The organism is Herbivorax alkaliphila (genome assembly GCF_030848475.1).
In the GTDB taxonomy this organism is placed as follows: Bacteria; Bacillota; Clostridia; order Acetivibrionales; family Acetivibrionaceae; genus Herbivorax.
The window spans coordinates 1-115,343 of record NZ_JAVDDS010000007.1 but is presented as its reverse complement, the minus strand read 5'-3'; the positions used below and the strand labels follow the sequence as shown (position 1 = coordinate 115,343).

General features: G+C 31.9%; 100 protein-coding genes, 1 pseudogene and 2 riboswitches (1 of these 103 running past the window's edge). Of the genes and pseudogenes, 75 read left to right on the top strand and 26 right to left on the bottom strand.

Going from position 1 to position 115,343, the window contains the following annotated elements; translation table 11 throughout:
• The 5 genes from RBH29_RS04175 to RBH29_RS04155 all read left to right on the top strand — a co-directional run.
• A protein-coding gene (locus tag RBH29_RS04175) for a fibronectin type III domain-containing protein (protein WP_306695393.1) crosses the window boundary here: on the top strand, window positions 1-2,699 show its final stretch. Its footprint begins 7,210 nt before the window's first position; the window shows 2,699 of its 9,909 coding nt (coding positions 7,211-9,909); its start codon lies off the left edge, out of view; the stop codon is at window positions 2,697-2,699.
• A 98-nt stretch (window positions 2,700-2,797) separates the two neighbouring features.
• Window positions 2,798-4,171 (top strand): dockerin type I domain-containing protein, encoded by a 1,374-nt coding sequence (locus RBH29_RS04170; protein ID WP_306695392.1) that lies wholly within the window; start codon window positions 2,798-2,800, stop codon window positions 4,169-4,171.
• 219 nt (window positions 4,172-4,390) lie between these two features.
• The gene (locus RBH29_RS04165; protein WP_306695390.1) at window positions 4,391-4,720 is read left to right on the top strand and encodes a hypothetical protein; all 330 of its coding nucleotides are present in this window, start codon (window positions 4,391-4,393) and stop codon (window positions 4,718-4,720) included.
• 116 nt (window positions 4,721-4,836) lie between these two features.
• The gene (locus tag RBH29_RS04160) at window positions 4,837-5,385 is read left to right on the top strand and encodes a DJ-1 family glyoxalase III (protein WP_306695389.1); all 549 of its coding nucleotides are present in this window, start codon (window positions 4,837-4,839) and stop codon (window positions 5,383-5,385) included.
• A 21-nt stretch (window positions 5,386-5,406) separates the two neighbouring features.
• On the top strand, window positions 5,407-6,414 hold the full coding sequence (locus tag RBH29_RS04155; protein ID WP_306695387.1) for a nucleoid-associated protein: 1,008 nt from the start codon (window positions 5,407-5,409) through the stop codon (window positions 6,412-6,414).
• Between the two features lie 164 nt (window positions 6,415-6,578).
• Here RBH29_RS04155 and pdxR read toward each other — a convergent pair whose 3' ends face one another.
• Window positions 6,579-8,051 carry a MocR-like pyridoxine biosynthesis transcription factor PdxR gene (pdxR, locus tag RBH29_RS04150; protein WP_306695386.1) on the bottom strand — a complete coding sequence of 491 codons (1,473 nt, stop codon included), beginning with the start codon at window positions 8,049-8,051 and terminating at the stop codon, window positions 6,579-6,581.
• A gap of 106 nt (window positions 8,052-8,157) precedes the next feature.
• Here pdxR and RBH29_RS04145 point away from each other — a divergent pair, with 106 nt between their 5' ends.
• Both RBH29_RS04145 and murJ read left to right on the top strand, forming a co-directional pair.
• Entirely contained in the window at window positions 8,158-9,048 is an 891-nt protein-coding gene (locus RBH29_RS04145; RefSeq protein WP_306695385.1) for a decaprenyl-phosphate phosphoribosyltransferase, read from the top strand.
• A gap of 28 nt (window positions 9,049-9,076) precedes the next feature.
• A complete protein-coding gene (gene murJ, locus RBH29_RS04140; RefSeq protein WP_306695384.1) occupies window positions 9,077-10,603 on the top strand; it encodes a murein biosynthesis integral membrane protein MurJ in 1,527 nt (508 codons plus the stop codon).
• A 37-nt stretch (window positions 10,604-10,640) separates the two neighbouring features.
• Here the strand turns inward: murJ and RBH29_RS04135 are convergent, their stop codons facing one another.
• Entirely contained in the window at window positions 10,641-11,564 is a 924-nt protein-coding gene (locus tag RBH29_RS04135) for a class I SAM-dependent methyltransferase (RefSeq protein ID WP_306695383.1), read from the bottom strand.
• A 369-nt stretch (window positions 11,565-11,933) separates the two neighbouring features.
• On the opposite strand from RBH29_RS04135, the gene RBH29_RS04130 reads away from it, so the two are divergent.
• From RBH29_RS04130 to alr, 8 genes are all read left to right on the top strand, one after another.
• Window positions 11,934-12,470 (top strand): acyltransferase, encoded by a 537-nt coding sequence (locus tag RBH29_RS04130; RefSeq protein ID WP_306695382.1) that lies wholly within the window; start codon window positions 11,934-11,936, stop codon window positions 12,468-12,470.
• A 128-nt stretch (window positions 12,471-12,598) separates the two neighbouring features.
• Window positions 12,599-13,699, top strand: a complete 1,101-nt coding sequence (locus RBH29_RS04125) for a glycosyltransferase (RefSeq protein WP_306695380.1) — start codon at window positions 12,599-12,601, stop codon at window positions 13,697-13,699.
• Between the two features lie 15 nt (window positions 13,700-13,714).
• Window positions 13,715-14,212, top strand: a complete 498-nt coding sequence (locus tag RBH29_RS04120; RefSeq protein ID WP_306695377.1) for a DUF4330 domain-containing protein — start codon at window positions 13,715-13,717, stop codon at window positions 14,210-14,212.
• Window positions 14,213-14,217: 5 nt separating this feature from the next.
• A complete protein-coding gene (locus RBH29_RS04115) occupies window positions 14,218-15,804 on the top strand; it encodes an O-antigen ligase family protein (RefSeq protein ID WP_306695372.1) in 1,587 nt (528 codons plus the stop codon).
• An 86-nt stretch (window positions 15,805-15,890) separates the two neighbouring features.
• On the top strand, window positions 15,891-16,520 hold the full coding sequence (locus tag RBH29_RS04110) for a hypothetical protein (protein WP_306695369.1): 630 nt from the start codon (window positions 15,891-15,893) through the stop codon (window positions 16,518-16,520).
• A gap of 31 nt (window positions 16,521-16,551) precedes the next feature.
• Window positions 16,552-18,123 (top strand): NAD(P)H-hydrate dehydratase, encoded by a 1,572-nt coding sequence (locus RBH29_RS04105; protein WP_306695367.1) that lies wholly within the window; start codon window positions 16,552-16,554, stop codon window positions 18,121-18,123.
• Window positions 18,113-18,568, top strand: a complete 456-nt coding sequence (locus tag RBH29_RS04100) for a CBS domain-containing protein (protein ID WP_306695366.1) — start codon at window positions 18,113-18,115, stop codon at window positions 18,566-18,568. Before RBH29_RS04105 ends, RBH29_RS04100 begins: the two co-directional genes overlap by 11 nt.
• A 62-nt stretch (window positions 18,569-18,630) precedes the next feature.
• The gene (gene alr / locus RBH29_RS04095; RefSeq protein ID WP_306695365.1) at window positions 18,631-19,800 is read left to right on the top strand and encodes an alanine racemase; all 1,170 of its coding nucleotides are present in this window, start codon (window positions 18,631-18,633) and stop codon (window positions 19,798-19,800) included.
• A gap of 8 nt (window positions 19,801-19,808) precedes the next feature.
• Here alr and RBH29_RS04090 read toward each other — a convergent pair whose 3' ends face one another.
• Window positions 19,809-20,258 carry a hypothetical protein gene (locus RBH29_RS04090; RefSeq protein ID WP_306695363.1) on the bottom strand — a complete coding sequence of 150 codons (450 nt, stop codon included), beginning with the start codon at window positions 20,256-20,258 and terminating at the stop codon, window positions 19,809-19,811.
• Between the two features lie 783 nt (window positions 20,259-21,041).
• On the opposite strand from RBH29_RS04090, the gene RBH29_RS04085 reads away from it, so the two are divergent.
• The 3 genes from RBH29_RS04085 to RBH29_RS04075 are packed head-to-tail and all read left to right on the top strand — an operon-like array spanning window position 21,042 to window position 22,280.
• The gene (locus RBH29_RS04085; RefSeq protein ID WP_148892859.1) at window positions 21,042-21,320 is read left to right on the top strand and encodes a CopG family ribbon-helix-helix protein; all 279 of its coding nucleotides are present in this window, start codon (window positions 21,042-21,044) and stop codon (window positions 21,318-21,320) included.
• Complete coding sequence (locus RBH29_RS04080) at window positions 21,320-21,670, top strand: type II toxin-antitoxin system PemK/MazF family toxin (RefSeq protein ID WP_306695358.1); 351 nt, start codon at window positions 21,320-21,322, stop codon at window positions 21,668-21,670. Before RBH29_RS04085 ends, RBH29_RS04080 begins: the two co-directional genes overlap by 1 nt.
• Window positions 21,671-21,692: 22 nt before the next feature.
• Window positions 21,693-22,280: a hypothetical protein gene (locus tag RBH29_RS04075; RefSeq protein WP_306695356.1), complete on the top strand. Its 588-nt coding sequence runs from the start codon at window positions 21,693-21,695 to the stop codon at window positions 22,278-22,280.
• A gap of 29 nt (window positions 22,281-22,309) precedes the next feature.
• Here the strand turns inward: RBH29_RS04075 and RBH29_RS04070 are convergent, their stop codons facing one another.
• The gene (locus tag RBH29_RS04070) at window positions 22,310-23,065 is read right to left on the bottom strand and encodes a WecB/TagA/CpsF family glycosyltransferase (RefSeq protein WP_306695354.1); all 756 of its coding nucleotides are present in this window, start codon (window positions 23,063-23,065) and stop codon (window positions 22,310-22,312) included.
• Between the two features lie 19 nt (window positions 23,066-23,084).
• Window positions 23,085-25,316 (bottom strand): polysaccharide pyruvyl transferase CsaB, encoded by a 2,232-nt coding sequence (csaB, locus tag RBH29_RS04065; RefSeq protein WP_306695351.1) that lies wholly within the window; start codon window positions 25,314-25,316, stop codon window positions 23,085-23,087.
• 250 nt (window positions 25,317-25,566) lie between these two features.
• On the opposite strand from csaB, the gene spoVB reads away from it, so the two are divergent.
• From spoVB to RBH29_RS04025, 8 genes are all read left to right on the top strand, one after another.
• Complete coding sequence (gene spoVB / locus RBH29_RS04060) at window positions 25,567-27,102, top strand: stage V sporulation protein B (protein ID WP_306695349.1); 1,536 nt, start codon at window positions 25,567-25,569, stop codon at window positions 27,100-27,102.
• A gap of 211 nt (window positions 27,103-27,313) precedes the next feature.
• Window positions 27,314-27,769, top strand: coding sequence for an Hsp20/alpha crystallin family protein (locus RBH29_RS04055; RefSeq protein ID WP_306695347.1), 456 nt, complete (start codon window positions 27,314-27,316; stop codon window positions 27,767-27,769).
• A 317-nt stretch (window positions 27,770-28,086) separates the two neighbouring features.
• The gene (locus RBH29_RS04050) at window positions 28,087-28,257 is read left to right on the top strand and encodes a hypothetical protein (RefSeq protein ID WP_306695345.1); all 171 of its coding nucleotides are present in this window, start codon (window positions 28,087-28,089) and stop codon (window positions 28,255-28,257) included.
• 162 nt (window positions 28,258-28,419) lie between these two features.
• Window positions 28,420-28,782 carry a GntR family transcriptional regulator gene (locus RBH29_RS04045; RefSeq protein ID WP_306695343.1) on the top strand — a complete coding sequence of 121 codons (363 nt, stop codon included), beginning with the start codon at window positions 28,420-28,422 and terminating at the stop codon, window positions 28,780-28,782.
• A 1-nt stretch (window position 28,783) separates the two neighbouring features.
• Entirely contained in the window at window positions 28,784-29,659 is an 876-nt protein-coding gene (locus tag RBH29_RS04040) for an ABC transporter ATP-binding protein (RefSeq protein ID WP_306695341.1), read from the top strand.
• Window positions 29,656-30,405 carry a hypothetical protein gene (locus tag RBH29_RS04035; RefSeq protein ID WP_306695338.1) on the top strand — a complete coding sequence of 250 codons (750 nt, stop codon included), beginning with the start codon at window positions 29,656-29,658 and terminating at the stop codon, window positions 30,403-30,405. The genes RBH29_RS04040 and RBH29_RS04035 overlap by 4 nt, the downstream gene beginning before the upstream one ends.
• A gap of 174 nt (window positions 30,406-30,579) precedes the next feature.
• Window positions 30,580-33,975 (top strand): tetratricopeptide repeat protein, encoded by a 3,396-nt coding sequence (locus tag RBH29_RS04030; protein ID WP_306695336.1) that lies wholly within the window; start codon window positions 30,580-30,582, stop codon window positions 33,973-33,975.
• A gap of 101 nt (window positions 33,976-34,076) precedes the next feature.
• Window positions 34,077-34,952 carry an Rpn family recombination-promoting nuclease/putative transposase gene (locus RBH29_RS04025; RefSeq protein WP_306695334.1) on the top strand — a complete coding sequence of 292 codons (876 nt, stop codon included), beginning with the start codon at window positions 34,077-34,079 and terminating at the stop codon, window positions 34,950-34,952.
• 127 nt (window positions 34,953-35,079) lie between these two features.
• Here RBH29_RS04025 and RBH29_RS04020 read toward each other — a convergent pair whose 3' ends face one another.
• Window positions 35,080-35,577, bottom strand: coding sequence for a hypothetical protein (locus RBH29_RS04020; protein ID WP_306695331.1), 498 nt, complete (start codon window positions 35,575-35,577; stop codon window positions 35,080-35,082).
• A gap of 187 nt (window positions 35,578-35,764) precedes the next feature.
• Between RBH29_RS04020 and RBH29_RS04015 the strand changes: the two genes are divergently transcribed.
• The 10 genes from RBH29_RS04015 (at window position 35,765) to RBH29_RS03970 (ending at window position 51,795) form a co-directional block, all read left to right on the top strand.
• Entirely contained in the window at window positions 35,765-37,315 is a 1,551-nt protein-coding gene (locus tag RBH29_RS04015; RefSeq protein ID WP_306695329.1) for an AAA-like domain-containing protein, read from the top strand.
• A 279-nt stretch (window positions 37,316-37,594) separates the two neighbouring features.
• Entirely contained in the window at window positions 37,595-39,562 is a 1,968-nt protein-coding gene (locus RBH29_RS04010; protein ID WP_306695327.1) for a dockerin type I repeat-containing protein, read from the top strand.
• Between the two features lie 270 nt (window positions 39,563-39,832).
• Window positions 39,833-40,732, top strand: coding sequence for a tetratricopeptide repeat protein (locus RBH29_RS04005; RefSeq protein ID WP_306695325.1), 900 nt, complete (start codon window positions 39,833-39,835; stop codon window positions 40,730-40,732).
• 59 nt (window positions 40,733-40,791) lie between these two features.
• A riboswitch (cobalamin riboswitch) is annotated at window positions 40,792-40,974 on the top strand.
• Between the two features lie 356 nt (window positions 40,975-41,330).
• Window positions 41,331-42,152, top strand: a complete 822-nt coding sequence (locus tag RBH29_RS04000) for a class I SAM-dependent methyltransferase (RefSeq protein ID WP_306695323.1) — start codon at window positions 41,331-41,333, stop codon at window positions 42,150-42,152.
• 21 nt (window positions 42,153-42,173) lie between these two features.
• Window positions 42,174-43,727, top strand: a complete 1,554-nt coding sequence (locus RBH29_RS03995) for an ABC transporter substrate-binding protein (RefSeq protein ID WP_306695321.1) — start codon at window positions 42,174-42,176, stop codon at window positions 43,725-43,727.
• Window positions 43,728-43,801: 74 nt separating this feature from the next.
• Window positions 43,802-44,761, top strand: a complete 960-nt coding sequence (locus RBH29_RS03990) for an ABC transporter permease (RefSeq protein WP_306695319.1) — start codon at window positions 43,802-43,804, stop codon at window positions 44,759-44,761.
• Window positions 44,762-45,673, top strand: a complete 912-nt coding sequence (locus RBH29_RS03985; RefSeq protein WP_306695317.1) for an ABC transporter permease — start codon at window positions 44,762-44,764, stop codon at window positions 45,671-45,673.
• 128 nt (window positions 45,674-45,801) lie between these two features.
• Window positions 45,802-47,460 (top strand): ABC transporter ATP-binding protein, encoded by a 1,659-nt coding sequence (locus tag RBH29_RS03980; RefSeq protein ID WP_306695315.1) that lies wholly within the window; start codon window positions 45,802-45,804, stop codon window positions 47,458-47,460.
• A 433-nt stretch (window positions 47,461-47,893) separates the two neighbouring features.
• A complete protein-coding gene (locus RBH29_RS03975) occupies window positions 47,894-50,500 on the top strand; it encodes a putative bifunctional diguanylate cyclase/phosphodiesterase (protein WP_306695313.1) in 2,607 nt (868 codons plus the stop codon).
• A complete protein-coding gene (locus RBH29_RS03970; protein ID WP_306695310.1) occupies window positions 50,497-51,795 on the top strand; it encodes an ABC transporter substrate-binding protein in 1,299 nt (432 codons plus the stop codon). Before RBH29_RS03975 ends, RBH29_RS03970 begins: the two co-directional genes overlap by 4 nt.
• A 7-nt stretch (window positions 51,796-51,802) precedes the next feature.
• Here the strand turns inward: RBH29_RS03970 and RBH29_RS03965 are convergent, their stop codons facing one another.
• The gene (locus RBH29_RS03965) at window positions 51,803-52,294 is read right to left on the bottom strand and encodes a hypothetical protein (RefSeq protein ID WP_306695308.1); all 492 of its coding nucleotides are present in this window, start codon (window positions 52,292-52,294) and stop codon (window positions 51,803-51,805) included.
• Window positions 52,295-52,444: 150 nt separating this feature from the next.
• Complete coding sequence (locus tag RBH29_RS03960; RefSeq protein WP_306695306.1) at window positions 52,445-53,143, bottom strand: ATP-binding protein; 699 nt, start codon at window positions 53,141-53,143, stop codon at window positions 52,445-52,447.
• Window positions 53,144-53,231: 88 nt separating this feature from the next.
• On the opposite strand from RBH29_RS03960, the gene RBH29_RS03955 reads away from it, so the two are divergent.
• The 4 genes from RBH29_RS03955 to RBH29_RS03940 all read left to right on the top strand — a co-directional run bounded on the left by RBH29_RS03955 (window position 53,232) and on the right by RBH29_RS03940 (window position 60,036).
• Window positions 53,232-53,894 (top strand): Crp/Fnr family transcriptional regulator, encoded by a 663-nt coding sequence (locus tag RBH29_RS03955; protein ID WP_306695304.1) that lies wholly within the window; start codon window positions 53,232-53,234, stop codon window positions 53,892-53,894.
• 228 nt (window positions 53,895-54,122) lie between these two features.
• Window positions 54,123-54,296, top strand: a complete 174-nt coding sequence (locus RBH29_RS03950; RefSeq protein WP_306695302.1) for a zinc-ribbon domain-containing protein — start codon at window positions 54,123-54,125, stop codon at window positions 54,294-54,296.
• A 496-nt stretch (window positions 54,297-54,792) separates the two neighbouring features.
• Window positions 54,793-57,390 (top strand): bifunctional acetaldehyde-CoA/alcohol dehydrogenase, encoded by a 2,598-nt coding sequence (gene adhE / locus RBH29_RS03945; RefSeq protein ID WP_306695301.1) that lies wholly within the window; start codon window positions 54,793-54,795, stop codon window positions 57,388-57,390.
• A 546-nt stretch (window positions 57,391-57,936) separates the two neighbouring features.
• Window positions 57,937-60,036 carry a methyl-accepting chemotaxis protein gene (locus RBH29_RS03940; protein ID WP_306695300.1) on the top strand — a complete coding sequence of 700 codons (2,100 nt, stop codon included), beginning with the start codon at window positions 57,937-57,939 and terminating at the stop codon, window positions 60,034-60,036.
• Window positions 60,037-60,475: 439 nt separating this feature from the next.
• Here RBH29_RS03940 and RBH29_RS03935 read toward each other — a convergent pair whose 3' ends face one another.
• The gene (locus RBH29_RS03935; RefSeq protein ID WP_306695298.1) at window positions 60,476-61,540 is read right to left on the bottom strand and encodes an ABC transporter substrate-binding protein; all 1,065 of its coding nucleotides are present in this window, start codon (window positions 61,538-61,540) and stop codon (window positions 60,476-60,478) included.
• Between the two features lie 332 nt (window positions 61,541-61,872).
• Between RBH29_RS03935 and RBH29_RS03930 the strand changes: the two genes are divergently transcribed.
• Entirely contained in the window at window positions 61,873-63,078 is a 1,206-nt protein-coding gene (locus RBH29_RS03930) for a mechanosensitive ion channel (protein ID WP_306695297.1), read from the top strand.
• A gap of 53 nt (window positions 63,079-63,131) precedes the next feature.
• Here RBH29_RS03930 and RBH29_RS03925 read toward each other — a convergent pair whose 3' ends face one another.
• Window positions 63,132-63,746: a hypothetical protein gene (locus RBH29_RS03925; protein ID WP_306695296.1), complete on the bottom strand. Its 615-nt coding sequence runs from the start codon at window positions 63,744-63,746 to the stop codon at window positions 63,132-63,134.
• Between the two features lie 150 nt (window positions 63,747-63,896).
• Here RBH29_RS03925 and RBH29_RS03920 point away from each other — a divergent pair, with 150 nt between their 5' ends.
• The 4 genes from RBH29_RS03920 (at window position 63,897) to RBH29_RS03905 (ending at window position 69,635) form a co-directional block, all read left to right on the top strand.
• On the top strand, window positions 63,897-64,061 hold the full coding sequence (locus tag RBH29_RS03920) for a hypothetical protein (RefSeq protein ID WP_306695294.1): 165 nt from the start codon (window positions 63,897-63,899) through the stop codon (window positions 64,059-64,061).
• A gap of 145 nt (window positions 64,062-64,206) precedes the next feature.
• A complete protein-coding gene (locus RBH29_RS03915; RefSeq protein ID WP_306695292.1) occupies window positions 64,207-66,681 on the top strand; it encodes a heavy metal translocating P-type ATPase in 2,475 nt (824 codons plus the stop codon).
• A 124-nt stretch (window positions 66,682-66,805) separates the two neighbouring features.
• The gene (locus tag RBH29_RS03910; RefSeq protein WP_306695291.1) at window positions 66,806-68,419 is read left to right on the top strand and encodes a spore germination protein; all 1,614 of its coding nucleotides are present in this window, start codon (window positions 66,806-66,808) and stop codon (window positions 68,417-68,419) included.
• A 13-nt stretch (window positions 68,420-68,432) separates the two neighbouring features.
• Window positions 68,433-69,635: a Ger(x)C family spore germination protein gene (locus tag RBH29_RS03905; RefSeq protein WP_306695289.1), complete on the top strand. Its 1,203-nt coding sequence runs from the start codon at window positions 68,433-68,435 to the stop codon at window positions 69,633-69,635.
• Window positions 69,636-69,915: 280 nt separating this feature from the next.
• On the opposite strand, the gene RBH29_RS03900 is transcribed toward RBH29_RS03905, so the two are convergent.
• Complete coding sequence (locus tag RBH29_RS03900) at window positions 69,916-70,986, bottom strand: FAD-dependent monooxygenase (protein WP_306695287.1); 1,071 nt, start codon at window positions 70,984-70,986, stop codon at window positions 69,916-69,918.
• Between the two features lie 194 nt (window positions 70,987-71,180).
• Between RBH29_RS03900 and RBH29_RS03895 the strand changes: the two genes are divergently transcribed.
• The 3 genes from RBH29_RS03895 (at window position 71,181) to RBH29_RS03885 (ending at window position 72,898) form a co-directional block, all read left to right on the top strand.
• On the top strand, window positions 71,181-71,393 hold the full coding sequence (locus tag RBH29_RS03895) for a hypothetical protein (RefSeq protein WP_306695285.1): 213 nt from the start codon (window positions 71,181-71,183) through the stop codon (window positions 71,391-71,393).
• Between the two features lie 78 nt (window positions 71,394-71,471).
• Window positions 71,472-71,699: a hypothetical protein gene (locus tag RBH29_RS03890; RefSeq protein ID WP_306695283.1), complete on the top strand. Its 228-nt coding sequence runs from the start codon at window positions 71,472-71,474 to the stop codon at window positions 71,697-71,699.
• A gap of 125 nt (window positions 71,700-71,824) precedes the next feature.
• On the top strand, window positions 71,825-72,898 hold the full coding sequence (locus RBH29_RS03885; protein ID WP_306695281.1) for an NAD(P)/FAD-dependent oxidoreductase: 1,074 nt from the start codon (window positions 71,825-71,827) through the stop codon (window positions 72,896-72,898).
• A 15-nt stretch (window positions 72,899-72,913) separates the two neighbouring features.
• On the opposite strand, the gene RBH29_RS03880 is transcribed toward RBH29_RS03885, so the two are convergent.
• From RBH29_RS03880 to RBH29_RS03870, 3 genes are all read right to left on the bottom strand, one after another.
• Entirely contained in the window at window positions 72,914-73,390 is a 477-nt protein-coding gene (locus RBH29_RS03880) for a hypothetical protein (RefSeq protein ID WP_306695279.1), read from the bottom strand.
• Between the two features lie 53 nt (window positions 73,391-73,443).
• Window positions 73,444-74,544: a GerAB/ArcD/ProY family transporter gene (locus tag RBH29_RS03875; protein ID WP_306695278.1), complete on the bottom strand. Its 1,101-nt coding sequence runs from the start codon at window positions 74,542-74,544 to the stop codon at window positions 73,444-73,446.
• A gap of 298 nt (window positions 74,545-74,842) precedes the next feature.
• The gene (locus tag RBH29_RS03870; protein ID WP_306695276.1) at window positions 74,843-75,211 is read right to left on the bottom strand and encodes a hypothetical protein; all 369 of its coding nucleotides are present in this window, start codon (window positions 75,209-75,211) and stop codon (window positions 74,843-74,845) included.
• A gap of 293 nt (window positions 75,212-75,504) precedes the next feature.
• Between RBH29_RS03870 and RBH29_RS03865 the strand changes: the two genes are divergently transcribed.
• Together RBH29_RS03865 and RBH29_RS03860 are read left to right on the top strand one after the other, a co-directional pair.
• Complete coding sequence (locus RBH29_RS03865; protein WP_306695275.1) at window positions 75,505-75,900, top strand: hypothetical protein; 396 nt, start codon at window positions 75,505-75,507, stop codon at window positions 75,898-75,900.
• A 134-nt stretch (window positions 75,901-76,034) separates the two neighbouring features.
• Window positions 76,035-76,487: a CBO0543 family protein gene (locus RBH29_RS03860; protein WP_306695274.1), complete on the top strand. Its 453-nt coding sequence runs from the start codon at window positions 76,035-76,037 to the stop codon at window positions 76,485-76,487.
• Between the two features lie 110 nt (window positions 76,488-76,597).
• Here RBH29_RS03860 and RBH29_RS03855 read toward each other — a convergent pair whose 3' ends face one another.
• Complete coding sequence (locus RBH29_RS03855; RefSeq protein ID WP_306695273.1) at window positions 76,598-77,089, bottom strand: hypothetical protein; 492 nt, start codon at window positions 77,087-77,089, stop codon at window positions 76,598-76,600.
• 275 nt (window positions 77,090-77,364) lie between these two features.
• Here RBH29_RS03855 and RBH29_RS03850 point away from each other — a divergent pair, with 275 nt between their 5' ends.
• The 3 genes from RBH29_RS03850 to RBH29_RS03840 all read left to right on the top strand — a co-directional run bounded on the left by RBH29_RS03850 (window position 77,365) and on the right by RBH29_RS03840 (window position 79,954).
• Window positions 77,365-77,832 carry an SAM-dependent methyltransferase gene (locus RBH29_RS03850; RefSeq protein WP_306695272.1) on the top strand — a complete coding sequence of 156 codons (468 nt, stop codon included), beginning with the start codon at window positions 77,365-77,367 and terminating at the stop codon, window positions 77,830-77,832.
• 15 nt (window positions 77,833-77,847) lie between these two features.
• Entirely contained in the window at window positions 77,848-78,399 is a 552-nt protein-coding gene (locus tag RBH29_RS03845; RefSeq protein ID WP_306695271.1) for a helix-turn-helix transcriptional regulator, read from the top strand.
• Between the two features lie 229 nt (window positions 78,400-78,628).
• Window positions 78,629-79,954: an SH3 domain-containing protein gene (locus tag RBH29_RS03840; protein WP_306695270.1), complete on the top strand. Its 1,326-nt coding sequence runs from the start codon at window positions 78,629-78,631 to the stop codon at window positions 79,952-79,954.
• A 194-nt stretch (window positions 79,955-80,148) separates the two neighbouring features.
• On the opposite strand, the gene RBH29_RS03835 is transcribed toward RBH29_RS03840, so the two are convergent.
• The 6 genes from RBH29_RS03835 to RBH29_RS03810 all read right to left on the bottom strand — a co-directional run bounded on the left by RBH29_RS03835 (window position 80,149) and on the right by RBH29_RS03810 (window position 86,426).
• Window positions 80,149-80,742: an LbetaH domain-containing protein gene (locus RBH29_RS03835; protein WP_306695269.1), complete on the bottom strand. Its 594-nt coding sequence runs from the start codon at window positions 80,740-80,742 to the stop codon at window positions 80,149-80,151.
• A 21-nt stretch (window positions 80,743-80,763) separates the two neighbouring features.
• Entirely contained in the window at window positions 80,764-81,894 is a 1,131-nt protein-coding gene (locus RBH29_RS03830; protein ID WP_306695268.1) for a glycosyltransferase family 2 protein, read from the bottom strand.
• Window positions 81,895-81,932: 38 nt separating this feature from the next.
• Window positions 81,933-82,565 carry a PIG-L deacetylase family protein gene (locus RBH29_RS03825; protein WP_306695267.1) on the bottom strand — a complete coding sequence of 211 codons (633 nt, stop codon included), beginning with the start codon at window positions 82,563-82,565 and terminating at the stop codon, window positions 81,933-81,935.
• Window positions 82,566-82,912: 347 nt separating this feature from the next.
• A complete protein-coding gene (locus RBH29_RS03820) occupies window positions 82,913-84,016 on the bottom strand; it encodes a Ger(x)C family spore germination protein (protein WP_306695266.1) in 1,104 nt (367 codons plus the stop codon).
• Window positions 84,013-85,086: a GerAB/ArcD/ProY family transporter gene (locus tag RBH29_RS03815; RefSeq protein WP_306695265.1), complete on the bottom strand. Its 1,074-nt coding sequence runs from the start codon at window positions 85,084-85,086 to the stop codon at window positions 84,013-84,015. The genes RBH29_RS03820 and RBH29_RS03815 overlap by 4 nt, the downstream gene beginning before the upstream one ends.
• Entirely contained in the window at window positions 85,086-86,426 is a 1,341-nt protein-coding gene (locus tag RBH29_RS03810; RefSeq protein WP_306695264.1) for a spore germination protein, read from the bottom strand. The genes RBH29_RS03815 and RBH29_RS03810 overlap by 1 nt, the downstream gene beginning before the upstream one ends.
• A 226-nt stretch (window positions 86,427-86,652) precedes the next feature.
• On the opposite strand from RBH29_RS03810, the gene RBH29_RS03805 reads away from it, so the two are divergent.
• A complete protein-coding gene (locus RBH29_RS03805) occupies window positions 86,653-88,422 on the top strand; it encodes an FAD-dependent oxidoreductase (RefSeq protein ID WP_306695263.1) in 1,770 nt (589 codons plus the stop codon).
• 70 nt (window positions 88,423-88,492) lie between these two features.
• Here RBH29_RS03805 and nhaC read toward each other — a convergent pair whose 3' ends face one another.
• A complete protein-coding gene (nhaC, locus tag RBH29_RS03800) occupies window positions 88,493-89,890 on the bottom strand; it encodes a Na+/H+ antiporter NhaC (protein WP_306695262.1) in 1,398 nt (465 codons plus the stop codon).
• 281 nt (window positions 89,891-90,171) lie between these two features.
• On the opposite strand from nhaC, the gene RBH29_RS03795 reads away from it, so the two are divergent.
• The 3 genes from RBH29_RS03795 to RBH29_RS03785 all read left to right on the top strand — a co-directional run bounded on the left by RBH29_RS03795 (window position 90,172) and on the right by RBH29_RS03785 (window position 94,273).
• Window positions 90,172-92,811: a dockerin type I domain-containing protein gene (locus RBH29_RS03795; RefSeq protein ID WP_306695261.1), complete on the top strand. Its 2,640-nt coding sequence runs from the start codon at window positions 90,172-90,174 to the stop codon at window positions 92,809-92,811.
• A gap of 114 nt (window positions 92,812-92,925) precedes the next feature.
• A complete protein-coding gene (locus RBH29_RS03790) occupies window positions 92,926-93,057 on the top strand; it encodes a hypothetical protein (RefSeq protein ID WP_306695260.1) in 132 nt (43 codons plus the stop codon).
• Between the two features lie 70 nt (window positions 93,058-93,127).
• Window positions 93,128-93,229: riboswitch (NiCo riboswitch) on the top strand.
• 138 nt (window positions 93,230-93,367) lie between these two features.
• Entirely contained in the window at window positions 93,368-94,273 is a 906-nt protein-coding gene (locus tag RBH29_RS03785) for a cation diffusion facilitator family transporter (protein ID WP_306695259.1), read from the top strand.
• Window positions 94,274-94,354: 81 nt separating this feature from the next.
• Here the strand turns inward: RBH29_RS03785 and RBH29_RS03780 are convergent, their stop codons facing one another.
• Window positions 94,355-94,513 (bottom strand): asparagine synthase, encoded by a 159-nt coding sequence (locus RBH29_RS03780; protein WP_459076754.1) that lies wholly within the window; start codon window positions 94,511-94,513, stop codon window positions 94,355-94,357.
• Between the two features lie 233 nt (window positions 94,514-94,746).
• Here RBH29_RS03780 and RBH29_RS03775 point away from each other — a divergent pair, with 233 nt between their 5' ends.
• From RBH29_RS03775 to rlmD, 4 genes are all read left to right on the top strand, one after another.
• Window positions 94,747-97,269 (top strand): CoA-disulfide reductase, encoded by a 2,523-nt coding sequence (locus RBH29_RS03775; protein ID WP_306695257.1) that lies wholly within the window; start codon window positions 94,747-94,749, stop codon window positions 97,267-97,269.
• A 326-nt stretch (window positions 97,270-97,595) separates the two neighbouring features.
• A complete protein-coding gene (locus RBH29_RS03770; RefSeq protein ID WP_459076753.1) occupies window positions 97,596-100,286 on the top strand; it encodes a glycoside hydrolase family 9 protein in 2,691 nt (896 codons plus the stop codon).
• A gap of 59 nt (window positions 100,287-100,345) precedes the next feature.
• Window positions 100,346-100,534 carry a hypothetical protein gene (locus RBH29_RS03765; RefSeq protein ID WP_306695256.1) on the top strand — a complete coding sequence of 63 codons (189 nt, stop codon included), beginning with the start codon at window positions 100,346-100,348 and terminating at the stop codon, window positions 100,532-100,534.
• Window positions 100,512-101,864 carry a 23S rRNA (uracil(1939)-C(5))-methyltransferase RlmD gene (gene rlmD / locus RBH29_RS03760; RefSeq protein WP_306695255.1) on the top strand — a complete coding sequence of 451 codons (1,353 nt, stop codon included), beginning with the start codon at window positions 100,512-100,514 and terminating at the stop codon, window positions 101,862-101,864. Before RBH29_RS03765 ends, rlmD begins: the two co-directional genes overlap by 23 nt.
• Window positions 101,865-102,394: 530 nt before the next feature.
• Here rlmD and RBH29_RS03755 read toward each other — a convergent pair.
• Entirely contained in the window at window positions 102,395-102,892 is a 498-nt protein-coding gene (locus tag RBH29_RS03755) for a hypothetical protein (RefSeq protein WP_306695254.1), read from the bottom strand.
• Complete coding sequence (locus RBH29_RS03750; RefSeq protein WP_306695253.1) at window positions 102,787-103,116, bottom strand: hypothetical protein; 330 nt, start codon at window positions 103,114-103,116, stop codon at window positions 102,787-102,789. The genes RBH29_RS03755 and RBH29_RS03750 overlap by 106 nt, the downstream gene beginning before the upstream one ends.
• Before the next feature lie 207 nt (window positions 103,117-103,323).
• Here RBH29_RS03750 and RBH29_RS03745 point away from each other — a divergent pair, with 207 nt between their 5' ends.
• The 13 genes and pseudogenes from RBH29_RS03745 (at window position 103,324) to RBH29_RS03685 (ending at window position 112,607) form a co-directional block, all read left to right on the top strand.
• Complete coding sequence (locus RBH29_RS03745) at window positions 103,324-103,848, top strand: phosphatase PAP2 family protein (RefSeq protein ID WP_306695252.1); 525 nt, start codon at window positions 103,324-103,326, stop codon at window positions 103,846-103,848.
• Window positions 103,849-103,895: 47 nt separating this feature from the next.
• Complete coding sequence (locus tag RBH29_RS03740) at window positions 103,896-104,018, top strand: hypothetical protein (protein WP_306695251.1); 123 nt, start codon at window positions 103,896-103,898, stop codon at window positions 104,016-104,018.
• Window positions 104,019-104,195, top strand: a pseudogene (locus RBH29_RS03735) (aminoglycoside adenylyltransferase domain-containing protein); the annotation flags it as partial. It abuts the gene before it with no gap.
• A 78-nt stretch (window positions 104,196-104,273) separates the two neighbouring features.
• Window positions 104,274-104,828, top strand: coding sequence for a TetR/AcrR family transcriptional regulator (locus tag RBH29_RS03730; protein ID WP_306695250.1), 555 nt, complete (start codon window positions 104,274-104,276; stop codon window positions 104,826-104,828).
• Window positions 104,821-105,189: an ABC transporter ATP-binding protein gene (locus RBH29_RS03725; RefSeq protein WP_373463287.1), complete on the top strand. Its 369-nt coding sequence runs from the start codon at window positions 104,821-104,823 to the stop codon at window positions 105,187-105,189. Before RBH29_RS03730 ends, RBH29_RS03725 begins: the two co-directional genes overlap by 8 nt.
• A complete protein-coding gene (locus RBH29_RS03720; protein ID WP_306695248.1) occupies window positions 105,189-105,959 on the top strand; it encodes an ABC transporter permease in 771 nt (256 codons plus the stop codon). The genes RBH29_RS03725 and RBH29_RS03720 overlap by 1 nt, the downstream gene beginning before the upstream one ends.
• Entirely contained in the window at window positions 105,911-106,942 is a 1,032-nt protein-coding gene (locus tag RBH29_RS03715; protein WP_306695394.1) for an ABC transporter permease, read from the top strand. Before RBH29_RS03720 ends, RBH29_RS03715 begins: the two co-directional genes overlap by 49 nt.
• A gap of 92 nt (window positions 106,943-107,034) precedes the next feature.
• Window positions 107,035-107,232 carry a hypothetical protein gene (locus tag RBH29_RS03710; protein ID WP_306695247.1) on the top strand — a complete coding sequence of 66 codons (198 nt, stop codon included), beginning with the start codon at window positions 107,035-107,037 and terminating at the stop codon, window positions 107,230-107,232.
• A gap of 696 nt (window positions 107,233-107,928) precedes the next feature.
• Window positions 107,929-109,773 carry an asparagine synthase (glutamine-hydrolyzing) gene (gene asnB, locus RBH29_RS03705; RefSeq protein WP_306695246.1) on the top strand — a complete coding sequence of 615 codons (1,845 nt, stop codon included), beginning with the start codon at window positions 107,929-107,931 and terminating at the stop codon, window positions 109,771-109,773.
• A gap of 17 nt (window positions 109,774-109,790) precedes the next feature.
• Entirely contained in the window at window positions 109,791-109,916 is a 126-nt protein-coding gene (locus tag RBH29_RS03700; RefSeq protein ID WP_306695245.1) for a hypothetical protein, read from the top strand.
• A 40-nt stretch (window positions 109,917-109,956) separates the two neighbouring features.
• Window positions 109,957-110,082 carry a hypothetical protein gene (locus RBH29_RS03695; RefSeq protein WP_306695244.1) on the top strand — a complete coding sequence of 42 codons (126 nt, stop codon included), beginning with the start codon at window positions 109,957-109,959 and terminating at the stop codon, window positions 110,080-110,082.
• Window positions 110,083-110,481: 399 nt separating this feature from the next.
• Window positions 110,482-111,090 (top strand): tetratricopeptide repeat protein, encoded by a 609-nt coding sequence (locus RBH29_RS03690; protein ID WP_306695243.1) that lies wholly within the window; start codon window positions 110,482-110,484, stop codon window positions 111,088-111,090.
• Complete coding sequence (locus RBH29_RS03685) at window positions 111,087-112,607, top strand: GH39 family glycosyl hydrolase (protein ID WP_306695242.1); 1,521 nt, start codon at window positions 111,087-111,089, stop codon at window positions 112,605-112,607. The genes RBH29_RS03690 and RBH29_RS03685 overlap by 4 nt, the downstream gene beginning before the upstream one ends.
• Before the next feature lie 374 nt (window positions 112,608-112,981).
• On the opposite strand, the gene RBH29_RS03680 is transcribed toward RBH29_RS03685, so the two are convergent.
• Complete coding sequence (locus RBH29_RS03680; RefSeq protein WP_306695241.1) at window positions 112,982-113,749, bottom strand: DnaJ domain-containing protein; 768 nt, start codon at window positions 113,747-113,749, stop codon at window positions 112,982-112,984.
• Window positions 113,750-114,602: 853 nt separating this feature from the next.
• Between RBH29_RS03680 and RBH29_RS03675 the strand changes: the two genes are divergently transcribed.
• Window positions 114,603-115,160: a dockerin type I repeat-containing protein gene (locus tag RBH29_RS03675; RefSeq protein WP_306695236.1), complete on the top strand. Its 558-nt coding sequence runs from the start codon at window positions 114,603-114,605 to the stop codon at window positions 115,158-115,160.
• The last annotated feature ends 183 nt before the right edge of the window (window positions 115,161-115,343 follow it).

Here is a 115,343-nt window from a genome sequence, read left to right as displayed (position 1 = left end):
ATATGTTAACTGAAGAAGATGCCAATGGAAATGTTACAGAATATGAATATGATGAAAACAGCAACCTTATTAAAGTAACTGATGCATTGGGAAATAACACGGAATATGTATATGATAAAGAGGATAGACTTGTTGAAGTAATCGATGCAAAAGGCAATTCAACAAAGATGGAATATAATCTTGCAGGTGATTTGGCCAAATTAACTGATGCTCGAGGTTATTCAGTTGAAATGGAATATGACGAACTGGGTAATATGATTAAAACAAAAGACGCATATGGTGTTGAGGTGCTAAATGCAACCTATGATGAAATGAATAATCTTATTGCTTTTGAAGATGCATTGGGTAAAAAAGTGGTTAATAATTACGATAGTTTAGGACGACTTGTTGAAGTAATTGATGAATTAAACCGTAAGACTCATTATTCTTATGATGAAATGAATAGGATTGTGTCAGTAATTGATCCTTTAGGAGGAGAAAGCAAGCAAACATTTGATTATATGGATAATCTAACTACACTAACTGATCCAAATGAAAATGTTCAAACTTTCGAGTATGATGTTTTGGGAAGGCTTATAACTGAGACAACAGCAATAGGAAGCACAATGAATTATGGATACAATTCATTAAATCTTCTTACAAGCATGAAAAATGGGAGAGAACAGGAAACTACATATAAGTATGATGATGCTGACAGACTTGTGAGTTTTACTGATGAAGATGGAACAGTTGAGTATGTATATGATAAAAATGACAATATTTTAGAAGTTACTGATGAAAATGGAACTATTCAAAGGGAATACGATGCTCTTAATAGGGTAACGAAGTATAAAGATTTCAATGGTAACAGCATTGAGTATTCTTATGACAGCGTTGGAAATCTTGTTGCACTTACATATCCTGGAGGCAGAATAGTAAGGTACGAATATGATGAAACAGGCAGACTATTAAAAGTAATTGACTGGGAAGATAGAGTTACAAATTATGAATATGACAATAATGGAAGACTCGTAAAAACTATAAGACCTAATGATACAGTGTTTACCATAACCTATAATAAAGCTGGTCAAATAGTTCAGCAAAAAGATGTTGACAAACATGGGAATATAATAAATCAATATGACTATACTTATGATGAAGTTGGTAATGTAACTGTTGAAGAATCATCAAATGAGCCAGGAGCTCCTGTTATAAATAATGCAACAATGACCTATGATAAAGGGAATAGGCTTATTACCTATAATGGTAATGAAATAAAATATGATGAAGATGGAAATATGACATATGGTCCTTTAAATGGAGAAATGGTTGATTTTACTTATGATTCGAGAAATAGACTTATAACAGCAGGAGATACAGAGTATGAATATGATGCTGAAAACAACAGAACAGCAGTAATAGAAAATGGATTAAGAACTGAATATGTTAATAATCCTCACGCAGTTTTAAGTCAATTATTAATAAGCAAGGATAGTGAAGGAAATGAAACCTTCTTCATATATGGTCTTGGACTTATTGGACACGAAGAAGATAATGGAACATATAGGGCATATCATTATGACAGCAGGGGTAGTACAACGGCAATAACAGATAGCGATGGTGTTGTAACAGATACATATGAATATGCTCCATATGGAGAATTGATAAGAAGAGAAGGAGATACAGACACACCATTTCTTTTTAATGGAAGAGACGGTGTTATGACTGATGATAATGGTCTGTATTACATGAGAGCTAGGTATTATAATCCTGAAATTAAGCGTTTTATAAATCAGGACGTACTTCAGGGTAATATAATGGATGGAAGAAGTTTGAATAGATATGCTTATGCTAACGGAAGCCCAATATCCTTAGTAGATCCATTTGGATTATGTCCTGAATTAAGTCCTTCAGCGGTTGGGCACACAATACTTAGTGTAATAGGTTTTGTACCTGGGATTGGAATAGTGGCAGATGCTATAAATACGGCTTGGTATCTTGCAGAAGGAAACTATAAGATGGCCATGCTATCAGGTATAAGTATAATTCCATTTGTAGGTTCGGGAATAGCCAAAGGAGTTAAATGGGGAAGCAAAGCATTTAAGGCATCAAAGATTAGCAGCAATATTGTGGCACAAGGAAGCAGGTTGGTTAATTATGGAAGAGCAACAGGAAGAGCAATGTCTAATGCCGTAAGTGCAAAAAGATCAGCCTTTACAGCAACAAAAATTGGAAACAGAGTATCAAGAGGTGCAAGTGCAATAGCTCAAAGTAGTCGAAGTGCAGTAAATTTCTCTAGAAACGTTTCATCAAGGGTTATGAATTATGGAGGAGGAGTTGTGAAAAATCTTGGTGGCAAGACATTGAAAAAAGCAGGAAAGAAGTATATTGGTGATGTTTTAGATAATGTTTATGAAGATGAGGAAATTAGTCTAAATTCATTAAGAATCAGAGGGAGTTTTGCTGACTACGCTTTTGAGTCAACTGGTGCAGCGATTGGAGACTATTTTATTGGAGATGACAATTTTACTGCGGCTTTTGCCAAAACAAGCTTAAAAAACTTTTCTAAAGTTTTAGCAAAAGGAATTCAGGGTAAAGAAATAAGTTATAACCAATTTAGTGATGATTGCTTTAAAGATCTTGTGAAAGAGATGATAGGAAGTGACTCTATAAAAAATTATACCAGTGAAAAGCAATTGGAAAGATTATTAGGCAATTAACTCAAGTAGTCAAATAAAAATATTTAGTTATGGGTTAGAGTTTAGAGGTTTTAGCTAAAAAGTGTATTTTAGAATAAAATTTGAAAGGGGATTATTGTATGAAAACAGTTAAATTATTTGTACAAACTACAATAGTATTATTAATTGTAATTTGTGTATCACTTTCGGCATATGCTATACAATATAAATATGATGATTTAAATAGGCTTGTGGAAGTGATGTATGATTCGGGACAAAGGGTAACTTATACATATGATGCTGGAGGGAACATATTGAGTGTACAAAGCAGTGCAGCTTTAATGCTTGATTCAATAGGTGATAAGACAGTTGAAGCAGGTCAATTACTTGAGTTTACAGTAACTGCATCTACAGAAGAAGAGACTGAGTTAGAATATTCCGTGCACAATTTACCGGAAGGCTCAGAATTTAACAACCTTACAAATACCTTTGCCTGGGTTCCTGAATCTACACAGTCAGGTATATATGAAAACATACAATTTGAAGTGACAGACGGAACTTACGTAGCAAGTGAAGAAATCACAATTACTGTAAAGGGTGATGTGAATACTCTACCGGGGGAAAATGTTGAAGTGTTATTTGAAAATAATATTTCTGTAACATTTGAGAATGTTATAGAAGCAGGAGAAACATCAATAAGCGTTTATGATAATTTACCAGAAGAAACATATTTTGATGTGAACCTTATTCCTGGTCATTATGATATTGTTACTACAGCGGAATTTGAAGGTGAGGCAGAGGTGAAAATATATTTTGATATAGAAGGGTTTGAAGAATTCCAAGAAGATTTAAGATTATATCAAATTAAAGATGGAAATATTACTGACATAACAAAAGATGATGTTGTTAACGTAGATGAATCAAATATATGTTATATTAAAGGAGTAATAGAACACTTTTGTTTCTTCTCCGTAGGAATACCTAACAGAGCTCCAGTTGCTGATGCAGGAAGTGATAAAGTGGTTGAAGCTAACTTACAAGAAGGGGCAGAAATAGAATTGGATGGATCGCTATCATTTGATCCAGATGCTAATCTTAAAGGTTTTGAAAGACCTAGTATAAATCCAGATGGAAGAAATATTGTAAGCTATAAATGGAATGGCCCATTTGGTGAAATTGAAGGAGTAAATCCAACTGTGATTTTACCAATTGGAACATGGGAATGTAAACTTACTGTAAGTGATGGATGGATAGAATCATCAGATATAGTAACAATAACAGTTCAAGAAGAGATAGGAGATATTCTATACGGTGATTTAAATGGAGATGGAGTCATAGATTCAAGTGATTTAGTTTTACTAAAAAGGCATATACTTAAAATTATTACAGAATTTCCAGTTGAAAATGGTGAAGTTTTAGCGGATTTAAATGGAGATGGGGATATTGATTCAACAGATTATACACTGTTGCAGAGATATGTTTTAGAAAAGATTGATAAGTTTCCAGTAGAATAGAGTATATTATATAAAGTACGTGGGAGAGCATTTTGCTCTTCCATGTACTTTTAAATAAAGAAGAATTAAAAATCTATAGACTCAACCATTGAAACATACAGTAGTAAATTAGAGGTAAATTTAATTTTGAATGTATAGGCTTTTTGTATTGAAAATCAGATAATATATGGTTATAATAATAATTAAAAATCAAGTTTTTAAATAGGGGGCATGACTAAAATGAAATATAATAAGAAAACAAGCACCATTGGAGACCATTCTTTTGCTACTGCTAATAAAACTGAAATAGATAAACTTAAAAAGAGAATTGATAAACTTTCAATGATAACAGAAGGCTTATGGTTAATTGTGAGAGATGAGTTGAAGTTGTCAGATGAAAAATTAAAAGAAAAGATAAAAAATGATTTAGTTGATGACAGCCTTGAAGGAAGTATATATTCTAAGGCTGCTAAAGCATGTAAAAATTGTGGAAACCCTCTTCAAGCTGATAAGAGTGTGTGTATTTATTGTGGAAAAGAGGCTGGCGATGATGTTTTTAGACATTTTTAATATTTTGCATATATAAAAATAGGGATATTAGGATGCATGGCGTATTTGAATTTATATTTTTTTGCAACTATAATGGTATGTAGTTATATAACATTACCGACAAAGGAGGCTTTTGTATGAATGCATATATTTTTTTAGCAGAAGGATTTGAAGAAATTGAAGCAGTAACGGTGATTGATACTCTAAGAAGAGCAGAAATTGATATTAAGACGGTATCCATGTCAGAAAGTTTGGAAGTAAAGGGTTCTAGAGATGTTATTTTAAAGGCGGATATTTTATTTGATGAAAACGCATTTGAGGATGCTCAAATACTTATATTACCAGGTGGTATGCCGGGAACCAAGAATCTTGCAGAAAGTAGTAAGCTGGCAGATGTGTTAAAGAGCCATGCTAAAGGAGATAAATACATTGCTGCTATTTGTGCAGCACCAATGGTTTTAGGTAAGTTGGGATTGCTATCAGGAAAAGAAGCTACGTGTTACCCGAGCTTTGAATCCTACCTTGATGGGGCAAAAATAAAAGAAGATAGAGTTGTTGTTGATGGTAATTTTATTACATCTAAAGGGCCAGGTACTGCTTTAGAATTTTCGTTAAAGCTGGTAGAGATTTTAAAAGGAAAAGAGCTTTCGGATAAATTAAGAAAAGCTATGATTTGCATAAATTGATTTTTTGTGAGGATGAAAATAATGAGTGATGAAATTATTGTAAAAAGAGCTGTTTTGCATGTTTTAGATTCTGGAGCAGCTATGCCTGTTATATCAAAGGGTGAACTTGAGATAACAGAGGAGTTGTCAGATTATATATCAAAGCATATATACAAGGTTATGGACAACCCAAATACAAAGAAAGCAAAGTTTATTGAAGATGAAAATCCAATGTATATAATGGCGGAAAGCCTTAATGAGGATAACTTTCTTTCAATGACGTCTAATATGGCAAATAATTTATTTGCAATCATGAAAAAAAATATTGACATTCCATCGGCGGATATGATTTGTTGTATTTTTGAAGTGGATGGAAAAGAGCATTTAGGAATTTTAAAGCTCAATTATAAATCAGCATTTACACACTGGGTAGATAATTCAGAAGATGGCAATGTAAACACAATAATAAGCCACAAGACGCTATTGCCACTGGAAAACCAGAGGGTTGAAGAATGTGCCCTAATAGACCTTTGTGATTATTCTTTGAAAGTGCTTGAGAAAAAATATGAGATAAATGGTGAGAAAGAATTCTATCTTAGCCAGTATTATCTTAAATGTACAAGTGAATTGTCTACAAATTCAAAACTTAAAATATTAGACAAAGTATCTAAGGATATAAATAAAAAATATTTTGATGAAGATTTTGAAAAGGGTATACAAATAAAAAAAGCAGTATCTGAGAGCCTAGAAGAAAATGAATCGATAGATATTGAAGATATTGCACAAAAAGTTTATGATCAAGATGTGGAGATTAAAAATGAATATGTAGAGGAAATATCAAAATCAGGCTTGAAAGAAAAAGAAATAGTGGTGCCTGAAAAGTTAGCTGAGAAAAAATTCAGTGTCCAAAAAATAAAGACAGATTCAGGTATTGAAGTGAATTTTCCTCTAGAGTTTGCTAATAGAGACGATAAGATTGAATTTATTAATAATCCTGATGGAACAGTATCTATTTTGATTAAAAACGTGGAAAAAATCACCAATAGGTAACTTGGCATTCTCAAAGTATTTATCCTATTTAAAGACTCTGCCTATAGAAGGTGGAGCTTTTTTTAATGCCTAAGAAAGTGTATTGCTTTCAGGCATCAAAAAAGTCTACCGAGTTTAGCTTTAGCTAGAAAAGTTCACTTAACTTTTATAATGTTAGAGCTTAATTAGTATTCAGATATTAATTTACAGAGCTTTTCTACCCCAGCTTCTATTTTATCTTCTGAAACAGCTGCAAAGCTTAAGCGAATGTTATTTAGTGTGGTAGGAGTGTTACTGTAAAAAATTCTCCCTGGAGAGAAGACTATGTTTTTTGAAGCTGTGTATTCTAAAAGGCTGTTTACCATAAAACCATAGGGAAGGCTAATCCATATATTAAGGCCGCCGCCAGGATTTTTATATTTTAAGTTTCCTGGATTGTTTTTGTCTAAAGAGTTAACCAGACGTATGTAGCGATTTTTATATGTTTCATACATAGAATAAAAGTGTTTGTTCCACAATCCTTTTCTTATATAAAGGTCAAAGGTTCTTTGTATAAGTCCTGAAGTTGAAATGTCTGTTGCATGTTTTGCACCTAAAATGTGTTTTTTTAAATGAGGAGGTACTATCATAAATCCAAATCTTAGACCAGGCATAAATATTTTAGAAAAACTTTTTAGATAAATAACTCGTTCAGATTTATCATAAAATATTATAGGCTTAAAATTTTTGTTTTCAAAGTCTAACTCACTTACATAACCGTCTTCAATTATGTAGGTATCGTATTTTTCGGCCAGCATCACCAACTCTTTTCTTTTGTTTTTTGAGTAAGATATACCTGTTGGATTTTGAAATGCTGGTATAGTATAAATAAGTTTTGGACGATACTTTTTTAAATGATATTCAAGTAAATTAAGGTTTAGACCATCTTCTTCTAAATCTACATCAGCTATTTTAGCACCTCTTGATTTAAATACGGCAATTGCTCCCCTATATGTAGGGCTTTCTGTAATAACATAGTCGCCGTCTTTTAAAAGAGTTTTGGAAATAATATCAATTCCCTGTTGAGTACCTGAAATAATTATTATGTTATCTTCAGAACAATTAACATTATACGTTTTAGATAAATTCTTTATGGAAGAGCGAAGAGGGTGATATCCTTGGCTCTCCTGATAATTAAAGGCATTTCCCATATCACGGTCTAATACCTCATTTAAAACCAGCTTGAAATGCTCTACTGGAAACAGATTTGAAGACGGTGTGGCACTGGCAAAGTTAATTGTATTTTCATCAAACTTTATTTTTCCATTATTTAATACTGAGATATCATCACCAGGATAAATTTCATCTAGAATAACATTCTTATCTAGGTAATTTTTTTTATTAACAGGGGGAAAGACAGCAGATACATAAGTGCCACTTGCCTTTTTTGTATATACATAACCCTTTAATTCAAGTTGTTTATAGCAGTTTACAACTGTTACAGCGTTTACTTTTAAAAGAGATGACATCTGTCTTACTGAAGGAAGTTTTGTTTGAGATAAAAGAGTGCCTTCTTCTATCATACTGCTGATAGTATTAAATAGCTGCATGTATAAAGGGATGTTAGAAACTTTATTTAGTTTAATTGATTTAAATAATTCAAGCATTTTTATCACCATATCAATTATAGCATACAGTTTAGGTAGATGCATTTTTTTTAGACTGGAAATAGTAAAAACCAAGTGATATAATTAATCATTGAAAAGAGGTTAAAGGAGTGGAGAAATGAGTAAGTTTGAAAACTCAGGGGTTTTTGCTAAGCTTAGAGGGTTTGTTAAGCTGGCAAGACCAAAGCAGTGGATAAAAAATCTGTTTGTCTTTGCAGCACTAATTTTTTCAGGACATGTTTTTGAATGGGATTACTTGCAAAAAGCAGCTTTGGCATTTTTGTTTTTTTGTCTGATTTCTGCATGTGTGTACATTTTAAATGATGTTGTAGATGTAAATAAAGACAGATTCCATCCTAAAAAGAAGACAAGGCCTGTTGCCTCAGGTTTGATAAGTCAAAAAGAAGCCATTGCTTTTCTTGTTATACTATTGCCTTTTTCTTTAGTGGCTTCTTTTATGGTGGATTTATTCTTAGGAATAGTAGTGCTTGCGTATTTTTTAAATAACTTATTGTATTCATTAATTGCAAAGCACATGGTTATATTAGATGTAATGTCAATAGCTTTAGGTTTTTTACTAAGGGTAATAGGAGGAGCTTTAGTAATAAAGGTTGACATTTCACCTTGGATACTTTTGTGTACGCTTTTATTATCTCTGTTTTTAGGATTTAGTAAAAGAAGAAATGAACTTATGATTTTACAGGAAGATGCGGGCACCCACAGGAAGATACTTGAAGAGTATTCCCTAGAGTTTATAGACAATATGCTATCTATAGTAACTGCATCTACTGTAATGGCGTATTCACTGTATACCTTTTCATCAAACGCAGATAACTATTATATGATGGCAACAATACCATTTGTTTTATATGGGATTTTTAGATACCAATATATAATATATCAAAAAAAAGAAGGGGGAAGTCCAGAAGAGACAGTATTATCTGATGTTCCCCTGATAGTAAATATATTTTTATGGGTGGTTGCTAGTGTATTGATACTTTATATTTAAAAACAGCTTTAAGGGAGATTTTTTACCTATGAAAAATACAGCCAAAACTGTTGGCATAGTGATGATAATAATGGTTCTTTCAAGGTTTTTATCAATGATAAGTGTAATAGTATACTCAACTTATTTTGGTAATACCCTTGAAATGAATGTCTTTACATATGCATTAAAATTTCCGAATATTGTATTTATTATATTTGGAACTGCATTAGCAACTGTAGTTATACCTATATTTTCAGGGCACCTAGAGACAGGAAACAAAGACAGGGCTTATAAATTTGCCAACAATGCTATTAGTCTTACAGTAATGGTTACATTAGTGTTGTCTATTTTAGGAATGCTTTTAGCCCCTGTTTTCCCTCTTATGACTGAATTTAGGACTGAGGGATATGGTTTTGCAGTTTTATCACTTAGAATACTGTTTCCGGTTATGATTTTTTATGGATTGAACTATATATTACAGGGAATTTTGCAATCGTCAGGTAAATTCAATATGCCTGCTTTTGTGAGCGTTCCAAGCAGCTTAATAATGATAGGGTATGTGCTTTTGTTGGGGGATAAATTTGGTGTAACGGGGCTTTTGATTGCAACATTTCTAGCACTTTCTACTCAGGCACTGGTACTTATACCACCAACATTTAAAACAGAATATAGATTTAAACCTTCTTTTGATTATAAAAATGAAGATGTAAGAAAAGCTGTAAAGCTTATGATACCAATAATGATAGGTACGTCAGCATACCAGTTTAATATGTTTTTTGACCTAACTGTAACTGCTAATTTTGAAGATACGGTTATGATTTTTGGTCTTGTGCAGAATTTAGTTTTAAATGCTGTTCTTGCTTTTATATATTCTGTAACAGCAGTTGTCTTCCCCAAGTTTTCTAAAATTGCTTCAAGGGGAGATATGACTGAGTTTAAAAATACTTTGATTAAAGTTCTTTCATCGATTGTCTATTTTCTAATACCTGCAACAATAGGATTTATTTTATTACGAGAAGAATTAATTAGTCTTCTTGTAGGTTGGGGAAGGATAACTAAGGAGGATGAAACACTGGCAAGCAGTATATTAGCATTATATGCAATGGGTATAACAGGAGTTGGAATCAAAGAAGTTGTTGACAGAGCGTTTTATTCATTAAAAGATACAAAAAAACCTGCTATAATAGGTGTAGTAGTTATGGTTATAAATATAGTTCTAACGCTTATATTAATTAACTTTATATATGAGTATGGAATACCTGTAGGAAATGCAGTTTCAACCCTCTCAGGGGCATTTGTTATTTTGCTTTTATTAAGAAAAAAAATAGGGGCTCTAGGTGCTGCAAATCTTATGAAGTCAGTATTAAAAATAGTTTTCTCCAGCTTAATTATGGCAATATTTGTCGTAATTATTACATATTTTATGAGCAGTTATACTTTTGGAGTTTTACTGACAGACAGGCTGATAAAACTACTTATTCCTTCACTGATAGGAGCTTTAATCTACTTTGGTTTAACGTATATTTTTAAAGTTGAAGAAGCTGTGGAGGTATTAAATAAAATAAGAAGAAAATAACCAGCCCATTTTATAAGTGGTATTTGAATTAGATAAATCACTTTTTTATACATATTACATCTTGATAAAACTGCATTCGCAAAGGTATAGCTAAAATATGAACAGGTAACAGCAGAGCGTTTTTTATAAATCCCTTAGACAAAAATTCATATTTTAAAAATTCGTACCAACCTGCATAGTTTCGATATTTAAGTACACTGAATTTATTATTTTTTAATATTTCAAGTAAGGATTTTTTAGTAAAGCCATTAATATGATAGGGGTGTTTAAAGGGCTTAAAACTAGCAGAGTCGGTCTTTTTACCTATCAACTTAAATACTAATGTTCTAAATTTTAAGATCAAAGCATTTTCATTAGGTACTGCTAAATATAACAAGCCATCCTTTTTTAAAATTCTTTTGATTTCATCCATATATTTTACAGGGTCTGGAACATGTTCTAGAACTGAATCCATGTAAACAAAGTCAAAAGATTCACTTTCATAATTTTTTTCTAACAAATTGCCGACTTCAAAATTAATTCTATTGTTTCTTGCCTCATTTATTCTGTTATCAGAAACATCAATTCCATAGACATTCCACCCTGTCTTATTTGAGTCGATTAACATATAGCCTTCTCCGCAACCTATTTCAAGAAACTTTGTTCCATTAATTAGAGAGAAACTTTTAAATAGTTTTATAACTCTATTTCTCTCTTTAAATCTTTTGTTTTTCCACCATTTTGTCATAAATCCACAAAAGTAGCCTTCCGCATACATATTGCTCCATTCATTTTCTGTTAAATCGATACTAGGTGAAACAAAGTAGTAATTACAATTTTTACAGTAAAATGATTTATATTCTTTCCTTATATAATTAATGAATTTTTGAGGAATGGCTGGTAATCCAATAAACTTATTTGTAGTTCCATTACAAATAGGGCATTTTACTGATTTTGCTGTTTCTATAATTTGGGTCTCCATAATTTAGATCTCCTTTTTCATAGTATATATAAAGAAACACGCTTTTTAGTTTATCATAATATATAATTATTAACAAATTTACTGTTGTAAATTATGTTAAAATTTCGCTGTTTTGCAATTAACTTAAAAAGCGTTAATAATAGCTTGAAAATATTTTAAAAAAGCAATAATAAGTGCAAAACAAATCAGTTAATAAACAAATTCATAAAGATATATGGAATTTAAAATGAATTTGTGGGATAATAGCGACATGAAAAAGAAAATCATTATAATAAAGTGTTGAGATTAATTGTAAAGTTAAAAAAGAATGACTAAGTTCAAGGATGTTTTGGATAAATTAAAAGCAAAGCTTAATTTTAGGAGGAGTGTATGAAAAAAATAAGCTACTATTTATGTCTAATTTCATATTATTTTATAGCAAGACATCTTCCAGGCTCTGACATGCCGTATAGTTTTGGATCTAAAAGAATCAGGCGTTTTGTATGTAAAAGAATATTTAAAAGGGCAGGTAGAAATATTAATATAGAACATGGGGCTTTTTTTGCATCAGGAAGAGATATAGAAGTTGGAGACAATTCAGGTTTAGGTGTTAACTGTAGAATTACCGGACCATTGAAAATAGGAAGTTATGTAATGATGGGTCCAGATGTTATGATATTTACTCAAAACCACAAAAATGATAGACTAGACATACCCATGATGCTTCAAACAGATCCTAAAAGGCCTGTTGTAATTGGAGATGATGTATGGATTGCTGCAAGGGCAATTATTCTACCTGGAGTGACAATAGGAAAAGGTGCTATTATAGGGGCAGGGGCGGTAGTTACTAAAGATGTTCCTGAGTATGCAGTGGTAGGGGGGAATCCTGCTAGAATTATTAAATATAGAAATAAGGATAAAGGCTAGGTTAAACATAGATAATGTTGCATAATGCAAATATCAAAATATATAGTGAACTCGTTTAGCTAAAGCTAAACATCGAGGCTTCAGGTGGAGTCTTAGAATAAGATAAAAAATGTCAGGGAGGTGTAAAAGTGATAAAAGTTTTATATCTATTAAACCATGCAGGTAAGGCAGGAACAGAAAGATATGTCCAAACGCTTATTGAGAAGCTTAATAATAAAAAGATAAAAGCATATTTTGCATACAATGAAAATGGGCTTTTAGTTGAAAGATTAAAAGCACTAGGAGTTGAGACATTTAGAATAGAGATGAAAAATCCCTTTGATATAAAGGCGGTAAGAGAGCTTTCAAAGCTTTGTAAAAGACTTGATATAGACCTTGTTCATACTCAGTTTTTAAGAGAAAATTATATAGCCCTTTTATCTCGTATTTTAAATAAAAAGGTGAAAGTAATGTATACCAATCATTTTGTTATGGAAAATGGTCCTGTTTTAAAAATTACAAATAGGATGGTTACAAGCTTAGAGTCAAATATTATAGCTGTTTGTAATAAGGGAAAAGATGTTATGATTTCAAATGGCATTAGTGGCAAGAAAATTCATGTAATATTTAATGGAGTAGACTTGGAAAACTGGAGTAAACCAGTTGAATCAACCATAAGAAAAGAGTTTGGAATAGGTGATAATACCTTTGTGTTTTTGTGTGGTTCAAGATTTGCACACGATAAGGGTCATAAGTTTTTGATAAATGCAGTGCATCAGCTTAAAAAAATATCTCGAAAAAAGTTTAAATGTATTCTTTCAAATGATGGTCCCTTACTGGAAGAATGCAAAAAGCAGGTGGAAGATTTAGGACTTGGAAATGATATTATATTTACAGGTTTTAGAAAGGATATGAAAAATCTTATTTATGGCAGCGATTTATACATAAATTCATCAGAACACGAGGCTTTAAGCTTTGCAATAATAGAAGTGCTGGCATGTGCGCTTCCTGTCATTGCTACTGATATGGCGGGAAATGGTGATATAATAAATGAAAAAACCAACTGTGGTATGCTTGTGGACTATAATGATGATAAGGGATTGGCAAAGGCTATAAATAAGCTTATGGAAGATGAAAAACTAAGAGATGAGTTTGGAAGAAATGCATTAAAAGCTGTAAAAGAAAAATTTAATCTTGATAAGGTGGCAAAGGAAACATATAATTTATACAGGGAAAGCTTAAAAAATTGACAGGGGCGTGAAGATATGATTATTGATAGTAAAGGAAAGTTGTTTGGAAAGATAAGTATAATTGATATTTTGATTTTAGCTGTTGTAATAGCAGGTTTGGCAGGTGTGTGGCATACGTTTTTTAGGTCTTCTGGTGGTACTGGAATTGGAAGAACACCTGATACGGTAGTGTTTGAGTTTTATGGTGCAGAAGCACCTGATTATGCAGTTAATTCAGTAAAAATAGGTGACTTAGCAAGGGATTTTGACAGAGCAACTACTTTTGGGACCATCACAGATATAGAAACAGATGATTCTGTAACATATGTTGAGACAGCCGACGGTCAGGTGGTACGATCTTCTACACCGGATTATCTGTCTTACTATTTTACAGTTGAGGGAACAGGTATAATGAATGATACCGGTACAGTTACTATAGGTGGTTATGAATATTCTGTAGGAAGAACTCTTCATTTAAGGTTTGGGGACGCTATTGTTACAGGCAGAATTTACAGTATAGATAAGAAGGAGTGATCCTTATGTATGATAGTGTGTTTATAAAAGCTGTACTTTTCATAACTAGCAGGATAGACTCTTCTTATGAAAACAGTTTTTTTAAAAAAGTTATTGATTTTATTATAAATATATTTAAAAAGTTAAATGTATTTTATGAAAATAGTATTGCTGGACGTTCTATAAAAAGACTTGCAGAGCTTTTTCACAATAGTGCCATATTGGGGTTTTTCTTTAAAAAGGGAAGTTTGTCTAAGTGGTACGAAGAAAGTTTATTTTTTGTCGCATTAAATGGAATTGTGAATTTTCCATCTAGACTTTTTAAAAAAGCATATTTAATATTTGAGGAAGTTTTTTTAGAAAGCAAAATTATATGTCTTATAAGAAATGTTTTATCTAGGATGGAAATAATAGCAGGGCTATTAATGGTATTGCTTTTGGTTGTTCCTAATGATAGGTGGAATAACAGGTATAATTTAATCATAGCCTTTGCTCTTACAGGGTTGGTTTTTATCAATACTGTTATACAGAGAAATTGGAAGTTTAATGTAAAAGCTATGGATTTTACTTTGATAATTTTTATGATTACGGTTGCCGTTTCAGTTATAGCCACTTTTTCAGAAAGTATAAATTTTTTAGCCTTTTATATTACATGTTTTATACTTGTAATGGCAATGGTGAGTTTTCTTAAAACCGAAAAATCATTAAAAACATTTATTGAAATAATTTTAATTGGAGTAGTTATAACAGGCATATATGGGATATGGCAAGTGGCAACTGATGCTGTAGCATTTGACCCTTCCTTGACGGATATAGAGCAAAGTGAAGGGCTTCCAGGAAGAATATATTCTTCGATGGGAAACCCAAACAACTATGCACAGATACTTATAATGTTTCTTCCATTTTTTGCATCTATAATAATGAATTCCAAATCTTTTTTGAAAAAATCACTTTATTTAATAATGGCACTTCCACCTTTATTGGCTTTGTTTTACACTGGCTCTAGGTCTGGATGGATAGGGCTGGCAGTTGCAATTATGGTGTTTGTGTTTTTTGCACAAAAAAGACTTATTCCTTTTATAATAGTAGGTGGGATTATAATGATACCTTTTTTGCCAGCTCACATGTATTATAGGCTACTTACTATTTTTAATACTGAAGGTGATACTTCCACCCAGTACAGAGTGGAAATTTTACAGACTATTTATCCAATGTTAAAAGATCATGCTGTTTTAGGCTCAGGGCTTGGAACAGATGCATTTATGAGAGTGGTAAATAACTATTATCAATATACTAAAGGTACACCAGTTCATACTCATGTACTGTATCTTCAAATATGGATTGAAATGGGTATAGTCGCAATACTAAGTTTTATGTGGTTTACTTATAGAACAATCAAAAACTCTATTATCTGTATGGCAGATTCAACAAGAGAGATGAAAAATATTTTGATTGCTGGTGTGTCATCTTTAGCAGGGGTATTGACCATTGGTATTGTAGAGTATATATGGTATTATCCAAGGGTTATGGTGATTTTTTGGTTAATCATAGGTATTCTTCTTTCTGGAATATCTATTGTATTTAATAAAAATCGTAAACTTTCAGAAAGTTAAGAATTTTTACAATACCTTTAACAAAAACATGCAAATTAGCCGATATTAATATAAGAAATGTTTTGCAAAATGAGAGGTTATTTTGTATGTTTAATATTTTAAAAAGAAGTAAAAACTTAAAAAATAAATTTGACAGAAAGGTGTTGAAAAAAAATAATATTTCAATACTTATATTGGATGAACGCTGGAATTCTCTTTTTAAAAATATAAAAAAAACAGATAAGATAATTAGAATTGAAAAAGAACTTATCAATTTATTGAAAGAAGAAGCAAGGCTTAATTCTGAGTTTAAAGAGATTAGTAATCAAAAAAAGAAATGTCTTAATAAAATAATAGAACTTACTCCAAAGGTATTTGAAGAAAACAATGAGAATTCAAGAATTGAAATGGAAAGTTGTGAAAAAAGTATAAAAAAAATAAATCAAAGGTTTGAGGAAATTGGAAAAGAAATTGAAATCATTCCTGATAAAATAAAAGATAAAAACTTAGAGCTTTTAGAAAGCACAGTAAATACTGTATATTTTAAAATGCGAAAAAATCAAAAAAGGCTAAAAGAATTAGAAAATCTAATTGACCAAGCCAGAAAAAGTTTAGAGAGTTATATTGATGAAAAAGGGGAATTATCAGAAGATGATACAGATATTTATACATATTTTCATGATTTAATCGGAAAAGAAGAACTTGAAAAACTAGATAAAGAATATTTTGAAAAATAAATTTTAAAGTGTTTAATGGAGGGAAAAACTAATGATAGCAGTGACACCGAGGCAGATGGGCGAAATAGACAGATTTACAATAAATGAAATAGGAATACCCGCAATGGTATTGATGGAAAATGCAGCTCTTTGTGTGCTAAGAGAAATAGAAAAAGATATTGACAATATTAAAGGAAAAAGAGTATGTTTATTTGCTGGAAAGGGCAATAATGGAGGAGATGCTTTTGCAATTGCAAGGCATCTTTATAATAGAGGGGCAAAAGTTTTAGTATATGTGTTGGCAAAAAAGAGCGATATAAAGGGAGATGCAAAAACTAATCTTGATATACTTGATAAAATAGGTGTTAAAACAATTGAAATTTTAGATAAAAGAGGCTTAGATGATGCTAAAAAATACATTAGTCATACTAACCTGATAGTTGATGGTGTTTTTGGGACTGGAATAAAGGGAGATATTCCATATTTAATTGCAGAAGTCATTAATTTTATAAATGAAAAGGTTGTGCCTGTAATATCTATAGACATTCCATCAGGTATAAATGGAGAAACTGGGCAAATATCAGGAACATGCATTAAGTCATATAAGACGGTTACTTTTGGATATGCAAAGGTGGGGCTTTTTATACATCCGGCAGTTGAATATGTAGGTAAGATAGTGGTAGCTGATATAGGAATACCTAAAAATGTTATAGATAGATTTGATATAAAAAATTATATTATAGACAAAAGGACGGTAGAAGATTTAATACCCAAAAGGCATTCTGACAGCAACAAAGGGGACTTTGGCAAATTACTTTTGTTAACTGGTTCAAAAGGAATGACAGGTGCAGGCTGTCTTACTGGAAAGGCAGCACTCAGATCTGGAGCAGGACTTTTGTACCTGGCAGTTCCAGCCTCCCTTACAAATGTCTATGATTCTAATTTAATTGAATCCGTCACTCTTCCCCTAGAAGATAATAATTCAGGTTATCTTACAAAAAGCTGCATTAAAGAGCTTGAGAATCACATGGGTAATATTGATGTTATTGCTCTAGGGCCTGGACTTTCTACTAAAGGAGATGTTGGAGAGGTTGTATATAATATTATTGAAAATTCAAAAGTACCCCTAGTAATTGATGCAGATGGAATAAATGCTATATCTAAAAATACAGATATATTAAAAAAATGTAGTGTACCTGTTGTTTTGACTCCACATCCTGGAGAAATGGCAAGGCTTCTTAATGTAAGTATAGATGAAGTTCAAAAAAATAGAATTGATGCTGCTAGAAATTTTTCGCAAAGCCAGGATGTAATCACAGTTTTAAAAGGTTCAAAAACTATTGTTGCAGCTCCCGATGGAAGGGTATATATAAACACAACAGGCAATTCAGGAATGTCAACAGGTGGAACTGGTGACGTTTTGACTGGTATAATTGCAAGCTTTATATGTCAAGGGGTAGAACCTTATAAGAGTGCTATAGCAGGTGTATATTTGCATGGACTGTGTGGAGATAATATTTCTAAAAAGAGAGGGGAACATGGTGTTATTGCAGGAGATTTAATTGATGAAATTTCGTATGTTATAAAAAATCATATAAAAGGAGAGATACAAAATGAAGGCTAAAGATATAATGTCAAAGGATGTTGTTACAGTTAAAAAGGATGCTACAGTTGAAGAGATTGCTCATGTTTTAACCGACAAAAACATAAGTGGTGTTCCTGTTGTAGATGAAGAAAATAGAGTTATTGGTATAGTTACTGAAAAGGATATGCTATATAAAAATGTTAAGCCTCATTTTCCACCTGTTGTAGAAATTTTAGGAGGACTAATATTTTTAAAGGGTGTAAAAAAGTATAATGATGAACTTAAAAAGCTTGTGGCTACAAAGGCTGAGGAGATAATGACCAAGGAAGTTTTTACAGTAGACGAAGATTATGACATTGACAATATAGCCACATTAATGGTAGAAAAAGATATAAAGAGGATACCTGTAGTTAAAGATTCTAAACTTACTGGAATAATAAGCAGGGCAGATATTTTAAAGTACATTGCAAAATCAATGGATTGATTTAAGTAAAACATATAAGTTTTAAAGGTTAAGTTAAATAAAGTGAGAGACAGGGGAGGAAAATGGAATATAAATTTAATAGAGCATGGGCAGAGGTGAATCTTGATAATATTGCCCACAATGTACAGGAAATAAAAAGAATAACTGATAAAAAAGCAGAAATTTTAGGAGTTGTAAAGGCTGATGCTTATGGTCATGGAGTAATGGAAGCGGCACGGGTTCTTTTAGAAAATGGAGTGAGTCGCTTGGCTGTTTCTATGCTCGATGAGGCAATCCAACTCAGAGAGAATGGGATTGAAGTTCCCATTCTTGTATTAAGTTATACAGATCCAGAAAGAGCGGAAGAAATAATAAAATATAATGTAACCCAGACAGTGTTCAGCCATGATTTAGCAGAAGGCTTATCTAAAGCCGCTCAAAGGCTTGACAAAAATGTGAAAATTCATATTAAAATTGATACGGGGATGACAAGAGTTGGATTTATGCCCGGATATAGTGCTGTGAAAAATGTTATTTCAATAAGTAAACTCCCGCGTATAATTATTGAGGGATTATATACACATTTTGCTTCAGCAGATGAAAGTGATAAAAGTTATACTAATATGCAATTTGAAAAGTTTACCAGCATAATAAATGAATTAAATAGAGTGGGGGTATATATTCCTGTTAAACATGTTTGCAACAGTGCCGGGATAGTTGAATTTCCTCATATGCATCTTAATATGGTGAGGCCTGGAATTGCTTTGTATGGTTTGTATCCATCTTTAGAGGTGGACAAGGGAAAAATAAACTTAAAACCTGCTATGACTCTAAAAGCAAATATAATACTTGTAAAAGATGTGGAAGAGAACACTTGCATTAGTTATGGAAGAATATTTAAGACCAAAAGAAACAGCAGAATTGCAACTATTCCTATAGGTTATGCTGATGGATATACAAGGCTATTAACTAATGAGGGGGAAGTACTGATAAATGGTCAAAGAGCTCCAATAGTAGGGAGAATTTGTATGGATCAGTGCATGGTAGACATCACTGATATTAAGGGAAATGTAAATGTAGGTGATGAAGTGGTTCTGTTTGGAAAACAGGATGGAGAAGAGATAAAGGTTGATGAATTGGCTCAAAGCATTGGTACAATAAACTATGAAGTAGTAAGTATAATTGGGAAGAGAATACCAAGGGTATACTTTAAAAACAATAAAGTACACAATGTTTTAAATTATTTGATATGATTTTTAATCTAAAGTTTGTATAATTTACAACGTCCCTTTCTTAGAAATATAATGCTTATAGCTATAAATATAATAGATGTTAACAAGGTGATAATTGGGATATTTGCATTGTTTAGCCAGCGGGTTACTCCATATAATGAACTGTAAAAAATTCTTAAAGAGAAAGAAAAAAACCTAGATACTATTATAGGAAGGTCGCCTGTATCAAATGATAATCTTAAAATAGAAGTAATTGCAAAGACAGACCAAAAAATTATCGAAAAAACCATGACATGTGTTTTGTGCATGGAGATAAATAGTGCTGCTATCCACAATAGGATAAAAGCTGCTGTAAAAAGACCACCTAAATCTGTTGCAGGTACATCAATTGTAAATGTAAAAGAATTAAATAAAGAAACAGAAATCGTTAATAAAAACAAAATAATGATGGTGTAATTTCTTTTTAGAAATTTTTTCATTTATACGGCCTCCTTAAAAATTATATATATTTAAAAAATTGTTATAACTCATAAATTTTGTTGTCTCCCCAAAATCCTATGAATCCCATCATCAAAAACCCATTAATCATAGGTTTTTTGTCCTTGAGAGTAGGACATTATTTCTAAGACATTTCTTAGGATAAGAATTGAAGTATATTTATATGGTTTATTGAGTAGTTTTAAAGTTAAATTTTTTTTAGAAACTGTATATTAATTGTATAATTTAGTTTGTTTAAAAGACTATTTTTCCTATATTACAGTATATGAAAATTTTAACGAGATATTTCAGTTACTAACGTTCATATTCATTATATGAATATGAAAATATTTAGTCAACACTTTTTTAATATTTACGTATAATAATATAAAGAAAGATTAGAAGAAATGAATAGTTTCCCATATAGTTTTGCTCGAGGACTTATTTGTTTTTTGAATAAAGAAAGGTGAACCGGGTATTATAAAAATTAATTAATGGGAAATAAACTACTAAAAAATTATTTTATGATAATATTAGTATAAAATGCGGCAAAATATAAAAAACTAAATAATGAAAATTTATGTTGAGATTTATGTGCAAAGAACACTCTCTTATATAATGATGGAGAAAATTACATAGGAAAAAATCAGGTAAGTAATTAAATTTTAATTTGACCCATGCATATGTTAAAGGATATAATGATATATATAACTATGATAGTAAAAGTACATCATTTGAATTTTTCTTTAAATTTTAACCCAAAATAAAGAAGCGGGGGTTTTACTTTGGCACAAATTAAAAAAATTTTGATTAGTCTTCCGGATAATTTATTAAAAGAGGTTGACTCTATAGTTGCTATGGAGAAAATCAACAGAAGTGAGTTTGTCAGGGAGGCGATGAAACTTTATATACGAGAAAAAAGAAGAATTGAAATGAGGGATAGAATGAAAAAAGGTTATCAGCAGATGGCTGAAATTAATTCTAAACTGGCAGAGATGTGTTTTGAAGCAGATAATGATCAACAGCAAAAATATGAGGAAGGCCTCAGGGAGTTGGAGAAATAGTGCTAATAAGACGTGGAGACATATTTTATGCAGATTTAAGTCCGGTTGTCGGTTCGGAGCAGGGGGGCGTAAGACCTGTATTAATTGTACAAAATGATATTGGCAATAAATATAGTCCTACTGTTATAGCTTCAGCTATAACCTCACAAATAAATAAAGCTAAATTACCTACTCATATAGAGCTTAATGCTAAAGATTATGGCATTCCGAGGGATTCGGTAATTCTTTTGGAGCAAATAAGAACCATTGACAAAAAAAGATTAAGGGAAAAAATAGGTCATCTTGACGATGAGCTTATGAAACAGGTAAATGAGGCAATTGTAATAAGCTTTGGATTGGTAGACATGTAAAAACATTAGGGGGTTACAAAAGATGAAAAGATTAAGGAATATAAAAAAATCATGGGCTTTTTTAGCATTTTTAATTTTGAGTATTGTGACAGTACATATTATTCAAATAGCTTATGCTGAACCTGAAGAAGGTCAAACAATACTTGTTACTCAGGATTATGTTGATGAGAAATTTAACGAATTTGCAGATGCTAATGAATCAAAAATATTAGAGAGGGAAGAGTTAATTGAAAAGATGGAAAATGAGCTAAAAGAGATGGAAAAAGAACTTATGGAAGTTGAAAAGTATGGAAAGTTTGTAGCGTTAGAACTTGAAGAAGGTCAAACTTTAATTGCAGGAGAAAGTGGAGAAATTATTTTAAGAGGCGGGAAAGCTAAAGCTATAGCTGGAGAAGCAGGCGGACTGTCAGATGTTACAGCAGGCTCTGGTGTAGATATTACTACTGATGAAGATGTTCCACTTAATCACTTGCTTTTAGTGTCAAGAGATGATGGAAGAGGAATTAGAGTCGTAAGTTCAAAAGCATGGGTTCTTGTTAAAGGTCCATATGAAATAGAAGGCATGATAGATGAAACAACAGAAGATATAGAAGAAGATATAGAAGATTAAATGAAGAGGACAAAAATTTGTCCTCTTTTTCAATTCTTATAAATGCTTTGTATACATAGTTTTATTTTTTTTGCAACAACTAAAAAAATAAACTTTGGAATGTCTAGCATCCTAAAAAAACGCTTAGGGTCTTTAAAAAGTCTGTAAAGCCATTCTAAACCATGATTTTGAAAAAACTTTGGTGCTCTTTTCATTTTTCCCGCAATTCCATCAAAGGTTCCACCTACTCCAATACAAACCCTAGCATCTATCTGTTTTAGGTGTTTATATATCCATTTTTCCTGTTTTGGTGCTCCTAGTGCTACAAGTAATATATCAGCTTTAGAGGAGTTTATCTGATTTATTATTTTATCTTCCTCACTTTCAGAAAAATATCCGTCCCTTATGCCCACTACATTTATATTAATGTTTTTATCCAATAACTTTTGGTGTGCCTCTTTAGCAACTCCAGGCTTCCCACCTAAGAAAAAAAATCGTGCATCTTTATTTGAAAATTTTTTAAAGAGATTGCAAGTAAGGTCAAAGCCAGCTACCCTATCTTTTAGTACAGGTTTCAATATTTTTGATGCCAGTACTACACCAGCACCATCAGGGACTACAAGGTCAGCACTACGCAATATTTTTTTAAAATGTGAATCTCTCTGAGCTGCCATCATTATTTCTGCATTTGGAGTAAATACAGAATGTGATCTATCACCATTTAAAAGGTTTTCCACTATATCCAAAGCCTCATTCATTGTAACATTATCTACAGGTACGCCAAGGATATCAACTGTTGTACGCATATATAAATAATTCCTCCTATTAGTTTTCATCTATAAGTTCAAGGGCAATTTTGGCATTTTTAAGAGCTTTATCCCTTAATACTTCAGTGGTTTTTTCAAGGTCTTTTTTTATTGAATCTCTTTTATTCCAAACACAGTCCACTGTTTCAATTATTTTTTCAAATTCCAATGAGCTGACATGGCCGGCAGAAGGCTGATCTATATACTGCATAAAGCCTTCTACTTTTGTTTCATATACCAGTCCCACCAAAGGAATTTTAAGGCTTGCAGCAAATATAAGGGCGTGAAGTCTCATGCCTATTAATAGCTGGGTGCGACCTATTATTCCAAGCATTTGAGGAACACTGTATTTATTTCTTATTACATAACATTTGTTTTTCATTTTTGCAGTAATATTATCAATTATTAAAAGGTCACCTGGATAGTGCATAGGTATAAAAAGAGATTTTACACCATAGGTATCATATATATAATCTGCAACCTTTGCAATGACTGTTTGATATTTTTCGTAGTCTGACCACTTTCGTACTGAAAAACCGATGAGGTTTTCACTTGGGTTTATATTTTCTTTTAATAGTATCTGGCTTACTTCTTCATCACTTTCAGCCTTTATAGTTACAGCAGGATCAGCAGTTAAAGATATTTTCGGTTTTTTTATACCTAGGTTTTGTATTTCTCTGTGGGATAGTTCTTCTCTCAAGGTTATTGCATCTACTTGATTTACAACTTTTCTGGTTAATTTACGATTGTTCTTTTTATTTAAAGGTCCAATACCATTAGCGTAAATCATTACTTTCATACCAATCTTTTTTGCAAGCCAAATCATTCCAAGGTAGTATAAAAGAGAGCGTGTACTGGTGTTATCCTGAAGTAGATTTCCTCCTCCATTTAAAAACAATTTAGACTTTCTCATAATACTTATTATTTTTGGAATATTAAATCTGTTTATTGAGTCTATATTATATATCTGCCTAGTTTCTAAAGGATTTTTAGATAGCACCATTATTCTCACATCTTTTTTGTATGATTGAAGATTATCTATTATAGCTTTTAACATTGCGTCATCTCCAATATTTTTAAAGCCATAGTATCCTGAAATTATGGTATCGTAAGTGTAGCCAGATTTTCTTTTTTCATCTTCTCTTTCTAATATAGTGTTGTATATGCTTAGTTGAGTTTTGCACATATTATGAAGGGAAAAGTAAGTGTTAGCCTTTTCAAAAAGACTATCTCCCATTTTTTCCCTAAGTGATGAATTGTTAACTAAATTCAGCAGGTGCTTTGAAAATGTTTTATGATCTTTAGGCTCAAAAAGAAAACCATTTTTTCCACTTTCGATAAGATCGGATATTCCTCCTACATTAGTACTTACAGTTGCTTTTTTAAAAAGGGCACCCTCTAAAATAGCATAGGGAAAACTTTCACTTAAGGATGTAAGTACATTAATATCTATACAATTAATTAAGTCTAATGGATCATTAACAAAACCAAGAAAAAAGACATTATTATTTAGCCCTAAAGAAGAAGCCTTTTTTTCTAAAGATTTTCTTTCTTCCCCGTCTCCTCCAATTAGAAATTTGACAGAGGGGTTTTTATCAACCACCAGTTTAGCAGCCTGTAAAAGAGTGCTTATGCCTTTCACAGGGTGTAGACGTGCTAATATTCCAATTAGTACATCATCTTTGGCAAAGTTTAAATTGTATTTATTTAAAAAGTGTTCTTTTGAAAGATTTGAAACTTCCTTCTTGAAATCAATTCCATTATATACAGTGAATATATTTTGAGGACTAAACCTTCTTTTAATAAGCATTTGCTTAAAATTATTTGAGACCCCTATATGGTATTCGATAAATCTTAGTGCCACTGTATTTATAAGGCCAAATGAAAACATTTTTAAAATGTTTTGAAGGTAGTCAAGCCTGTAGTCACTGTGAACAGTTGTAACTACAGGTATTTTTGTGAATTTCTTAACTGACACTGCAATCATATTGGCTTTAGCTCCATGAGAATGAATTACATCATAGTCTTCATTTTTTATAATATGAAGGATTTTGCGTATGTCAGTAAGTATAGTTCCTGTTTTTACAATTTCTACATTTATGCCCATTGCACGTGCATCATCTGCAAAGGGACCTTTTCTAAAACTTATCAATTTAACATCTATATATTTCCCAAGTTCATTAACAAGTGAAAGAACATGGCTCTTAGCTCCTCCAACATCACCACCACCAATTAAGTGAAGAACTTTCATAGGTATACTCCTTAATACATTTGTACACGACATTAAATGTCTGTGCCATACATAAATTATTTTCCATTAAACTACTTAATATAAGCTATATTAACACCTAAGACATTATAGCATATCACAATGTTAGCTGCAATTTTTCTTCCATGTTTTGATTCAGATAAGAGACGGTTTTTTATTTGAGTTTGTCATAAGTTGTTCTTTTTAAAAATACTAATAATGAGGACAGTTTTAAAAAAGGTAAATTAACTTGATGACTGGTAAATCATTTGTAAGCGGTGCAATAGTATTAATGATAGCTGGATTTATTGTTAAGATATTAGGGTTTATATACAGGATATATCTTTCAAATCTTATAGGGGCAGAAGGTATGGGGATTTTTCAACTTATTGCTCCAGTATATTCTCTTGTTATATTAACTCTTTCTTCTGGCATATCAATTGCTGTTTCAAAAATGGTGGCTGAACAGACAGCAAAAAACAATCATGTAAATTTGATAAGAATAGCATCCTGTGCCTTGGCTATTGTGGTAGCTGGGGCTCTGATAGCATCATTGGGTATATTTATTTTTATAGATCCAATTGTGAATGTTATTCTAAAGGATTCCAGAACATATTATTCCATGCTTTTGCTGTTGCCATGTATTCCTGTAATTGCAGCTGCTTCCGCTGTTAAAGGGTATTATTATGGAGTGCAAGATGTTGTTCCAACTGCCTGTTCTCAGGTTGTAGAGCAGGTTGTAAGAATAGGGATAGTAATGTTAATGGCAGGCTATTTTGTTGATATAGGGCTTGAATATGCCTGTGCATTGGCAACTGTAGGAATGGCTGTAGGAGAGATTTCAAATCTGGCTGTTTTACTACTGATTTTTAAAATTAGAAAGAGAAAATCCTTATTGAACAAATCAAAAAAAGGTTTTATGAGAAAAAGAACTATTTGTACAAATTTAATGAAAATATCAATGCCTATATCCTTTAATAGGTTTATTACGTCAATGATGGGGGCAATAGAGCTTATATTAATCCCGAGAATGCTTTTAATAGGTGGTATGAATTATCAAGCTAGCTTGGTGGAATATGGAAAACTTACTGGAATGGCAATGCCCCTAGTTTTCTTTCCTTCCTTAGTTACTTCTTCGCTGGCTACAACTCTTGTACCTGCTATTTCGGAAGCTTTATCCTTAAAGAGCTTTAAAATAGTTAATTATAGAATATCAAAATCAATTCAATTCACTTTTATTTTAGGGTTTATATTTACATCTATATTTATTGGGTTTTCAAATGAAATAGGGGATTTGGTTTATAGAAATGAAAACATAGGTCACATTTTATATTCACTATCTTTTACATGTATATTTATATATTTACAGCAAACTCTTCTGGGAATATTAAATGGATTGGGGAAGCAGGGGGTTTCTCTTAGAAATTCAATAGCAGGCTATATTATAAGGATTTTATTTGTAGTATATTGCATACCTGTATATGGAATACAGGGTTATATAGCAGGTATTGTAATAAGTTCAGCCTGTGTTTGTATTTTGAATGTTTATACGGTAACAAAGATGACAGGGATGGCTCTTGACTTTAGAAACTGGATATTAAAGCCTGGAATAGTTTGTATTGCAATAGTTTTTGCTGATAAATATATAAATAGCTTTTTCACTATATTTGGTATGGGAAGTAGTGTTACAGTAATAGTAAATATACTTGGTAATGTAGTAATTGCATTTGGCCTTATGTTTGTAATAGGTGCTATTGACAAAGAAGAGGTATTAAAACTTTTAAAATAGGTTTTTCACAAATAGAAGTTGATTTACATAGTCTGTATAAGAAAGACTAAGATAATTATAGATAAATAAAAAAAGATAGATTTATTTGCGAATAAAGGTCAGAGAAAGTCAAAAACAAATATTGTTTATGTAATTAGATATGTGGTATAAATAATATAGAAGGTCAAAGAAAGTCAAAGTTAAAAACAAAACTAAAATGGAGGTGTTTTGTATGTTCGGTTTAACGCCATATAACAAGAGAGGAAATAGGCTTTCAGTAAATGAAGATGTCTGGGGATTTAGTAAAAACATTTTAGATGGTTTTTTAAATGATCCGTTTTTTGCAGGAGTTTTTTCTGGAACAGATGGAATTAGAGCAGATATACGTGAAACCGAAAAAGAGTATATTGTAGATGCCGAAATCCCTGGAGCAAAAAAAGAAGACATTAATGTTGAACTAAGAGATGATACCCTTACAATTTCAATTGACCGTGGCGAAGAGGTAAAAGATGAAAGGGATAATTACATTAGAAGAGAAACAAGATATGGTTCAGTTGCAAGAAAATTTTATGTTGAAAATGTAGTTAACGATGCTGTAAAGGCGAAATATAAAGATGGAGTACTAACTATAGTGCTACCAAAAGACAAAAATGCAAAGAAAAATAAACACAAGATACCAATTCAGTAGTTAATAAACAAGTGCAATTGCTAGCTAAATTTTAATACTGAAGGCTTAAAGCTTAAAGCAGGGGCTTAAAGCCCCTCTTTTAGTGTGCTATGAAGTCTTAGAACCAAGCGAAAGAGTTAATATCGAAGGGGCTTGGTGTCCCGAGATTTTGTTAGCAAGGGAAATGTAGCGGGAAATATTAAGTTTATTTTAATTTTAAGTAAAGATTTTGTTAAACATAAGGTTAGCAGGACAATTATATATAATAATGGTAGATAATTTCATTTCTCTGTGCTATAATAATTTTCGGGGAGTACATTTTGAGGAGGTGTGACATCATGAATGAGAATACAAATAATTTAGAGAAGGAAATTGTTGAAAAAAACCTGCTTATCAACTCTCTTGACCAACATCATGATTCTAAAGAAATAAAAATCCAAGATGTTGAGGTTGAGTTGGATGGTCTTTTGTATCAGTATTATAAGAAGCTGAGGAAGAAAAAAGAGTAGTATAATATAAAAAAGACAAGGGGACGGTTCTCCTGTCTCATTTTTTTGAAAATGAGACAGGAGAACCGTCCCCTTGTCTTTTTGTCTTGGTTGACAAATGGCTTCTTTTGTTGTATAGTTAATTATATAAGTAATTAACCGAATAACTAAGGGGGTGGCGGGGTGTTTTTAGATTTTAATAGTGATATTCCGATATACTTGCAGGTTTCACACTATATTGAGGATGGAATTTTAAAGGATATTTTTAAGGAAGAAAGTCAAATTCCTTCTACTACAGAAATATCTGTGAACTACAAGGTAAATCCGGCTACGGTGGCAAAAGGATTTAATCTTCTTGTAGAAGAGGGGATTATCTACAAAAAGAGGGGGGTCGGAATGTTTGTAGGGGAAGGGGCTAAAAGTAAACTTAAAGAAAAACGAAGAGAAACTTTTTACAATAGTTATATAAAGGGACTACTAGAAGAAGCAAAAAAACTTGATATTTCTATTGAAGAAATAATAAAAATGATTGAGAGGAGTGGTTGAAATGAGTGCAATTAAAGTTAAAAATATTACTAAAAATTATGGCAATATATGTGCCTTAGACAATATTTCACTTACATTTGAATCCAATAAAATATATGGGTTATTAGGAAGAAACGGAGCTGGTAAAACAACACTTTTAAATCTTATCACAAATCGATTGTTTCCTACAGAAGGTGAAATTACCATAGATGATGATTCAGTGATTGAAAATGACAGTGCAATAGAGAAAGTTTTTTATATGGCTGAGAAAAATTTATACGAAGAAAGTTATTTAGTAAAAAAAGTGTTTAAATGGACAAAGGAATTTTATCCGGACTTTGATATGGACTATGCCCTTTCTCTATGTGATAAATTTGGTTTAAAAGCAAATAAAAAATTTAAATCTCTTTCAACAGGGTACAATTCAATAACAAAACTTATAATAACACTTTCATCAAATGCTAAAGTTTTAATATTTGATGAACCTATTTTAGGACTTGATGCTTGTCACAGGGAGTTGTTTTACAAAGAACTTTTAGATAATTTCATAAAAAAGCCAAAGACAATAATAATATCTACTCATATTATTGAAGAAATATCGGATATTTTAGAGAGGGTAGTTGTAATAAATAAAGGAAAAATAGCGCTAGATGATAATGTTGAGAAAATACTTGAGAAAGCATGGTGTGTATCAGGTGCAGCTAAAAATATTGATGAATTTGTTAAAAGTCGAAATTGTATAAATGTTGAACAAATGGGGGCATTTAAATCAGCAACTATTATGGGAGAAGTGACAGAGTTAGATGAAAAAGAAGCTAAAGATTTAGAACTTGAATTTTCAAAAGTAGAACTTCAAAAGCTGTTTATACATTTGACAAAAGGAGGTATGAATAAATGAAAAGTTTAAAGTTTGCTAAATTTCAAATAGCTGAAATGATACCATCTACAGGAATTTTTTATTTAATATTTTTGCTTGTGTTAATATTTTTGGTGTCGCTTAATTCAAGCAATGGCAATACTAATACTTCTGGACTGGAATTTGCATCTATTATATTTTTATTTATATTAGGCTTAAGTTGTTTTAGAAGCAGTTTTAATTTTTCCCAGGCGAATAATATTTCAAGGAAATTGTTTTATAAAGGAACAATAATGTCTATATTTCCTATTGCTATGACAATGTCAATTTTAGATTTAATTATAAACAGAATATATAACAATTTCATACCAAGTCCAACTAACTTTGATATGATATATGGAAGTTACAGGGATACTGGTATGAGAGATGCAAGTGGAGTTATTACATGGGTACAGGAAAATGATGTTTTTACACTTTTGGGTACAACCATATGGCAGTTTGCTTTATATAGTTTAGTTTTTATCACTGGAATACTGATAACACTTATTTATTATAGGAGTAATAAACCACTAAAGGTTTTGGTTTCTGTTGTTCCTGTAATGCTTATAATATCACTAAATACAACAAGTGGATGGATTTCTCAGTCTTTTCTGAGCGGTATAAAGGATTTTGCAGCTTTCGCCTTTTTGGAAAATTCATATTTGGCAGCATTGAGTTATGGAATTATTGGGGCAGTGTTTTCAATGTTTATATATTTACTAACTAAAAGGGCTATAATTAAAGACTAAAAGACAAAAAGACAAGGGGACGGTTCTCCTGTCTCATTTTTTTAAAAATGAGACAGGAGAACCGTCCCCTTGTCTTTTTCACCCTGTTTAAAAGGCTTATGATTTAGAAAGATATATTCGATATATATAATAGAAATTACTTAGAAATAAAAATGAATAAACAGGGTGGAATCTATGTTTTGCTTTAACTGTGGAATTAAGCTTCATAATGGAGAAATGAAAGAATGTCAGCTTTGTGGCGTAAAGTTTTCTAAAGTTTGTTCAATATGTGGTTTTCCAAATCCATCTATGGGAAAATACTGTTTTAATTGTGGGAAAAAGCTTTCTATACCAGATTTGCCTGAAAATATAGGAGATATTAATAAACTATCAGAAAACAGAAAAAATGTTGCTGTTATATTTGCAGATGTTTCTGGATTTACTGCTCTTTCTGAAAAAATGGATCCTGAAGAAATAAGAGAAATAATTAATGAATGTTTTAATTACATAACTAAACCTGTATATGAATTGGAAGGTACCATAGATAAATATATAGGTGATTGTGTAATGATTCTTTTTGGAGCAAAATATATACACAGGGATGATTCAAAGAGGGCTGTAATGTGTGCTGTCAATATGATGGATAGGGTAAAAGAGTTTTCAGAAGAGAGGCTTTCAACAAAGGGGTTGTCACTAACTTTGTCAATTGGTATAAACTATGGCTTGGTAGTAACAGGAGGTGTGGGAAATGCCTTTGATAAAGATTACACTGTTATGGGAGACATTGTAAATACTGCACAAAGACTTCAGTCAAATGCAAAAAGAGGAACAATTCTTGTTTCTGAATCAGTATTTGTTGAGACAAAAGACATTGTTCGTTATTCAGAGCCTGAAGATATCAAAGTAAAGAACAAAGAAAAACCTGTAAGGTGTTATTCTCCAATAGAAGTTAGTATAAATAATTTAGATCAGAATAAAGTTAATTTTATTGGAAGAGAAAAAGAATTAAAACACCTTATATCTACATATAACGATGCAGTTAACACGGGTACAAAGTGTGTAAATGTAGTAGGGGAAGCTGGAATTGGTAAAACAAGACTTTTAAAAGAGTTTTGTTCTAAACTCAATAGTGATAATAAAAAAATATGGGTAGATTTAAGCTCGTTATATCAAAATAGAGTTTACTATACAATTTCAAGCATACTTATGAAAGTGCTAAATATTAATTCTACTGACAATGCCAGTGTAAAAGAAAGAAGATTAATGTCCTTTTTAGACTACATATTAGGGGACTTAAATGAAGATGAGATAAAAAGAAATTGTGATTTTATTGGACTTATATTGGGACTTGGCAGGGACGAGGAATTTGAAAACATACTTAACTCAATGACTTTTGACAGTATTAAAAGAGAGTTAATTAAGCAGTTGTCTATTTTTTTTACAGGTCTTTCTAAAAAGCAAAAACTATTAATAATAGTTGATGATATGCATTGGTCAGATACAAATTCAATATATATATTAAAAAAGCTAATTAAAATGCTTTCATTTTCCAATATAACTTTTATATTTTCTTCAAGAACAGAGATTAAAGAATTAAAATGCTCAAAAGAAAAAGATATTCATATATTAAAAATGTGTAAATTAAAAAGAGAGAATATCAAGAAAATGGCATGCCAAATTCTTGATACTAAAGATATAGATAAGGATTTTTTAAATAAGACTGTCAAACTTACAAACGGAAATCCTCTGTATGTATCTGAATTTATTTGCAATATAATCAAATCTGATAGCTATATTATAAAAAATAATATTGGATATATAAAGGTGAATGAGGTAAAATCATTGCCTTCTAATATTCAAGATCTTATTCTTTCCAAATTTTCTGAGTTTGAAGATGATGCGAAAAATATATTGCACATTGCTTCAGTGCTTGGCAAGGAGTTTCATCTTTCTATTTTAAAAGAAATTCTTGAATGTAGCGGTGAAAAAGTAGAGGAACTACTAATAGTTCCTCTACAGATGAACATTATTTCTCTAAAAACTGCATATACAATCTCTGGTCTAGTAGAAAAGGTTTTTGTATTCAATCAAGATATGGAAAGAGAAATTATTTATTATAGCATTTTAAATAAGAACAAAAGGGATATCCATAAGAAAATAGGCAGGGTAATAGAGTCAAAACATAAAAGAGAAATTGAAAACCATTATGAGACTCTTTTTGTTCATTTTTCTAAAGCGGGTATTAGCAAAAAGGCGGCTGAATACAGCTTTAGAACAGCAATAAAAAATAAAAATGCGTATGATTTTACAAATGCACTTATCTATTATGCTAAATTTTTAAATATAGGTATAAAAGATGATGCAAAGTTTTTTGGTGCATACAAGGATATGGGGTACATAAACTTTATTATGGCAAACTATGATGTTGCACTTTACAACTTTAAAAAGTCTTTGGAGTATGCAAAATTAAATGATGACGTAAATTCAGTAAGAATAATGGTTGCAGAAGTTTTAAAAGAGCAGGATTTTTATGAAAATGCCCTCAAAATACTAAACGAACTCCAGCCTAAAATTAAAGAAAAGAATAACCTTTACGGCAAGTTGCTTCAAATGAAGTGCAGCATTTTAAGAATTATTGGCGACCAAGAAGCTCTTAGTATTGCTAAAAAGTCAGAAAAATTGATGATTGAGATGATGGATTATGAAAATCTTTCTGAAACCATGAATCAGGCAGGTATTATATATTACAGCAAGGGAGATGTTCAAAACTCACTATTATATATGGAAAAATCCTTTAAATATGCTGAAAAAGTGAACGATCTTGCTATCATGGCAAAAGTTTCTGGTAATTTAGGTGCTATTTATCATGCTACTGGAATGATATCGAAGGCACAGAAGTTTTTTGAAAAATCAATTGAAATTTCAAAAAAAATATCTGATCAGCAAGGTTATATAGCAGGGTTAATAAATCTTGGGATTCTTTATTTGGACAAGGGAGTTTTTGATAAGGCAGAAGATTTATTTAATGAAGCAATTAAAATCTCCCGTGAGATTTCTTCAAGGCTTAATGAGTGTATTGCTCTTAGCAATATAGGAGATATAATGTATGAAAAGAGCGATGATGAAAAAGCCTTAAAGTATTACAATAAGTCATTGGAGATAGCAAAAAAAATTAACGTTCCAGTAGGAGAGGGTATTAATTATTTAGCACTGGCAAAATTATATATTAAAACAGGGCAAAACAGTAAAGTTCCACAACTTTTTGAAAGTGCTTTTAAAATATTTAATGAAGCAGGAGAAATGCCTTATTTAAGTGATTATTATAGACATATGGCTCAGTATGATTTTAATAAAGGAAATATAGATAAGGCAATAAAAGAGTGTGACCAAGCTATTAAAATTTCAAATGAAGTGGAAAGTGACATTCGAAAACTTAAGGCATTAAGGCTCAAGGCAGAAATATATTGCTTTTTGGGTAGAAATCAAGATGCAGTTGAATTATGTACACAATCCATAAATATAGCCCACCAGATAGAGTCAGACTATGAGGCACAAAAGTGCAAAAGAATAAAGGAAAGGTGCTTGTCTTAATCTTCTTCTAGCGTGCAAAACTACTTATCACAAATATTTGTTAAAATACTTACAAAATAGTATAATAACATTAGATTAATTGTTGCTGTGGAGGTGATAATATGTGCAAAGTAAATCCTAGAGTAGATTTTGCATTTAAACTATTGTTTGGAAAGGAAGAAAACAAAGATATACTAATAGACTTTTTAAATGCAATATTAGCAGAAGAACCAAAAATAAAGGATTTGCAGCTAAAAAATCCATATAACTATAAAACATATAAATTTGACAAAGGCAGTATTATGGATATAAAAGCAAAGGATGAATATGGACGTTGGATAAACATAGAAATGCAGATAGCAGATCAGGAGTATTATGATAAAAGAGCGTTATATTATTGGGCGCGCATGTATGTAGGTCAATTAAGCGAAGGAGTAAATTATGATTTTCTCACTAAGACAATAAATATAAACATACTTAATTTTAATGCAATAGAAGATGAAACAGATTATCACAATAAATTTAAGATTTTAAATATTGAAAGTAACAATGAGCTACTAGATCATTTAGAAATACACTTTATAGAGTTAGGGAAATTTACAAAAGAGCTTAGTCAATTGAGTACTGCAATGGATAGATGGATAGCATTTTTAAAAAATGCAGATAAATATGATAGAGAATATATACCTGATGAATTGGCAGAAGTAGAGACGATAAACAAAGCAAATACACTATTAGATACGATATCATTAACATCAGATGAAAGAGAATTTTATGAGGCAAAATTAAAGTGGCTAAGAGATGAAGAGGCAGCTATAAAAACTGCTTTGAATAAGGGATTAAGACAGGGTAGAGAAGAAGGTAGAAAAGAAGGTAGAAAAGAAGGAGAAGATGGGAAAGCCTTTGAAATTGCAAAAAATTTACTTGACGTATTAGATGATGAGACTATTGCATTAAAAACAGGACTTTCTAAAGACGATATAAAGAAGTTGAGATAAGTAAAGTATTGCCATCTATAGATGGCAATATGCTTTTTAACTCTTTCTATATCTATGATTCAATGCATAACCTTATAATGGTAATATTGGAGATAAATTTTCAAAACATAAAGGAAGTGGGTTTATCTTAATCTTCTAGCTTGGTTAAGTGTTCTAAGTACGATGGGCATATATTTATATAGTCAATTCGCACGCCCAAAAAACCAAAACAAGATTCAACAAGATTAATAGATACCAGCCCTTTGGTTTCTAAAACACACACCGATGCGTAAGGTTTATAACCATCTGAGAACCTAGAGTGTGTTTCATCTACACCTTCTACAAAAACTTCATATGCATCATGCCATGTTTCGATGCTGTTGAAATCTTCTTGGCGTACATTTTTTTTAAATTCTCTGGATAGATGTCTGTACTTTATTTTTTCCTCTGTATTAAAATAGATAGTTTGATCTCTTAATACTTCAGTTGTTATACTCTTCATATTTTGGCTGGTGTGATACAAAATGAAAAGGCGTCCGAAAAAAATAACTACAGTTAAAAGTATAGTTAAAAGTATAGTGATTCCTAGATAAGGTATAGTTTTTTGCAAGAATTTTATTAATAGAGTATCCATTATATCATCCATTATAGCATCACTCCCATTTTAAGCTTTTATAATAGAACTTTGATGTTATTATATTAATTAAATCATAAAAAACCACTTATCTCAAATATTTGTTAAATTACTTACAAAATAATGTCTGCTGGTAATCCTTGTTGTTTATGGTTATAATGGTGATTAGAGAATGAAAATGCTGCGGAGGTCTATTCTAATGAAAGAATTTAATGTGACAGGTGTATGTGTACCTAGAAAATACTACATGGTTGATATAAGTAAAAAACTAGATCAAATTATAAGACTTATTGAAAAGGAAGAGTACTTTACTATGAACAGGGCGAGGCAATATGGTAAAACAACTACTCTTTCAAATATTTACGACAGGTTAAAAGATAGATATCTTGTAATAGACATTAGTTTTGAAGGCATTGGAGATAATGCTTTTGCTAATGAAAGTGCCTTTGTAGAAGTATTTACTAAATTAGTTACTAGACGACTACGACAAAATAGCGTTGAACAAAGTATAATTAAAGAGTGGGAAGAGGGAAAAGAAGACTTAGATGGTTTTGATGAGTTATCTTGGAAAATTACTCATTTATCTCAAGACTGTAATAGAGATATTATTCTTTTAATTGATGAAGTTGATAAAAGTAGTGACAACCAACTATTTTTACACTTTCTAGGTATACTTCGAAATAAATATCTTGACAGAGAAGAGGGGTTAGACAGTACATTTAAAAGTGTTATACTTGCAGGAGTGTACGATGTTAAAAACTTAAAAATAAAGATTAGACCTGATAGTGAAAGGAAATTCAATTTTTCTTGGAATATTGCAGCTGATTTTGATGTCGACATGAGTTTTAATCCTGAAGAAATATCTTCTATGCTTATAGAGTATGAAAAAGATCATGATACTGGTATGGATATTGAAAAAATAAGCAGTGAAATTTATAAATACACAAAAGGGTATCCGTTTTTAGTAAGCAAAGCTTGTAAAATAATTGATGAAAAGCTCAGTAAAGATTGGTCTTTTAATGGTGTAAATAATGCTGTAAAAATACTTTTAGAAGAAAAGAATACTCTATTTGATGATTTGTTTAAAAATTTAGAACATTACAAAGACCTTTACAATGTAGTCTATAATATATTAGTGGTAGGTAAAAGGATACAATTTAATGTGGATAATCCTTCAATAGATATTGGAGTGACTTTTGGTATTTTATCTAAAGAGGGTGCATTTACGACCATTTCAAATAAAATATTTGAACTTAGGATTTATAATTATTTAATATCTAAAAGAAGTACCCAAGAAGGAGAACTGCTTACATACAAATACAGAACCAACTTTATTGAAAATGGGAATTTAAATATGGAAATAGTGCTCAATAAATTTCAAGAGGTTATGCATGATGAATTTAGGGAAAAAGATGTCCGTTTTATTGAAAGGGAAGGAAGATTACTTTTTCTGTGTTTTTTAAAACCGATTATAAACAGTGTAGGGTTTTATTATGTTGAAGCTGAAACACGTATGGATAACAGAATGGATGTAGTCATAACATACAATAACAAGCAATATATAGTAGAACTAAAAATATGGCGTGGAGAAAGTTATGAGCAAAAAGCAATAGAACAGCTTTGGGGCTACCTTGAAAGTAAACGTGAAGACAAAGGGTATTTGATTTTGTTTAATTTCAACGAGAATAAACAGTACAAAAAAGAATGGAAAAGATATAAAAGCAAAGATATATATATGACAATTGTCTAAATTCAAAAAGATAGTAAAAAATAAGCTGTTTTATAAAAATTATAAATATCTAAATAGAAACCATAAAATTAACAAATAATATAAATCACAAAAAGATAACATTATATAAAAAAACACACATAAAAATGGTGCCTTATACCAATTCTGGTTTCTGAAATATTTTTTTTAATATTCACATATGCACTTATTGAAATATTGTATTGACAGGAATAAATTGCATATGATAGATTTAATGTATAGGTATAAAAATCAGAATTAAATAAAAAGGGGGAGTGGGATGTGTTAAATTTTAAAAAGATTGTTTTATCCGCATTTATATTGACAGCTGTTGTTGCAGGACTATTTGGATATAGTCATGCCAGCTCCATAATAGGCGATTTAAATGGAGACGGTGTGGTGGATTCAACTGATGCTACTTTGATGCAAAGATATATTCTAGGCATGTTAGATTACGACATAGAGGGGGCAGACATAAATGGAGACGGAGAAGTAGATTCCACAGACTACACACTATTAAAAAGGTATATACTTGAATTAATTGATGACCTTAGTATTTACAATGACAGTAATGATTACGAGGATGATAGTGATTATGATTTGTTTAGAGTATCATCTGGCGGTGAATTTAGCACTGCAGTAGAAGTAATTCACTCTAATGCTTATCTTGAAGAAGTACTTGGGGAATATTTAATGAATAGTGACATTGAAGAAGCACTGGAAAAATATACAGATGAGTATCTTGAAGATAATGGATTGATATTTGTATCTTTAGAAGAACGTAGTGGAAGTATAAGTCATGAATTAGAAGATGTTCAATTTAATAATGGAACATGCACATTAACGATAAATAAATACATACCTGAAATTTTAACAGATGATATGGCACATTGGGTGTTTTTAATTCCTGTAGACAAAAGCCAGATTGATAACACTGAAAAAATTGAAATAAAATTGGTAGAAGAGCATGAGGAAAAAACGATTGAGTATAGAGCAATTAAAGCTGGGCAGCCTATAAATGTTGAATATCCAGCTGCTGATAGGATAAATTCAAATTCTGAGTTGGTGGATTTATTTGAAGGAATTGAAATAAAAGAATTTGAAAATGTTATAGAGAAATACACTGATGAATATCTAGAAAGAAACGGACTTGTATTATTAGCTTTTGAAGAAACCAGTGGCAGTATAAATTTAGACATAGAAAATTTTAAATTCAATGAAGAAATATTGGATATAGATATGCTAAGGCATATACCTTGTGTTGGAACATGTGATATGGCATATTGGGTATTTTTAATTGATGTACCTTTAAGCATTCTTGATGAAATTTCAGATATTAATGTTAATATTACTGATGAACATGAAGAATGTGAAGAAGATGAAAAAGAAGAAGATGAAAAAGAAGAAGATGAAAAAGATGGAGATGAAAAAGATGGAGATGAAAAAGATGGAGAGTTAGGATATCAAATATTTAGAGCAACTGCTTCTGTAGAAGAATATCCTGCGGTTGAAGTAATCAAATCTAATTCTCAACTAATGAATATGTTTTCTGATTATTTAAGTGAAGAAGCTGAAGAAATTTTAAGTGAATATGATGATGAATACTTTGATACTGGTGAATTAGTTTTTATTGCACTAGAAGAAGCCAGTGGTAGCATAAGTCATGAACTTGCAGAAAAAGTTTTTAAGGATGGTTTGCTTACAGTTGATATAGAAAGGTTTGTTCCGTTTATAGGAACAGACGATATGGCATATTGGGTATTTTTAATAGAAGCACCCCTAGGAGTAAATGAAGTTAGATTAAATATAGAAAGTGAGTATGAGAGAGAAGAAGATGGTGACGAAGGATATGAGATAGTGGCAGATTTTAAAACCAAAACTTTACCTTGGGAAGATTTTGAAGAAGCAGATACACCTGTTGAAATGGTAGTGTCATCAGTTTCTGAATTACAGGAATTAGAGTTTTTTGAGTTGGTAGATGATGAAGAATATACAGACGGGTTTTTTGAGAATAATGATTTGCTGATGTGTATTTTTAGAGATGGTGGTAATATGAACTACGAACTAGAAGGAGCTACAATAAGAGATAATCAAATGAATATATATGTAGAAGCATATGATAATGGATTAAATCCAGTGATGGCAGCTCGATTATTTGCAGTTACTGTAAATAAAGGGTTACTTGAACACCTTGAGAGTGTTAATGTTGAAATATCTCGTATTGATGGGCCTACAGTGAGTAATCAATAATATATTTAAATTAAAAGGCTTCACTTTAAAAAGGGTGAAGCCTTTTTAATTTGGAGGCATGTTATTTATACACCTTTTAATTTAAAGAGTTGCAAAAAATTAAATTAATTGAGTAGAATAGTATATAGAGCTTTTAAAAAAGTATAAATTTAAAAGAAAGTAGCAGAATTACCTGCTTGATTCACTTTGTTTGGGGTAATTAACTTAGAATAAATTGTAGGTGTTATGTTTTCATTCGATTTTATGCCTATAGAAAGGAATGGTTCTTAAATGGCCAGAGGAATTAAAGATGATAACAGGAAAAAAAATTATTTATTGTTGGTGGAAAGTTTTTATCATCAGGGTAAAATAGACAGAGCATTAGAATTTTGTAAAAAGTCAATTGAGTTTGTTAAGGATAAAGAAGAAAAAATGGATTTGCTTCTAAATATTGCGCTGTTAAATGATGAATTAGGTGATAAAGAAGAAGCTTTGAAAACATATCATGAAATTATAAATAACAATCCTAATTATGCAGGGGCGTATTATGGCATTGCAATTATCCATGACGATTCTGGAAACAAAGAAACTGCAATTGAGTACTATTTAAAGGCGATAGAAAATGATTCTTATTATGACAGAGCATATTTTTATATTGCAAACATTTACGATGGGAAGGGTGAAAAAAATAAGGCTTTAGAGTATTATCAGAAGGCAGTTGAAATTAAATGTGATGATTACATTGCCTTTAACAATATGGGAGCAATATATGAAGAAATAAATGAATATGAAAGGGCTTTAGAGATGGTTAATAAAAGTATTGCCATTAATGCTAATTATTTTAAATCCCTATTTAATAAAGGGGTAATTCTAAAACATATTGGAATTAAAGATGAGGCGGCAGTTTTTTATGGTAAAGCTATAGATATAAATAAAAATTATCCCTACGCATTTTTAAATAAATCTGTTATTTTTATAGAAGATGGAGATTTTAGTAGTGCTATTGATATTTTAACACAGGGTATTAATAACAATCCAGATACGGGTTTTTTATACTACAATAGAGCTTGTTGTTATGCCAAAATTGGACAAATGGAATTGGCAAGAATAGATTTAGATCAATCTATTAAGCTTTATCCGAGCTTTAGAGAAATAGCAAAAACAGATTCAGATTTTGTAGAAATGTTATAACATGAGATTGTGGGAAATCTTATGAAATTTGGTGTTGACAATACTAAAAAAATGAAATAAACTATAATACGATAAAAGGTGCCCTTTTGTTAAAGGGATAATAGGGAATCAGGTTTAAAGCCTGAGCAGCTCCCACTACTGTAACCATGACCAATCCGCATATACCACTGTTTAAAATAATGGGAAGGTGTGGAAAGGGGATGATTGGAAGCCAGGAAACCTGCCTTTTATTTAAAATCTCAATCTTTGGGAAGGGAGATAGAGACGATTGGTTACTATTGTGTCTATTTCCTCCAAATATTTTAGGAGGAATCAAAAATGCAATTCTTGTATACGGCAGGTTTTAAATAGTTAACTGAAAAGAAATTTAAAATGTAAAGCTGCAAAAATATTGCAATAAGACAGCTTATTTTGTGATTCTATTTTTAAATTTCCAGTGCAAGATATAATTAGAGTAAAAGGGAATCATTAAAACCAGACATCTCCTTTAGATAAAGCTAAACATTAGAGATTCAGATGGACTCTTAGAATAAGATAAATATATTTTTTGCACAGTTATTAAAAATTGTAAAACAATAATGTGAAAATGGGGGATAATATGAATATAAACGACTTTGAAAAGTTATGGGGAGAAGCAAAGAGGGATAAAAATGCACAGATAGCTTTTTGGGATGGAAGGGCTGAGGAATTTAATTTAATTCATCAAAAAAATGATAATAACAAGCGTTTAAGTGCTGCTATAGACTTGTTCCAATCAAAGGGAATGCTTAATAAAGATACAAATGTTCTTGATATTGGCTGTGGTCCTGGCAGATATTCAATAGAATTTGCAAAGAGAGCAAAAAGTGTAATTGGAATTGATGTTTCGCCAAAAATGATTGAGTTTGCCGTTGAAAATGCAGAAAAACAAAGGCTTTCTAATATTTCTTTTGATACTTTAGATTGGGAGAACGTAGACCTTCAAAATGAAGGGTGGGAGAAGAAATTTGATATTGTATTTGCCTCTATGTGTCCTGGAATAAGCAGCAAAACTGCTCTTGAAAATATGATAAATGCATCTAAAAAGATTTGCTTTGTAAGTAGTTTTGCCTATAGAAAAGACCAAATAAGAGATCAACTCAGAAGCATTATTTGCAAAAATGAGAAAAAAAGAGATTTAAATAAAACCATTTACTGTGGATTTAATATACTATGGCATATGGGATATTATCCTGAGATTACATATTTTGATACCGAGTGGGAAAAAGTTTATTCTATTGATAAAGCCATTTCAATGTATACTTCTTTTTTTGAGATGAGAAAACCTCTGAGTAATGACGAAAAAGAAGAGATAGAAGACTATCTTAAAAAAATAGCTAAAAATAATTATGTTGTGGAAAAGACGGAAGCTAAAATAGCATGGATGTACTGGAATGTATAAAAGTTTTTAGGGGGAATAAAAGTGATTAAAAAATCGTTTAAAATATTTATTCTTAGCACAGTTGTTTTAACTTTAGGACTTACAGGTTGCAGTAATTCTCAAAATTTAAGAAATGATTCTATTGAAAAACCAACAGTTGTTAATCTTGAAGGTGGAGATTGGGGCTATCCAACTCCGTTTAGTCATTATTCAAGAGGACCTGGAATGTATAAAATGACTCTTATTTTTGACAGTTTGCTTGAAAGAGGTGAAGAGGGATATATACCATGGCTCGCAAAAGAATGGAGTGTATCTAAAGATGGATGCAGATATACATTCGTTTTAAGAGAAAACATAAAATGGCAGGATGGAAAGGATATGACGGCAGACGATGTTGTTTTTTCATACAATTACTACAAAGAAAATCCTCCTGTATTTAATGACCTTACAGTTGATGGAAAAACATTTATAGATTCTGTAAAAGCTTTAGATAGTAGGACAGTTGAATTTGAAGTAGAAAAGCCTATGGCAACTTTGCTTGGTAAAATTGGGGGTATGAGAATAATTCCCGAACATATATGGGAAAGTGTTGAAGATCCATTAAATTATAATAAACCTGAAGCGGTTACAGGCACTGGGCCATATCTTTTAACTGACTATAGTAGAGAGCAAGGGGCATATAAATTTGAGGCATTTGAAGATTTCTGGGGACCTGTGCAAAAGGTTGATACTTTAAGGTTTGTTCCTGTAAGTGAAAATGTACTTGCCTTTGATAGAGATGAGATAGATATCACAAGGATTACTACTGATATTATTTCAAAATACAGTGATGAAAATAAATACACCATAATAAAAAATCCTGCCTTTTGGGGATATCGTCTTATATTTAATATGGATAAAAGACCTGAACTGCTAGATGTAAATGTTCGAAAAGCTTTTGCCCATGCAATAGATAAAAATGAATTGGTAGAAAAAGTAGCAAGGGGCGCAGCGGTATCTGCAAGCCCTGGATATCTTCCAGTAGATCATATATGGTATAATGATGGAGTTGTAGATTATAAATTTGATATTGAACAGGCAAAAAACTTAATAAATGAAAATAATCTGTCTTTTTCACTGCTTGTGGGAAACTCTAATCAAGAAGTAAGAATAGCTGAACTCATTAAAATAAGTCTTGAAAAAGCAGGAATTGATATTAAAGTTAGAAGTGTTGATTCTAAGAGTAGAGATGCGGCAATAAAAGATGGGAACTATGAAATTGTTTTAAATGGACATGGGGGATGGGGAAATGATGCAGATATATTGCGAACAGTGTTTGCCAGTGGTGAGATAAGAGGATATGATAACGATAAAATAAATGAATTAGCTAAAAAGCAATTATATGAAATGGATATAGAAAAGAGAAAAGATATTGTATATAGTTTTCAAGAAGTGATAGCAGAAGAAATTCCCATATTACCACTATATAACACCACAGGATACAGTGTATTTAGACATTCTAAGTATGATGGTTGGAAGTATATGTTTAATCATCATGAAGTAACCCATAATAAACTTTCATACCTGAAATCTTGGGAGGCAGAGAATGAATTATAGTGAAGGGGGGAAAGGAGTGCATATTATTTATGTGAATAAAAAAAACGGAAGAAATATTAAATGCACTTATTAAAATGAAAATTTTTGAGTATCTGTTAACATTTTTAATTATAATTACTTTAAACTTTTTTATTCCGCGGCTTATGCCAGGGGATCCCTTTACATTTTTGTCATCTGAAGAGGGACAGGTTACTATAACTTATTCAGATGATCAAATAGAAAAATATAAGGAGTATTATGGGTTGGACAAGCCTTTAGCAGTGCAATACATAGACTACATTGTAAATATTTTTAAAGGGGATATAGGCTACAGTATATATTACAATGACAGCGTAATTAATATTATATTAAAAAGAATGATGTGGACTATATCAATAGTTATTGCAGCTATTATTTTAAGTTGTATTGTAGGTGCCGTGTTGGGAAGCTATTCAGCTTGGCATAGAGATGGAGTTTTTGATAAAATACTGTATTCAGTTATGATTGGGGTATCACAAATCCCTGCCTTTTTAATTGGTGTTTTGTTTCTTTTTTTCTTGGCAGCTAAAACTGGTTGGTTTCCTTTAGCTGGAGGAATGCAAGTGTTTGCAGAGTATGAAAGTTTTGCTCAAAAAATATTGGATATACTTCACCATGCATTTTTGCCAGTTATTACCTTAATTTTCATAAGAGTCGGAGAGTTTTATTTTGTTGCAAGAAATAGTATGCTGACTGTACTTACAAAAGATTATATGAGAACAGCAGTTGCTAAAGGACTTTCAAAACGTAGAATTATTTTCAGGCACGCTCTGAAAAATTCCATGCTTCCTATTGTGACCAGAGCATTTTTAGCTGTTGGTTATGTATTTGGAGGTGCAATACTGGTGGAAAATGTTTTTAATTATCCTGGTGTTGGCAGTTTAATGAGAGAGGCTGTTATGGTAAGGGACTATCCACTTATACAGGGAATTTTCTTATTTGTGGCAGTTTCAGTTTTAACTATGAATTTTTTTGCAGATATTGTTTATAAAAAATTAGATCCAAGGGTGAATTAAATGGAGTATTTAAAGAATGTGCTTCAAAAATTAAATAGATTATCTCTAATGGGTAAAATAGGTGCGTTTGTTATTTTAATTATTCTAGTAATAGGATTGTTTGGCAATTTACTGTCTTTTTATCCTCATAATATACCTGGGGGAAATGCATTAGAAGCTCCAAGCCTAAAACACTGGCTGGGAACTGATGATTTAGGTATTGATATATGGGCACAAATTTGCTATGGGGCAAGAATAAGTGTTTTTATTGGATTGTCTACAGCTGTGTTGTCAGGGATTGGAGGAAGCATTATTGGAGTGATTGCAGGATACTTTGGAAAAAAGATAGATAAAATTATTATGCGTCTGACAGATATAATAATTGTACTTCCAGACTTGCCGGTTATGATTGTATTGGGGGCTTTTTTTGGACCTGATATAAAGAATATAATTATTGTATTATCTCTTTTTTTATGGACATTTCCAGCTAGAATTATTCGATCTAAAATACTGAGCGTTAAAGAAGAAAAATATTTTTTGGCAGCAAAGAGCTATGGAGCAGGCCTTAAGCATCTGTTTTTTAGACATTTTATCCCCCATATTTCTCCCCTTATTATGATTAGTATGATAAGGATTGTAAACAGGGCAATTATTGCAGAGGCATCACTGGCATTTTTAGGATTAGGAGATCCTGCATCAAAGAGTTGGGGGATGATTTTAAACCGAGCCATAAATTTTAAAGGAATATATTTTACTGATTTTTGGAAATGGTGGGTGCTAAGTCCAGTTATTGCCCTTTTGCTGTTGGTTATTTCTGTTGGATTTATAAGCAGGGATGTTGAGAAGATTTTTAATTCAAAGGCATATTATAGGCAAAACTTTAATAAAAATAGTAAGTTAAGAGGAAAAGTGTGTTTTCGAAAAGGTTGTTAAGCTAGATATTAGGCATTTAGATATTGACCTTACTTTGAATAAAATTACAATTACTCAAAATAAACAGCGGCAAAAAATAAGTTTTTAATAAGAGAGAATAAAGTAATTATAGATAAGAGGTGTAGCATTTGAGTATTAAGATTAAAAATCTTTCTATTTGTTATAATTTAAATCAATTGAAAATAAATGCTGTAAACAATTTAAATATTAAAATTAAAAAAGGCAGCAGCTTGGGTATAGTTGGTGAGTCTGGAAGTGGTAAGACCTCTGTTGCTATGGCTATTATGGGACTTTTAAAAAATAAAGGTCAGGTTGAAGGTGAAATTTTTTATGAAGATATTGAGTTAAACGGTTTATCAGAAAAGGAAAAAAACCTTTATAGATGGGGCAAAATTGCAATGGTATTTCAAAACAGTTTAGATGTTTTAAATCCAGTGCTGACTGTGAAAGAACAGATATTAGAGTGTATTTTAAAGCATACTGAGCTTGCTTTTAGGGAAGCTGAAAAAAGGGTTTTAGAACTTTTGAATTTAGTGGGCTTAGAGTCTAAATGGAGTAGTTTTTATCCCCATCATCTTTCAGGGGGAATGCGTCAAAGGGTGTTATTGGCAATGGCACTTTCTTGTAATCCAAAAGTGCTTATTGTAGATGAACCTACATCTTCATTGGATTTTGAGGCAAAAAGTGAAATAATAGAGCTTATAAAAAAACTTCATAAAAAGAAAAGATTTACTCTAATTTTGATATCTCATGAAATGAAAGTTATTTCAGAGCTTTCAAGCAGAATTATGGTAATGTATTCAGGTTATGTGTTGGAAGAAGGTGTAACTAAAGATGTTTTAGCAGAACCGATGCATACATATACAAGAGGTTTGATAAATGCTTCACCTTCCATAAATCCATATAGGGATTTATGGGGGATACCTGGGGAAGTTGAGAGCAACCAGTATGGAGGCTGTGCATTCTATGATAGATGTGGTCAAAGGACACTGGAATGCAGAACAAAATTGCCAGAGTTAAAAACAGTATTGACAAATAGAAAGGTAGCATGCAACAGGGGAGGAATTACAGTACTTCTTGAAGGGATGAATATAAATAAAAGCTACCAGTTCAAGGACGAAAAAATAAAACCGTGTAATAACTGTAATATTAAAGTTTATTCAGGAGAAGTTGTTGTTTTGACAGGCAAATCAGGTTCAGGAAAAACAACACTTGCCAGTATACTTTCAGGAGTACTTGATTCAGATAGTGGAGAAGTTTTTTTTGAGGGAGAAAAGGTAAAGGGAAATAGTGCTACAAGCAAGGAAAATGGTGTACAGATAATATTTCAAGATCCATTTACCGCTACAAATGAGCTTTTAAATGTCTCGCAAGTTGTGGCTGAACCGTTGGATATATTAAAAATTGGTTCAAAAGAGGAAAGATTTAAAAAAGTGAAAAAGGTAATAAGAGATGTGCAGCTTCCCAGTCATCAAGAGTTTTTAGAAAGAGATTGTCACAGTTTAAGTGGGGGGCAGAGACAGAGAGTTGCAATCGCCAGAAGCCTTATTTTAAATCCTAAAATGCTAATTGCAGACGAAATCAGTTCTATGCTAGATCCTTCAACACAGGCAAATATATTGAGGCTTTTAAAAGGGCTGCAAAATTCAAGAAATTTTGCAATGCTTTATATTACCCATGATTTAGATTTGGCAAAAAAAATAGCTGACAGGACTTATAATATGCTGGCTGGAAGAGTGTTAGAGGCAGAGCCTACTGACTTATGGCAACAATATAAAAGTGTATAGATGAGAATTATCTTATTCTAATTCCCACCTTTTAAGGGTGCATGTCATTTATTGTATTAAAATGGAATTGCTATTATAATCATACCCATACCTGTTGTGTCTGTGTATACCTATAAGTAAGAAGGATTTTTTTTAGTTATGTAGAATTATTATATTATAATTACTTATCAAAAGGAGTTAAATTGCCGTTTGGTGGCAATAGTTCTTTATTTAGGTATAGAGCTTTGTGAAAGTTCTAGTTATTACAAATTCCTGACTATATTTTACTATAATATTTTTAACATACTTTTAAATCTATGTTGTTCTTTTCGTTAGAGTATAACTTCTTTAAGAAAGGTTGGAGAAGAAAATTACTAATACAAGCACTGAGACACCTAAAAAGAGACAAAATAAATTAATGCTATTTATGGTATTAGCGGTTATAAGCCTTTTTATGAGGATTTATGAGCTGCCTTTTTCCTATGGAATAAGTTTTGCTTTCGGAAATGTTTTTATTTTTATGATATTAAGGTATTATGGAGTGACAAAGGCCTTTGTAGTAGCTGTTGTTATCAATTTATTGGATTGGCATTTTTTTTATCCAGACTTTTATACAGTTTTTTTTACTATAGAAGTTTTACTTGTGGGGTTAGCATGGAAAAAAACAAAACATAATATATTACTTCTGGATGCACTGTACTGGATTTTTATTGGGGCACCAGCAATAGCTTTAATTTTTTATTTACATAGGAATACAATAAATGTTGAAGGTTATTTGGTAGTGGTAAATAAAAGCATTAATGGCTTTTTAAATATGCTCATTGCAGATATAATAGTATCTTATGTTCCTGTTCAAAGAATTTTAGGATACAAAAAAAGAAAATTAACTGATTTGAATAAAATGATGTTACACTTAACAATTGTATCAGTGTTTGGTCCTTTTTTATTGTATACAATGATTGACGGTTGGTTATCTCAGGAAAATATGAATTCTGAAATAAATCATATGCTGGAAAGGTCCAGTTCAAGTATTATGGTAGAGGCAAATAGTTGGGATATATCTGATCTTCGCAAAGTAAGATTAAAATCTCCAATATATTTGAATAGATTTGATGAAATTATTGAAAAAAACTCTTTTGAAGGAGATTTGGAGATATTACTAGTGGATGGAAACCACAATGTATACATTTCAAACAGGGATGAAAGTCAATATAATGAAATGTATAATTGGGGTGAAAATGGTGAAATTACAAAAATTAATGAAAATATATTTATGTGGTTTCCTAAACAGGAAGGATTATCTTTTGACTTAAGTAGATGGAATGAAGCTTTTTATATAACTGATGCAGCTTTTGATGATGTGGATTTGAAAATTCAGGTTAGAAAGTCATTGCAAAATTATACTAAAAGTTCATGGGAAAATTATTTAAATAAGTTTTTGATTCTTTTAGCTTTCTCTATTGCAGCAATATCTGTTGCTATTGCTATGAGTGGTTTTTTGTCACGAGATTTATCAAAACTGACTAGAAGTACAACAGGGCTTCCAGAAAAGTTAAAACGTCAAGATTTAATAGAATGGCCAAATATAACCATTTCTCAGGTTAATTCATTGGTTGAGAATTTTAAAGTGATGTCAAATAATTTGGTTACTCTGTTTTCGGAGACAAGAATTATGAATAGTCAGTTGTTATCACAGACAAAAGAATTGAAAAATTCTAAAGAGCAAATGAGAAAATTAGCGTACTACGATATTTTGACAGAACTACCAAATAGGCTTTGTTTTACAGAGTATTTGGAAGACTTGCTTAACTTGGCAGAAGAAAAGCAGTTAGCCGTTATGTTTATTGACCTTAATCGTTTTAAGAGAATAAATGATACATTAGGTCACGAAGTAGGGGATATTTTGATAAAAGAAATAGCTAAAAGATTGAGTTATTTTTTAAAGGAAGACAGCTTTGTTGCAAGATTAGGTGGAGATGAGTTTGTTGTTGTATTAAATTACTCAGAAAGAGAAAAGGTTTCAGAAGTTGCTACGTATATTAATGAGATACTTTCTGATGCAGTTGAACTTAGCCAGGATGGAAATGTCCATGAATTACATATTTCGGGTAGCATAGGTATATGCTTATATCCAGATGATGCTTTAGAAAAGTCTGCATTACTGAAGAAAGCAGACATTGCAATGTATGCAGCTAAAGAAACAGGTGAAAATACCTATAAATTTTATTCTGAATTAACTGAACCAGATACTATTGAAAAATTATTTTTAGAACAAAGTCTTTGTAAGGCATTAGAGAAAAACGAAATTATAATAAATTATCAACCCAAGGTAGATATCAAATTAGGAATTATCTCTGGTGTTGAGGCATTGATTAGATGGAATCATCCTCAGTATGGTTTGATTTCTCCAGCTGAATTTATACCTTTAGCAGAAGAGATTGGGGTTATAAATCAAATTGGTGAATGGGTGCTTATTGAAGGGTGTAAGCAAAATAAGATATGGCAAAATAATGGATATCCTAAAATTCGTATTTCGGTTAACCTGTCTTTAAGACAAATTATAGGAAGTGATTTTGTTGAAACAGTTAAAAATGCTCTGGATATTTCAGGATTGGAGGCTGAATATTTGGAATTAGAGATAACAGAAGGATTTTTTATGAAAAATTCTGAGTATGTTATTGAACTATTACGAGAATTAAAAGAGATGGGTATATGTATATCTATTGATGATTTTGGCACTGGATATTCATCTCTAGGAAGACTTAAAGATCTGCCAATTAATATTCTAAAAATAGATAGAAGCTTTATCACTAATATTTGTTGTGAAGATAGTAATAAATCAATAGTGGCAGCTATTATAGAACTGGCTCATTCACTTGGCTTAAGTGTTATAGCAGAAGGAGTTGAAACAATTGAAGATTTAAAAGCTTTAAAAGAATTACATTGCGATAAGATACAGGGTTATTTTATATCTAAACCTGTATCAGCAGATGAATTTGAAAAGGTTATTGAAAATTTTACATTTGAAAGTATTAAAGAAGCAGGAGGGAATTTACTATGATAAAAAAATTTAAATTAGCAATTTTACTAATTTTAAGCGTGTTTTTAGTTTTAATGATAGGATGCATGGGAAATGCAGAAAACTTAGAAAATAATGATAAAGAAGAAGGGACAGGAGAAATAGATTCAACACAAAAAGATGATACTGTTGTACTAAAACTATGGAGCTGGTATAGCCTTAAAGATGTAACAAGGGTATTTGAAGAAGAAAATGAAGGTATAATAGTAGAGGAAAAATTGTTTGGGTTTGGTGAGTGTGAAGAAGCATATATGGAGGCAATTACAAAGGGAGAAGGGCCGGACATTCTAATATTTGATAGCGGTTTTTTCGGTACATTCACAGCAAGTGGAATTCTCCAAGATTTACTTCAGGAGCCTTTTAATGCTGGCAAATATAAAAATGATTTTTTGGGTTGGGAAAGTGGACTTTCTATAGATAATAGTGAGCTATTATCTCTTACAATTAATACTTCTCCCTATGTCAGCATATATAGAGCTGATATAATGAAGGAAATGGGTTTTCCCTATGAGCCGGAGGAATTTGGAGAGTTTATAAAAGAGCCGGAAAATGTATTGGAAATTGCAAAGAAATTAAAAGAAGATGACAAATATATATTTCAATTTCCAACTGATCTTCCAGATTTGACAGGAGCAACTTTGGGATTTTTTGATGAAAATCTTGAATATACTCGGTTTGGAGATTTATTTGAACTATCATTAGATCTGGCAAAGGAAACTCATCAAAATGAATTGGAGTTGAAAAAAAATTTTTGGAACGAAACTGGAAAAAAAGCTTTAAAAGAAGATAAACTTGTTATGGTTACTGAAGGTTCGTATGCAATGGCTAATTTTAGGAGGGATATTCCAGAACAGAGTGGATTGTGGAGAGTAACAACGCCGCCTTTAGGACTAGCAGCGTGGGCATCAGATTCCAGAATATCTATAAACAGCCAAAGCAATCACAAAGAAGAAGCGTGGAGAGTAGTTGAGTATATTGCAACCCATAAAAGCAGTGGAGGTGAGACTTTTGATGTAGTGCCAGGATATATTCCTGTTCATGGATATGGGAGAAATATGAACAGAGAAGAAGAGTACTATGGCAATCAAAGTGTATACCCGAAGTTAGAAGAGCTTGCAGTAGATATGGTTCAGTACAAATTAACACCTTTTGATGCTCAAGCTCTGCAAATGTATAGAGACGGTGTTTGGGAAGCAGCTGATAGTTCTCTTCCATCTGAAGTTCATATAGAACAAATGAAAGAGGAAATAGAAGAAACTATAGAACTGGCAAGGTAGACCAGAACTAATCAGAATAAACTTTTTCTATCTTTTTGGATTTGGTAAAGTATATATACCATGTCACACTAAAAGCTATTGCATAAAATAATGGAGTTACCAGAAGCATATTTATAATGCTACTAAAAGATTCAAATTGGTCATATCCATGTTTTGGTGAATTGTCAGAATTTAATGTATTAAAAAAAATTGCCACGGTAGCAGTTATTAAATAAATCAATCGAGTTGCAAGAAAGGTTTTTACTATTTTAAGAGCATATTTTTTAATTTTTAAAAGAGAAATAAAAGTAAATAAAACGAATGCGATATATACAACAGAAAAGACCTTGCCAATTGTTCCAACGACAGGAATATGGCCGAAGTTGTTTTGCAATTGAACCAGATAAATTATGCCATAAAGTACTTCGGCAAAAATCAACATAATGCAAAAAATACGTACCGGCCATATTATGTTGGAATCGTCTTCATATTCGTAAGGCTTTCTAAAACCATCATCCATAAGAGGAGTCTCCTTTGATATAATTATTTGTGAAGTAAATTACTTTTAATTATATCTGCAATTGGAGTAAAATTCAATATAAAATTAACTTTCGGGTGTATAAATTAAATTTTTCTTCCATATTTTCATTCACTTAAATAACATGCACCCTTAATTTTCTATTATCTGTCCATCAGTTGAAATAACTATAACCTGCCACGGGATTAACTTGTCACTATTTCTAAGAGCTGTTTTAACAGCATTCACTATACCGCTACAGCAAGGCACTTCCATTCTTACTACCGTTAGTGATTTGATAGTATTCATTTTTAGTATTGCAGTTAACTTTTCGCTGTAATCAATATCGTCTAATTTAGAACATCCAATAAGAGTTATTTTATTTTTCATAAACTCATTATGAAAATTGCCATAGGAAAATGCAGTGCAGTCAGCCGCAATAAGCAAGTTAGCATTGTCAAAATAAGGTGCATTAGGAGGCACTAATTTTATCTGTATTGGCCACTGGTTAAGGTGTGTTTTAGCAAAACTATCCTCAATATTGTTATTTGCACCAGTATCATTTTTAATTGATTTTAAACGTGTACCAGGGCATCCCTTAAACGTTTCTTTGGCTTCCTCCATATTTTTCTTAACAGCATTTTCATCAAAGGGAAGTGTCTCACGTTCTTCAAAAGTAATTGCCCCTGTTGGACATACTGGTAGACAGTTTCCAAGTCCATCGCAGTAATCCTCTCTTAAAAGTTTTGCTTTTCCATCTACAATTCCTATTGCCCCTTCATGACAGGCAGATACACATAATCCACAACCATTGCATTTATCTTCGTTTATTTTAATCATTTGTCTAATCATATTAAAACTCCTTTCATTTGATTTTCTAATTATAGTATAGTAAAATAAAACAAAAGAATCTGTTGCATTTGCAACGAAGGGAGAAAATATGATAAATTATAGTGTATTAAAGAAAAACAATCTTTTTAAAGATATTGAAGTAGAGAGCTTAGAAAAAATACTCTCCTGCTTGTCTGCAAAAGTTTCTTTTTATAAAAGAGATGAATTTATATATATGGCAGGTGAAAATGTTTATTTTATAGGGATAATAATGAAGGGAAAAGTGGTGATTTTAAAAGAGGATGAAAACGGGAACAGAAATATTCTTTCTGAAGTTTCACTAGGTGAAATGTTTGGAGAAGCCTTAGCTTGTGCAGAAATAGAAAAAACTTCTGTATCTGTTCAAGGAGTGGAAGACAGTGAGGTCTTATTAATTGATTATAAAAAAATAATAAAAACATGTTCTTCGGCCTGTGTTTTTCATACAAAGTTAATAGAAAACATGCTAAAAATACTTGCAATGAAAACAATAATGCTTAACCAAAAAATAGAAATTGTTTCCAAAAGAACTATTAGAGAAAAGCTTATAACATTTTTAGCAGCTCAAAAAGATATAGATAATTCTAATGTATTTACTATACCTTATAATAGAGAACAGCTTTCTGATTATTTATATGTAGATAGAAGTGCTATGTCAAGAGAACTTGGCAAAATGCGTGATGAAGGACTAATTAATTTTAATAAGAGTAGGTTTGAAATTATACACCTGTAGGTGCCTTAATATAAGCTGAAGTAAGCAAAAAAATGACTTACATATAGAGGCATTGAAGGATAAAACGTGTAAAAGCTGGTATTGATTTTTATTTATTTATGTGTTAATATATATTTATCGAAATGCTATATATCATGGATTGATTTTCTCAAAACAACCCTCCTTTAATTTATTGGAGCGAGAAGTTAAGAATTATCCGATCCAAAATAAATTAAGGAGGTATTTAATATGGCAGATAAAATGTTGAAATGTAAAGATTGTGATGCTGAATTTGTTTTCAGCGAAGGAGAACAGGAGTTTTATAAGGAAAAAGGTTTTGATAATGAACCTCAAAGGTGTCCAGATTGTAGAAGGGCAAGAAAACAACAAAGAAATAACAGATCATATGGTAATAGATGGTAAAAACAAAAGAAGAAAGTACGTTTTCTTTTTACATTGTTCTAAAACTCCACCTTGTATAAGGTGGAGTTCGTCTTAATGGCTAAGAAAGTGCATTGCTTTCTGGCATCAAAAAAGTCTACCGAAAGGTAGTACTTTAAAGGATTACCCTAGCCTTAAATCGGCGAAGCCGATTTTTTTATAATCTTTAGGTGAACTAAAAATTCGATGTTTGGCTAAAACTAAATCAATTCAAAGTAGTTAAATGCAAAGATGTTATAAAAACTTTTCTTTTGTAAAATATTATAGTATGTGGATATATGTTATCTATATTTATTATATATACCCATAGTATGTTAGGTGCGTATTATTTAAGTGAATGAAAATATAGAAAAAACATTGCAAAACTAGTATGTTATCTATATTGACAAATATTTAACAATGTGTTATTCTAAGATTGATAAATATTTAACAATACTGTGTGCTTAAGAGAAATTTGTTATGAAAGGATGGTTTTAAAATGGCAACACAAAAGGAGAATAAGACTAATACTAACGATATGATAACTAAACTTGTGGAGAACGGTAAGAAAGCACTTAAAGAGTATATAAAATTTGATCAGGAGAAAGTCGATAAAATTGTACATGCTATGACTATTGCAGGTCTTAATGATCATATGCGCCTGGCAAAATTAGCTGTTGAGGAAACTGGAAGAGGTGTTTTTGAAGACAAGGTAATAAAAAATATATTTTCTACTGAATATATCTGGCACAGTATAAAAAATGAAAAGACAGTTGGAATAATTGCAGAAAATGACATGGAAGGATTTGTAGAAGTTGCTGAACCAGTGGGAATAATTGCAGGAGTTACCCCCGTAACAAACCCAACTTCGACAACTATGTTTAAGTCCCTTATATCGGCAAAGACAAGAAATCCTATTATATTTGCATTTCACCCATCTGCTCAAAAATGCTCTTTAGAAGCTGCAAAAACTCTTAGAGATGCAGCGGTTGAAAGTGGAGCACCGGAGCATTGTATACAGTGGATTGAAGTGCCTTCTATTGAAGCGACTAACGCACTTATGAATGATCCAGGAGTGTCATTAATTCTTGCAACAGGTGGTTCAGGAATGGTTCATTCAGCATATAGCTGTGGAAAGCCTGCTTTAGGTGTAGGTCCTGGAAATGTACCCTGCTATATAAACAAAAAGGTAGACATAGAGAGAGCGTGTACAGATCTTATTTTATCAAAGACATTTGACAATGGAATGATATGTGCCTCTGAACAGGCAGTTATTGTAGATAAAGATATAAAGTCTGAATTTGAAAACATAATGAAAAAGTATTCCTGTTACTTTTTAAATGAAAAGGAAACAGAAAAGGTTACTAAATATGTAATAAATATGACCAAGATGAGTATTAATCCTGAAGTGGTTGGTAAAAGTGCAGTAGAAATTGCTAAGAATGCAGGGATAAATGTTCCAGATGATACAAAACTACTTATTGCAAAACTACCAAAACCTTCGACGGAATTTCCGCTCTCTATTGAAAAACTCTCTCCAGTTCTTGCATATTTTGTAGTCAAGGACTCAAATGAAGGATTTGAATATGCACAAGGCATGTTAAGATTAGGAGGATTAGGTCACTCTGCAGTTATTCACTCAGATGATTCAGAGTTATGCAAGGCATATGGTGAGGCAATGAAGGTTGGAAGGGTAATAGCAAATTCGCCTTCTTCTCAAGGTGCAATTGGTGATATATATAATACAAATACACCATCATTGACACTTGGATGTGGTTCTTATGGCAGAAATTCTACTACATCAAATGTGTCCACTGTTAATTTAATTAACAAAAAGAGAATTGCAAAGAGGAGGACGAATATGCAATGGTTTAAAATTCCACCTAAAATATATTTTGAAAATGGTTCAATACAGTATCTTGAAAGTATGCCTGATATAACCCGAGCGTTTATTGTAACAGATCCTGTTATGATTAAACTAGGATATGTAAAAAAAGCTTTATATTACCTTAGAAAACGTGAAATATACTGCCACAGTGAAATATTTTCAGATGTTGAGCCTGATCCTTCCGTTGAAACAATTATGCGTGGTGTGGAGGAGATGAAAAACTTTAAACCTGATGTAGTTATTGCACTTGGAGGAGGTTCTGTAATTGATGCTGCTAAAGGCATGTGGCTGTTTTATGAACATCCTGAAACATCTTTTGATGGACTTAAATTGAAGTTTCTTGATATAAGAAAACGTGCTTTTCAGTACCCTAACCTTGGAGAAAAAACAAAACTTGTGACAATACCTACTACTTCTGGTACAGGGTCTGAGGTGACATCATTTTCGGTAATTACTGACAAGCAAAATGGAAATGTTAAATATCCTCTTGCAGATTATGAATTAACTCCAGATGTAGCTATAATAGATCCACAGTTTGTTATGACCATGCCAAAAAGCATAACTGCAGATACAGGTATGGATGTATTGACACATGCAATTGAAGCATATGTTTCAGTACTTTCTTCTGACTTTACAGATGGATTGGCTATGAAGGCAATTGAACTTGTGTTTGAATATTTGCCACGTTCCTATAAGGATCCTACTGACAGCATTGCCCGTGAAAAAATGCACAATGCATCATGTATAGCAGGTATGGCTTTTACCAATTCGTTTCTTGGCATAAATCATTCACTTGCCCATAAGCTTGGAGGGGAATTTAATATTCCTCATGGAAGAGCAAATGCTGTACTGTTACCACATGTAATTGAGTACAATGCAAAAAAACCTTCTAAATTTGCTACCTTCCCTAAGTATGGGAAATATATAGCTGATAAAAGATATGCTCAAATTTCACGTTATCTTAACTTAGGAGGAAAGACAGAGGAAGAACAGATAAAGAGTTTCATTGAGGCAATAAAGAATCTTATGAAGAATCTTAATATGCCTTTGACTATTGGGGAATGTGGTGTAAATGAAGCTGAATTTTCATCAAAACTTTCTAATTTGGCAGAGCGTGCCTTTGAAGATCAGTGTACCACTGCAAATCCGAGATATCCTCTTATTGAGGAGTTAGTTGAAATATACAAAAAAGCATATTATGGAAAATAATTACGTTTTTAAGCAATATAATTTATATAGATTCATCCTTATAGTTGGCTTCACCTTTTAGAAGGTGGGGCTATTTTTTAATGCCTAAGAAAGTGTATTGCTTTCTGGCATCAAAAAAACGCGAAGATTAACAACTAAGTAAGAGTAATGTTACAAGATTTTTGATGTGTTTTCCAAAAGGAAAACGGAGTAATAGCTTAAGATATAGGTAGTTATCTATTTTTAACTAACCTATTTTACTTTGTATATTCTAACATGTGTAAAAAAATGTTGTATTGTTATTTTTACAAAGCTCAAAAAAATCTATAAAAATTGGATAAATTTAAAGGAGTTTTTATATTAAATGTAGAAGTATTTTGTTAGTAATGCCGTAGAAATAATTTCGCCAAATTTATGTTAATGTAAAAAAGCTTTCCTTGAGAGAATATTTTTGTTACCAACTCAATGTTAACAGATGTGCTTTGTTGTAAAAGTTTTCTTATAATGAATATCAAAAAAATATTTAAAATATCTAATAGCACCACACCTAATAAAAGGAGGAAGCATATGAACATTAAAAAAGTATTTACTAACCTGCCAAAACATTTTAGACACATAAAAATACTTGGGTACATAAAAACAAAATTGGAAAAAATAGACATAAAAAGTCTAACTACAACTATGGCGATTGCTTTTATATCAGTTAGTGCAATTGTTCTCTTGGTAAATTCAGGTATTAATATTTACATTAATTATATTAGTAACAGCAGACTTGTAGAAAGTGAACAACATATTATTGCAGATGATGCTGTAAATCAAGTTAGAGGATTTGTTAACCAAAGGATAGATATGATGTCGGCTATAACGCTTGTAAGCGACCTGACAGAAGAAGATGAAGAAAGTCAAAGACAGGTGATGAGTAGACTTCTTAATGTTGAAAGCTCATTTAGACAGTTGGCTTTATTAGACAATCAAGGTAATGAACTTAGTAGAGTTTCACGACTATCGTCAACAGCAGAGGGGCAACTTACAGAAGAGAATAAAAAAGATTTGTTTTCTGGTTTGAGTAATAGGGATTTTTATATAAGCTCTGGTTTTATAGATGAAAATTCTTTTGAACCAATTATGCTTATAACAACACCAATAAAAGATGTTTTTGGAGATTTAAATGGTGCATTGGTTGCAGAAATAAATGTAAGCTATATGTGGGATGTGGTAGCTTCGATGGAGATAGGGAATGAAGGGATAGCTTATGTAGTAGACAGAGAAGGGAGTCTAATTGCCTTTGAAAATGAAAGTCGTGTAATAAGAGGAGAGAACCTTTTAGATATAGGTTTAGTTTCTCAGTTTGCAGATGGCAAAGATGCTGAATATGATGGAATAATCAGTGGTAGGGGAACTGGGATTTCAGGTATAAATTCAGTAATTACATATGTGCCTTTAGGAGAACCAGATTGGGCAGTTATGGTTGAAATACCTGTTTCAGAAGCAAATGCTCCAATAGTTAGAAATGTTCGGATATCAATAATTGCAATATTTTTAGGATTAGCACTTGCATTTTTGGTAGGGATTTTTATATCAAAGAGAATTACCAAACCGATTATAGAACTTAGAGATGCCACAAAAATAGTTAGCAAGGGTGATTTAGATGCAAAAATTAATGTTAATTCAAAAAATGAAATAGGTGAATTGTCTGCAAATTTTAATGATATGGTTTCAAGTATCAGCACTATTATAAGAGATATTAAAAAGGCATTAAGTGTAATAATGGATCAGAGTATATCTTTAAAAGAGAGTTCAAATAAGTCTACAGAAGCAGCAAAGTCAGTTGTAATTGCTATGGAACAAATTAGTTCGGGAACAGAAGAGCAGGCTTCCGAAGCTGAAAAAACATCTGAACAGACTCATAATCTTGGGCAAGAGATAGATTTTGCCGTATCTAAAGCGGTAGAAGTAGAGAAAATTACAGAGTCTACAAAGAATTTAAGTATTAACTCTAAAAGTGCAGTTGAATTGTTGACTAAAAAGACAAAAGAGACAGATGAAATAACAAAAGAATATACAGAAGATGCAAAAAAACTCAATGAAAGCATGGAGAAAATTCAAAGCATTACAAATACCATAAGTGCTATTACGAAAAAGACAAACTTGTTATCATTAAATGCAACAATTGAAGCAGCTAAAGCAGGAGATGCAGGACAGGGGTTTTCTGTAATTGCGAAGGAGATAAATAATCTATCTACTCAATCTAAAGAGTCAGCAAAAATGATAAAGCCTATTTTAAATGAAATAAGGCTTCAGACAAGGACTTCTATAGATACATCTGAACGAGCTCACAAAATTATGGAAGAGCAAATGCAGGCAGTTTATTCGACACAAAATGCATTTGATGAAATAATTTCTTCTATGGATAATGTTATAGAAAAAATTATAGAATTAAACAATGTAATAAATAAAATAGAAGATGTCAAAACAAAAACAATTAATTCAGTAATAACTATTAGCAGTGTTTCAGAGCAAACAGCGGCATCAACTGAAGAAGTTACAGCAGCTTCAGAAGAGCAAAGAACAATTGCAGAACAGGTTAGTGGATTTGCTCAAAACCTGTTTGATATGGGAACAAAGCTTGTAAAAACTACTAGTGTATTTAAAACCAAAAAGGAGTAAAAACTTAAATTTACACTAAAACTCGTTTAGTTTTAGCTAAGATTGAAATAAGTGGGGCTGTTGCACTAAGAAATTAGTGTGCGGCTTTTTTTATGTAAAAAGTGAACTCGTTTAGCTAAAGCTAAACATCGAGGTTTCAGGTGCATACACAATTACACCTGAAGATTTATAAGAGGAATTCCACTTTATAGAATGTGGAGTCTTAGAATAAGGTAAATCACTAACTTCGAAAAGCCAAGGATGTATGGTAAAATATTTGTATGCAAAAATAAAAAAGTCGGCTTCGCCGATTTAAGGCTAGGGTAATCCTTTAAAGTACTGCCTTTCGGTAGACTTTTTTGATGCCAGAAAGCAATGTACTTTCTTAGCCATTAAAAAAGAGCCGTTGCACAGTCATTTATTTAATGCTTGTGCAACAGCCCTTTTGTTTTCTATTCTGTTATCTGATAATTTCTTCAGCTTCGTTTAAAACGTTTTCAGGAACATCTAGTCCCTGCTCTTGTATTTCCTTATAGTTGATTTGTATAAAGCTTTCATCTGAAATAACTGGCATTGTGGATACATCTTCGCCCTGTAGAATTCTATCTGCTAAACCTGCAGCTCTTTGACCGGTAACATATTCGTTAATATTTACTCCAAAAAGTGATGAATAACCTTCAAATTCCATAAGAGCACCACCCATAGGAATTTCATGTCTGTTTGCAAAAGTAATCATTGTAAGGAAAGTATCCGGATTTACGGCAAACATTTCAGCTATTGAAACTATTGCATCAAAGTCAAGTTCATCTTGACTATCATACTCATTAAAAATATCTTCTAAATCCTGGGGAGTTTTTGCAGGTGCTTCTATTAGAGTTACCCCAAATTCTTCAGCTGCAGCAGGAAGTTCTTCCAATTGAGGATAACAAACAGGGTACTCAGAACTATATGGCAACAATATACGTTTTGCATCAGGTACAATTTCAGTCATAATTTCAAGGCGCTTAATTGCCAAATCAGGACCGGGATAGCGAACTCCTGTCAAATTTCCACCAGGCTCACGGACACTTTCTACAAGGTCAGTACCTTCGATATTTGTAACTCCAAAAACAACAGGTATATCTGTTCCTTCAGTAACTTCTTGTAATACAATAGCCGCTTCAGTAGGATAACAAAAGACCAAGTCAACCTCATCTTCTACAAATTTTTCTGAAAAATTCTTATATTCCTCCATGTCAGATTCTGTACTAAGTATCTGATATTCAATATTTTCTCCTTCTACATAACCTAGTTTTTCCAATTCATCTTTAAAGCCATCTGCGGCAGCGGCAAGATAGCTAAGTCCTGATAAAATACCAACACGATAATTTCCACTTACAGCATCTCCGCTTGAAGCATCTCCACTTGAAGTATCTTCACCTTTAGCGTCCCCGCTACTGCATCCAATAAAAGATGCAATCATTATAAATACCATAGATAGAACCAAAAGCTGCTTTGCAAATTTTAAAAATTTCTTTGACTTCATAAATAAACACCTCTTTTTTAATTTTATTTTTTAGCATAATTTAGTTCAAATTAGCTTCCCTACAGCATTTAAAAAATGCACACTTTAGTTTAAAAGTTAAATTTCAACTTTTAAACTTGGGCAGAAAAGGTAGAAAGCTAAGTTTGTAATTAATATATCGGAAAATGGTAAAATAAACTTAAATTATTATTGGAATAATATTTCTTGCATGGTGTTAATTCTAAAATTTATTATATAGCTTGTTTATGTTTTAGAGTTTTGTGGTAATATAAACAATAATAATATAAGTGCTTAATAATATAAATAATAAAAAAAGAGAGGATGGTTTTAAAATGGATTATTTGCAAGAACTTTTGAACTCTTTTGAGGATTTACTTCCCTCAGTAGTAACTGCTATTCTTTTATTAATTGTTGCTTATTTAGTAGCTGTAATTGCTAAGAAAATAGTGATGAAGGGTCTAAAGTTATTAAAATTAGAAAGGTACACAGATAAGTTAGGGATAGTTGATGAAGTAACAGGAAGCTCCTTAGAATTTATAGGTAAATTAGTTTTTGTAATTGTATTTTTAATGTTTTTACCTGCGGTGTTAGATAATTTAAATATGCAAAATGTTTCAAATACTATTACAGGTTTGGTTTCTCAATTTGTAGATTTCATACCTAATATTTTGGCAGCTATACTTATATTAGTGTTTGGTGCATTTATAGCAAAAATAATTAGACAGATTATAACACCTATGTTAAAAAGGCTTAATATTGACAAGCTTCAAGAAAAAGCAGGTGTGGGAGATAAAGATAGTGTTACATTTTCCACAATGATTTCTTATGTTGTCTATGTAATAATTTTAATTCCAGTAATTATTGCGGCACTTCAAGTGCTTAATATAACAGCAATATCTGAGCCAGCTACATCTGTACTGGATACGATATTTACTATTATTCCTCAAGTTATAATCGCTCTTGCCTTAATTATAATAGGAACATATGTGGCAAAAATTACAGGAAAACTACTATCCAACCTTCTTTCAAGTGTTGGGGCAGATGCAGTTACTAAAAGAATTACAAGTGCAGACAATTCAAAGTTGAATGATTTTTCACTTTCTAAGACAGTTGGGGAAGTTGTAAGGTATATTATAGTGCTGTTATTTGTCGTTCAAGCAATTAATATTATTAATTTAGATGTATTGCAGTCAGTTGGTGAAGCAATAATAGCATACCTTCCATTTGTTATTAGTGCTATTATTATAATGGGTGTAGCTATTTTCTTTGCTGCATGGGTGGAAGGATTTATGAAGAAAAAATATCCTGATGCTAATTTGACAACTTTAATTGTAAAGTATGCAATTATTGTAGTTGCAATATTTATGACACTTATACAACTTGACATTGCTACATCAATTGTAAATGCTGCCTTTATTATTGTACTGGGGGCTTTAGCAATTGCATTTGCCATTTCCTTTGGTATTGGAGGACGTGAGTTTGCTGCAAAAACAATGGAAAAATTAAGCCAGAACGAAAAGGGGCCTGGTAAAAGATAACACAAAAAACATTAAAAAATAGTATATCACATATTATGTGATATACTATTTTTTTAATTGCTGTAATTTAAAACGTAGTCTAATACTATATGAGCATTTTTAATTTTCATTATGTCATCTTCTTCGTCTTCTTTAGGTAGCCTTATAGTAAAATAAAAATCTTCTGGAAATCCCATATCTAAAAGAAACTGCATATACTTTACTGGAAGAGCATAAACCTTTGGCTCGTTTGTATCTAGAGGATCTGCCACTACTTCAGGGTGCTTGCTGATGTCAATATTGTACTCATCTACATACTGGTCAAGTGGTTCAAAAAAGTAATTATCAATAAATGGTTCGAGAGTTTCGATATCCATTATAAGAATATGGGAAATACCTATACCCAATTCTATTTCAATACGAGGTCCGGCCAATGGCATGAGCAAAATCTCTGCATCTTCTTCATCATCTTTATCTATTTTGTGTATTATAGATTCAAGGACACTTTGGGATTCTTCAAGATTTTGCAAAGCGAAGCCATGATTTTCTATAACATATCCAATTTCCAAGTCAGGGTTACTACCAGTGTTAAACCTAAACCCCAAGATTATGAATGTAAGTGCAAATATAGCAACAAATACTTTAACCTTATGATAATACCAAAAATTTTCTATTTTTTTTATATCCATAATATTAAGTGATTCCCCTTTCTATAGAAAAATTATATCACTTATTTATTCTACATTAATTTATTAAAAATTCCTATAGGTATTTTTAATATAATTATAGGAATTTATAAAAACTTTAGTTTTTGTAAATTCCCAGGATGGTTATTTTAAATGGGGTCAGAATATGAAAGAAACATTGTAGTGAAAGTTTTAGAGTCTTTTAACACAACGAGGGCAGAGAAATTATTGACAATGGGATTTTTCTTAATCAGTTTAAGGTTTTTGGGTAATATACAAAAGATAGGTATAAATAATGGTCATACAAGAAAGAATTAACAATAAGGCAAACTGATTCATTTCTCTGTCCCTTTCGAGGGACTTTTTTTCTTTTATTTTGACTGGTACAAAATTAAATGTGTATTGCTTATTGCAGAGGGTAATAGTTATATATATAATATATGCATTGAAGGGAAGTGTTAATATGGCTGAATCTGAAAATATAAAAAAAATAGATTTTAAAATCGAAGGTATGTCTTGTAGCAGTTGTGCTGCTAGGGTACAAAAAAAGCTTGAATCATTAGAGGGGGTTATTAATGCAAATGTAAACATAGCTACTGAAAAGGGAGTGGCAGAGTATAAAGAAGGAGAAATTGATATACAAAATATTATCAAGGCGGTAGAAGATGCAGGATATAAAGCAATATTAGATGAAGAAAAAAATATTAAAAAAGTTACTTTTAAAATTAATGGTATGTCTTGTACATCTTGTGCAAAGAATATAGAAAAAACTTTAAGTAAAATTGAAGGAATTAAATCAACGATTATAAATTTTGCTGCAGAAAAAATAACAGTTGAGTATAATCACAAAAGGTTAAGACTTATTGATATACAGAAAAAAGTTACGGATATAGGTTATGAACTTGTTTTAGAAGAAGATAAAGATGATGAAATAAATGATGAATATGAAATGAAAAAAACAAAAAGAAAAATGCAGATATCTATTGCTCTATCTGGTGCTATTATGCTGTTGATGATGGTAAATATGTTTGTCGCAGACATACCGGGGTATCTTCTAATTATCTTAATACTTGGATTCCCAATTGTATTTGGAACTGGATGGCATGTTCATGTTGGGAGTTTTAAAGCCCTTAGAAACAAGAGTCCTAATATGGATGTTTTAGTTACACTAGGATCTTTACCTCCCTATTTAATTGGGTTGATGGGATTTTTTACTCAAGTACAAACCTTTGTTGAAATGGCTGCGACCATTATGTCATTTCACTTGGTTGGAAAGTACCTGGAAGTTAGAGCAAAGGGAAGAGCCTCACAAGCCATTAAGAAACTTATTCAAATGGGAGCTAAAAGGGCAAAAATTTTAGTGGATGGAAAGGAAATAGAGATACCTGTAAAAGATTTGCAGGTAGGAGATATTATGATGGTGCGTCCTGGAGAGAAGATTCCTACAGATGGTGTTGTTATTGACGGCAGTAGTTTAGTTGATGAGTCTATGGCAACAGGGGAGTCCGTACCTGTAAAAAGGGAAAAGGGTCATGAAGTTATTGGCGCAACTGTAAATAAACAGGGATTTTTGAAAGTGCAAGTCACTAAAATAGGAAAAGATACTTTTTTGTCACAGGTTGTAAAAATGGTAGAAGAGTGTCAAGGTTCAAAAGTGCCAATACAGGAATTTTCTGACCGTATCACTGGATATTTTGTTCCAGCAATAATTATTATTGCAATAGGTACATTTATTTCATATAATTTATTTTCACAGTTCCATTTAAATGTTGTAGAGTGGGGGGCGACTTTTCTTCCTTGGATAAACCCAGAGCTTGAACCACTTATCTTAGCGTTTATTACAGCTACTGCTGTTTTGGTGATATCCTGCCCATGTGCCCTAGGATTGGGAACACCAACGGCTTTAATGGTGGGCAGTGGTATGGGAGCAGAGAGAGGGATTTTGATACGAAATGGTGAAGCAATACAGACTTTTAAGGATGTAAAGTCAATTGCATTTGATAAAACTGGAACTATTACAAAGGGAAAACCAGAAGTAACTGACCTAGTTGCGGCAGACGGTGTGGAAGAAAAAAGTATTCTTTACTATGCAGGTACAATAGAAAAAGTATCAGAGCATCCTTTAGCTTACTCTATCTTGGGAAAAGCAGGGAATGAAGAAATTAATTTGGGAAAAGTAAGTGATTTTAAAGCAATTGTTGGTATGGGGGTAACTGGTATTATAGATGGAGAAAAAGTGTTTGCAGGAAATAGAAAGTTGATGAACGAAAATAAAATTTCTTATGAGATGTATGAAGAAGAATTAATTAGGTTGGAAGAAGAGGCAAAGACAGCCATAATGGTTGCTAGGGGAAACCAACTATTAGGAATTGTAGCGGTGTCAGATCCTGTAAAAGAGGATTCTTTAAAGGCAATATCAGAGCTAGAAAGCATGGGAATTAAGACAGCTATGATTACAGGAGATAATAAAAGGACTGCTGATGCTATAGCTAAAAAAACAGGAATCAGTCACGTGATTTCCGAAGTGTTGCCGGATGGCAAGGTGGAAGAAATCCTAAAACTGCAACAACAATATGATGTGGTAGCTATGGTGGGGGATGGTATTAATGATGCACCTGCATTGAAGCAGTCCAATGTTGGAATTGCAATAGGTACCGGTACGGATATTGCTATCGAAGCTGCAGATGTTACCTTAGTAAGAGGAGAGTTAAGTGATATCGTATCTTCTATCAAGTTATCCAGAGCTATTTTTAGAAAAATTAAAGAAAATTATTTTTGGGCATGGTTTTACAATGCTGTGGCAATACCTGTAGCTGTTTTGGGTTTGTTGCATCCAATGATTGGTGCTGCAGCTATGGCAGTAAGCTCCTTAAATGTAGTTTATAACTCACTGAGGTTGAAAAAGGTGAATATTGAACCAAGCTTAAAGAATTCATAAATTGAAGATGTTTGTTATAATAATTTCTTAAAAAATGCTTATACTATTTTTTTAAGAAATTTTTTTATCTGGAATTACATAAAATCATATAGTGAAGTAATACCTTAAAGAAGGGAAAAGGTAAATGGCAAAACGTTTCCATACATTTAAAAAACCTATAAAACTTAAAGATTTAAAAAAAACAAAAAAAAGAAATACACAAAGTAAACAAGATAATAAAAATTCTTTAGACAATAAAGAACTGTCAGAGTGTTTAGAGGGAAATTTTAAAGATTTAAAAGTTATGTTTAAGGATTGTTTTGATGTTGAATTTAGAGAATTTACACTGGGGCAAAATAAATCTAGGTGTATTTTGGCATATATTCAGGAAATTGTTGATACAGACAATATAAACGAAAACTTTCTTCACTCTCTTATGCTAGATTCAGAAGATGAATATATATCAGAAGATGAAGAAAGTATTATGAACACAATTAAAAATAAATCCATTACAATAGGTGGAATAAAAAAAATTACTTTATTAAAAGAAGCAGTAAAGGATATTTTAGATGGAAACTGTGTTTTTTTAATTTCCAATTCCTCTATTGCACTTTCCTTAAGTACACAAAACTGGAATCACAGGTCAATTGAAGAACCTGTTACAGAGTCTGTGGTAAGAGGGCCTTTAGAAGGTTTTACAGAAGCCATAAGTGTAAATATTTCACAGATTAGAAAGAGGCTAAAAACACATAATCTTAAAATGGAAAATATGGAAATAGGGAGACTTAGTAGAACCCAAGTAGTAATATCATATATAAATGGAATTGCCGATGAGGGGATCATAAACGAAGTAAAGGAGCGACTTGAAAGAGTTGATGTGGATTCAATTAATGATAGTGGAGAAATAGAACAATTTATTGAAGACAGTCCATTTTCCCCATTCCCACAAATCTCCTATACTGAAAGGCCGGATATTGTATCTGCTTCCCTGTCTGAAGGACAAATTGTAGTTTTAGTGGATGGCTCCCCAATTGTTCTTATACTTCCAGCTGTGTTGGCACATTTTTTAAGTTCTCCTGAGGACTATTATACTAGGTTTTATTTTGGCACTTTCATAAGAGTGCTAAGATATATTGCTTTTGGGATAGCACTTTTTCTACCTTCTATATATGTAGCCATGACAACCTACCATCAGGAAATGATACCAATGCCACTTCTTACAACTCTTATTGCTGTAAGAGCTGCTGTTCCATTTCCAGCTGTGGTAGAAGCATTTATGATGGAGTTTACATTTGAAGTTTTAAGAGAGGCAGGAATAAGGCTTCCAAAACCTATAGGACAGGCTGTAAGCATAGTTGGTGCACTTATATTAGGAGAACTTGCAGTAAGTGTGGGTATAGTATCTAATGCAATGGTTATAATTGTTGCTTTTACAGGAATTTCATCATTTGTAATACCTAAATATAATCAATCTATATCAATAAGACTATTAAGATTTCCATTGATGATTCTTGCAGGCAGCCTTGGTCTTTTTGGCATAATTATAGGGTTTTTGTTTATTCTTATACATTTAGCATCCATAAGGTCATTTGGAGTTCCTTATCTTTCTCCATTTGCTCCAATTTCTTTATCTGACTGGAAAGATACCTTAGTAAGATTTCCAACTTGGTTTATGACAAAAAGGCCTAGATTTATGAACAAAAAGAATTTAAAGAAAATGAAAAAAAATTTAAGACCAAAGCCAAATACAAATAATTAACAGGTGGTTAGACATGAATAAAAAAGCCTTTATTATGATAATATTAATAAGTATACTGATGTCAAATACAGGATGTTGGGGAAAAGTAGAACTCAGTGATTTAGGTCTGGTAACTGCAACAGGAGTTGATTTAGAGCCAAATGGAGATATTCGAATAACTGTTGTATCAATTACCCCTTTAGGATTTGGAACAAAGGGAGAACCTGAAAAGTCAAATGCCTGGATTGGCACTGCTGTTGGTGAAACGTTTGCAGATGCTAAAAGAAATTTAAATGAAACTGCAACAAAGCAATTGGCCTGGTTTCATAATAGGTTTATAATAATAGGTGAAAATCTTGCAAAACAAGGTATTGGAGATATAATGAATCATTTAGCCAGAAATAGAGATTTCAGATATGAAAACAAGATACTCATAACACCTGTAACTGCTTATGATATGCTTACAATTCCTGCAGATATTGAAAAAAATTTGGTTCTTGAGATAGATGGGATTGTTGACAATATAAAAGAAGAATGGGCCAAATCTTATGTAGAAAATTTTAAAGATATTATAGTAGATCTTTGCGAAGAAAAAAGTGGTTTTGTTACAGGAAGAGTGTATTATTATGAAAAGGATGATACTACAATATCAACTAACAGGGGAGAGGTTAATACAATGGAATCAGAGGGGAAGGAACAGTATGTAGCTATCATTAAAGGAAGCAGTGTTTTTAAAGATGATAAAATGGTTGGATGGATAGATGGTATTGAGACCCAGGCATATATGTTAATAACAGATGAGGTCAAATCCGGTGTCCTTACTACAAGTTACAATGATGGAAAGGATAGTCTGTCTTTTACTTTTAGAAGAAGTGACAGCAGAGTAAAAGCTGAATTTAGTGAAAACCAGATATCATTTAATATTGACCTTGAAGTAATTGGAGAAATTAGTACTCTTTATACAGGACAGAATATAAGAAAAGAGGAAGAAATAAACAAAATGGAACAAGCTATTTCTAATGCCATAAAAAACAATCTTAAAAACACTGTATCAAAAGCACAAAAAGAGCTTAAAACAGATTTTTTAGGTTTTGGGGAACATATATTTAGAAGGCATCCAAAACAATGGAGGGAAATAGGTGACAGGTGGGATAAAATTTTCCCCAAAATTTCCGTAAACTATGATATCCAAGTAAGAATAGATCGTTCAGGAATAATTTCAAATTCGGTTAGATAGAAGGTGTTTTATTGGTATTTATTGTAGTATTTATGCATGTGTTAATTTCTGCATTTTTAATATTAAGAGATATGAAAGAAAAAAATAAAAAGCTTAAATTAGTGTCGCACACTTTAATAATTATATCGCTCTTTTATGCCTTAAATCATATATTAAACTGGAATTTACCAGAGCCAACCAAAGCTATAACTTATATATATGAGCCACTGTCACATCTTATTCTTAACACTGACTATTCATATAGGTAAAGCAGTTATATTTTTTAAGAGATTGTAAAATTTCAAATTTTATTTATACCGTTAAATAATTTAGCTAACTTCCATACTCTTTGAATTTTGAAAAAAGGGTTGCTATATATAAACTGTTTAATTAAAGGAGTACCTAAAAGCATTAATAACCTGTCCAATTCATTGTTGTCCATTGTATTAATAGACTTTCTAAATTCGTATAGTTTTTTTCGATTGTCCAGGTAAGGTTTCATTAGGTTGTTATAATTTAAATTTTCTAAAATGCATCGAGCTGATATAAATCCACTTTCAATAGCTGCAATTACTCCAAATCCAACAAAACTATCCACAAGACCGGCAGCATCCCCAACAAAATATATATTATCTTTCTTTAAAGGGTACACCGAACCAAGATTATGCTCTAAATCTCTGATTTCTATAATGTTGTACTTAATATTTTCAGTTTTTATAAATCTATCCCAATAAAAAGGGAGTTCGTGGTGAGAAATATTGTTAACCATCAGGGTTAATCGGGCATGATCTTTCGAAAGGGGCATTATAAAGGCGAATGCATTTTTGGCATATTCAGTATTAAGCCACATCTTTATATGGGTTTCATCAAAATTACCAAGTATGGTGGCACTTCTAGCGTACACATTAAAATCTCTATCAAAAACGTCCATATTTTTTGCGATATCACAAGAACCCGTTGCCACAATTATAAAATCAAAAACCCTTTTTAAATCTTTTATAGTTCCATACCTGTCAAATAGCACAGGGATATTTAACAATGAAAAAATTTGATTTTCTAATGAATTCTTCTCCATTCCTCTCATTAAAACATATCCTAGGTTACCTTTTACTTTAATTTCTTTAGAAGGGCTTTTCATGGTTATTTTTTCAATTTTGTTTTTGGGATAAATATTTAAATTATATCTTCTTTTTAAATATTTTATAGGGTTATTATAGTGGGGATTAAATATACGCAAACTAGCTGCTGGAAGTGCATAATCTTCTCCAACATAGCTTTTTTTTTCAAATATAGTGGGGGTTATTCCGTTTCTCTTTAGTTCAAGAGCACAGGATAATCCTGCTGGTCCTGCACCTAAAATGGCAACTTTCATTAGTATACTCTCCTTTGCTTTCTTGTAATTTAAATGTGCTTTCTTTATTGATATCAAACTAAATTTTAACAAAAAAATCGCAAATAAATATTTGTAAGAATAATATTTGCAGTTTAAACAAAAAATATTTTATATACAGTAAAAATATTATTGATAATTAAGTTTAAATTTTCATCTTGTCAAGGAGGCAATATATGGAGATGCTATCACAGGAATATATACTAAATATTGTATTTAATGAGTCATTAGATAGAGAACAACTACTTTTAAAAAAATATGATGATATACATGAGAATATTAAAGATAAGGATATAAAGAATATAGTTAAAGAGTTTACCAAAAATTCTAGGGAGCATATAGATATTTTAAAAGACAAAATGATTATGCTTAACATAAAAAAAACTTAAGTGAATTGGTTTAGCTTTATATAAATATAGGAGCTTTAATTAGAGTTTTAGAGTAAAATATTAAAGAAGGTGATTTAGTTGGAACCTATTTACATTTTAAAGGATATCTTGCAAAGCAGGATTTCCAATCAGACTTTTTATAATGATAATTTGATAACAATAAGAAATCCTGAAGTGAGACAGGTATTAACGCAGCTTAGGGATGATGAAATGAGGTCAATTGTCAAACTCCAGCAAAAAATAGATAGACTACAGGACACATCAGGGATTATATCTAAAATTTTTCCAACAAAACCTAGGAGTTAATTTTTTTATAGTGGTTTTAGGTAAGAAGGGAGAAGGTTTATTGATTTTATATACTATATTGTTACTTGTGAACGGTGGACTTGTATTTATATGGTTTAAAATATTAGAAAAACATGGAGGGTAAAATGAAAGTTGCAATAATAGGTGCTGGACTAGCTGGTCTCTCATGTGCCCATGAACTTGAAAAACACGGTATAACACCAGTTATTTTTGAAAGAAACAGCTTTATAGGGGATCAATACGGACATATCAGTGCATTTTTAGAAATACAGCACCGTCCTATAAAGGATGCAATAAAATATTTTAAAAAGCAATTTGATTTGAATATTAATTCTGTAAATACAATAAATAATCTTACTCATTATTCTCCAAACAAAAAAACAGTTATAGAAGGTAAATTTGGATATTTTATAAAAAGGGGTCGAGGAAAAGATGCATTATTTTCTCAAATTCATTCCCAATTAAAAAAACCCAATATAAAATTCAATACTTTAGCAGACTATGAACCTCTTTCAAGAGAGTTTGACTTTGTCGTTGCTGCTAATGGAAGTGCTTCATTTACAAAAGAACTTGGCTGCTGGCATGAAACGATAAAAACCTATGTAAAAGGGGCTACTATATTGGGAAACTTTGATCCGAATACATTAGTAATGTGGATAAATAAGGCTTATTGTAAAAATGGATATGCATACCTTACTCCTTATAATGAAAAGAAAGCTTCTCTCATATTGGTTGTAAGTGAGGTGAATGTTAATGAAGTAGATTACTTCTGGGAACTTTTTTGGAATACTGAAAACTTTAACTATACTATAGTAGAAGAGTTTAAACAAAGACATGAAACAGGATACGCATACCCACATAGAGTCGGTAACATATATTTAGCAGGCAATGCAGGAGGTTCAATTGATCCTTTTCTGGGTTTTGGTCAGTTAAGCTCTATTACAATGGGAGTTATGGCGGCAAGATCCATGGTACTTGGTAAAGACTACGAAAAAATGATAAAGAATGTTATAATAAGGCATAATCAATGGATTTACGAAATGAGGAAGTCATTTAACAATGCAGATAATAAAATGTATGATATTATTGTGTCAGGTATAGGACTTCCCGGTATTAAACATCTTTTTTACCATACGAAATTTAATGTGATAAGATTTGGATACTATTATTTTAAATTAAAGTCAATATTAAAAAAGTAAATAAACACCTTTATGTTAGTAATTAAATAATTTAGGTGAATATTTTCTATTACTTATATATCTGTATAGCAGGTAAATCCACAAGTAAGTTCCCAGATAAGTGACTATGGACCAGGGTATAAGTTCCCATCCTGTAAAGACAATAGTTTTAAACAAAAGACTCCCATACTCAAAAATAATCATTGCAATTATCCAAAAAAATGTGTAAAGTATAGTGTTTTTAATCTGTTTAGGCAAAAAAAGCACATAAATAACATTTAATGAAGGGTATAGCAGTATTCCTGCCAAAACCATATAAATAATGGAGTTATTCTGATTAATATAGTAATATAGCCCATAATATTCACCTAAAATTATTTCATAAATCAGTGAGTAGGCTATTGTAGTAACGGCTATTACAAAGCTTCTGAAGTCAAGAGGTTTATAAAATGAGCATATCCCAAGGATAAGCAATACTCCTGCTATTGATAAATAAAAAAATATGTATTCCATTCTTATTACCTCCTATAAATAGTATTCTCATAAAAACTAAAAATATAATAGATTTAATTATTTTTTCTTATCTTGGATACTAAAAGAACTAGTGTTGGTAATATAAAAGCAACAGAAAAAGAGTAGAAAGGTTTTATAAAGTTTGCAAAATAGTTTCCTTCCATAACATTTCTTGAAAAAGCCATTGAAAATGTAATAAGTAGGGTTCCACTAGGCAAGATCAAACCTTTATAGGATTTTATATTTAGAAGTTGAGCTAAACCAGTTGTGAATACGTAGAAAAATATTGAAATTTTCACAACAATACCACCCATCCATATGCCCATTATAGTTATATCTACTCCCCTTAAATTTTCTCCGAAACTTGCAAATCTTACAAATTCAAGAGCTGGAAGCATGAAAATTTTTGTAGCAGCTCCAAACAAAGCTATTGTCAATACACCTATCTGAAGTCCAAATCCAAGTATAACAATTGAAGCTGTTACTTTACTCCGTATATTTTTTTTATCCTTTATGAATGGTATGAGTTGAAGGACTATAACAGTTTCAACCAACCAGGACTGTATAAGAAGCCCACCTCTTAAAGGTGGCAAAATTCCATCGTACAACACAGGAAGAAAATAATTAAAATTCAAGTGATCTAGGTTTAAAATGCCTATACCTATAAGTATAATGATAGCTATAGGAAAAAGAACTTCATTTATTCGGGCAATTACTTCTATGCCCTGTCCAATTGTATAGGCAGTAAGTAATATAGTCAGTACTATAAATAATATTATTGGTATTTCAGGATTAAAAGCAATAATAAAAATTTCACCTAGGTTTTTTGTTGAAATACTAGCTATTAAAAAGGTGTAATACAAAAAAATAATACCTGCTAATTTGCCCAAAGGTTTTCCAAGTATATCACATGAGTATTCTACAAATGTCTTATTAGGGTATCTTAGTCCTAAGCTGATAAAAATATTAACAATAATTAGAGAGGAAATGGTTGCTATTATTACTGAAATCCATGAATCTCTGCCTGCCTGTTGAGCAACATAGGCAGGCAGAAACACATCGGCAGTTGCTATAACTGCCGTTACAAGCAAAAACAAAAGCTGCAAGGATGATATTTTTTCAATGCCTACAGATTTAATTGAATTTTTACTCAAAGAAATGACCTCCTATACATGATGAAGTTTAGTTTTTGCACACATACATTTTTTTATTCATAAAAGAAGAAGTGAGATGTATAAATCTTATTTATATAAGGGGTGGCACTACATAAATAATTTAGAAAAAATAAAATAATAACTTCTGCTATAAATTTATGCTAGTTCTTATTTGCTCAAATGGTTCACGTGAAAAAGCGGAATAATATTTCATTTGTTTTTTAGTTGTTACATTTTTCTAAAAAAGTTTTGTGTAAAGTATGTTAAGGTACTAAAGGTTAGTATGTTGACAAATAAACTAGCCAGCACATGCCAATGGATGTATTCTGCAACACCTGTACTTATTATAAGGGTTTCTAAAATTAAATATAATAAAGAAAAAGCCAGAATATTTAAAGCTTGCATCCAGTTTTTTTTTAGGAATGCTTTGAGAAAACAGAGTTCCCATTGTCAAAATAGGACCAAACTTATAAAAGGCAGAGCAGCCTGCCCAAGGTATTATAACATCATAAAACTGATAAAATTGGAGCTCTTGTCCTCCCCAGTCTACTATGCTGGCAAGTATTAAAGCTGATATTCCACCAAGTATATTGATTTTTAGCTTTTTGTGGTCAATCAAAATAAAAAATAAAATCCAAGATATAAAAAATGAAATTACCCAAGGCATTGTTTGTCCCCCACTAGTTATTATTTTTATTAGTATTTAACTAATTAAAACTAAATATGCAAAACAGATAAAAAATAAAATCTCCTATAAGCGGGTTGAATAAATTACAAAAATATTCCTTTGAAAAACTTTTATAAATAATATAAGTACAGATGTGTAAGTTTTAAAAAGGAATATTATGTGTGAAATTGGATAACATATAATTGTACTATATTATAAATTACAAGATAAAAAGGTGAATCATGGGCTGGTGGAGTTACTTAATAATAGTATCTACAATAACATTACTATTTGTGCCAAAAAATAAATGGGGAAAATTATTTGTTTTAGGTTTAGTTGGCATGGTGATTATACTTGCAATAGATAGTGCCTTAATTGCTTTAGGAGCTATTAAGTTTAACTTTGCAGGGTTAAATGCACTTGGGCTGCCATTACCTTACTGGATTAGTTATATTCCAGGAGGTATTTTATTTGCACATTTTTACCCAACTGTATGGATACAAAAGTTCTTGTATATTCTATTTGCAGCTGTATCATTTGTTTTTGTTGAATTTATCACAATACAAATTGGACTTTTTCAACACTTGAATTGGAATATATTCAATGCAATTATTCTAAATATTGGTGGCTTCACAATATATTCTTGGTTTACAGAGTTTTATTTTGAAAGAAAAAGAGTTCAGATATAATAAATAGAAGTGAGGATTGGTTCTTTCCAATAATAGATAATAACTTTTGCAATATGTAAAACATGAAAGATGTTTAGATTAATAATAATTTAAAATATAGAATGTATTGCTAAAAAAGTGGGTAGGTGATATGCATGGAATGGATTATACGTTTTACTGCGGTTTGGATATTATTTTTAGTGATAATTGACTGGAAGGAACTTAAGATAAACATTTGGAGCGGTGTGTTCTCCATAGTATTACAAATAGCAATGGATACAGTATTTATAAATAATGGTTTCTATAAAATAGAAAACCCTGTTATATCTATTTGGGGTTCATCACTTTTTTTTATAATTGGGCCTGTATTTGTTATTGGGGTATTAATTTCACAGTATCAGCCAAGCAAAAGATGGGCTCAGATTCTTTATGTTTTCCTTTTAGCAGTTGTATATGATTTTGAGGAATATTTATTGACCATACGAAAAGAACTTATATATACTAATTGGAACTTTCTATCCAGTGTAATTATCAACTTTATTCTAATGATGAGCATCAGCTGGTTTTCAATAGTTGTCCTAAAAAGAGGGAGGATAAAGGAGAAATGAGTTTGTCGTTTTATATAATTATAATAATCTTGCTTACCACATCAGTTTATTTTGCTTTTAGGTTCTTTGAAAAATACGGGAAGTAAATTAGAGCTATAGCATAAATAAATTTATGCTATAGCTCTAATTCGAGACTTATGACCTGAATATATTTTTTCTTCTCCTACTATACTAAGGGATAGCCAAACAAATATGGACAAAGCTGCAATACTATGAATAAAACTCAACACAACATCAAATTTTTCATATGAAAAAGCTCCTGTTCCTATATAAATACCTTGAAGTATTGAGAACGCTAACCCAACAGTAAAGACTGCCAAAAGTTTTGTAAAAGAGTTTTCCTTAAGCCAATTAATCATAAGTATCCCTACACCAGATAATGCAAGAAGATGAAATAAAGATGTTGTTCCAACAGGTATTATAAGATTATGATAACTATAATACCCTAGAGACGTGGATATATTGTCTACAAATATCATCCATACTATAGACACTAAGATAACAACTGCTAATTCTTTAATTCTAAAAAAAGGAATTAGTATAAAAACTATACTCCACACAATCACACAGAAAATGATATGTTCCATAATACGTCGTTGCAAAGCCTCCTCAATTAATGATATCTGAATATAGTATTATACAATATATAAAATAATATTTAAAACGCTAATTTCGAAAACAGTGAACGAAAAATTATTAATTATAATAGATGAATTCGTGTAATATTACATATTTTGTAGAAGAAAAGTTTCCATAGGCTTTTGAAATTAAGCAAATAACATCAATTTATCCTTTGTTTTAAACAAATTTAATCAAGAGTAGTTTAGATTAATATTTTATAATATAACCTGTAGAGATTATTAATTAGGAGGTTGTTATGGTGGAATTAAAAATAATAGGAAAAGTCAAAAGTAAAAGTGGTTTTGAAATTAATATTGACAGGGATTACAAAGAAGCCATGAAAGGGATGGATGGATTTGGACATTTGATTGTAATTTGGTGGGCAGATAAGGTAGACAATTCTGATTTTCGCAAAGTTACCACTACAGAAAAACCATACAAGGCAGGGCCAGATACCATAGGAATATTTGCAACTAGATCACCAATAAGGCCTAATCCAATTGGTATAAGTATTATTGATGTTAAATGTATTGATTATGATGATGGAATCATATATACTTCGTATATAGATGCAGAAGATGAAACACCAGTTATTGATATCAAACCATATTACCCATGTTCTGATATAGTAAGAGAAGTAAAGTTGCCAAAGTGGTGTGAAGGTCTGCCAAATTGTATTGAAGACTCGGCTAATTTTGATTGGAGTAATTTTTTTAATTTTTAAAGAGGGAACCTTAGTATGAATAATAGAGAGCTTATTTTATCATCTATTCAAATAATTGAAAATAACCTTAGGTCAAAAATATCTGTTTTAGATATATCTAAAGAACTGGGGTTTTCTTTTTATTATTATTGCAGGTTGTTCAAATCCATTACAGGTTACTCACCAAAATCATATATGTTGGCTAGAAAAATTACTGAGTCTATTAAGGAACTAATTGAAACAGATAAAAGAATTATTGATTTAGCACTTGAATTTGGTTTTGGAAGTTCAGAAGCTTATACAAGGGCTTTTTACAAAATAATTAATAAAAACCCTTCAGAAATTCGTAAAGAGGGTAACATTAACAGACAATTATTACTTGAACCCATAAGTGATGATAAATTAAAAAAAATTGAGCATGCCTTAGACAAAGAGCCAGAAGTTGCATCTTTAGGTGAAATAAAGCTGGTAGGAATTCCTTTTTATCATGATTTGTCAATGGCGAATGATATGAAGAGTGGCTTCCTGCAACTGACTATAAGTTACCAGGTCATTTTAATTTTGAGTATTATGGGGATGAGTATTTAGGACCCTATAATGAAAATTCTATCAGCGAGATTTATATTCCCATCGAAAAGAAATAATAAATGAAAAGAGTTTTGATTATGAATAAGGTAACGTAGCAACGGTGTAAGGAATTAACATTGTGTTTTGCTTGTTTTTGCAATATTATATTTAATAGTTTTATTGAAATTTAGATTGCTAATGGGCAAAAACATGTCCTTAAGATGATAACACAGAAGAAAAGGGGTGCAAAATGTTAAAGAAAAGGTTTGTATCAATAATAGCATTAACATTAGTATTAGTAATGAGTTTCGCAGGATGTACTCAGGAAGTATTTTCACCCAAGGAGGAGCAACCTACACATCAACCAGTAGAAACGCCAGAAGAAGTTGATGAAGGAACTAAAGAAAACGAAAATCAAGAAGAAGCTGGTGAAGGGACTAAAGAAGGTAAAAATCAAGAAGAAGTTGATGAAAATAAAAAAACTGACGAAAAAATACCTCACCAAAGTAGCGAAAGTGCTAAAGGAAAAAATGTTTATATCAGTACAAACAAGTTGAATGTCAGGGTAGACAGCAATTCCCAAAGTAAAGTGCTTGGGAGCTTAGTCAAGGGTAAAGAAGTAAAAGTTATTGAAGAAGTTGAAAGTGAAGAAACAACTTGGTATAAGATTCAATTTAAGAATTCAGTGAATAATAATGAAGGTTGGATTTTATCTGAATATACAGTTAAGGATATAAATGAACTTCTTTCATCACCAACCCTTTTTGAGGATAAGGAAATGAATGATTATTTTACATCGCCAACTCTTTTTGAGGATAATACAGTTGTTGCCTATTACGGTCATCCTTATTCAGATGTAATGGGAATTGTTGGCCGCCACTCAAAGGAAGAACTTATATCCCTTTTAAAAAAGACAGCTGAAAAATATGATTCCGTTAACGGCAATAAAGGTGTAATACCAGCAATATATCTTATTTATGGAACAGTTCAGCCTGAAGGCGAAATTAATATGATGAATTTTGACCTTGTGATTTCATATATTGAGGAAGCCTATAAAAATGGTGTGCTAATATATCTTGATAATCAAATAGGAAAATATTCCCCCATCGATGCAATTAATGAACTCTTACCATTTTTAAAATATCCCAATGTCCATTTGGCTCTTGATCCGGAATGGCGTACTGATAAGCCAATGAAAAAGATAGGACATTTAACTGCTGCCGAACTTAATGAAGTTCAAGAAACCATGCGTGAATATATCATTTCTAATGAAATCAAAGGTAAAAGGCAGTTTGTTTTTCATCAGTTCATTGATAGTATGATACGTGATATTGATGAAGTATCAAGCAATTATGATCCAGTGTTGCTGGTGCATAATACATCTGGGTGGGGATCTCCAGAAGGAAAGAGGGCAATTCATATCAGAAATTCCAAGGTAACAAATATACCATACAAAGGCTTTAAGTTATGGTATTTCTATTCTGATAAACCAGGGGTACACTTTGATGATCCACTAATGACTCCAGAGCAGGTTTTAGAACTAGATCCGAAACCAGGGCTTATTATTTATCAATAATTTGTAGCCAAAATATAACATCAAAATAAGAATTAGATTAACTATCAAAATATTTTGCATAACTTAAATCCTTTCATGCGTTTTATTTGAGATAAATAATCAACATAATAAAAGCATGTGTAGAAATTTACAAAATATTCAAAGTCTAATAGTATTTATATTGTCTAAAATTTTAAATTTTTCTTGCGAATAATTTAATTAAATTTTTTAATAATTTGTTCTATTTTATAAATTCCTGTGGAATAATTTTTAGTAATTACAATATTAGGACTAAAAATACTATTTTGAGGTACAATTCTTCCAGGTAGTATAATAGATGCAATCCCTATGCTTGTATTAGATTTAATCCATGCACCCAGCTTTTCTAATCCTGTATCTTCAAAAAAATCTCCATTCCAGGATTTTATGTTCATTTTATCTAACCTATGATTTGAAGTTCTGACCAGTGCCCCTAAGTAAACATTTTTTTCTACTAAAGAATCTCCTAGAAAACACATAGGACCTATTGTTGAGTTTTCTTTTATAACAGAATTCTTAATTTCAGTTGCATATCCTATTCTTACATTATCGCATATTTTTACATTCCCTCTGATAACTACATTTGTACCTATCATACAATTATTACCTATATCAATATTGCCACTAAGCTTTGCATCTTTTGATATAAAAGTTCCCTCTCCAACGCGTAAACTGCCTTTATATTCTACGCCAACATTTTTAGTAATATGGGAGCATTTTTCTGTATTATTTTTTACTTCATTTTTTAAATCAATCCACCAACGATACATTTTTTTACCTCCAAATCAATGTTAATACCTTTTTACCTTATTCCATCCTCTCTCAACACCAGTTATCAAACTTGGAATTCCCCAAAACAGCCAACAGAAAAAAACCGTAAGGATAATAAAAATAGATAAAGGGGAGTATAATATGAGCCACCATTTCTTACCTTGTTTACTTGCAGAGTAAGTTGATGCACAAAACAGCACCCCACACCATATAATTGCTCCAAATAGGGCATCCTGAAGAGTAAAGACAAATGGGCTAATCATTAAAATTGCTCCAAACAAACCGATAATAAAGTTAGGCATAATAATTGTTATTCCAAATCTAGTCTTTAATAATTTTCTATGAATTCTCATACATACTGCGTACCCACTTATCCACCTTTTCCATCTTTTTAGGTCATCAAGAAAGCTTGGAGCTTCTTGACTATATACGATTGCTCTTGATGATTGTGCAATTTTATATCCTCTAGAAACCAGTTCCCACGTTAAATCTAAGTCTTCAACACAAGTTCTGTCAGGAAAGTTAACACTTTTTAAAAGTTTTGTTCTATACATTCCCACGCTACCCGAAACACAGAAGGGGTGACCTCCTAAAACTTCTCCTCCACATTTTCTGAAAGTAGCAAAAAAAATTTTTATCGAGGCTCTTATTTTACCGAAAAATCCTATGTTATCCATGTCGGAGCCGGGTATTCCAGCAACGGCATCTGCACCGTTTTCTATTGCTTTAATTAAATACCCTAACCCATTATTTTTTGGGATTCTTATATCTGCATCTGTCAAAAAAACAAGTTCAGATTTAATATAATTAATTGCATTATTAATTGCTCCTGCCTTACCTGTATTTTTTTGGGTTATTATCCTTAGCCTATCACCATAAATAAATTTAAGTTCATTTAATACTTCAACAGTTTTATCTGTTGACCCATCATTTACAACAATGATATTTTTTATATAATCATTTGCCAGCAAGTCAGTAACAGTTCTTGAAATAGTTACTTCCTCGTTATAAGCAGGAATTATTGCTTCAATGGAATTATATTTATCTGAATACTCTTTTTCTCCTTTTTTAATAATAAACCAAATCCAATAAGCAATAAAAAAAATTATAAACAAAAGTGTTCTAGGACTTGTAAACATATAATGTGACATATTCGGTTCTCCTTTATATAGAGTTTTAAAACATCTTACTATAATTTAACAAATCTAACTATTTCGTATGCTTCTGCAACCTTTGAATGACATCTAACTTGAGCTGCTCTCATTTTTGCAATAGACAAAAGTATATCATCATAAAAATAAGGTTTATTCATTTGTGTTTTGTGACATTTTAAAGCATCTAATTTAATTGAAAAGTTATCTAAGCTACATAACTTAAAGTAATTAGGTGTAAATTCAGGCATAGTAGAAGGTGACTCATAACAAATTATTTTAAGTGTACCTAAATTAGTTAATACGGTTAAGGCGCATTTATGAGTTGCTACGTGATCCTGATGAAAATCATACTGAGAAGGTATATAAGCAATATCGGGCATAACTTCCAAAATAATGGATCTCAGCTTATTTGTAATTTCCTGAATGTGTCCAAAAAGCTTTGTGTCTGGAAAAGAAAGAAAGTAGTTTTTGGAGTTTGGAGCTAATATATCAAAGGAATTTATCTGTTCTAGGCTACGCTGTGATGAACATCCTCCTTTTTCTCCTTTTGTTAAAACTATATTTATTACTTCATCTTTTTTTAGATAATGATTATGCATAGAAATTGCACAGCCTAAATCAATATCATCAGGATGTGCTCCTATGAATAATACTTTTTTTGTACTCACTATAGATGCCCCCTATAATTATTTATTTTTTATTGTAAAGTAATAGTTTATTATATTTTTCTAATCTAAAGTTGTTACAGTTTATTTCAAATTATGTTAAGTGTTAAAAATGATTGATACATAAAATTTACTGTGTTAATTCTCTTAAATGCTTAAAATAAAAGCTTTTAGTATTTTAAACCACTATAATCCAAAAAGCTGTTGAAAAGTATACAAATGAAGTGTATACTTAACATAAAAATAGTAAAGGGAGTGTATAAAACATGAAAAGCAAAAAAATATTGACTTTGGTTATGATATTTATTTAAAGTGACTGAAACTCACCATCTATAAAAATATATTTTAGTTTACTTGAGCACTTCGGAATGTGAAATTTTTACATTAGAGTTTACATTAAACTCTATTTTAGGATAGATTTCTGTCACCCAATCTTCATTGAATTCAAATTCAGGACGTTTAGCCCAATACTTTACCTGAAGAGCTAATGGGTCTAAATTATTTGACTGGAAATCTTTCATAAGTTTGAGGGTTTGATTTTTGAATATATCTTCAAATTTCTTCTCAATGGTTTTGATATCTTTATTAGCATATGAGGATTCTTCCATAAATCCATCAACTTTAATATCTATATTACAAACTAAACTATTATTAGCATTTTCATCAAGGGATATTTTCCCGGAAGCTTTTCGTATTCTTATGCCAATGGGTTTATTATCTTTATCAAAAGTGCTGATAAAACCTATATCAAGTCCTAATTTTAAAATGTTAAGTATTCTTGTTTGATCCATTTTCAGAATCATTTCAAGTTTTCCATTGTGAAAAATGGCTGTTTTTTCAATAGCAAAGTTTTCGTTTTGTATTTCAACAAGGGGACATGAAACACTTACTCCTGGCATAGTGAGATGTGAAAAGGCTTCAAAAATTTTTGTTATATTAACAAATTGAGGCTCTACTCCTTGCCCAAACTTCATGAAAAGGTAGTTGCCTGCTATATTTTCTCCTAGAGGCATTAGTGATAGCACTGCTTTTGCTGAAGGAGTTCCAACCATTATCCATGCTATTTGTTGGACATCTCCTTTCCGTACAAAATAAGTAATAATTTCATTGAACGAAAATTGATTAATTGTCTCCTTTCCAACAACTATTGCTTTAAGATGGCTAAAATCAGGCTCTAAAGACATCTGGGCTTTTATTTTTCTAATAGCCTCACCAATAGATTTATCAGAAGCTCTATAAAGTATAAAATTATCTTCATTAGTTTGATTATCTGATTCTCCAGATTGAGCCCTAGGAATAGCAACCTTTATAGAAATATCAAACTCATCTTTTGTTTCAGAGAGGTCAAGTCCAATAGCTACAACAAAAGCTCTTCTATCAATATCTCTAAACCTGCACGAAGATGTGAAAATAAGCATAGAAAAAATTAAAAATAAGCATAATTTATTTTTCATTTGGCATACAACTCCTTTCCTTTTGTTCTAATATAAAGAAGCACAGATAAAAGCAAGTGAAACATATTCCATGTTATCATTACTATAGGTGCAATTTGGAAAACTGTTTTAGTATTTGGTATCATTATTGATCCGGCAACAAAAACTATACAAATTACAAGTTTTATGTATTTGTTGAGTTTTGGTGAAGGATGAAGTTTAGTGAACAAGCCATAGCATACAAAGCTGTATATAAGCGTATTAGACAATGATAATAAAAAGAATAAAGGCATCATTAAATAAAGGGCACGTTCTATAACGAATAAGTTTATAGATACAGTATCAGCAGTAGAAACCCAAGGAAAGGTCAACTTTTGTGCAGCTTCAGGTCCCCAAATCGAAACAGGTATATAAACTGAAATAAAGGCGGTACAAAGCCCAACTACTCCAATCAAAAGAATGGTTTTTTTATAGCTTATTCTTTTAAATTCAGGGTTAAACAATGATAAGTGATATACACCACTGAAAAAAAATCCTGCTGTAGCGATTGTTATATAGTTAGGAAGTCTTACAGAGTGAACTAAAGATCCTATAAGAAAATCTTGTTTTATTTCTCCAGTAATCAGCAGTACCTGTGAAATAATGCCTATAACCATAATAAGTGCTGTAAATGATACGGTATGTAAAAAGGTATTACTGGTATTTTTGAACACAACAAAAGGAATAATAATTAAAATTATAGATATAAGCCATAGGGAACTGGTGGTCAGCATAAAGGTTTTTACAATTTCAACTAACCCCTTATACATAAAAAAGCCAATTGCCAAACAGATTAACACGTATGTATAGGAAAAGAAGTTACCCCAAAACTTTCTAAAGAGAATTTGATTAATCTCTGTAAGTGTCTTGCTTTTAAAATAATTATATACATGGAGAAAAAAATATATTTTCACAATAGATATAATAAAGGCTGCAAATATAGCTATAAGTGTACCATCATAAAGCTGCCCTATTAGAATATAGGGACAGTATAATGTAACGTTAGATATTATTTCATTAATCAGTAGTAAATAAAAAAAGCGATGCTTCATTAAGTCTGCCCCTTTCTAAAAAATGCTCTTGTATGACTTATATTAAAGCTTCCTACAGGATTGAAAAAAGGTTTTCCAAGACTGTGCAGTGTGAAAAGATAATACATCAGTGCCAAAAAACCAATAAACAGGCCTGCAAGTCCTGCAATAGAGGCTAAGAAAAGTAAAATGTATTTAGATACTCTGATTGTAAGATTCATTGAATTTATTGGTATTACAAAATTAGATATAGCTACTGCAGCTACTATTATTATCATTACATTACTAACTAAGTTGGCTTGGGTAGCTGCCTGACCAAGAATGATTCCACCAACAGTGGTTCCTGCCTGACCAATGTTCTTTGGAAGGCGAAGGCTTGCCTCTATTAAAAATTCCATCATAACAAGCATAATTAGCACCTCAACATAGGAGGGATAGGGCACACCTGCTCTACTTGCTGCTATAGAAAGAGCTATTTGAACTCTCATTATTTCAGTGTTGTAAGCACTTAGAGCTATATATAAACCAGGTAAAATCAGAGCGGCTAATAGTGCTAAGTATCTCAAAAGTAAGAGAAACAGTGACGGTATGGGATGCAAATAATAGTTATCTGCAGAAGCAATAAATTGGTTAAAGGTGCTAGGGGCTATTAATGCCTTTGGAGCACCATTTAATATTATTACAATTTTTCCTTGTGATATTTGTTTAACTGTTCTATCAAATCTCTCGGTAATTAATATTCTAGGACACAAATGCTGCTTATTATCCAAGATTTGCTGAAGTTCCGTAAGAGATTGAACCATAGGGGTAGTTATACTATTTAACCTGTGTGTAATACTTTTTATAATATTGTCATCTGCAAATTCTCTATCATATATTAGATAACTCTTATATTTACTAATGGTACCTAGTTTGAATTCTTTAACAATTAGCTCTTTTTTATTGTAAAATTGACGAATAATATTAAGGTTGGTTTCTACATTTTCTACAAAACCTGATAATGGGCCTTCATAAACAGATTCTCTTAGCACTTCATCTATTTTACGTGATTCTTTCTTAGCGGCTAAGGTAGTAGAATACACCTTGTTGTTAAAAACACCAATAACCATACCTTGGGTTAGCATGCTGGTTATGTTTGAAGTATCACTGAATTCATTCATAATAGACGAAATGAATTGAGAGTAATCTTTATTTAAATTATAATACGGTTCTTTTATGGCACTTACCAACTTATCAACATATATCATAGATGTTAGATAGTATAATCTAAAATTATTATCAACGTCTATCATATTTGCATCAGCATTGTTTTTTAATATTTCTTTTAGCTTAATTTCAATATTTTTAGCATTAGTGTTCATTATTTTCCCCCATTATTTTTTAAAAAATAAATTCAATTTACTAAAATAAATGAATTATGCTATTATAAACAGAGTAATTTGTTAATTAAATATAATTTTATCTTTTTTCGTATTAATTATTCTTACTTGAGTTGACTTTGAAATTTAAATTGGTTTATAGCTTTAATTTAGAGGGTAATAATATACTAAATGAAAAAACAATATAGCAAAAAAGGAGTCTTTTAAAATGGGTAAAAAGGTATTGATAGTAGGTGGAGTTGCTGGAGGAGCGAGCACTGCCGCAAGACTTAGAAGAATAGATGAAGATGCAGAAATTATTATTTTTGAGCGTGGAGAGTATATTTCTTTTGCCAACTGTGGTCTTCCTTATTATATTGGAGATAAAATTACTGATAGAGAGATGTTATTAGTGCAAACTCCTGAAAAAATGAAAGATATGTTTAATATAGAAGTACGAATAAAAAATGAAATTACAAAAATAAAAAGAGAAGAAAAGCGTGTTGTTATAAAAGACTTAAGAAATGATAGAGTATATGAAGAAAGCTATGATGTCTTAGTTTTATCACCTGGAGCAGAACCTGTAAAGCCAAATATTAAAGGTATTAATAACAAAAATATTTTTACATTGCGAAACATGTATGATGTTGATGCCATTAAACACTATATTACGAACACTTCACCTAAAAGAGCTGTGGTGGTGGGAGCAGGTTATATTGGACTTGAGATGGCTGAAAATTTACATTATTTAGGATTAAATGTATCAATTATTGAAAAGTTAGATCAAGTATTAAATACAATTGATTATGATATGGCTGCTTTAGTTCATGAACATATACTTTCTAAAAAAGTCCATTTGTACTTAGGTGATGGGTTAAAAGAACTTAATCACAATGGAGAGGAAACAGAAATTCAATTGGAAAGTGGTAGAAAAGTCAGAGCAGATGTTGTTATTATGGCCATTGGTGTAAAGCCTGATGTTGGTTTTGTTTCAGATAGCGGGATTCAGCTAGGAAATAGAGGTGGTATAAAGGTTGATTCATATTTAAAGACGTCAGATCCTAATATTTATGCAGTAGGAGATGCAATAGAAGTAGAAGATTTTATATCAAAACATGAGACCATTATACCTCTTGCAGGTCCAGCTAATAAGCAAGGTAGAATTGCAGCTAACAATATTGTAGGAAAAAAAGAAAAGTATAAGGGTATCCAGGGTACAGCAATTGCCAAGATATTTGACATGACAGTTGCAGGCACAGGAAATAGTGAGAGAATTTTAAAAAACAGAGGTATCAAACATTTGTCCACAATAACTCAATCTAAATCTCATGCAGGATACTATCCAGGAGCCTTGCCCATGACCATAAAATTGTTGTATTCATTAGAAGGAGATATTTATGGTGCTCAAATTGTAGGTTTTGAAGGAGTGGATAAGCGAATAGATGTTATTGCTGCGTCCATTAAATTTGACAAAAAAGTATTTGATTTGACAGAATTAGAGTTGGCATATGCACCGCCGTATTCTTCAGCTAAGGACCCTGTCAATATGGCAGGTTATGTGGCAGGTAATGTTTTAGAGGGGAATATGGATGTTAGTTATTGGCATGAAATTGAGGATGTAGACCCAGATAAAACTATAATCTTAGATGTGAGAGAGCCTTTTGAAAAAGAGTTTGGATTTATTGAAAATTCTATAAACATTCCACTGGGCCAAATAAGGGAAAGATATAATGAGTTGCCATTTGATAAGGAAATTATAGTCAATTGTCAGATTGGTTTAAGGGCTTATATAGCATCAAAAATATTAAAACAAAAAGGTTTTAAAAGTGTTAAAGTTTTAACTGGAGGTTTTAAGCACTATAATACTATAGTTCAATCTAAATACAATTTAGATAGGCAAGATTTTGAACATGAGAAAAGAAATTATGCTGATTTAAACAAGCAGGAAATTTATAATTCAGAAACAGGTGAATTAAATCCAGAATATACGAAAAAGTGAACTGGATAAAAAGCCCTAAATTTAAATTCATAGGTTTAAAGATGATTTATACAAGTAACTGAAATTTAATTTACTTGTCTATCTTGTCCATTGTTATATTTCTATATCCGAAGAAAGCTATTACGATAGAAGTCAGCCAGCATACAAAAGCGTATGGTGCATAAGCTAACGGATTGACAGCTAAAACAGAATACATAAACACACCACTACTGTTCCATGGAATTAGTGGAGCTGTTAAGGTTCCACCACCTTCTAATGTTCTTGTAAGGTTTTTATTGCTCAGTCCCAGTCTTTTATAAGAGTCTTCATACATCTGCCCCGGAATTATTACTGCAAGGTATTGGTTTGCGGCGAAAATATTAATTGAAATTGATGTAAGCAGGGTTGTTAATATTAGATTCCCACTGTTTTTTACCAGCTTTGTCATTTTCAACACTAAAGAATCCAACATGCCGCATCTGTTCATTATACCGCCAAAAGATAGTGCCATTATGGCTAAAGATACAACTGAGTACATACTTGTCATGCCTCCACGGGATAAAAGATCATCCATTTCATCCCAACCAGTTGAAATGCTAAAGCCTTCATATAGTATATTAAAGACTTCTTGTAAACTTTGTCCCTGTACAAAAACTTGCATAATTCCACCAGAAATAACTCCTGCAATAAGACTTGGAATAGCAGGAAGTTTAAACAGAACCATTGTTACAACAATTACAGGTGGAATTATAAGCAATGGTGAAAAGGTAAAATTGTTAATAAGCATGTCCTGGTATTTAGAAACTAAAGAGGCGTCAGTATTTCCGTCCACAAGGAAATACCCTAATACAGTATAAGCAATGAGAGATATAATTAAACTTGGTATGGTAGTATAAAGCATGTGCTTAATATGTTCATATAAATCAACACCTAAAACTGAAGGAGTTAAATTCGTAGAATCTGACATTGGAGATAATTTGTCACCAAAGAAAGAACCAGAGACAACTGCACCAGCTATTGCAGGAGCAGGAATTCCAAGGCCCTGTCCGATTCCAATAGCTGCTACACCAATGGTTCCAGCTGTAGTCCATGAACTGCCTGTAATTACAGACATGAAACTACAAAAAATCAATATAACAGGTAAAAACCAATAGGGTAAAAATATATTAAAGCCAAAATACATTAAAGCAGGTACTATGCCACTGGCTATCCAGACACTAATAATCATACCTATAATAAGAAGGATTATAAGAGAGGGAATAGCTCTTTTTATGCTGTTAACAAACCCTTTTTCAATGTTTTTCCATTTCTGTCCGTGAATAACTGCTACAAGTCCTGCGGCAGTGCTTCCTAATAGCAATGAAATGTGTGGCTGAGCATCATATATAAAAACTGATAGTGCTAAAGAAACTATCATTACTAGTATTGGTATAATAGAAAGCCAAAAGGGAGGAGGTCCTATAGTTTTTTCAGAAAATTTATCTTGCAATTTAAAAACACATCCTTATATGTAATATTTTATGTACATGTATAAAGGTTATCTTAAAGTAAAACAATGTACTCTTTAAAATTAACATAAGTCTATATTAATTGATTATGATAAATTTATCAAGTTGTATATCCATTAAAAAAAGGGATATGATCGAATTTATATAGAAAGATTAATGACATTAAACTATAGTGCAAATGTTTGAATTTTGAAGGAAGGAGATGAATTTTTACAATTTTAAAAGGGTATTAATTGGAAAAATGTATTGGGGGTTATTATTAATGTTTATGAAAATGAAAAAAATTAAAATTTTTATTTTGCTTATTATTTTTACAAGTATTTCTTTATTTACACCGATTGTGACTGGAGTTAACAGCGTGCCATATAAATGGGACAATGTTGAAATTGGAGGCGGTGGAGGATTTGTTTGTGGAATAATTTATAATCCTACTGAGGAAGGACTTGTCTATGCACGTACTGACATGGGAGGAGCATATATAAGAAACAAAGAAACGTTAGAGTGGGAGCCTCTTATGGACTGGGTGTATCCAGATGAGTGGAATTTATTAGGTGCTGAAAGCTTAGCTACTGATCCAGTTGAAACAAATAGAGTTTATATTGCAGCTGGTACATATACAAATGAGTGGACAGATATGAATGGGCACATGTTGCGTTCAGATGACTATGGAGAAACATGGGAGAGAACAGAGCTCCCATTTAAGTTTGGAGGGAATATGCCAGGACGTTCAGTTGGAGAACGTTTAATGGTGGATCCTAACAGTAATAATATATTATATTTTGGAGCAAGAAGTGGTAATGGATTGTGGAAGAGTGAGGACTATGGTGAAACTTGGTTTCAGGTTGAGAACTTTCCTAATGTTGGAAACTATGTTGAGGATCCGGATTTTCACTATACAGCTGACAATTTAGGATTGTGTTTTGTAGTTTTTGATTGGGAGAAAGGAACTAAAGGAACGCCAACACAGGATATTTATGTTGGAGTTGCCGACAAGGAAAATCCACTATATGTTAGTCGTGATGCTGGTGAGACATGGAAACCTGTTGAAGGACAGCCTACAGAGAGTATTTTTAGAAGAAACAATGAAGATGCTCTGCCAGTTGGAATACCTCATCAAGGGGTTATAAGTGGTAATGGTATTTTGTATGTTACATATGGTGACAGAGGTGGACCTTATCAGTGTGAAGACGGTGCTGTTTATAAATATGATACAAACACAGGAGAATGGACAAATATAACACCCCCTTCAGGTTACGACTGGGATGGTATGCCGGAATATGAAAATTGGTATGGATATGCTGGATTAAGTGTTGATAGACAAAATCCAGACACTTTAATAGTTACATCAAATCAATCCTGGTGGCCGGATGACTATATTTTCCGTTCAACAGATGCAGGTGAAACATGGGATGCAATTTGGGAGTTTGGTGATTCATGGCCATCAAGAAATTTAAAATACACTATGGATATTTCAAAAGCACCATGGCTTTCATGGGGAAAAGAGATAAATGCTGCCGATGGCGGTTTGATTACTGGCAATGAAATAGTGGACAGTCCTACACCAAAACTTGGTTGGATGATGGGCGATATTGAGATTAATCCTTTTAACTCTGATGAAATGATGTATGTTACAGGAGCTACTATTTATGGAACACAAAATTTAACTGACTGGGATAGAGGAGAACTTGTAAATATTGAAGTTATGGGGATGGGAGTTGAACAAACTGCGGTACTAAGCTTAATTTGTCCTCCAATTGACGGAGTAGAGCTAATAAGTGGTGTTAATGATATTTGTGGATTTGTACATGAGGATATAACCGTTGGTCCGGATTGTATGATGATAGAACCAACATTTATTGGCACGACAGGATTGGACTATGCAGAACTAAATCCTGAAATTATAGTAAGATCAGGTACTACTGACAAGGAAGAGTATGAAGATATTAAAAGAAGCATTGGAATTTCCACAGATGGCGGTCAAACATGGTCGGATGTTCAGCCAAATGTAAGTTATTCATTTCCTGCCAGCAGTGAAGATGACATTGTACAGGCGGGAGTTGTGGCAGTGTCAGCTGATGGTTCAACTTTTGTATGGTCACCAGAAACCAGTCAAGGAGTTATATGCTATGTAAATGGAGGCTGGGAAGCTGTAGATACACTTCCAGAGGGGGCATATGTTGCTTCAGACAGAGTTAACCCAGATGTATTCTATGCGTATGCAGAAAATACTTTCTATGCAAGTAATGATGGTGGTCAAACCTTTGAAGTTATCCAAGAAGATTTAGAGTCTGATTCAGCTAAAATTAAAGCAGTTCCGGGAAAAGAAGGTCATGTATGGATTCCTGGGCGTTATACCGGACTTTCATATACAACTGATGGTGGTAAAACAATAAATAAAATTGAAGAAACTACAAGATGTGATGTAGTTGGCTTTGGTAAAGCTAAAGATGGAGAGGACTATCTCGCTATTTACATTACTGGTGAAATAGATGATTTATATGCAATATATCGTTCTGATGATATGGGTGAAAATTGGGTGAGAATAAATGATGACCAGCATCAGTATGGCTCAATAAACTATGCAATTACAGGAGATTTAAGAGTTTATGGCAGAGTTTTTGTAGGAACCAATGGTAGAGGTATTGTATATGGGGAACCTGCTTCAGATTCTCCACCCCCAACACCTGAACCAGACCCAGATCCAATAGATATTGGAGATATTAATATGGATGGAGTAATAGATTCAACTGATTATTTGTTGTTGGCAAGACATATACTTGAGATTGAAATGCTTACAGATGAACAATTAGAAAGAGCTGATGTTAACGGTGATGGAAAAGTTGATTCAACAGATGGTACAATTCTAAAAAGATATATATTAGAAATTATTGATTCATTTTAAATTAATTATGATTATTTTAAAATAGTAACCATAACCCGAGATGAAAGTCAGCATAAAAAAATGCTGGCTTTTATCTTAGTTTAAGGGGATGTTATAAGTGGCTTTTTTGTGTTTTTGGGCATTGTTTTATTGGTATTAACATTAACTGGAGAGTCAGATGTAAATAAAGGCGATGTGGATTCAAAAGATGTTCAGCAAACGGTAGAATCTTTACCTAAAGTTAGTTCACTTAATGTAGTTTTTTGAAAAAAGCATTGACGCATATTTTATTTTTTAATATAATGTTATAAAGCACTCTTTGCACTGCATATAATTTACAGTACAAACTGAGCAGGCCATAAATTATTTATCAATTTACGGGGCCGGGTCACATTAAAGTGGCAGCAGATGAAGAAAACACAGCATCTGTGGGACAGTAGTTACTATTATTGTTCCATAGGTGTTTTTTTATACCCTAAGAGGAATGGTAACAGAAGACTTCTAATGTCTTAGAAAATGTTTTGCACGTGCCATAGAGCTATCTTATTCAAATTAATTTATGATGGAGGTAACTGTTATGGAACAGATTAATCAATCTATGAACACACATAAAACAAAAAGAATTGCTATGAAAGTCTCTAAAACAAGTATTATTGTAAATCTTATTTTATCAGTAATAAAGATTTTATCAGGTGTTTTTGGTGGGTCAGGGGCAATGATTTCAGATGGGGTACATTCGGCTTCTGATGTTTTTAGCACCTTTATAGTAATTATTGGCTTTAATATTTCAAGTAAAAAGCCAGATCATAATCATCAATATGGACATGAACGATTAGAATGTGTTGCATCTATTATACTTGCACTTATATTGGCCACTACAGGTATAGGAATTGGATTAGGTGGAATAGAAAAAATAATAGGTGGAAATTATGGAGAACTTGGTGTTCCTTCAATCCTTGCACTAATTGCTGCGATAATATCAATTGGAGTAAAAGAGTGGATGTATTGGTTTACGAGAGCTGCAGCTAAGAAAATTAATTCTGGCTCATTGATGGCAGATGCATGGCATCATCGTTCAGATTCTTTATCATCAATTGGTGCATTTATAGGTATTTTAGGAGCTAGAATGGGATTTCCTATACTTGACCCAGTTGCCAGTGTAATAATATGCATCTTTATTTGTAAAGTTGCATTTGACATTTTTAAAGAAGCAATTGATAAATTAGTAGACAAATCCTGTGACAAAGGAATGTTAGAAAAAATTAAATCAGTAATAAATGAGCAAGAAGGAGTATTACAAATTGATGAAATCAGAACTAGATTATTTGGTTCTAAAATTTATATCGATGTAGAAATTGCAGCAGATGGTTCAAAGTCATTAAATGAAACCCATGCTATTGCAGAAAATGTCCATGATGCAATTGAAAAAAAATTTGTAACGGTAAAGCACTGCATGGTACATGTAAACCCTATTCCGAAATAAAACAAAACATTTACATGAATATTATATTTTAATGACAGTCCCTTGCTTGTTCTAATGCAAGGGACCGTGTGGTTATATTATTTAGTTTCGATTATCTATAAGGTCAATTGCTCCGAGTACAATGTGAGCCAGACCAAATCCTGTTATGCCCCATGCAATTTTTGATCTTTTTGGTTTAAGAGAAAGACCTGTGGCTGTTACTACCGTTCCGAGAACAGTTGGTATAGTTCCTTCACGAATTTTCATAAAAAACAACCTCCTGTATATTGATGTCCCAGTATAGTTTGCGCATTTTAAAAGTTTTAATGTTATAGAAATAATGGTGAATCTATATAAACTATGAGAAAATAATAAAGATAAAATTAACAAGAAAAATTTTGAAATTTTAATTGGTTTATAGTTTTAGTTTAGAGGGTAATAATATTATAAATTAATGATAGGCAAATATTATAGCAAAAAAGGAGTCTTTTAAAATGAGTAAAAAGGTATTAATAGTAGGTGGAGTTGCAGGAGGCGCAAGTGCTGCTGCAAGACTTAGAAGAATGGACGAAGAGGCAGAAATTATTATTTTCGAGCGTGGACAGTATATTTCTTTTGCAAACTGTGGTCTTCCTTATTATATTGGAGATACAATTACTGAGAGAGAAATGCTTTTAGTACAAACTCCTGAGAAAATGAAAGCCATGTTTAATATTCAAGTGAGAGTAGAAAATGAAATTACAAAAATCAACACTAAAGATAAGAGTGTTGTTGTAAAAGACTTAAAAAATGATAGAATTTATGAAGAAAGCTATGATGTTTTAGTTTTATCACCTGGAGCAGAACCTATAAAGCCAAGCATAAAAGGCATAAACAATCCAAATATTTTTACTCTACGCAACATGTATGATGTGGATGCTATTAAAGACTATATTAACAATGTGTCTCCTAAAAGAGCAGTTGTTATAGGAGGGGGATATATTGGATTGGAGATGGCTGAAAATCTTCATAATTTGGGCTTAAAGGTGTCGGTAATTGAAAAATCAAATCAGGTGTTAAATACGCTTGATTATGATATGGCTGCTTTAGTTCATGAACATCTACTTTCTAAACAAGTTCACCTTTACTTAGGTGATGGAGTTAAAGAATTTAATCACAATCAAAAGGAAACTGAAATCTATTTAGAAAGTGGTAGAAGCGTTAAAGCTGATGTGATAATTATGGCAATTGGTGTAAAGCCTGATGTGGGTTTTGTTTCTGACAGTGGTATTGAGTTAGGTCAAAGAGGTGGAATAAAAGTTGATTCATACTTAAAAACATCAGATCCAAATATATATGCAGTGGGAGATGCAATAGAAGTAGAAGATTTTATATTAAAAGGTAATACTATAATACCTCTAGCAGGACCTGCTAATAAACAGGGTAGAATTGTAGCAAACAATATTGTTGGAAAGAAAGAGCAATATAAAGGTACACAGGGTACAGCAATTGCAAAGATATTTGACTTAACAATTGCAGGCACAGGTAATAATGAGAAAAACTTAAAAAATGAAGGTATTGAATATTTATCAACAATAACTCAATCTAAATCTCATGCAGGATATTATCCGGGAGCCTTGCCTATGACCATAAAACTTATTTATTCACAAGATGGCACTATTTTTGGTGCTCAAATTGTAGGCTTTGAAGGAGTAGATAAGCGGATAGATGTTATTGCCACCACTAGTAAATTTAATAAAAGGGTATTTGATTTGTCAGAACTAGAGTTAGCATATGCTCCACCATATTCTTCTGCTAAAGATCCTGTTAACATGGCAGGATTTGTGGCAAGCAATGTTTTAGAGGGAAATATGGATGTTAGCTATTGGCATGAGATTGATAATATAGATAAAAATAAAACAATAGTTTTAGATGTGAGAGAACCTTTTGAAAGGGATTTAGGTTTTATTAAAGACTCTATAAATATTCCAGTTGGCGAAATTAGAGAAAGATATAATGAGTTGCCTCATGATAAGGAAATTATAGTCAATTGTCAGATTGGTTTAAGGGCTTATGTTGCTTCAAAAATACTAAAACAAAAAGGTTTTAAAAATGTTAAAGTATTAACAGGAGGCTTTAAACACTATAATACTATTTTGCAATCTAAATACAATTTAGATAATCAAGATTATCAGTATGGCGAAAGTGAAATGAAGTACACTGATTTAAATAAACAGGAGATTTATAATACAGAGACAGGTGAAGTTAACCCGCAGCACAAAAAAGTTGGCGAAGTTATTCATATAAATGCATGTGGCTTATCCTGTCCAGGTCCTATAGTAAAGGTTTATCAAAAAATGAATGAAGTGACCGAGGGTACAGTATTAGAAGTTTTAGCTACAGACCCTGGTTTTTCTAACGACATTAAATCCTGGTGTGAAAAGACAGGTAATACCCTTTTAGAAGTCAAACAAGAGGATAAAAATATTAAAGCCGTAATAAAAAAAGGTTCTTCCGATAAAAAGGTTAATGAGGAAAAGGATAAAACTTTACTTAGCAATGATTTACCCCAAAATAAAACTATTGTAGTGTTTAGTGGAGAATTAGACAAAGCAATAGCATCCTTTATAATTGCAAATGGTGCTGCAGCCATGGGAAGAAAGGTTACTTTGTTTTTTACATTCTGGGGACTGAATATTTTAAGAAAGTCTACTGCACAAAAAGTTCAAAAAGATTATATAGAGAAGATGTTTGGCAAAATGATGCCACAGGGAAGTGAGAATTTAGGATTATCAAAAATGAATATGCTTGGCATGGGATCAAAAATGATTCGAGGCATTATGAAAAAGAAAAATGTTGCTTCATTAGAGGAACTGATAAAACAAGCCCAAAGAAATGGTGTTAAACTGATGGCTTGTAATATGTCTATGGATTTAATGGGAATAAAAAGAGAAGAACTTATAGATGGTGTTGATATAGGTGGTGTAGCAGCATACTTAGGAGAAGCAGAAGAATCTAATGTTAACTTATTTATATAATTATAGAACTGGGGATATAGAGTATTAATCATATATTTATCTACTCTATTTAAGAGGATGTTATAAGGGGATTTTTCTTGCTCTGTTTTGAGTTTATTTTATAATTATAATTATTAGAATTTTATGTTTAATTAGATAGTAAAGTTTCAGTTTTGTGAAGGTATAAAGATACATATTTAAGCAGTAATATTAAAGAGGCTTTGTGTTTGTTATATACGCCCGACTATGAGCTTGACTAGGACAAAAGGAAATATTTATGATATAATAAGGTTGCGTAAGAGATGAAAATTTTATTAAAAATATAGCAGTGGTACAGGGGGTAAGTTATGATAAAAGAGTTAATAAAGCAAAAAAAAGATGTTGTTATTATAAGTGGCTTTTTTGTGTTTTTGGGCATTGTTTTATTGGTATTAACATTAACTGGAGAGTCAGATGTAAATAAAGGCGATGTGGATTCAAAAGATGTTCAGCAAGTTGATGGTTCACAATCAGTTGAAGGTGAAGAAAATAAGGGCATGTATCTGGCTCAGGAAGAGATTCCAAAACAACCTCCTGCTACTGGTGATTTTAACTATGGTGAAGCATTACAAAAAGCTATTTTCTTTTATGAGTGTCAAAGATCTGGAAAGCTTGATCCATCAACACTTCGTTTAAATTGGAGAGGCGACTCAGGACTTGAAGATGGAAAAGATGCCGGGCTTGACCTTACTGGTGGCTGGTATGATGCTGGAGATCATGTGAAGTTTAATTTTCCTATGTCTTATACGGCAGCTATGCTTGGCTGGGCAGTCTATGAATATGAAGATGCATTTAAACAAAGTGGTCAGTACAACCACATACTAAATAACATAAGATGGGCTACAGATTATTTTATTAAATGTCATCCTGAGCCCAATGTATACTATTATCAAGTAGGGGATGGACATTTAGACCATGCATGGTGGGGACCTGCAGAAGCAATGCAGATGGAAAGACCTTCATATAAAGTTGATGAGGATAATCCAGGCTCTTCTGTTGTAGCTGGAACTTCGGCAGCATTAGCAGTAGCATCAATAGTGTTTGAAGATGTAGATGATGATTACTCAGAAAAGTGTTTAGAACATGCAAAGCAGTTATTTGAATTTGCAAACACAACAAAGAGTGATGAAGGATATACTGAAGCCGATGGATTTTATGATTCATGGAGTGGATTTTATGATGAACTATCTTGGGCTGCTACATGGCTTTATCTTGCTACTGATGATTCTTCATATCTTGATATAGCAGAGAGTTATTCTGATGAATGGGGATATGAGCCACAGACTACAACTCCAAAATATAAATGGGCTCATTGCTGGGATGACGTAACATATGGAACCTATCTTCTTTTAGCTAGAATTAAAGGAGGGGAGTCAGAATATAAGGAATCAATCGAGAGACATTTTGATTGGTGGACAACAGGATATGATGGTGAAACTGTTACATATACTCCACAAGGTCTTGCATGGCTAGACCAGTGGGGAGCGTTAAGATATGCAACTACAACTGCATTTTTAGCATGTGTTTATTCAGATTGGGAAGGTAATGATGAAGAAAGGGCTGAGGTCTATTTGGATTTTGCTCAAAGTCAGGCAGATTATGCCCTTGGAAGCACAGGAAGAAGTTTTGTTGTGGGATTTGGAGAAAATCCACCTAAAAGACCTCATCACAGAACAGCTCATGGCTCATGGGCAGACAGCCAGTCTATACCAGAACAGCACAGACATACTCTTTATGGAGCACTTGTAGGAGGACCTGATTCTTCAGATAGTTACACAGATGATATTGCCGATTATGTAAGTAATGAGGTGGCTTGTGATTATAATGCAGGATTTGTAGGGTTACTTGCTAAAATGTATGAGATGTATGGTGGAAGTCCTGATTCAGAGTTTAATGGTATAGAGGAAGTTACAGAGGATGAAATATATGTTGAAGCAGGTATAAATGCTTCGGGAGATAATTTTATAGAGGTAAAGGCAATATTGAATAACAAGACAGGTTGGCCTGCAAGGGTTTGTGAAGAATTGTCCTTTAAATACTTTATGGATCTTAGTGGATTTTTAAACTCTGGTAATAGTGCAAATGACTTAAGTGTTGGTTCTAGTTATAATCAGGGTGCAGAAATTTCAGAGGTTAAGCATTATAATGGTGATATTTATTATGTAATTGTAGATTTTTCAGGAACAAAAATATATCCAGGCGGTCAGTCAGATTATAAAAAGGAAGTACAGTTTAGAATTTCTGCACCAGATGGTGTAGTGCTAAATCCTGAGAGTGACTATTCATATCAAGATTTGTCGGCAGGGTCAATTGTAAAGACTGAGTACATGCCTGTATATGATGATGGGGTACTGGTATTTGGAAGTGAGCCAGATGGTAGTGAGAGTACAGATTCAAGAGATAGCAGGGAAGCACAGGCTACAGCTACGTCAGAGCCTGCAACTGTTACATCTACCCCTGTACCCACTGTTTCACCAACAGTCACTCCTGAGCCAACAGCTGTATCAACGCCTGACAGTCAAAGTGACAGTGTTACAGTTGATGAAGGTGTAGTTTCAGTGGAATATGCAAATGTAAACAGGGAAGCTTCATCAAATAGCATAGGTCCTAAATTTAGAATAACAAATGATGATAGCAGGCCTTTAAGTCTTTCAAATGTGAAAATTAGATATTACTATATAAATGACGGGGGAGAACCTCAAAACTTCTGGTGTGACTGGAGTAGCGTTGACAGTTCAAATGTTACAGGAGATTTTTATAAACTTTCTTCTCCTAAAGATGGTGCAGACATGTACCTTAAAATAGGGTTTACCAGTGGAGCAGGAACACTTGCACCAAATGAAAGTGCAGAGTTACAGGTGAGGGTTGCAAAGGATGATTGGTCAAATTATAATCAGGCAAACCATTATTCATTTAACTCATCTGCATCAGATTATACCGAGTGGAATAAAATAACCGTGTATGTTTCAGACAAACTTGTTTACGGCACAGAACCCTAATTCAACTTTTTCAACTTGGGGACGGTTCTTGTTCAACTTGGGGACGGTTCTTGAATTGAATGTCTTGGACGTCAACTTCTAGTGAATTTGAAGAGAGAATTAAAAGCAAAGCTGGCATAAGTTACTTTCATGTAGGAGAAATAGTTTTTGACAGAAGGTTCAAAGAGTTTGGAAATTATGTTATAATCTTTTTGCTGCATAAATTAAAAAAAGGTGGAAAATTTTTTGGTACCAGTAAAGAAAAATGAAATTTACAATGTAGAGATTACGGGAATAACCCATGAAGGACAGGGAGTTGGGCGTATAGACAATTTCACTGTATTTGTAGATGGAGCAATTGAGAAGGAAGAAGTAGAGATTAAGATTATAAAGTTATATAAAAGTTATGGGGTAGGGAAATTACTTAAAATATTAAAACCCTCATATGACAGAATTGAGCCTTTTTGTGAAGTATATAAAAGGTGTGGTGGATGCAGTCTGCAACATATGAGTAAAGAAGCAGGGCTGAAATTTAAAGAAAACCTGGTTCGAGAGAATTTAAAGAGGATAGGGAAACTTGAAGATATTGAGGTATGTGATATTATTTCAATGGAAGAGCCGTTTAGATATAGAAATAAAGCCCAGTACCCAGTTAGAATGGCAAAGGGAGAAACACAGGTAGGCTTTTATGCAAAGAGATCTCATGACATCATTGAGGGTTCAACATGTGAGATTCAACATAAGGTAAGTGACAGGATAAAAGCTATTGTGAAAGATTTTATTGTAAAAAACAATGTGAGTGTATATGATGAAACTACTGGGAAAGGTCTGATGCGACACGTTGTGACCAGAGTAGGGTTTAAAACAGGTGAGGTCATGGTGGTTTTAGTCTTAAATGGAAAGGCTATACCAGAAAAGGGTAGGCTAATTGATGATTTATTAAGTGAAGTGCCAGAAATAAAAAGTATTATTATAAACGTAAACAAGGAAAAGACAAATGTTATTTTAGGACGAAAAAATATAGTTATATATCGACAAGACAGTATTACAGACTATATTGACAGATTTAAGTTTAATATATCCCCTAGGTCTTTTTTTCAAGTCAATCCATTTCAAACTGAAGCATTATATAATAAAGTGCTTGAGTATGCAGCACTTAGTGGAGAAGATACTGTTTTTGATCTTTACTGTGGCATTGGAACAATATCTTTGTTTTTATCCCAAAAAGCAAAAAAGGTGTATGGAGTTGAAGTTGTAAAAGAGGCAATCGAAGATGCAAAGGAAAATGCTCGCATTAATGGTGTTGGTAATGTAGAATTCATTACAGGTGAAGCAGAGAAAGTGCTGCCAGATATGGGTGTAAAGGCAGATGTGGTTGTATTAGATCCTCCAAGAAAGGGATGTGACGAAAGTCTTCTTGAGACGCTGGTGGAAATTAAGCCATCTAAAGTTGTTTATGTGTCATGTAATCCAGCAACACTTGCAAGGGACTTGAAGTATTTGAGTGAAAAGGGATTTAAGGTGGATAGGGTGCAGCCAGTGGACATGTTTCCGTGGACGGCACATGTTGAGTGTGTTGTCTTGATGTCAAAAAAATAAAGTCCGAAAAGCATTAAAAATACTGAGTTTCATAAAATGAAAGTAAACATGTCAACTCGACTTAAACCCTCGATATGCCTTCACGGGAGCATGTCGAGGGTATATTTTTGGGGTAAGATATTAGGTGGGTTTGAGTTGACAGATTAGATAAATTCTAAGGGATGAGAAGATGTAGATCTACGGTTTATTTGAACCATTTTTTTGCAAATTAAATTCTCCTCATGTTGGTCTTTTCATTGGACACTAAAGTTTGTAAAATAACAATTAAAAGACTGACAGACGAGGTGTATTTTTTTGTATATTAAATAGTAAATTATTTTATTCAGTATCTGGATACATGATTTTGTAAATAAACGCGTGTTAACTGGATAAAGTAAAGCGTAAAATAACAAGAAGATAGGATTGATGTGACATCCTATGCAAGTTTCATTATCAGGATATAAAAATTTTGCATAGTCATTAATGTTTTCATTTGGATGGAAGTAATGAACTATTTCAACTGCATCAGGAAATACTTCATTTACCATGTTCTAAATCCACTGGGTTCCATCTCCAATTATTACATTTTCTTTTATATTTCCATATCCAGCTCTAGCTGCTGCTGCAAATAAAAACTTTTTGAAATCCCTCACACTTCCCAAGTAAGAAACGTATTCTTTGTTTGTTATTATTTGGCTTCCATCTTTTCTTTTTATAACATCACTGTCTTTAAAAACTAGCCCTAGCTTCATTTCTTTCCATGTTGAACCTTTATTGTTTTCTGTTCGTGTATTTAATTGTGATCCATCTGTAAGAATATATAATCGTCCTTCTTTTAAATTTTTTACTACTTCTTGCGATGCTATATATTCTGGTCTTTCATATGCTAATTCTGCTTTAGTTTTTTCTTTTTCAAATACTCTTTTCCCTACTTCTTCAGATATTATCTGTGCTTGCGTAGGGTTAATACAGGAACATATCCAAACATAGATAGTATGTGAGTTGTAACATTTCTTTTGGATATACCCATTTTCTTCCCACAGGAACAAATTCTATTAACTTCGCTTCTTACAACGTTGCTTAAAAATGCACCCATTATTAGTAACACTACTTGGATAAGCGATTTTATTGTTTTTCCTGCTAATTTTTCTAAAGTAGTTATTGTAAGCTCACCGTTATCATCAAGCTTCACAGCTTCTTTAGCAAATTCCTTTAATACCCATTCCATTTCACCTATGTTTTTTGATACAATAGTATCGATGTTTTTAATCATAGTCTAAGAACCCCCTTTAAATTTTAATTCACATGGGTATCTTAGACTATTCTTTTGCCTGCTTTAAATAGAACTTTTAAACATGGTTTCTTATTCTTTACATAAATTAAATACACCCTTATCGGTTAGAAGGTTGCGATAATAAAGATATTATGCTATTCTATGAAAAACAGTATGTATGTGGATTGTTCCCATGGAGGAGACTATATGTTTTATTATATAGACAAACTATTTTTTTTCCTGTTATATAATCCGGCTGCAGAGAATACAGTGGTGGGAAACATGATGGTGTTTATTACAAATTGGTCTTCATATTCATTTGCGGCAACTTATCTGATAGTGATAGCTTTCTTGCTCTTACAAAGAAGCAGGAAGCTGATACCTGTCATTTTTGCTCCAGCCTTGACCATTGTAATTGTACAGACCATCAGGTTTTTTTATTTAAGACCCAGACCTTTTATTACTCTGGAAGTTGACAGTTTAATATATCATGCTGCTAACGGATCATTGCCCAGTATGCATGCTGCAAGTGCATTTGTAATTGCCACAGCCATCTGGTTTATTGATAAAAGGATAGGGAAATACGTACTGATTCTTGCATCCATGACCGCAATTTCAAGGGTTATGGTGGGTGTGCATTTCCCCTTTGATATTATTCTTGGAGCAATGCTTGGAGTATTGCTGAGTATCGGTGTTTTCAGAGGCACAAAAAGTTTTGTCGGGTATTATTAATATTAAGGTTTTGCTTATTTTCTGAAATACCAAAAAATGAAATAGGGTTGAGTGGACAGTATTATATAACATTTATAGGTTGTGGAGATAGGATAGATGTAGAAGCAAAAAATTGGTGGCTTACCGTCAATCAGGAGAAAAAGTTTCTGATTGGCGGTTTTTCTATATAACCAGATTTAGCAATTCTTTTAGCTCAAGTAAGAAAAAATAGCGTTAATCTTTTTGGACCAAAACCAACAGAAATACTTGAGCCTGTTCCAATGACAGAAATTCGAAAAGCGATTAAAGATTCCTTACCCGGGTTGATAGCTGGTATCAAAGGTGATGAACGCAATGTGATTTTAACTTAACAATAAAATCTGTATTTGATACGATAAAACTGTACTATAAAACTTTAAAAGTACAAAATAAGAGGTGTTATGAAAATGAATAAACTAAATGAGAAAAAATTAAAAAGGTTAAAGGAGGTGGCGACAGAGTTATTTATAACAAGGGGCTATAAGGATGTAACCTTAGATGAAATAGCCCAGAGAACAAGTATAAGTAAAATGACAATTTATAAGCATTATGATTCAAAGGAAGAGCTGTTTGAAGAAATTGTAATTAATCTAATGTACTTTCATATAAATACAGTTACTGAGGAGTTAAATAGAATAGAAAGTGCCTTTGAAAAAATAGAGTTTATTCTTGATTATGATATAAAGATTTTTAAGAGATATCCACTAATTTTCTTTAAGGATATTATGGGGTTACCCTTTGTAATGAAAAAAGCTATAGAGGTTTTGGGAGAACAAGGTAACGGCATTGTTACTAAAATTCTAAATGAAGGTGTAAAAAAAGGTGAAATAAGGGAGATTAACACTGAATTTGCTTCTGAATTACTTATGAAGCTACCTAGATTATTTAAAGATGAAATAGCTATTGCTGACGAAACTAAAATAAACTGGATAATGGAAAACTTATATAATTTTATTGAATAATGATACACTTGACACAAATCAAATTATGGAAGCAGTGGGTCTAGGGGATAGAAAAAACCATTTTCCTTCCCAAATGAGTGGAGGAGAACAACAAAGAGTTGCTATTGCTCGAGCAGTAGCAAAAAACCCTCAGATTATTTTATGTGATGAGCCAACAGGAGCACTTGATTCTGAAACTGGAATATTAATTTTGTCCCTTCTGAAGAAAATTAACATAGAGTATAAGAAAACAATTGTGATTATATCCCACAACACACCAATTGCGGACATGGCTGATAGAGTGATTAAAATGAGTAGTGGAAAAATAGTAGAGATAACCAAAAACCCCAACCCAATTCCACCAGAAAGGATTGTGTGGTAATGAGGAAATTAGATTTAAGATTATTTAGATTAATAAAAAGCTCAAAGGGGCAATTCATATCAATTTTAACGGTTATAACATTGGCATTGGCTATATATATTTCATCTAGCATGACAGCTATAAATCTTGAAGATTCGGTTGAGGGATATTATAGAGAAACAAATCTAGCAGACTTAACTGTTATGGCAATTAATATTCCTGATGAAGCATTGATTGATATTGGAAATATTGATGGTGTAAAGGAAGTTCAGGGGAGGATAGTTGAGGATTTTCCTTTGTTAGTTGAGGATGGTGATGAGAGGGTTAACGTTAGAATTATATCTATGCCCAGCCAATATAATAGAATTAATAAGCTTTACATGCAATCAGGAAGAGAAATTGAGGGGAAATCCAAAGAAGCTATAGTCATACAGCAATTTGCCAATGCAAGGGGAATAGAACTAGGTGATAAAATAACACCTCTAATTTACGGTGTTCCTCATCAATTAGAGGTTGTTGGTGTAGGCTCTAGTTCAGAGTATTCTTATCTAGTTGAAAAGGAAGAGACCTTACTGCCAGCAGATAAAGACTTTGGGGTAATCTATGTTAATGAGACTATTGTAAGAAATATACTTAATTATTACGATGGACTTAATCAGCTATTAATTAAAGTGGAAGATGATAGTGTAATTGAAAACATTGTAAAGGCAGTGGAAAGTCACATTAGCCACCATGGCTTAATATCTATCCTAAAGCAAAACGAAATACTAAGTGTTCAATTGGAGTTTTAAAGGCATTAGGCTATAGAAATTCAAGTATTTTACTACATTATACTAAGTATACACTTTCTATTGGGTTACTTGGAGGAACTTTAGGAGCCATACTGGGTATATTAATTTCTGATATACTAACTAACCTTTACGTTCAGTTTATTAATATCCCTATGTTTAAGACTGAGGTTTATTATGTTTATGTAATTTATGGCATTGTACTTAGCTGCATTTTTACTGGTGTTGCAGGCTTATTAGGTTCAAAATATGTATTAAAAATAGCTCCCGCTGATTCAATGAGACCAGAAGGACCTAAAGCTGGTAGGAAAATACTAATTGAATCTATTACTTGGCTATGGAGAAGTTTATCATTTAGTAATAAAATGGTTGTTAGAAATACCTTAAGAAATAAGAAACGTTTCTTATTTATAGTATTCTCTATTGCACTAACCTATGGAATCACTATGACTCCCTTTCAAATGGAAAATTCTATAGAAAAGATGTTCTCAATTCAATATGGCACCTATCACAGGATGGATTATAACATTAGCTTTAATAGTCCTATGCCCAACAGTGTCATTACAGAATTAGGGTCATTAACTACAGCACATCATATTGAACCTAAGATAGAAGTACAACTACAAGTTCAGACCAAGGAAGATTCTAAGGCAGTATCAATTATTGGTATACCCATGAATACACAGATGTTTGAGTTTTATAATAGAAGAAATCAAACTATAGACCTGCCAAAGGAAGGAATACTTCTTACTGAAGGATTGAGTAAAGAGCTTAACATAAAGGAAGGAGATTTTATTAGTTTACGTTCATATACACTAGGAACGGAAGCTTACAAAGTAGAAGTTAAAGGAATAGTTAAGCAATACTTAGGTAGCAATGGCTATATGAGTCTTGAATACTTTGAAGAGTTACTATCATTACAGGGTTATATAACAGGGGTATATGTTAATTCAAGTGTTGATCCCTGGTTAACCCTTAGCGAATAACCCTTTGTAAGATCAGTGACTGCCACAGGTGAACTGGTGCAAAGAAGCATGATGTAAACATGCATAACTATCCATACAAAGGAGAATTTATTTTGAATACAAATATTTGTATTGACATGTTTCTTTATATGACAATCACCCCAAAAAGTGAAAAACTGATTGATATGTTTCCACCTACCAATAGTGCTAAAAATGCTATAGATATGTTTCCTTTTACAGATATGGCGAATGACATTTATTCTATCCTATCGAGCCACGTTGAGACAGTAGCCTTGATAGAGAAGAAATAGGTTGAAAACAGTGGATTAGATGGTTTTTGATAAAAATTGAAGTGTATAATATGTTCCCCTAGACTAGTGTTTAGGGGATTTTGTGTTTGTGAGGGGGGAAGAAATTCCGCTGAATAAAGGTGTTTTGCGAGATTATAATGATGTTTATTTTTAATGTTCCTTAACTTTTAAATTTCTCACACTGAGCCATACTTTAAAATCTGTGGTATCTCTTATATATAATATTAATGGTTGTTTGTTTCCCAGAAGCAATCATGTTAAAGCTGTAATACGACTTATAAAGTAAATAGGTATACGTCTCACGGAAAGTTTCCCAAGAGCAGCAAGGCTACAATTGGATAGAAAACGACTGCTGAGTGCGTTGTGTTAATAGAAAAGAAATAGATTGGTATCAGGCATTAGAAGGTTTTAGATAAGAATATAGGACTAAGATATGCTCTCCTAGACGCTTGGGGCTATTTTAAAGGGAGGGGGACAATTTTTGTAAAATCAGTTATTTCGTGAAAACAAGCTTTCTTTTCCAAATATTTAAAGCTAAAATACAGTTCTTATAAAACTATATATCATAATTGTAACATCATAATCATTCATCACATAGAATAATAAAATAAAAATTACAAACAAAATAATCAATAATAATTACTCAACAGTAACTTTGATTGTGAGTAAGTCGGGGGCTAGTAAGGAGGATAAACCATGTGTGGAATTGTAGGATGGATAAGTAAGGAAGGAAATATTAAAGAAAGTACAAAGATTATTGAAAACATGACTTGTACACTTAATGAAAGAGGACCAGATGCTTTTGGTTATTATAGCTCAGAAAATGTGCAGCTAGGTCACAGACGATTAACGATTGTTGACCCAGAGGGAGGGGCACAGCCTATGATCAGAAGGATAGGAGATCGTAAGTATGTTCTCGTCTATAACGGTGAGCTCTACAACACCGAAGAAGTAAGGGAAAAGCTCATGAAAAAAGGATATCATTTTGAATCCTATTCAGATACAGAAGTTTTATTGGTATCCTACATTGAATGGGGGGCTGACTGCTTAAAGCATATTAACGGTATCTTCGCATTTGGTGTATGTGATGAAAAGGAAAAAGAAGTATTTTTAGCGAGAGATCACCTGGGGGTTAAACCTTTGTTTTATAGTATTAAAAACAACAATCTTATCTTTGGATCTCAAATAAAAGCCCTCTTAGCCCACACCATGATTAAGCCCACTATAAACTACGAAGGTGTTATGGAGATACTTGGTTTAGGGCCTGCTAGATCACTGGGTAATGGGATTTTTGAAGACATAAAGGAAATACCTCCAGCCCACTATTTAACCTATAGAGGCGGGGCTGCTAAGCTGGTTCAGTATTGGGAGCTAGAGGCTAAGCCTCATAAAGAGGATTTAAACACAACAATAGAACATACGAGACATCTGTTGGTGGATGCAGTCGAAAGACAGCTGGTATCAGATGTGTCGGTGTGCACCTTCCTATCTGGAGGATTAGATTCAAGTGCTATTTCCATCATTACATCAAACTTATTCAAGAGAGAGGGAAGAGGCCAGCTAGAAACCTTCTCCATCGATTATAGGGATAATGACAAATACTTTGAAGCAAATGAATTTCAACCAAACTCCGATCAAGTATGGGCAGAGAAAATGGCAGAATTCATTGGGAGCCACCATAACACTGTTACTCTTGAGAACGTACAACTGGTGGAAGCCTTAAAGGATGCTACAAAATACAACGATCTACCAGGTATGGCAGATATCGACTCATCCCTACATTTATTCTGTAAAGAAGTTAGAAAAAAAGCTACAGTGGCTCTTTCAGGAGAATGTGCCGATGAAATCTTTGGAGGGTATCCTTGGTTCATAAGACCTGAAGATGTTAATGCCAATACCTTTCCATGGTCAAAGTCAACTAAGGAAAGAAAAGAGATTATCAATAAAGACTTTCAAAATTATCCTATAGAAGAATATGTAGCCCAGAAATATCTAGATACAATTAATAAGGTGCCAAAGCTTAAGGGTGAATCCAAAGAAGAAGCAAGGATGAGGGAGCTATTTTATTTAAACATTAAGTGGTTTATGATCACCTTGCTAAACAGAAAGGATCGAATGAGTATGGGAAACAGTCTGGAGGTAAGGGTTCCTTTTGCTGATTACAGACTTGTAGAATACGCTTTCAATCTTCCTAATCATATGAAATTTTATCAGGGTAGAGAAAAAGGATTGTTAAGAGAGGCTCTTAGAGGAATACTTCCTCAAGAAATCATTGAAAGGAAGAAAAGTCCATACCCTAAAACCCACCATATAGATTATACAAAAGCAGTTCAGAGTTGGATGAGAAAAATTCTGTCCAATAAAAACGCCCCAATATTTGAATTGGTAGATCGTCAAAAGCTCACTGAAATCGTTGAGACAGGGGGAAAGGCATTTAAAAAGCCATGGTACGGTCAGTTAATGACAGGACCCCAGTTAATTGCATACTTCATTCAAATCAATACTTGGATGGAGGAATATCAGGTTAAGATCAAAAAATAATAAGGTAGGTGAGCATTATGGCAGGAAAAAACAATCTTGTATATACCATAACCAAAGAAAACCATCATCCTAAAGCACTTAAAAAGATATTAATAAAACATCCAGAGATCCAATTTGTATCTCTAATGGGGGTAGACTTGTGAGGAAATATCACAGATGAAAGAATACCAATAAAACTATTTCTTGAGGACATGGAAGCTCGAAGATATTGAGGTATGTGATATTATCTCAATGGAAGAGCCGTTTAGATATAGAAATAAAGCACAATATCCAGTTGGAATGGCAAAGGGAGAAACACAGGTAGGCTAGAGATTTCATGACATCATTGAGGGTTGAAAATGTCAAGATAAAAGTGCACATTTTTTATAATATAAAAGTGCACAATTATTATATTAGCTTTTTCCAGTTGAATCAGATGTCTCTGAGATATCAATTTTATCTTTAATTCTGTAAGAAGTTGCATGAATTTTATAAATTAACTGAAGATAGTCTAAATATATAGAATTCTAAGATATTGTGAACAAAAAGAGAATATTTATATGGTATTGAGTAAAATAGGGGCTGCAAATTTCGTAAATGGTATCTGAGAAATTAACATGTTTTTTGCGTAAAGATATTTGTCTTTCAAGGTTAAAAAGTATATAATAGATGAAAACCCTGTAGGAAAAGAAACATTTAAAAGAGAATTGTAATGAGGGAAATAGTCAAATGATAGATAAAATTATTGATTTAGAGGTTTATAAAAACAAACAAAATAAGGATGAAGAGTCCTTTTATGATGAATTTGAAGAATGGGAAAGTGAGGCAGAGTTTTTTAACAACAAGGATTGGGAGTCGCTTTTAAAATACAGGTATAAACGGGCGATGGAAAATCCAGATGATGTCTATTATCAATGGTGTTTAGGGGAAACATATGTTTTAAATAAGGAATACGAAAAGGCGATTGAGTTTCTTGTTCCTTTGCATAAGTCCGAACCAGAAGACATCGATATTCAATATAGTATTCTGGATGCCTTATTTGCAGTGGGTAAAGATGAAAATGCAGTAAGGTGGATATGCCAGCCAAATGTACTTAGACTCGGAGGACAAATTTTAAATTTTTGCTATGATTTCCTTAAGAAAAAGACAAAGCCAAGAACGGTGGAAGAAATATATCTCGAAATTTATGCCGAAGGATATCCTGTTTTTAATCAAGATGATCTGAAAAAGCTAATGATTGAAGACGGAAGATTTATTTTGAGTGATAATAACGCAGAGGCATATATGAGTGAAAATAAAGAAACAATAAAGAAAGGAAATATGGTGGTTAACGCATGAATAAATTGAGTGTTAAAGTAACTGGCAAAGAACAATATAAGTTCAATAATCAGGTCGATTTTTGTGTTGGTACAGGAAGAATGGGACTAGCACTTCAAAAGGAATATCAGGAGCAGCTTAAATTAGTTCAGGAGCATATTGGATTTAAGCATATAAGAGGCCATGGATTATTTACAGATGATATGGCAATATATCAAGAATATGAAATTAATGGCGAGAGAATTGTTGAGTACAACTATACATATTTAGATATGGTTATGGATAGTTATTTAGAGCTTGGACTTAAGCCTTTTATTGAATTAGGTTTTATGCCTAAAAAAATGGCTAGTGGAACTCAGACTATTTTTTATTGGAAGGGAAACACAACTCCTCCAAAGAAATATAAGGATTGGAACGATATGGTTCAAGCCTTGCTTAGACATTTAATGAATAGATATGGAGAAGATGAAGTAGTTACATGGCCAATTGAAGTTTGGAATGAGCCTAATTTACCAGGATTTTGGGAAAAGGCAGATATGCAGGAATACTTCAAATTATTCCAAAATTCATTTTATGCTATCAAAGAGGTTGATAGTCGTTTTAGAGTTGGTGGACCTGCTGTTTGTGGCGGCACTGATGAAATTTGGATTAAAGCGTTTATGGAGTTTTGTCATAAGAATAAGATTAAGGTTGATTTTGTTACAAGACATCATTATACAACTGAATTGCCTGACGATATAGGACATTATGGTTATGCAGAGCTTCAAGATAGTGAATATGGATTTGCTAATTTACATACTACTAGAGAAATAATTGATAGCTATGATGAGTATAGAGGCTTACAAATTCATATTACTGAGTTTAGTACCTCATACATTCCAAATTGTCCTATTCACGATACAAATCAAAATGCAGCATTTATAGCTAATCAATTGTCTAGACTTGGTGATGATAATGAATCTTATTCATATTGGACATTTGGAGATATTTTTGAAGAACGTGGAGTGCCATTTACCCCATTTCATGGAGGTTTTGGTATGGTTGCAAACGGTTGTATTCCAAAACCAACTTTTTATTCGTTTGTTTTCTTCAAAAAACTAAAGGAAAAAGAGGGCGTTTGTGTTTATAAGGATGATAAATGCCTTGTAATGAAATATGGCGATGACGAATATCGCGGTATTATGTGGAATGCTACAAGAAAAAGAAGTCATGACGATTTTTGTTTAAATATTGATTTAGAGTGTTTAAATGGTGAGTATACTTATTTGGCACAACGTGTTGATGAAGATACAACTAATCCATTAAAGATTTGGCATGATATGGGTGAACCAGCCAATTTAACTGATGGCGAAAAAGAAATACTTAGAGCTTCAGCGAAACCATTTATTACAAGCAAGAGATATAATAATACCAAAGGATGTATAACTATAAGTGAAGAACTCAAGGAGCATGCGGTAGTTTATTTCCAATTAAATAAGTCTACTGTTAAGCCTGATAGAGGGTATGATTATGAAAGAGTAATTCAAAATATAAGATAAATAATAGATATTATTTATTCCTTATTCATCCTAAAAAGGATGAGTGGAAGCGTGTTCAGGCTTGCTTTAGTTCAGATTCTCTTCTTGGCGAGTTTGAGGGTGGAGATGTTTTTGATCCAAAATCGTTTGAACTAGTTCCTTCAAAGGCAACTTACAAATGTTTGCCATTGACTGCGTGTGATTACTTTAAGGTACCTGACGCGGATAAAAAGAATAAACAATTATTTAAAAGAGAAGTCAGTAAAAATGATTCTAATAATAAATAAAAATTAGATTTGCAATTTGTATCAGAGCTGAAATTTCTTCAGTTGGTGGTAGAGAAGAAAATTAAGATATATATTTACTTGTTCAAAAAAATAGTTTCTTCTTTAGTTTTAACTAATATTTTTATACCGTTGTATATTATCATCATTCAAAAACTCATATGCAGCATTAATTTCCTGAAACCTCTTTGTTGCATTTGGAACTTTACTTAAATCTGGATGATATTCTTTTGCTTTTCTTCTATATGCTGATTTAATTTTATTTTTATCTGAATTATATGGGACACCTAAAATATCGCAGCTTTTTTCATAGTTATTTTTAAAATCAAGATTGGTATTTGCGTATCCGCCGCTGCTATAATCATTATAATTTCCTTGTCCACTATAATAGTTTTGTTCATACCATTGTTGTCTAAACCTTTCCTGCCATTGTCTTTGCTGCTCATAATAACGGTGTTGTTCTTGTTTTATTTTTTCCTCTTCTGCTTTTCTATAAGCCTCTTTATATTGATTAAAAGTTTTATAAGTGTACTTTTCACTATCCGATAAATAATTAGCAGTATTAAATAAAAATTCCGTTATTATATATTTGAGATACTTTAAATGAGATACAAATCTACCACCAAATAAAAAAAACGTAAATAGAAGTAATACGATAGTAAACCCAACAGGGTGCATAAGTATCCTAAAGCCTACATTGGCAAACAAAATTAAAAATAAGCATCCTCCCATACTCATTAAAGCTAAACAGCCTTTGAAAAATTTGCCTGCAAAAAACACTATATTTTCTGTTAGCTTTATTAGGCCATTTATAATTACAAATATAACCTTAGCTAACATGTATAAAAATGTACCTGAAATTTTTTTGACTATTCTCATCTATTATTAATATCTCCTTATAGCATTTATCTTATTCTAAGACTCCATCTGAAGCCTTGATGTTTAGCTTTAGCTAAACGAATTCACTTTTTACTAAAATCTATTTAAATTAGGTCTTTTTGGTAAACTTTTCTTTGCATTTAGGACATGTAATTAAAATTTTACCTTTTCCCTTTGGCACCCTAAGGGTATTCTTGCAGTTAATGCATTTATAGTACTTATGGGTCTTTGAATTCTTAATACGATTCAGAATTTTCTTATACTTAGAGTAAATAGGACTAGTAAGTATTACAAACTTATAATTCTCCATACTGCGCTTTTGTATGTTTCTTGAGAATATTCTATAAAAACCCAAGAACAAAGGAATATAACTTATAAACATTATTACTGAGTTGGAGGCAAGCCTACTGACAACTGTCAAAACAATTGATAATATAAGTAAAAAAACAGATAATTGATCTCCTCCGTACCTTCCAAACATAAACTTTTTTAACCAATTCATAGTCATCCTCCATAGTAAATATTAAGTATCTTACGTACCCGTATCTAGTTACTTTATTATAATACATGTAAAGTTGTTTTTATTATATATTTTATAATGTTATAACTCAAGCATATTAAAGTAGTTTTCAAAAGAGATTTACAAATATATATGTAACCTTTTTGAAATTTACTTGTAAAATAGTTCAAAAAGATATAAAATTAAGTTGTTAGGAATTAAAATAAATATTAAGGGGGCGGGGGAGAATGGTTTGTTTATTTATATAACATTTTATATCTGGCTAAAAATACAAAGTGTAGTAAAATTTAACTAAATAAGTATGTCAAAATTATTTTTTGGAGGGTGAGTTTTATGAAAAGATTTTTTTTATTTTTTATAATGTCAATTACTTTTGTATGCTTAAGTGGTATTTTTGTTTGGGCAGATAGTGAAAATGAAAATAAAGGTATATACTCACTAGAACTGCGTTGCCCAATGGCATCTGGCGTTTACATGATAAAAGAAGGAGATAATACAGAAATGGTCAATGCTATAAATAGAAATTACATAGCAGGTACTGTTTTGGAGATAACAGTAGTACCAATACCGTCCATTAATCTTGTATTTGATAAATGGACAGGATCTGTTGAGAGTAGTGATAGTACCATAATTGTTGTAATGGATAGTGATAAAGTTATTACATCTCATCACAAGGAACGGTATAAACTTGGAGACTTAAATAGGGATGGTGTAATTGATTCAACAGATTATATTTTGTTAAGAAGATATATTTTAAAAACAATTGATGATTCTGATATACACTTTATAAATCATGTAGCAGATTTAAATGGTGATGGTGAAATTAATTCAACTGATGCAGTTTTATTAAGGAGATATATTTTAGGGCAAATTAATACATTCAAGCACTAAGCTGTAGTTTTTTTTCAAACAAGCGGTAATTGGCTTATGGAGGATTCAAGTATCTGGTTCATTAACTCTTCAATTATCACAGAATTTTCATTTAAGAGCTTTTTTAATAGTGCTGAGATAAAAGAAAAACTTCCTACTAGAAAGAAGAAGTTCTCTAATAACTGGTACAAGCAAAAAAAGAAA

Excerpts from the sequence above, each read along its gene's own strand:
- RBH29_RS04170 (WP_306695392.1), top strand. The coding sequence starts at position 2,798 with ATGAAAACAGTTAAATTATTTGTACAAACTACAATAGTATTATTAATT.
- RBH29_RS04165 (WP_306695390.1), top strand. The coding sequence starts at position 4,391 with ATGAAATATAATAAGAAAACAAGCACCATTGGAGACCATTCTTTTGCT.
- RBH29_RS04160 (WP_306695389.1), top strand. The coding sequence starts at position 4,837 with ATGAATGCATATATTTTTTTAGCAGAAGGATTTGAAGAAATTGAAGCA.
- RBH29_RS04155 (WP_306695387.1), top strand. The coding sequence starts at position 5,407 with ATGAGTGATGAAATTATTGTAAAAAGAGCTGTTTTGCATGTTTTAGAT.
- pdxR (WP_306695386.1), bottom strand. The coding sequence starts at position 8,051 with ATGGTGATAAAAATGCTTGAATTATTTAAATCAATTAAACTAAATAAA.
- RBH29_RS04145 (WP_306695385.1), top strand. The coding sequence starts at position 8,158 with ATGAGTAAGTTTGAAAACTCAGGGGTTTTTGCTAAGCTTAGAGGGTTT.
- murJ (WP_306695384.1), top strand. The coding sequence starts at position 9,077 with ATGAAAAATACAGCCAAAACTGTTGGCATAGTGATGATAATAATGGTT.
- RBH29_RS04135 (WP_306695383.1), bottom strand. The coding sequence starts at position 11,564 with ATGGAGACCCAAATTATAGAAACAGCAAAATCAGTAAAATGCCCTATT.
- RBH29_RS04130 (WP_306695382.1), top strand. The coding sequence starts at position 11,934 with ATGAAAAAAATAAGCTACTATTTATGTCTAATTTCATATTATTTTATA.
- RBH29_RS04120 (WP_306695377.1), top strand. The coding sequence starts at position 13,715 with ATGATTATTGATAGTAAAGGAAAGTTGTTTGGAAAGATAAGTATAATT.
- RBH29_RS04115 (WP_306695372.1), top strand. The coding sequence starts at position 14,218 with ATGTATGATAGTGTGTTTATAAAAGCTGTACTTTTCATAACTAGCAGG.
- RBH29_RS04110 (WP_306695369.1), top strand. The coding sequence starts at position 15,891 with ATGTTTAATATTTTAAAAAGAAGTAAAAACTTAAAAAATAAATTTGAC.
- RBH29_RS04105 (WP_306695367.1), top strand. The coding sequence starts at position 16,552 with ATGATAGCAGTGACACCGAGGCAGATGGGCGAAATAGACAGATTTACA.
- RBH29_RS04100 (WP_306695366.1), top strand. The coding sequence starts at position 18,113 with ATGAAGGCTAAAGATATAATGTCAAAGGATGTTGTTACAGTTAAAAAG.
- alr (WP_306695365.1), top strand. The coding sequence starts at position 18,631 with ATGGAATATAAATTTAATAGAGCATGGGCAGAGGTGAATCTTGATAAT.
- RBH29_RS04090 (WP_306695363.1), bottom strand. The coding sequence starts at position 20,258 with ATGAAAAAATTTCTAAAAAGAAATTACACCATCATTATTTTGTTTTTA.
- RBH29_RS04075 (WP_306695356.1), top strand. The coding sequence starts at position 21,693 with ATGAAAAGATTAAGGAATATAAAAAAATCATGGGCTTTTTTAGCATTT.
- RBH29_RS04070 (WP_306695354.1), bottom strand. The coding sequence starts at position 23,065 with ATGCGTACAACAGTTGATATCCTTGGCGTACCTGTAGATAATGTTACA.
- csaB (WP_306695351.1), bottom strand. The coding sequence starts at position 25,316 with ATGAAAGTTCTTCACTTAATTGGTGGTGGTGATGTTGGAGGAGCTAAG.
- spoVB (WP_306695349.1), top strand. The coding sequence starts at position 25,567 with ATGACTGGTAAATCATTTGTAAGCGGTGCAATAGTATTAATGATAGCT.
- RBH29_RS04055 (WP_306695347.1), top strand. The coding sequence starts at position 27,314 with ATGTTCGGTTTAACGCCATATAACAAGAGAGGAAATAGGCTTTCAGTA.
- RBH29_RS04050 (WP_306695345.1), top strand. The coding sequence starts at position 28,087 with ATGAATGAGAATACAAATAATTTAGAGAAGGAAATTGTTGAAAAAAAC.
- RBH29_RS04040 (WP_306695341.1), top strand. The coding sequence starts at position 28,784 with ATGAGTGCAATTAAAGTTAAAAATATTACTAAAAATTATGGCAATATA.
- RBH29_RS04035 (WP_306695338.1), top strand. The coding sequence starts at position 29,656 with ATGAAAAGTTTAAAGTTTGCTAAATTTCAAATAGCTGAAATGATACCA.
- RBH29_RS04030 (WP_306695336.1), top strand. The coding sequence starts at position 30,580 with ATGTTTTGCTTTAACTGTGGAATTAAGCTTCATAATGGAGAAATGAAA.
- RBH29_RS04025 (WP_306695334.1), top strand. The coding sequence starts at position 34,077 with ATGTGCAAAGTAAATCCTAGAGTAGATTTTGCATTTAAACTATTGTTT.
- RBH29_RS04020 (WP_306695331.1), bottom strand. The coding sequence starts at position 35,577 with ATGGATGATATAATGGATACTCTATTAATAAAATTCTTGCAAAAAACT.
- RBH29_RS04015 (WP_306695329.1), top strand. The coding sequence starts at position 35,765 with ATGAAAGAATTTAATGTGACAGGTGTATGTGTACCTAGAAAATACTAC.
- RBH29_RS04005 (WP_306695325.1), top strand. The coding sequence starts at position 39,833 with ATGGCCAGAGGAATTAAAGATGATAACAGGAAAAAAAATTATTTATTG.
- RBH29_RS04000 (WP_306695323.1), top strand. The coding sequence starts at position 41,331 with ATGAATATAAACGACTTTGAAAAGTTATGGGGAGAAGCAAAGAGGGAT.
- RBH29_RS03990 (WP_306695319.1), top strand. The coding sequence starts at position 43,802 with ATGAAAATTTTTGAGTATCTGTTAACATTTTTAATTATAATTACTTTA.
- RBH29_RS03985 (WP_306695317.1), top strand. The coding sequence starts at position 44,762 with ATGGAGTATTTAAAGAATGTGCTTCAAAAATTAAATAGATTATCTCTA.
- RBH29_RS03975 (WP_306695313.1), top strand. The coding sequence starts at position 47,894 with ATGAGGATTTATGAGCTGCCTTTTTCCTATGGAATAAGTTTTGCTTTC.
- RBH29_RS03970 (WP_306695310.1), top strand. The coding sequence starts at position 50,497 with ATGATAAAAAAATTTAAATTAGCAATTTTACTAATTTTAAGCGTGTTT.
- RBH29_RS03965 (WP_306695308.1), bottom strand. The coding sequence starts at position 52,294 with ATGGATGATGGTTTTAGAAAGCCTTACGAATATGAAGACGATTCCAAC.
- RBH29_RS03960 (WP_306695306.1), bottom strand. The coding sequence starts at position 53,143 with ATGATTAGACAAATGATTAAAATAAACGAAGATAAATGCAATGGTTGT.
- RBH29_RS03955 (WP_306695304.1), top strand. The coding sequence starts at position 53,232 with ATGATAAATTATAGTGTATTAAAGAAAAACAATCTTTTTAAAGATATT.
- RBH29_RS03950 (WP_306695302.1), top strand. The coding sequence starts at position 54,123 with ATGGCAGATAAAATGTTGAAATGTAAAGATTGTGATGCTGAATTTGTT.
- adhE (WP_306695301.1), top strand. The coding sequence starts at position 54,793 with ATGGCAACACAAAAGGAGAATAAGACTAATACTAACGATATGATAACT.
- RBH29_RS03940 (WP_306695300.1), top strand. The coding sequence starts at position 57,937 with ATGAACATTAAAAAAGTATTTACTAACCTGCCAAAACATTTTAGACAC.
- RBH29_RS03935 (WP_306695298.1), bottom strand. The coding sequence starts at position 61,540 with ATGAAGTCAAAGAAATTTTTAAAATTTGCAAAGCAGCTTTTGGTTCTA.
- RBH29_RS03930 (WP_306695297.1), top strand. The coding sequence starts at position 61,873 with ATGGATTATTTGCAAGAACTTTTGAACTCTTTTGAGGATTTACTTCCC.
- RBH29_RS03925 (WP_306695296.1), bottom strand. The coding sequence starts at position 63,746 with ATGGATATAAAAAAAATAGAAAATTTTTGGTATTATCATAAGGTTAAA.
- RBH29_RS03920 (WP_306695294.1), top strand. The coding sequence starts at position 63,897 with ATGGGGTCAGAATATGAAAGAAACATTGTAGTGAAAGTTTTAGAGTCT.
- RBH29_RS03915 (WP_306695292.1), top strand. The coding sequence starts at position 64,207 with ATGGCTGAATCTGAAAATATAAAAAAAATAGATTTTAAAATCGAAGGT.
- RBH29_RS03910 (WP_306695291.1), top strand. The coding sequence starts at position 66,806 with ATGGCAAAACGTTTCCATACATTTAAAAAACCTATAAAACTTAAAGAT.
- RBH29_RS03905 (WP_306695289.1), top strand. The coding sequence starts at position 68,433 with ATGAATAAAAAAGCCTTTATTATGATAATATTAATAAGTATACTGATG.
- RBH29_RS03900 (WP_306695287.1), bottom strand. The coding sequence starts at position 70,986 with ATGAAAGTTGCCATTTTAGGTGCAGGACCAGCAGGATTATCCTGTGCT.
- RBH29_RS03895 (WP_306695285.1), top strand. The coding sequence starts at position 71,181 with ATGGAGATGCTATCACAGGAATATATACTAAATATTGTATTTAATGAG.
- RBH29_RS03885 (WP_306695281.1), top strand. The coding sequence starts at position 71,825 with ATGAAAGTTGCAATAATAGGTGCTGGACTAGCTGGTCTCTCATGTGCC.
- RBH29_RS03880 (WP_306695279.1), bottom strand. The coding sequence starts at position 73,390 with ATGGAATACATATTTTTTTATTTATCAATAGCAGGAGTATTGCTTATC.
- RBH29_RS03870 (WP_306695276.1), bottom strand. The coding sequence starts at position 75,211 with ATGCCTTGGGTAATTTCATTTTTTATATCTTGGATTTTATTTTTTATT.
- RBH29_RS03860 (WP_306695274.1), top strand. The coding sequence starts at position 76,035 with ATGGAATGGATTATACGTTTTACTGCGGTTTGGATATTATTTTTAGTG.
- RBH29_RS03850 (WP_306695272.1), top strand. The coding sequence starts at position 77,365 with ATGGTGGAATTAAAAATAATAGGAAAAGTCAAAAGTAAAAGTGGTTTT.
- RBH29_RS03845 (WP_306695271.1), top strand. The coding sequence starts at position 77,848 with ATGAATAATAGAGAGCTTATTTTATCATCTATTCAAATAATTGAAAAT.
- RBH29_RS03840 (WP_306695270.1), top strand. The coding sequence starts at position 78,629 with ATGTTAAAGAAAAGGTTTGTATCAATAATAGCATTAACATTAGTATTA.
- RBH29_RS03835 (WP_306695269.1), bottom strand. The coding sequence starts at position 80,742 with ATGTATCGTTGGTGGATTGATTTAAAAAATGAAGTAAAAAATAATACA.
- RBH29_RS03830 (WP_306695268.1), bottom strand. The coding sequence starts at position 81,894 with ATGTCACATTATATGTTTACAAGTCCTAGAACACTTTTGTTTATAATT.
- RBH29_RS03820 (WP_306695266.1), bottom strand. The coding sequence starts at position 84,016 with ATGAAAAATAAATTATGCTTATTTTTAATTTTTTCTATGCTTATTTTC.
- RBH29_RS03815 (WP_306695265.1), bottom strand. The coding sequence starts at position 85,086 with ATGAAGCATCGCTTTTTTTATTTACTACTGATTAATGAAATAATATCT.
- RBH29_RS03810 (WP_306695264.1), bottom strand. The coding sequence starts at position 86,426 with ATGAACACTAATGCTAAAAATATTGAAATTAAGCTAAAAGAAATATTA.
- RBH29_RS03805 (WP_306695263.1), top strand. The coding sequence starts at position 86,653 with ATGGGTAAAAAGGTATTGATAGTAGGTGGAGTTGCTGGAGGAGCGAGC.
- RBH29_RS03795 (WP_306695261.1), top strand. The coding sequence starts at position 90,172 with ATGTTTATGAAAATGAAAAAAATTAAAATTTTTATTTTGCTTATTATT.
- RBH29_RS03785 (WP_306695259.1), top strand. The coding sequence starts at position 93,368 with ATGGAACAGATTAATCAATCTATGAACACACATAAAACAAAAAGAATT.
- RBH29_RS03775 (WP_306695257.1), top strand. The coding sequence starts at position 94,747 with ATGAGTAAAAAGGTATTAATAGTAGGTGGAGTTGCAGGAGGCGCAAGT.
- RBH29_RS03770 (WP_459076753.1), top strand. The coding sequence starts at position 97,596 with ATGATAAAAGAGTTAATAAAGCAAAAAAAAGATGTTGTTATTATAAGT.
- RBH29_RS03765 (WP_306695256.1), top strand. The coding sequence starts at position 100,346 with ATGTCTTGGACGTCAACTTCTAGTGAATTTGAAGAGAGAATTAAAAGC.
- RBH29_RS03750 (WP_306695253.1), bottom strand. The coding sequence starts at position 103,116 with ATGATTAAAAACATCGATACTATTGTATCAAAAAACATAGGTGAAATG.
- RBH29_RS03745 (WP_306695252.1), top strand. The coding sequence starts at position 103,324 with ATGTTTTATTATATAGACAAACTATTTTTTTTCCTGTTATATAATCCG.
- RBH29_RS03730 (WP_306695250.1), top strand. The coding sequence starts at position 104,274 with ATGAATAAACTAAATGAGAAAAAATTAAAAAGGTTAAAGGAGGTGGCG.
- RBH29_RS03720 (WP_306695248.1), top strand. The coding sequence starts at position 105,189 with ATGAGGAAATTAGATTTAAGATTATTTAGATTAATAAAAAGCTCAAAG.
- asnB (WP_306695246.1), top strand. The coding sequence starts at position 107,929 with ATGTGTGGAATTGTAGGATGGATAAGTAAGGAAGGAAATATTAAAGAA.
- RBH29_RS03700 (WP_306695245.1), top strand. The coding sequence starts at position 109,791 with ATGGCAGGAAAAAACAATCTTGTATATACCATAACCAAAGAAAACCAT.
- RBH29_RS03690 (WP_306695243.1), top strand. The coding sequence starts at position 110,482 with ATGATAGATAAAATTATTGATTTAGAGGTTTATAAAAACAAACAAAAT.
- RBH29_RS03685 (WP_306695242.1), top strand. The coding sequence starts at position 111,087 with ATGAATAAATTGAGTGTTAAAGTAACTGGCAAAGAACAATATAAGTTC.
- RBH29_RS03680 (WP_306695241.1), bottom strand. The coding sequence starts at position 113,749 with ATGAGAATAGTCAAAAAAATTTCAGGTACATTTTTATACATGTTAGCT.
- RBH29_RS03675 (WP_306695236.1), top strand. The coding sequence starts at position 114,603 with ATGAAAAGATTTTTTTTATTTTTTATAATGTCAATTACTTTTGTATGC.